Annotated in this window: 79 protein-coding genes; 42 read left to right on the forward strand and 37 right to left on the reverse strand. The window is 60.3% G+C overall.

Translation table 11 applies throughout. From position 1 onward, the window contains the following. Positions 1 to 72 precede the first annotated feature (72 nt). Positions 73 to 651, reverse strand: a complete 579-nt coding sequence (locus tag KGA88_RS13120; RefSeq protein ID WP_223591509.1) for an ACP phosphodiesterase — start codon at positions 649 to 651, stop codon at positions 73 to 75. Positions 652 to 821: 170 nt separating this feature from the next. On the opposite strand from KGA88_RS13120, the gene KGA88_RS13125 reads away from it, so the two are divergent. The 3 genes from KGA88_RS13125 to KGA88_RS13135 are packed head-to-tail and all read left to right on the forward strand — an operon-like array spanning position 822 to position 3,407. Next, a complete protein-coding gene (locus KGA88_RS13125) occupies positions 822 to 1,124 on the forward strand; it encodes an ArsR/SmtB family transcription factor (RefSeq protein WP_110658108.1) in 303 nt (100 codons plus the stop codon). Positions 1,125 to 1,160: 36 nt separating this feature from the next. Then, on the forward strand, positions 1,161 to 2,327 hold the full coding sequence (locus KGA88_RS13130) for an MFS transporter (RefSeq protein ID WP_223591511.1): 1,167 nt from the start codon (positions 1,161 to 1,163) through the stop codon (positions 2,325 to 2,327). A gap of 30 nt (positions 2,328 to 2,357) precedes the next feature. After that, entirely contained in the window at positions 2,358 to 3,407 is a 1,050-nt protein-coding gene (locus KGA88_RS13135; RefSeq protein WP_223591512.1) for an alkene reductase, read from the forward strand. Positions 3,408 to 3,655: 248 nt separating this feature from the next. Here the strand turns inward: KGA88_RS13135 and emhR are convergent, their stop codons facing one another. Further along, positions 3,656 to 4,288 carry an efflux system transcriptional repressor EmhR gene (gene emhR, locus KGA88_RS13140; protein ID WP_110658102.1) on the reverse strand — a complete coding sequence of 211 codons (633 nt, stop codon included), beginning with the start codon at positions 4,286 to 4,288 and terminating at the stop codon, positions 3,656 to 3,658. A 265-nt stretch (positions 4,289 to 4,553) separates the two neighbouring features. On the opposite strand from emhR, the gene KGA88_RS13145 reads away from it, so the two are divergent. From KGA88_RS13145 to emhC, 3 genes are read left to right on the forward strand one after another with little or no spacing between them, the layout of a single operon-like run. Beyond that, positions 4,554 to 5,711, forward strand: a complete 1,158-nt coding sequence (locus KGA88_RS13145; RefSeq protein ID WP_110658100.1) for an efflux RND transporter periplasmic adaptor subunit — start codon at positions 4,554 to 4,556, stop codon at positions 5,709 to 5,711. Between the two features lie 3 nt (positions 5,712 to 5,714). Then, positions 5,715 to 8,876: an efflux RND transporter permease subunit EmhB gene (gene emhB, locus KGA88_RS13150; RefSeq protein WP_223591521.1), complete on the forward strand. Its 3,162-nt coding sequence runs from the start codon at positions 5,715 to 5,717 to the stop codon at positions 8,874 to 8,876. Further along, the gene (emhC, locus tag KGA88_RS13155; RefSeq protein WP_223591531.1) at positions 8,876 to 10,336 is read left to right on the forward strand and encodes an efflux RND transporter outer membrane subunit EmhC; all 1,461 of its coding nucleotides are present in this window, start codon (positions 8,876 to 8,878) and stop codon (positions 10,334 to 10,336) included. The genes emhB and emhC overlap by 1 nt, the downstream gene beginning before the upstream one ends. A gap of 145 nt (positions 10,337 to 10,481) precedes the next feature. Here the strand turns inward: emhC and KGA88_RS13160 are convergent, their stop codons facing one another. Then, positions 10,482 to 10,970 carry a hypothetical protein gene (locus KGA88_RS13160; RefSeq protein WP_223591533.1) on the reverse strand — a complete coding sequence of 163 codons (489 nt, stop codon included), beginning with the start codon at positions 10,968 to 10,970 and terminating at the stop codon, positions 10,482 to 10,484. Between the two features lie 392 nt (positions 10,971 to 11,362). Here KGA88_RS13160 and KGA88_RS13165 point away from each other — a divergent pair, with 392 nt between their 5' ends. Beyond that, a complete protein-coding gene (locus KGA88_RS13165; RefSeq protein ID WP_223591535.1) occupies positions 11,363 to 12,622 on the forward strand; it encodes an OprD family porin in 1,260 nt (419 codons plus the stop codon). A 159-nt stretch (positions 12,623 to 12,781) separates the two neighbouring features. Here KGA88_RS13165 and pcaC read toward each other — a convergent pair whose 3' ends face one another. From pcaC to pcaR, 11 genes are all read right to left on the reverse strand, one after another. Further along, a complete protein-coding gene (gene pcaC, locus KGA88_RS13170) occupies positions 12,782 to 13,174 on the reverse strand; it encodes a 4-carboxymuconolactone decarboxylase (protein ID WP_223591537.1) in 393 nt (130 codons plus the stop codon). Between the two features lie 10 nt (positions 13,175 to 13,184). Next, positions 13,185 to 13,976, reverse strand: coding sequence for a 3-oxoadipate enol-lactonase (gene pcaD / locus KGA88_RS13175; RefSeq protein WP_223591539.1), 792 nt, complete (start codon positions 13,974 to 13,976; stop codon positions 13,185 to 13,187). Positions 13,977 to 13,988: 12 nt separating this feature from the next. Further along, positions 13,989 to 15,353, reverse strand: a complete 1,365-nt coding sequence (locus KGA88_RS13180; RefSeq protein WP_223591540.1) for a 3-carboxy-cis,cis-muconate cycloisomerase — start codon at positions 15,351 to 15,353, stop codon at positions 13,989 to 13,991. Between the two features lie 43 nt (positions 15,354 to 15,396). Continuing rightward, positions 15,397 to 16,701: an MFS family transporter gene (locus tag KGA88_RS13185; RefSeq protein ID WP_223591542.1), complete on the reverse strand. Its 1,305-nt coding sequence runs from the start codon at positions 16,699 to 16,701 to the stop codon at positions 15,397 to 15,399. A gap of 173 nt (positions 16,702 to 16,874) precedes the next feature. Next, positions 16,875 to 17,441, reverse strand: coding sequence for a protocatechuate 3,4-dioxygenase subunit alpha (gene pcaG, locus KGA88_RS13190; RefSeq protein WP_110660795.1), 567 nt, complete (start codon positions 17,439 to 17,441; stop codon positions 16,875 to 16,877). A gap of 1 nt (position 17,442) precedes the next feature. Then, positions 17,443 to 18,147, reverse strand: a complete 705-nt coding sequence (gene pcaH, locus KGA88_RS13195; protein WP_007986323.1) for a protocatechuate 3,4-dioxygenase subunit beta — start codon at positions 18,145 to 18,147, stop codon at positions 17,443 to 17,445. Positions 18,148 to 18,184: 37 nt separating this feature from the next. Continuing rightward, on the reverse strand, positions 18,185 to 19,390 hold the full coding sequence (gene pcaF / locus KGA88_RS13200) for a 3-oxoadipyl-CoA thiolase (protein ID WP_223591544.1): 1,206 nt from the start codon (positions 19,388 to 19,390) through the stop codon (positions 18,185 to 18,187). Further along, complete coding sequence (locus tag KGA88_RS13205; RefSeq protein ID WP_056720807.1) at positions 19,387 to 20,166, reverse strand: CoA-transferase subunit beta; 780 nt, start codon at positions 20,164 to 20,166, stop codon at positions 19,387 to 19,389. The genes pcaF and KGA88_RS13205 overlap by 4 nt, the downstream gene beginning before the upstream one ends. Continuing rightward, the gene (locus KGA88_RS13210) at positions 20,166 to 21,023 is read right to left on the reverse strand and encodes a CoA transferase subunit A (RefSeq protein ID WP_020798340.1); all 858 of its coding nucleotides are present in this window, start codon (positions 21,021 to 21,023) and stop codon (positions 20,166 to 20,168) included. The genes KGA88_RS13205 and KGA88_RS13210 overlap by 1 nt, the downstream gene beginning before the upstream one ends. A 401-nt stretch (positions 21,024 to 21,424) precedes the next feature. Then, complete coding sequence (locus tag KGA88_RS13215; protein WP_223591546.1) at positions 21,425 to 22,771, reverse strand: MFS transporter; 1,347 nt, start codon at positions 22,769 to 22,771, stop codon at positions 21,425 to 21,427. 124 nt (positions 22,772 to 22,895) lie between these two features. After that, positions 22,896 to 23,738 carry a pca regulon transcriptional regulator PcaR gene (pcaR, locus tag KGA88_RS13220; protein WP_095945396.1) on the reverse strand — a complete coding sequence of 281 codons (843 nt, stop codon included), beginning with the start codon at positions 23,736 to 23,738 and terminating at the stop codon, positions 22,896 to 22,898. A 690-nt stretch (positions 23,739 to 24,428) separates the two neighbouring features. Between pcaR and KGA88_RS13225 the strand changes: the two genes are divergently transcribed. Further along, positions 24,429 to 24,629: a hypothetical protein gene (locus KGA88_RS13225; RefSeq protein ID WP_007986337.1), complete on the forward strand. Its 201-nt coding sequence runs from the start codon at positions 24,429 to 24,431 to the stop codon at positions 24,627 to 24,629. 376 nt (positions 24,630 to 25,005) lie between these two features. After that, positions 25,006 to 26,481: an inorganic phosphate transporter gene (locus KGA88_RS13230; RefSeq protein ID WP_110660552.1), complete on the forward strand. Its 1,476-nt coding sequence runs from the start codon at positions 25,006 to 25,008 to the stop codon at positions 26,479 to 26,481. Positions 26,482 to 26,752: 271 nt separating this feature from the next. Here the strand turns inward: KGA88_RS13230 and ccoM are convergent, their stop codons facing one another. Next, the gene (ccoM, locus tag KGA88_RS31560) at positions 26,753 to 26,863 is read right to left on the reverse strand and encodes a cytochrome c oxidase subunit CcoM (RefSeq protein WP_007976669.1); all 111 of its coding nucleotides are present in this window, start codon (positions 26,861 to 26,863) and stop codon (positions 26,753 to 26,755) included. 114 nt (positions 26,864 to 26,977) lie between these two features. On the opposite strand from ccoM, the gene KGA88_RS13235 reads away from it, so the two are divergent. Continuing rightward, positions 26,978 to 27,190: a hypothetical protein gene (locus KGA88_RS13235; protein ID WP_181432070.1), complete on the forward strand. Its 213-nt coding sequence runs from the start codon at positions 26,978 to 26,980 to the stop codon at positions 27,188 to 27,190. A gap of 78 nt (positions 27,191 to 27,268) precedes the next feature. On the opposite strand, the gene KGA88_RS13240 is transcribed toward KGA88_RS13235, so the two are convergent. After that, the gene (locus tag KGA88_RS13240; RefSeq protein WP_007998360.1) at positions 27,269 to 27,610 is read right to left on the reverse strand and encodes a hypothetical protein; all 342 of its coding nucleotides are present in this window, start codon (positions 27,608 to 27,610) and stop codon (positions 27,269 to 27,271) included. Positions 27,611 to 27,828: 218 nt separating this feature from the next. Here KGA88_RS13240 and rapA point away from each other — a divergent pair, with 218 nt between their 5' ends. Beyond that, positions 27,829 to 30,675 (forward strand): RNA polymerase-associated protein RapA, encoded by a 2,847-nt coding sequence (gene rapA / locus KGA88_RS13245; RefSeq protein WP_223591554.1) that lies wholly within the window; start codon positions 27,829 to 27,831, stop codon positions 30,673 to 30,675. 184 nt (positions 30,676 to 30,859) lie between these two features. Here the strand turns inward: rapA and KGA88_RS13250 are convergent, their stop codons facing one another. After that, a complete protein-coding gene (locus tag KGA88_RS13250) occupies positions 30,860 to 32,209 on the reverse strand; it encodes a spinster family MFS transporter (RefSeq protein WP_223591556.1) in 1,350 nt (449 codons plus the stop codon). A 374-nt stretch (positions 32,210 to 32,583) separates the two neighbouring features. On the opposite strand from KGA88_RS13250, the gene KGA88_RS13255 reads away from it, so the two are divergent. Together KGA88_RS13255 and KGA88_RS13260 are read left to right on the forward strand one after the other, a co-directional pair. Further along, entirely contained in the window at positions 32,584 to 32,949 is a 366-nt protein-coding gene (locus KGA88_RS13255; RefSeq protein ID WP_110658094.1) for a YkgJ family cysteine cluster protein, read from the forward strand. A gap of 147 nt (positions 32,950 to 33,096) precedes the next feature. Further along, the gene (locus tag KGA88_RS13260; RefSeq protein WP_277749437.1) at positions 33,097 to 35,313 is read left to right on the forward strand and encodes a putative bifunctional diguanylate cyclase/phosphodiesterase; all 2,217 of its coding nucleotides are present in this window, start codon (positions 33,097 to 33,099) and stop codon (positions 35,311 to 35,313) included. Here KGA88_RS13260 and KGA88_RS13265 read toward each other — a convergent pair. Continuing rightward, entirely contained in the window at positions 35,270 to 36,166 is an 897-nt protein-coding gene (locus tag KGA88_RS13265) for an NAD(P)-dependent oxidoreductase (protein WP_223591558.1), read from the reverse strand. The genes KGA88_RS13260 and KGA88_RS13265 overlap by 44 nt on opposite strands. A 196-nt stretch (positions 36,167 to 36,362) precedes the next feature. Here KGA88_RS13265 and KGA88_RS13270 point away from each other — a divergent pair, with 196 nt between their 5' ends. Continuing rightward, complete coding sequence (locus KGA88_RS13270) at positions 36,363 to 38,561, forward strand: hypothetical protein (protein ID WP_110658088.1); 2,199 nt, start codon at positions 36,363 to 36,365, stop codon at positions 38,559 to 38,561. Positions 38,562 to 38,824: 263 nt separating this feature from the next. Here KGA88_RS13270 and KGA88_RS13275 read toward each other — a convergent pair whose 3' ends face one another. Next, the gene (locus KGA88_RS13275; protein WP_110658086.1) at positions 38,825 to 39,130 is read right to left on the reverse strand and encodes a DUF2288 domain-containing protein; all 306 of its coding nucleotides are present in this window, start codon (positions 39,128 to 39,130) and stop codon (positions 38,825 to 38,827) included. Positions 39,131 to 39,481: 351 nt separating this feature from the next. Between KGA88_RS13275 and KGA88_RS13280 the strand changes: the two genes are divergently transcribed. The 5 genes from KGA88_RS13280 (at position 39,482) to KGA88_RS13300 (ending at position 44,485) form a co-directional block, all read left to right on the forward strand. Beyond that, on the forward strand, positions 39,482 to 40,609 hold the full coding sequence (locus tag KGA88_RS13280) for a branched-chain amino acid ABC transporter substrate-binding protein (RefSeq protein ID WP_110658084.1): 1,128 nt from the start codon (positions 39,482 to 39,484) through the stop codon (positions 40,607 to 40,609). A gap of 233 nt (positions 40,610 to 40,842) precedes the next feature. Beyond that, entirely contained in the window at positions 40,843 to 41,766 is a 924-nt protein-coding gene (gene livH, locus KGA88_RS13285) for a high-affinity branched-chain amino acid ABC transporter permease LivH (protein ID WP_110658082.1), read from the forward strand. Further along, entirely contained in the window at positions 41,763 to 43,019 is a 1,257-nt protein-coding gene (locus KGA88_RS13290) for a high-affinity branched-chain amino acid ABC transporter permease LivM (RefSeq protein ID WP_110658080.1), read from the forward strand. Before livH ends, KGA88_RS13290 begins: the two co-directional genes overlap by 4 nt. Further along, the gene (gene livG, locus KGA88_RS13295) at positions 43,016 to 43,783 is read left to right on the forward strand and encodes a high-affinity branched-chain amino acid ABC transporter ATP-binding protein LivG (RefSeq protein WP_057716103.1); all 768 of its coding nucleotides are present in this window, start codon (positions 43,016 to 43,018) and stop codon (positions 43,781 to 43,783) included. The genes KGA88_RS13290 and livG overlap by 4 nt, the downstream gene beginning before the upstream one ends. After that, complete coding sequence (locus tag KGA88_RS13300; RefSeq protein WP_034146751.1) at positions 43,784 to 44,485, forward strand: ABC transporter ATP-binding protein; 702 nt, start codon at positions 43,784 to 43,786, stop codon at positions 44,483 to 44,485. A 165-nt stretch (positions 44,486 to 44,650) separates the two neighbouring features. Here the strand turns inward: KGA88_RS13300 and KGA88_RS13305 are convergent, their stop codons facing one another. Next, positions 44,651 to 45,559, reverse strand: coding sequence for a LysR family transcriptional regulator (locus KGA88_RS13305; protein WP_110658078.1), 909 nt, complete (start codon positions 45,557 to 45,559; stop codon positions 44,651 to 44,653). 106 nt (positions 45,560 to 45,665) lie between these two features. Between KGA88_RS13305 and KGA88_RS13310 the strand changes: the two genes are divergently transcribed. Further along, a complete protein-coding gene (locus tag KGA88_RS13310; RefSeq protein ID WP_110658076.1) occupies positions 45,666 to 46,265 on the forward strand; it encodes a short chain dehydrogenase in 600 nt (199 codons plus the stop codon). Between the two features lie 11 nt (positions 46,266 to 46,276). Here KGA88_RS13310 and KGA88_RS13315 read toward each other — a convergent pair whose 3' ends face one another. Continuing rightward, entirely contained in the window at positions 46,277 to 46,633 is a 357-nt protein-coding gene (locus KGA88_RS13315; protein WP_223591560.1) for a hypothetical protein, read from the reverse strand. 172 nt (positions 46,634 to 46,805) lie between these two features. Here KGA88_RS13315 and KGA88_RS13320 point away from each other — a divergent pair, with 172 nt between their 5' ends. Both KGA88_RS13320 and KGA88_RS13325 read left to right on the forward strand, forming a co-directional pair. Beyond that, on the forward strand, positions 46,806 to 47,474 hold the full coding sequence (locus KGA88_RS13320) for a COG3650 family protein (protein WP_110658072.1): 669 nt from the start codon (positions 46,806 to 46,808) through the stop codon (positions 47,472 to 47,474). Positions 47,475 to 47,569: 95 nt separating this feature from the next. Continuing rightward, positions 47,570 to 49,183 (forward strand): NAD(P)/FAD-dependent oxidoreductase, encoded by a 1,614-nt coding sequence (locus KGA88_RS13325; protein WP_223591562.1) that lies wholly within the window; start codon positions 47,570 to 47,572, stop codon positions 49,181 to 49,183. 117 nt (positions 49,184 to 49,300) lie between these two features. Here the strand turns inward: KGA88_RS13325 and KGA88_RS13330 are convergent, their stop codons facing one another. Beyond that, positions 49,301 to 50,398, reverse strand: coding sequence for a PLP-dependent cysteine synthase family protein (locus KGA88_RS13330; RefSeq protein WP_223591620.1), 1,098 nt, complete (start codon positions 50,396 to 50,398; stop codon positions 49,301 to 49,303). Positions 50,399 to 50,645: 247 nt separating this feature from the next. On the opposite strand from KGA88_RS13330, the gene nhaA reads away from it, so the two are divergent. Next, on the forward strand, positions 50,646 to 51,833 hold the full coding sequence (nhaA, locus tag KGA88_RS13335) for a Na+/H+ antiporter NhaA (protein ID WP_110658066.1): 1,188 nt from the start codon (positions 50,646 to 50,648) through the stop codon (positions 51,831 to 51,833). 92 nt (positions 51,834 to 51,925) lie between these two features. On the opposite strand, the gene KGA88_RS13340 is transcribed toward nhaA, so the two are convergent. Continuing rightward, positions 51,926 to 52,390, reverse strand: a complete 465-nt coding sequence (locus KGA88_RS13340) for a glycine zipper 2TM domain-containing protein (RefSeq protein WP_007971612.1) — start codon at positions 52,388 to 52,390, stop codon at positions 51,926 to 51,928. Between the two features lie 164 nt (positions 52,391 to 52,554). On the opposite strand from KGA88_RS13340, the gene KGA88_RS13345 reads away from it, so the two are divergent. After that, complete coding sequence (locus KGA88_RS13345) at positions 52,555 to 52,791, forward strand: hypothetical protein (RefSeq protein ID WP_110658064.1); 237 nt, start codon at positions 52,555 to 52,557, stop codon at positions 52,789 to 52,791. Positions 52,792 to 52,796: 5 nt separating this feature from the next. Here KGA88_RS13345 and pdxH read toward each other — a convergent pair whose 3' ends face one another. The 5 genes from pdxH to dinG form a co-directional block, all read right to left on the reverse strand. Then, positions 52,797 to 53,444 carry a pyridoxamine 5'-phosphate oxidase gene (gene pdxH / locus KGA88_RS13350; protein ID WP_223591564.1) on the reverse strand — a complete coding sequence of 216 codons (648 nt, stop codon included), beginning with the start codon at positions 53,442 to 53,444 and terminating at the stop codon, positions 52,797 to 52,799. A 24-nt stretch (positions 53,445 to 53,468) separates the two neighbouring features. Beyond that, positions 53,469 to 54,476 (reverse strand): OmpA family protein, encoded by a 1,008-nt coding sequence (locus KGA88_RS13355; RefSeq protein WP_223591566.1) that lies wholly within the window; start codon positions 54,474 to 54,476, stop codon positions 53,469 to 53,471. 113 nt (positions 54,477 to 54,589) lie between these two features. After that, positions 54,590 to 55,735, reverse strand: a complete 1,146-nt coding sequence (locus tag KGA88_RS13360; RefSeq protein WP_110662981.1) for a serine hydrolase domain-containing protein — start codon at positions 55,733 to 55,735, stop codon at positions 54,590 to 54,592. Positions 55,736 to 55,966: 231 nt separating this feature from the next. Continuing rightward, entirely contained in the window at positions 55,967 to 58,450 is a 2,484-nt protein-coding gene (locus KGA88_RS13365) for a beta-galactosidase (RefSeq protein ID WP_110660738.1), read from the reverse strand. A gap of 96 nt (positions 58,451 to 58,546) precedes the next feature. After that, entirely contained in the window at positions 58,547 to 60,691 is a 2,145-nt protein-coding gene (gene dinG, locus KGA88_RS13370; RefSeq protein WP_102702550.1) for an ATP-dependent DNA helicase DinG, read from the reverse strand. A gap of 99 nt (positions 60,692 to 60,790) precedes the next feature. Between dinG and KGA88_RS13375 the strand changes: the two genes are divergently transcribed. After that, entirely contained in the window at positions 60,791 to 61,255 is a 465-nt protein-coding gene (locus KGA88_RS13375) for a CopD family protein (RefSeq protein WP_223591568.1), read from the forward strand. Positions 61,256 to 61,457: 202 nt separating this feature from the next. Here KGA88_RS13375 and KGA88_RS13380 read toward each other — a convergent pair whose 3' ends face one another. The 4 genes from KGA88_RS13380 to KGA88_RS13395 all read right to left on the reverse strand — a co-directional run bounded on the left by KGA88_RS13380 (position 61,458) and on the right by KGA88_RS13395 (position 64,124). Continuing rightward, positions 61,458 to 62,216, reverse strand: coding sequence for a collagen-like protein (locus tag KGA88_RS13380; RefSeq protein ID WP_223591569.1), 759 nt, complete (start codon positions 62,214 to 62,216; stop codon positions 61,458 to 61,460). After that, positions 62,209 to 62,487 (reverse strand): DUF1145 domain-containing protein, encoded by a 279-nt coding sequence (locus KGA88_RS13385; protein WP_223591571.1) that lies wholly within the window; start codon positions 62,485 to 62,487, stop codon positions 62,209 to 62,211. Before KGA88_RS13385 ends, KGA88_RS13380 begins: the two co-directional genes overlap by 8 nt. Positions 62,488 to 62,635: 148 nt before the next feature. Continuing rightward, the gene (locus KGA88_RS13390) at positions 62,636 to 63,343 is read right to left on the reverse strand and encodes an OmpA family protein (protein WP_110660734.1); all 708 of its coding nucleotides are present in this window, start codon (positions 63,341 to 63,343) and stop codon (positions 62,636 to 62,638) included. A gap of 91 nt (positions 63,344 to 63,434) precedes the next feature. After that, positions 63,435 to 64,124, reverse strand: a complete 690-nt coding sequence (locus tag KGA88_RS13395) for an OmpA family protein (protein WP_046041243.1) — start codon at positions 64,122 to 64,124, stop codon at positions 63,435 to 63,437. A gap of 189 nt (positions 64,125 to 64,313) precedes the next feature. Between KGA88_RS13395 and KGA88_RS13400 the strand changes: the two genes are divergently transcribed. From KGA88_RS13400 to KGA88_RS13415, 4 genes are all read left to right on the forward strand, one after another. Continuing rightward, positions 64,314 to 64,811 (forward strand): DUF6231 family protein, encoded by a 498-nt coding sequence (locus KGA88_RS13400; RefSeq protein WP_223591579.1) that lies wholly within the window; start codon positions 64,314 to 64,316, stop codon positions 64,809 to 64,811. A 4-nt stretch (positions 64,812 to 64,815) separates the two neighbouring features. Beyond that, entirely contained in the window at positions 64,816 to 65,292 is a 477-nt protein-coding gene (locus tag KGA88_RS13405; protein WP_223591581.1) for a YchJ family protein, read from the forward strand. Positions 65,293 to 65,379: 87 nt separating this feature from the next. Further along, the gene (locus KGA88_RS13410; protein WP_223591590.1) at positions 65,380 to 65,874 is read left to right on the forward strand and encodes an LEA type 2 family protein; all 495 of its coding nucleotides are present in this window, start codon (positions 65,380 to 65,382) and stop codon (positions 65,872 to 65,874) included. Then, positions 65,871 to 66,083, forward strand: a complete 213-nt coding sequence (locus KGA88_RS13415) for an SEC-C metal-binding domain-containing protein (protein ID WP_053155520.1) — start codon at positions 65,871 to 65,873, stop codon at positions 66,081 to 66,083. The genes KGA88_RS13410 and KGA88_RS13415 overlap by 4 nt, the downstream gene beginning before the upstream one ends. A 172-nt stretch (positions 66,084 to 66,255) precedes the next feature. Here the strand turns inward: KGA88_RS13415 and KGA88_RS13420 are convergent, their stop codons facing one another. Further along, positions 66,256 to 66,813: a cysteine hydrolase family protein gene (locus tag KGA88_RS13420; RefSeq protein WP_110658614.1), complete on the reverse strand. Its 558-nt coding sequence runs from the start codon at positions 66,811 to 66,813 to the stop codon at positions 66,256 to 66,258. Positions 66,814 to 67,007: 194 nt separating this feature from the next. Here KGA88_RS13420 and KGA88_RS13425 point away from each other — a divergent pair, with 194 nt between their 5' ends. From KGA88_RS13425 to KGA88_RS13460, 8 genes are all read left to right on the forward strand, one after another. Then, positions 67,008 to 69,458, forward strand: coding sequence for a penicillin acylase family protein (locus KGA88_RS13425; protein WP_223591592.1), 2,451 nt, complete (start codon positions 67,008 to 67,010; stop codon positions 69,456 to 69,458). 204 nt (positions 69,459 to 69,662) lie between these two features. After that, positions 69,663 to 70,697, forward strand: a complete 1,035-nt coding sequence (locus KGA88_RS13430; RefSeq protein WP_223591594.1) for a ligase-associated DNA damage response exonuclease — start codon at positions 69,663 to 69,665, stop codon at positions 70,695 to 70,697. Then, positions 70,694 to 72,364 (forward strand): ATP-dependent DNA ligase, encoded by a 1,671-nt coding sequence (locus tag KGA88_RS13435; protein WP_223591596.1) that lies wholly within the window; start codon positions 70,694 to 70,696, stop codon positions 72,362 to 72,364. Before KGA88_RS13430 ends, KGA88_RS13435 begins: the two co-directional genes overlap by 4 nt. Positions 72,365 to 72,588: 224 nt before the next feature. Next, the gene (locus KGA88_RS13440; RefSeq protein WP_110658610.1) at positions 72,589 to 73,371 is read left to right on the forward strand and encodes a transporter substrate-binding domain-containing protein; all 783 of its coding nucleotides are present in this window, start codon (positions 72,589 to 72,591) and stop codon (positions 73,369 to 73,371) included. A gap of 56 nt (positions 73,372 to 73,427) precedes the next feature. Further along, positions 73,428 to 74,156, forward strand: a complete 729-nt coding sequence (locus tag KGA88_RS13445; RefSeq protein WP_110658609.1) for an ABC transporter permease — start codon at positions 73,428 to 73,430, stop codon at positions 74,154 to 74,156. Then, positions 74,153 to 74,863 (forward strand): ABC transporter permease, encoded by a 711-nt coding sequence (locus KGA88_RS13450; protein WP_223591598.1) that lies wholly within the window; start codon positions 74,153 to 74,155, stop codon positions 74,861 to 74,863. Before KGA88_RS13445 ends, KGA88_RS13450 begins: the two co-directional genes overlap by 4 nt. Positions 74,864 to 74,890: 27 nt before the next feature. Then, complete coding sequence (locus KGA88_RS13455; protein ID WP_110658607.1) at positions 74,891 to 76,009, forward strand: succinylglutamate desuccinylase/aspartoacylase family protein; 1,119 nt, start codon at positions 74,891 to 74,893, stop codon at positions 76,007 to 76,009. Positions 76,010 to 76,022: 13 nt separating this feature from the next. Then, entirely contained in the window at positions 76,023 to 76,787 is a 765-nt protein-coding gene (locus KGA88_RS13460) for an ABC transporter ATP-binding protein (RefSeq protein ID WP_110658606.1), read from the forward strand. A gap of 55 nt (positions 76,788 to 76,842) precedes the next feature. Here KGA88_RS13460 and KGA88_RS13465 read toward each other — a convergent pair whose 3' ends face one another. The 3 genes from KGA88_RS13465 to dcd form a co-directional block, all read right to left on the reverse strand. Beyond that, entirely contained in the window at positions 76,843 to 77,223 is a 381-nt protein-coding gene (locus KGA88_RS13465) for a hypothetical protein (protein WP_223591600.1), read from the reverse strand. A gap of 245 nt (positions 77,224 to 77,468) precedes the next feature. Beyond that, positions 77,469 to 77,678: a hypothetical protein gene (locus KGA88_RS13470; RefSeq protein WP_110658604.1), complete on the reverse strand. Its 210-nt coding sequence runs from the start codon at positions 77,676 to 77,678 to the stop codon at positions 77,469 to 77,471. A 107-nt stretch (positions 77,679 to 77,785) separates the two neighbouring features. Continuing rightward, positions 77,786 to 78,352: a dCTP deaminase gene (gene dcd / locus KGA88_RS13475; protein ID WP_110658603.1), complete on the reverse strand. Its 567-nt coding sequence runs from the start codon at positions 78,350 to 78,352 to the stop codon at positions 77,786 to 77,788. A 355-nt stretch (positions 78,353 to 78,707) separates the two neighbouring features. Between dcd and KGA88_RS13480 the strand changes: the two genes are divergently transcribed. Then, a complete protein-coding gene (locus KGA88_RS13480; protein ID WP_002554837.1) occupies positions 78,708 to 78,917 on the forward strand; it encodes a cold-shock protein in 210 nt (69 codons plus the stop codon). Between the two features lie 149 nt (positions 78,918 to 79,066). Here the strand turns inward: KGA88_RS13480 and KGA88_RS13485 are convergent, their stop codons facing one another. Then, the gene (locus KGA88_RS13485; protein WP_110658602.1) at positions 79,067 to 80,074 is read right to left on the reverse strand and encodes a DUF481 domain-containing protein; all 1,008 of its coding nucleotides are present in this window, start codon (positions 80,072 to 80,074) and stop codon (positions 79,067 to 79,069) included. A gap of 163 nt (positions 80,075 to 80,237) precedes the next feature. On the opposite strand from KGA88_RS13485, the gene KGA88_RS13490 reads away from it, so the two are divergent. The 4 genes from KGA88_RS13490 (at position 80,238) to KGA88_RS13505 (ending at position 85,025) form a co-directional block, all read left to right on the forward strand. Then, positions 80,238 to 80,591, forward strand: coding sequence for an MGMT family protein (locus KGA88_RS13490; protein ID WP_007971652.1), 354 nt, complete (start codon positions 80,238 to 80,240; stop codon positions 80,589 to 80,591). A 44-nt stretch (positions 80,592 to 80,635) separates the two neighbouring features. Next, the gene (locus tag KGA88_RS13495; protein WP_110658601.1) at positions 80,636 to 82,195 is read left to right on the forward strand and encodes an AmpG family muropeptide MFS transporter; all 1,560 of its coding nucleotides are present in this window, start codon (positions 80,636 to 80,638) and stop codon (positions 82,193 to 82,195) included. 143 nt (positions 82,196 to 82,338) lie between these two features. Beyond that, complete coding sequence (locus tag KGA88_RS13500; RefSeq protein WP_223591611.1) at positions 82,339 to 84,054, forward strand: proline--tRNA ligase; 1,716 nt, start codon at positions 82,339 to 82,341, stop codon at positions 84,052 to 84,054. A gap of 17 nt (positions 84,055 to 84,071) precedes the next feature. After that, the gene (locus KGA88_RS13505) at positions 84,072 to 85,025 is read left to right on the forward strand and encodes a hypothetical protein (RefSeq protein ID WP_110663115.1); all 954 of its coding nucleotides are present in this window, start codon (positions 84,072 to 84,074) and stop codon (positions 85,023 to 85,025) included. Positions 85,026 to 85,172 lie beyond the last annotated feature (147 nt).

The following is an 85,172-nucleotide window of genomic DNA, read 5'->3' on the forward strand; positions in this document are numbered from 1 at the left end:
GGCGGTGTGTCAGCCGATATCAATGTCGCCTGACACACCGCCTTCGCGAGCAAGCCCGCTCCCACATTGGATCTATACCGTTGGATAGTTCCGGGCAAAATCCTGCAGCTGCGGATAGAACAGCCTGAAGTCCTCGCTCAACGGCTCATACAACCGCCGCAGTTCCTGCATCGCCGCCGCCAGCTCCTCCGGCCGGGTCAGGCGTCGCGAGATCCCGCGCAACACCTGCTCCAGCACTTCGAACTCCTGATACGACCCCAACCAGTCATTGGCCACCATGTGCGGCGCAATCTTCGCCAGGCGCTCCGGCAATTGCCGTTCGCTGGACAGCACCCGATAAACGTCCGAGGTGAATAACGCCAGGGGCCGGTCGGCATACAGCGCCCAGTCCCGGGCCAGGCAATGGTCGAAAAACACGTCGAGCACGATCCCCGCGTAGCGCCGACGGATCAGGGCGAAACGCGACAACGCGATATCCACCAGGGGATGGCGATCGGTGAACACGTCGATGCTGCGGTGCAACTGGATAGCCCTCTCGATCTCCGGAGCGAATTGCCCTTGCAGCCGTCCCTTGACGAAATCGCCATACAGGCTGCCGAGCAATTGGCCGGGACGCTGGCCACCGAGGTGAAGATGTGCGAGATAGTTCATGGGCGCAGCTTAGCACTGCCCCCTTGTCTTGTTACACTCAACGTATCGTTATAACTCGATATACCGAAATGTGAGCTGGTCAGAGCCAAATCATATTTGTATATCGCGAAATACCGATTTAAAGTTCGCCTCATCGCGATATAGCGTTTTACACATCACGAGCCCACATCATGACCATCAATCTCGACGAAATAATAAAAGCCCTGGCGCACCCAGTACGGCGAGAAATCCTGCACTGGCTCAAGGACCCGACCGTCGAATTTCCCGACCAGTCCCACAGCAACGAGCACGGCGTTTGCGCCGGGCAGATCGATCAACGTTGCGGCCTGTCGCAGTCCACGGTGTCCGCACACCTGGCGACCCTGCAACGCGCCGGCCTGATCAGCAGCCGCAAAGTCGGCCAGTGGCACTTTTTCAAACGCAACGAGGAAACCATCCAGGAGTTCCTCCGCACCTTTAACAAAGAGCTCTGACCCTTAACGTCAGTCGGCTAAAAAAGGAATTACCCCATGCCCCTCCCGCTACTCATCCTGGCCTTGAGCGCCTTCGCCATCGGCACCACCGAGTTCGTCATCATGGGCCTGTTGCCCAACGTGGCGGCTGACCTCGGTGTGTCGATCCCTGGTGCCGGCTGGCTGGTGACCGGTTACGCCCTGGGCGTGGCCATCGGCGCGCCGTTCATGGCGCTGGCCACCGCCAAACTGCCGCGCAAGGCAGCCCTGGTGGCGTTGATGGGCATTTTCATTGTCGGCAACCTGCTCTGCGCAGTGGCCGGCGACTACAACGTGCTGATGTTTGCCCGTGTGGTCACCGCCCTGTGCCATGGCGCCTTCTTCGGCATCGGTTCAGTGGTAGCCGCCGGCCTGGTGCCTGCGAACAAGCGCGCTTCGGCCGTGGCCCTGATGTTCACAGGCCTGACCCTGGCCAACGTCCTCGGCGTACCGCTGGGCACCGCCCTCGGTCAGGAAGCCGGCTGGCGCTCGACCTTCTGGGCGGTGACCGTGATCGGTGTGATCGCCCTGATCGGTCTGATCCGCTTCCTGCCGGCACAGCGTGATGAAGAAAAACTCGACATGCGCGCCGAACTGGCCGCGCTCAAGGGCGCTGGCATCTGGCTGTCCCTGAGCATGACCGCACTGTTCGCCGCCTCGGTGTTCACCCTGTTCACCTACGTTGCGCCGCTGCTGGGCGAAGTCACCGGCGTCTCACCCCGTGGCGTGACCTGGACCCTGATGCTGATCGGCCTGGGCCTGACGGTCGGCAACATCATCGGCGGCAAGTTGGCCGACAAAGGCATGGCCGCAACGCTGATCGGCGTGTTCATCACCATGGCCGTGGTGTCCACCGTGCTGACCTGGACCAGCGTCGCGCTGATCCCGACCGAAATCACCCTGTTCCTCTGGGCCACCGCGTGTTTTGCCGCCGTACCGGCGCTGCAAGTGAACGTAGTGACCTTCGGCAAGGCCGCACCGAACCTGGTGTCGACCTTGAACATCGGCGCTTTCAACGTCGGCAACGCACTCGGTGCCTGGGTCGGTGGCAGCGTGATCGCCCACGGCTTCGGCCTGACCAGCGTGCCGCTCGCGGCAGCGGTACTGGCGGTACTCGCCCTGCTGGTGACCCTGATTACTTTCCGTCAGAGCGGCAATCCCGATCTGGCACCTGCTACCAACTGATTCACCATTACCTCACGAGGGTTGTATTAGATGACGACTATTTTCGATCCGATCAAACTGGGCGACCTCGAGTTGGCCAACCGCATCATCATGGCGCCGCTGACCCGCTGCCGCGCCGACGAAGGCCGGGTGCCGAATGCACTGATGGCCGAGTACTACGTGCAGCGTGCCTCCGCCGGCCTGATCCTCAGCGAAGCCACTTCGGTCACCCCGATGGGCGTCGGCTACCCGGACACCCCGGGCATCTGGTCCAACGATCAGGTACGTGGCTGGTCCAACGTGACCAAGGCGGTCTATGGCGCGGGCGGCAAGATCTTCCTGCAACTGTGGCACGTGGGCCGGGTGTCGCACCCGTCGTACCTGAACGGCGATGCCCCGGTCGCGCCGAGCGCCATACAGCCAAAGGGCCACGTCAGCCTGGTGCGCCCGATGGCCGACTACCCGACGCCGCGCGCCCTGGAAACCGCTGAAATCGCCGACATCGTAGACGCCTATCGCGTCGGTGCCGAGAACGCCAAGGCCGCCGGCTTCGACGGCGTGGAAATCCACGGCGCCAACGGCTACCTGCTCGACCAGTTCCTGCAAAGCAGCACCAACCAGCGCACCGACAACTACGGCGGTTCCCTGGAAAACCGTGCCCGCCTGCTGTTGGAAGTGACTGACGCCGCCATCGAAATCTGGGGCGCCGGCCGCGTCGGTGTGCACCTGGCACCACGCGCCGATTCCCATGACATGGGCGATGACAACCTGTCCGAAACCTTCACCTACGTGGCTCGTGAACTGGGCAAGCGTGGCATCGCGTTCATCTGCTCCCGCGAGAAAGAAGGTGCGGACAGCCTCGGCCCGCAACTCAAGGAAGCCTTCGGCGGCCCTTACATCGCCAACGAGCGCTTCACCAAGGACAGCGCCAATGCCTGGCTGGCCAGCGGCAAGGCCGATGCGGTCGCCTTTGGCGTGCCGTTCATTGCCAACCCGGACTTGCCGGCACGTTTGCAGGCTGACGCGCCGCTGAACGAAGCGCGCCCGGAACTGTTCTACGCCAAGGGCCCGGTCGGCTACATCGACTACCCGACGCTGTAATCAGCAGCCATTGAAACGCAAAAGCCCCGACTCGAAAGAGCCGGGGCTTTTTTGTACCTGAAGGATTAGCACTTGCCCCACAAGGTCTGGACAGGTTTCTCACCGGATTGACACAAATTCCCTACAAAATACTGAACTTGCTACCTGTCATCCCGCCGAGGGTACGTATATAAAAGCACCCCATTACAGCACATCGAGTGACAGAACGGTCCTTGGGTGAAACACGCGGACCCAATAGAAATTTTGTTTCATTTGCGCAGGCTGGGGCTCAAGCGCAGCATGTCCAGCCCTGTATCGACCCAACGCTCGGCTTCGGTGTGCAATTCAAAACTGTCTGTGGCCAGCAACCACTGGTACAGGATGCCGTCAATATAAGCATGCAAGCTGATCGCAGCGCGGGCGGTGTCGAGGTTTTCCGGCAACTGGCCGCGATTTACGGCATTACTCAAGGCCAGGCCGATTCGCACATTGCATTCAAGGCTGGCTGACACTCGTTGTTGGCGCAGATCGCACATTTCATCGGTGAATTCGCACTTATGAAACAGAATCTCATTAATACGTCGGGTTTTCGGGTCCAGCGCAATTTGATGAAACAAATGAATCAACAGTTTGCGCATGCATCCCAGGGGGTCGAGTTCGTCCTCGCTTTCGCTGGCCTTGGCCATTTCTTCCAGCGGCTCATGCAAGGTGTCGAGCATGGCCTGCACCAGATCCGCCTTGTTGCTGAAGTGCCAGTAAATGGCCCCGCGAGTGACGCCGGCCAGGGTCGCGATGTCCGCCAGGGTCGTGCGCGCCACGCCTCGCTCGTAAAAGGCCTTTTCGGCCGCCACGAGAATTTGCGCGCGGGTTTCCTGAGCTTCCTCTTTGGTACGACGGACCATGGCAGTACAACCTCAATCAGGGTGCTTCAGCGATGTCTGAATATCAGCTGAATAAAAGTGGGGCGAACGTTCTGGGGGTTCGTCCCCGGCCTACAATTCCAACCTTTCAACGGCTTGTGTAACGACGGTGATACGCAGCTTGGGTCTTTACAAACAACCATGTACGTAAGTATATTCCTTAGCAAACTACTTATCCACTCGGTAAACAAATTTCAACCTTCCACCTTTCCGGTGCGCTCCTTGCGCGCCTGACCCGAGGATTTTCATGCAATTCAAGCCAGCTGTTACCGCTCTGGTCGCCGCCGTCGCCCTGGCATCGCTACTCAGCGGATGCAAAAAGGAAGAGGCAGCACCGGTCGCCCCACCCCCTCAGGTCGGCGTCGTGACTCTGCAACCGCAAGCTTTCACCCTGACCTCCGATCTGCCTGGCCGCACCAGTGCATTCCGCATTGCCGAAGTCCGTCCGCAGGTCAACGGCATCATTCTCAAGCGCCTGTTCAAGGAAGGCAGCGACGTCAAGGCCGGCCAGCAGCTCTATCAGATCGACCCTTCGATCTATGAAGCTACGCTCGCCAGCGCCGAAGCCAACCTGCGTTCGACCAAGTCGGTTTCCGACCGCTACAAGCAACTGGTCGACGAACAAGCCGTAAGCCGTCAGGAATACGACACCGCCGTGGCCAACCGTCTGCAATCGGAAGCCGCGCTGCAAACCGCACAGATCAACGTGCGCTACACCAAGGTCTATGCCCCGCTGACCGGCCGTATCGGCCGCTCTTCGGTGACCGAAGGCGCGCTGGTCAGCAATGCCCAGGTCGATGCAATGGCAGTGATTCAGCAAATCGACCCGATCTACGTCGACGTGACGCAGTCCTCCGTCGAGCTGTTGCAACTGCGCCGCGAGCTGGAAAGCGGCCGCCTGCAAAAAGCCGGCGACAACGCGGCCTCGGTCAAGCTGACCCTCGAAGACGGCAGCGATTACAAGCTGGACGGCAAACTGGAGTTCTCCGAAATCTCGGTTGACCAGACCACCGGTTCCGTCACCCTGCGCGCCATTTTCCCGAACCCTGACCACACCCTTCTGCCTGGCATGTTCGTGCACGCCAAGTTGCTGGCCGGTGTAAATAGCGCGGCGATCCTGGCCCCGCAGCAAGGCGTGACCCGTGACCTCAAGGGTTCGCCGACCGCACTGGTTGTCGGCCCGGACAACAAAGTCGAACTGCGTCAACTGAAGGCCAACCGCACCGTCGGTAATCAGTGGCTGATCGAAGACGGCCTGAAGGCCGGCGATCGTCTGATCACCGAAGGTCTGCAATTCGTCAAACCTGGCATCGAAGTCAAGGCCAGTGAAGCGACCAACGTAGCCGTAAAGAACCCGGCCCCCGCCCAGGCAGCTGATAAAGCCTCCGGCGGCAAAGGGGAGTAAACCATGTCGAAATTTTTTATCGACCGTCCGATTTTCGCCTGGGTAATCGCCCTGGTGATCATGTTGGTCGGGGCACTATCGATCCTGCGGTTGCCGATCAACCAGTACCCGAGCATCGCGCCTCCAGCGATCGCCATCTCCGTGACCTACCCGGGTGCTTCGGCACAAACGGTACAGGACACCGTGGTCCAGGTGATCGAGCAACAGCTCAACGGTATCGACAACCTGCGTTATGTCTCGTCGGAAAGTAACTCCGACGGCACCATGACCATTACCGCGACCTTCGAGCAAGGCACCAACTCCGACACCGCACAGGTTCAGGTGCAGAACAAGCTGAACCTGGCCACCCCGCTGCTGCCACAAGAAGTGCAACAGCAGGGTATCCGCGTCACCAAGGCAGTGAAGAACTTCCTGTTGGTGATCGGCGTGGTGTCGCGTGACGGCAGCATGACCAAGGACGACCTGTCCAACTACATCGTGTCGAACATGCAGGACCCGATCTCGCGAACCGCCGGTGTCGGTGACTTCCAGGTGTTCGGTTCGCAGTACGCCATGCGTATCTGGCTCGACCCGGCCAAGTTGAACAACTACAACCTGACCCCGATCGACGTCAAGACCGCCATCGCCGCGCAGAACGTCCAGGTGTCGTCCGGCCAGCTCGGCGGCCTGCCTGCCCTGCCCGGCACCCAGTTGAACGCGACGATCATCGGCAAGACCCGTCTGCAGACCGCTGAGCAATTCGACAAGATCCTGCTCAAGGTCAACAAGGACGGTTCCCAGGTTCGCTTGAAAGACGTTGCCGAAGTCGGTCTGGGTGGCGAGAACTACAGCATCAACGCCCAGTTCAACGGCGCCCCGGCTTCCGGCCTGGCGGTGAAACTGGCCACCGGTGCCAACGCGCTCGATACCGCCAAGGCTCTGCGCACGACCATCGACAGCCTCAAGCCGTTCTTCCCGCAAGGGATGGAAGTGGTGTTCCCGTATGACACCACCCCGGTTGTAACGGAGTCGATCAAGGGCGTGGTTCACACCCTGGTCGAAGCGATTGCGCTGGTGTTCCTGGTGATGTTCCTGTTCCTGCAAAACTTCCGCGCCACGGTGATCACCACCATGACCGTACCGGTGGTATTGCTCGGTACGTTCGGCATCCTCGCGGCCGCCGGTTTCAGCATCAACACCCTGACCATGTTCGGCATGGTGCTCGCCATCGGCTTGCTGGTGGACGACGCCATCGTCGTGGTGGAAAACGTCGAACGGGTGATGAGCGAGGAGGGCCTGTCACCCAAGGAAGCCACCAAGAAGTCCATGGGCCAGATCCAGGGCGCACTGGTCGGTATTGCCCTGGTACTGTCGGCGGTTCTGCTGCCGATGGCGTTCTTCAGCGGTTCCACCGGCGTGATCTACAAGCAGTTCTCGATCACCATCGTCTCGGCCATGGCCCTGTCGGTACTGGTTGCGCTGATCTTCACCCCGGCGCTTTGCGCGACCATGCTCAAGCCGATTCCAAAAGGCGAGCACGGCGTACCGAAACGCGGTTTCTTTGGCTGGTTCAACCGCAATTTCGACCGCGGCGTTCGCGGCTACGAGCGCGGTGTCGGCAATATCCTGCAGCGCAAGATCCCGTATCTGTTGGCGTATCTGCTGATCGTTGTGGGCATGATCTGGCTGTTCACCCGCATTCCAACGGCGTTCCTGCCGGAAGAAGACCAGGGTGTACTGTTCGCCCAGGTGCAAACCCCGGCAGGCTCCACGGCCCAGCGTACCCAGGTGGTCGTCGATGAAATGCGTGAATTCCTGCTGCGTCCGGGCAAGGATGGCGGTGAAGGCGATGCGGTGAACTCGGTGTTCACCGTGACCGGCTTCAACTTCGCCGGCCGTGGCCAGAGTTCGGGCATGGCGTTCATCATGCTGCGTCCGTGGGACGAACGTAACGCCGACAACAACGTGTTCAAGGTGGCGGCCCGTGCCCAGCAGCACTTCTTCACCTTCCGCGACGCCATGGTGTTCGCCTTCGCGCCACCGGCGGTACTGGAACTGGGTAACGCCACCGGTTTCGACGTGTTCCTGCAGGACCGCGCCGGTATCGGTCACGAAAAACTGATGGAAGCGCGCAACCAGTTCCTCGGCATGGCCGCGCAAAGCAAGATCCTGACTCAGGTGCGTCCGAACGGCCTGAACGACGAACCGCAATACCAGCTGGAAATCGATGACGAGAAGGCCAGTGCCCTGGGCATTACCATCGCCGACATCAACAACACCCTGTCGATTGCCCTGGGCAGTAGCTACGTCAACGACTTCATCGACCGTGGTCGGGTGAAGAAGGTTTACGTGCAAGGCATTCCAGGCTCTCGAATGGGCCCTGAAGACCTGCAGAAGTGGTACGTGCGCAACAGCGCCGGCACCATGGTTCCGTTCTCGGCGTTCGCCAAGGGCGAGTGGATCTACGGTTCACCGAAACTGGCCCGCTACAACGGCGTGGAAGCGATGGAAATCCTCGGTGCCCCGGCGCCAGGCTATTCCACCGGTGAAGCCATGCTCGAAGTCGAAGCCATTGCCAAGAAGCTGCCGGCGGGTGTCGGTATTTCCTGGACCGGCCTGTCGTACGAAGAACGTTTGTCCGGCTCGCAAGCACCGGCGCTGTACGCCCTGTCGCTGCTGATGGTGTTCCTGTGCCTGGCGGCGCTGTATGAAAGCTGGTCGATTCCGATCGCGGTAATGTTGGTGGTACCGCTGGGGATCATCGGTGCACTGATGGCCACCAGCCTGCGCGGTTTGTCCAACGACGTGTACTTCCAGGTAGGCCTGTTGACGACTATCGGTCTGGCGGCGAAAAACGCCATTCTGATTGTCGAATTTGCAAAGGAACTGCATGAACAAGGGCGTAGCCTGCGCGACGCGGCAATCGAAGCCTGCCGCATGCGTCTGCGACCGATCATCATGACCTCGCTCGCCTTCGTCCTCGGCGTGGTACCACTGGCGATATCCACGGGCGCAGGTTCCGGTAGCCAACATGCAATCGGTACCGGCGTGATCGGCGGTATGATCACCGCCACTGTGCTGGCGATCTTCTGGGTCCCGCTGTTTTTCGTCACCGTGTCGTCCATTGGCCAGCGTAAAAAGGTCGACCAGGATGACGCTACTGAAACTCCTAAAGAGGCTGGCTAATGAGCAAGTCGCTACTCTCCCTGGCAGTCGCCGCCTTCGTGCTCGGTGGCTGCTCGCTGATACCTGATTATCAGCAGCCCGAAGCACCGGTGGCGGGCCAGTACCCGCAGGGCCCGGCGTACTCGCCGGCCCAGGCACCGGCGCAAGCGGCTGCCGAGCAGGGCTGGAAGCAGTTTTTCCATGACCCGGCGCTGCAACAGCTGATCCAGGTGGCCCTGGAAAACAACCGTGACCTGCGTGTCGCGGCCCTGAACATCGACGCGTTTGCGGCGCAGTACCGCATCTCCCGCGCCGATCTGTTCCCGGCCGTCTCGGCCAACGGCACCGGCAGCCGTCAGCGCCTTCCGGCTAACGCGTCGCAGACCGGCGAAGCCGGCATCACCAGCTCCTACTCGGCCACGGTTGGCGTCAACGCCTACGAACTCGACCTGTTCGGTCGGGTTCGCAGCCTGAACGAGGAAGCGTTGCAGAAGTACTTCGCCACCGAAGAAGGCCGGCGCAGCACGCAGCTCAGCCTGGTGGCCAGCGTCGCCAACGCCTACCTGACCTGGCAGGCCGACAAGGAACTGCTGAAAGTCACCCAGGACACCCTCGCCGCGTTCGAGGAGAGCTACAAGCTCACCGCGCGCAGCAACGAAGTGGGAGTCGCCTCGGCCCTGGACCTGGCGCAGTCGCGGACCTCGGTGGAAAACGCCCGTGCGCAACTGGCCCGCTACACCCGCCAGGTCGCCCAGGATGAAAACAGCCTGGTACTGCTGTTGGGTACCGGCGTCCCGGCCAACCTGCCAGCGGCCAAACCGTTGAACGACGATCTGTTGGCCGAAGTACCGGCCGGCCTGCCGTCGGACTTGCTGCAACGTCGTCCGGACATCCTCCAGGCCGAGCACAACCTCAAGGCGGCCAACGCCAACATCGGCGCGGCACGGGCAGCGTTCTTCCCGAGCATCAGCCTGACCGCCAACGCCGGGACCCTGAGCCCGGACCTGTCCGGCCTGTTCAAGGGCGGTTCGGGTACTTGGCTGTTCCAGCCGCAGATCAACCTGCCGATCTTCAACGCCGGCAGCCTGCGCGCCAGCCTGGATTACTCGAAGATCCAGAAAGACATTGGTGTGGCGAACTACGAGAAGTCCATTCAAACGGCCTTCCAGGAAGTCGCCGACGGCCTGGCCGCACGCGGGACCTATACCGACCAGGTACAGGCACAGCGTAATCTGGTCAGCGCCAACCAGGACTACTACCGCCTGGCCGAGCGTCGTTATCGCATCGGTGTCGACAGCAACCTGACGTTCCTCGATGCCCAGCGTCAGCTGTTCAACTCCGAACAGAGTCTGATCACCGATCGCCTGGCGCAGCTGATCAGTCAGGTCAACCTGTACAAGGCACTAGGTGGTGGCTGGAACGAACAGACGGCGAAGAACGAGCCGTTGAAAGAAGAAGCGCCGAAGATGAAGATGTTCTGATCTGCCAATACGAAAAAACCCACGCCATTGAGCTATATGTGCTCCATGGCGCGGGTATTTATTGGCACTCGCCTTGAGTAACCAACACACTTACTCATATCAACTTCACAACTCCAACATACCGAACAAATCAAAACCCACACCTTTACGAAATTTTTTTATTCGGCACTTTTAACGAAAAATTCAGACACGAAAATCCTACTTTCCGCTCAAATCCCACACCGGTTTCTGTATATTCAAAATCAAAATCCCCGTCGATTCTCTCAAAATCACCTTCCGGAGTAATGAACCTGACATGTAGCTCCCCGACCTTGTCCGATTCAGACTGTCCCGCAGACCCCTTCCAAAGGAGCGACGCCTCCACATCACTAGGGTTCTTCATATCAATAACGTATCTTTTGCCAGCCTCGAGTTCGTCACCTCTGAGAATCAACTCCATCCCGATTTTGTTGTCCTCTACGAGCAGAAAAAAATAGGTGGGGTCCTTGAACCAATGAAAATATAAACCCGTCGCTGTAACATCAGTATCTCTTTCACCTTGCACCTTGAGAATTCCATTCAATCTTCCCGATACAGACGGTACATCTCCCCTATCACTAACTGGCCATCCATTCTCCGACCTTGAAGTTTTCATGGCAACCTCCTGTTTAAAGCGTTAGTTAATCACCCTTGGGCAACACGATAAAAACCCTAACTCATGAAACTCCTCACAACAACTATCAGGTCTAATGGTTGACAACAGCCCACACACATGAAACTTGAAAAAATGAAACAAATACTAATTCGCACGAATATACTTTCGTTCGATAATCGCCCAAAACCCGTTTTTTACGATTGAACCATCTAGTACATTCAATTCACCATCCGAACCACAAAACCAATAACAACAGGTTCGACGCCATGCCCCCGCGCCCTGCCCTCTCCGGCTGACCCGCTTCGTTTTGTGCTGATTTCGAATATTCGTCTGCAACCCCGGGTTGCGGCATCACCCTGTTTCATCCCCAAGAATTAGAGAGACCCGAGCTCATGACGTCTTCCACCGCGCAGTATTTCGTCCCCAGTCTGATCGCCGCCGCACTGGCCAGTGCCGCCCTGCCCGCCTACGCCGAGGAGCCGGGTTTTGTCGAAGGGGCCAAGGTCAACCTGAACCTGCGCAACTTCTACATCAACCGCAACTTCACTAACCCGACCAAGGCCCAGGGCAAGGCTGAAGAGTGGACGCAGAGTTTCATCCTCGATGCCAAGTCCGGGTTCACCCAGGGCACCGTCGGGTTCGGCATGGATGTGCTGGGGTTGTACTCGGTGAAGCTCGACGGCGGCAAAGGCACCGGCGGCACGCAACTGCTGCCGCTGGACCATGACGGCCGCCCGGCGGACAATTTCGGCCGCACCAACGTGGCGTTCAAGGCCAAGCTGTCGCAGACCGAAGTCAAGGTTGGCGAATGGATGCCGGTATTGCCGATCCTGCGCTCGGACGATGGTCGCTCGCTGCCGCAAACTTTCCGTGGCGGCCAGATCACCTCGAAGGAAATCAATGGCCTGACGCTCTACGGCGGCCAGTTCCGCCAGAACAGCCCGCGCGACGACAGCAGCATGGACGACATGTCGATGACCGGCAAAGCCGCGTTCACCTCTGACCGTTTCAACTTCCAGGGTGGCGAGTACGTGTTCAACGACAAACGTACCCAGATCGGCCTGTGGAACGCCGAGCTCAAGGACATCTACAGCCAGCAATTCGTCAATTTGATCCACAGCCAACCGCTTGGCGACTGGACCCTGGGCGCCAACCTGGGTTTCTTCTACGGCAAGGATGACGGCAGCGCCCGGGCCGGCGAGCTGGACAACAAAACCCTGTACGGCTTGTTTTCGGCCAAGTATGGCGGCAACACCTTCTACGTCGGCCTGCAAAAACTCACCGGCGACAACGCCTGGATGCGGGTCAACGGCACCAGCGGCGGCACCCTGGGCAACGACAGCTTCAACTCCAGCTATGACAATGCCCAGGAACGTTCATGGCAAGTACGCCACGACTACAACTTCGCCGCCCTCGGCGTACCGGGCCTGACCCTGATGAACCGCTACATCAGTGGCGATAACGTGCACACCGGCAGCATCACCGACGGCAAGGAATGGGGACGTGAATCGGAACTGGGCTACACCGTGCAGAGCGGTGCGCTGAAAGACCTGAACCTGAAATGGCGCAACTCGACCATGCGTCGCGACTACAGCAATAACGAGTTCGATGAGAACCGCTTGATCATCAGCTATCCGATCAGCCTGCTGTAAATACACAACAAATGTAGGGTGTCAGTCGAAGGTGATGTCGACTGACCGGCCGCCTTCGCGAGTAAGCCCGCTCCCACAGTTGATCGTGGGTCCCTGTTGGAGCGGGCTTGCTCGCGAAGGCGTCAACTCAGTCAACAGCCATCACCGGGATCACCGGGATCACTCCCGCGATTCAATCCCCAACTCATCCCACACCGACTCGGCCAGATGGAAGGTCGCATTGGCCGCCGGAATCCCGCAGTAGATCGCACTCTGCATGATCACTTCCTTGATTTCGCCACGGCTCACGCCGTTGTTGGCGGCGGCGCGCAGGTGCAACTTGAGTTCGCCCTCGCGGTTCATGCCGATCAGCATGGCGATGGTGATGAGGCTGCGGGTATGGCGTGGCAGGCCCGGGCGCGTCCAGATGTCGCCCCAGGCGTGACGGGTGATCATCTCCTGGAACTCCGAGTTGAACTCGGTCAGGGTTGTCAGGCTACGGTCGACATGGGCGTCGCCCAGTACCGCGCGACGGACTTCCATGCCCTCGTCGTAACGTTGTTTCTCATCCACAGGAAAACCCTCAATCAGCCGAAAGAAACGCCAGCACGCGCTCGCTGAACGCGTTGCCTGCCTGGACGTTGGACAAGTGCGCCGCATAGAACTCGGCGTACTCGGCGCCCGGCACATGTTCCTGAATGAAGTGCCCGCCGGATGGCGGCGTCACCGCGTCTTCACTACCGGCAATCACCAGCAGCGGCGCCTTGATCGAGGACAACTGATCGCGGAAATCGGCATCGCGCACCGCCGCGCAGTTGGCCGCGTAACCTTCGGGCGAAGTGGCCGCGAGCATGTCGGTAATCTGCTTGGCTGCCGCCGGGTTGGCGGCGGAGAAGTCCGGGGTGAACCAGCGGGCAATCGAGGCATCGCGCAGGGCAACCATGGCCGCCTGACCATCGCGCAGCACCATTTCAATGCGCGGGTCCCATACCGACGGATCGCCGATTTTCGCCGCGGTGTTGCACACGATCAGCTTGTTCAGCCGCTCACTGGCATTGATCCCCAGCCACTGGCCGATCAACCCACCCATGGACAATCCACAGAAGTGCGCGCGTTCGATGTGCAAGGCATCGAGCAAGGCGAGCACGTCGCGGCCCAGTTGCTCGATGTTGTACGGGCCCGGCGTCACCAGCGATTGGCCGTGGCCACGAGTGTCGAAACGCAGCACGCGAAAATGCTCGGAGAACGCCGGGATCTGCGCGTCCCACATGTGCAGGTCAGTGCCCAGGGAGTTGGACAGCACCAGCACCGGCGCATCGACCGGTCCATCGAGTTGGTAATGCAGTTCGCCCTCGGCGAGTTGTACAAAAGCCACAGCAAGTCTCCTTCAGGCAGTCAATGCAGAATGTTCAGCCACCGCCCGCTCGACCCAGGTTTTGGCCTGACCGAGATAGTGGGCGGGGTCCAGCAGATGATCGAGTTCAGCCGCCGACAGTTCGGCGGTCACTTGCGGTTCGTCACCCAGCACCGCGCGCAGATGACGCTGTTCTGCCACGGCGCGTTTGCAGCATTGCTCCAACAGATGGTGCGCGGTATCGCGCCCTACCCGCTGCGCGAGGACGATGCTCACCGCTTCGGCGAGCACCAGGCCCTGGGTCAAATCGAGGTTGCGAGCCATGCGCTCGGCATCCACTTCCAGTCCCTTGGCGATCAACAACGCTTGCTGCAGGCTGCCCGACACCAGACAGCAAATCTCCGGCAGGGTTTCCCACTCGGCATGCCACAGGCCGAGGCTGCGTTCGTGTTCCTGAGGCATGGCGCTGAACAGCGTCGAGAGCAGACCGGGTACACGCGTCGCCGCGCCGATCAGCACCGCTGCCCCCACCGGATTGCGCTTGTGCGGCATGGTCGAGGAACCACCCTTGCCCGGTGCCGAGGGTTCGAACACTTCGGCGGCCTCGGTTTGCATCAACAGGCTGATGTCGCGGCCGAGTTTGCCGAGACTGCCGGCGATCAGGCCGAGTGCGGCGCCAAACTCCACCACCCGATCACGCTGGGTGTGCCACGGCTGATCGGGCAAGGTCAGTTGCAGTTCCTCGGCCAGCGCACAGGCAATCGGCATGGCCTGTTCACCCAGGGCCGCCAGGGTTCCGGATGCACCGCCAAATTGCAGCACCAGCAGACGCGGTTTCAGTTCGGCCAAGCGTTGGCGACTGCGCGTCACCGCTCCCAGCCAGCCAGCGATTTTCATGCCGAGGGTGACCGGCGTTGCATGCTGCAACCAGGTGCGCCCGGCCAGCGGCGTCGCCGCATATCGTTGAGCCTGCGTCGCGAGGGTTTGGCCCAATTGCGCCAGATCGCTCTCGATCAGTTCCAGTGCGCGGCGCAATTGCAGGACCAGGCCGCTGTCCATCACGTCCTGACTGGTCGCGCCCAGATGCACGTAACGCTCAGCCTCGGCATTCTGCGAAGCGATCTGTTTGCCCAGTGCCTTGACCAACGGAATCGCCGAATTACCCGCCGTGGCAATCGCCTCGGCCAACGCCGCGAAGTCATAAAGCCCGGCGCTGCAAGCTGCTTCAATCGGCGCGACAGCATTCGACGGAATCAACCCGACCCGCGCTTCGGCCCGGGCCAATGCCGCTTCGAAATCGAGCATGGCCTGGACCCGGCCCTGATCGCAGAACACTTCACGCATTTCGCGGGCAGTGAAATAGGCATCGAACAATTGATTGCCCGGTCGCTGGTTCATAAACAATTCCTGAAGGCGCGGGCCTGCGGTCCGCGCGTGAAGATCAAAGATCGTGATGCAGGTACTTCGCCTGTTTCGGCAGACGCAGGCTGAACAGGAACGCTATCGCCATCATCACCGTCACGTACCAGTAGAAGGAGTTTTCCATGCCCACGGCCTTGAGGCTCAAGGCCACATACTCCGCCGAACCACCGAAGATCGCATTCGCTACCGCATACGCCAGGCCGACACCCAGTGCACGCACTTGCGGCGGGAACATTTCGGCTTTCACCAGACCGCTGATCGAGGTATAGAAACTGACGATCGCAAGGGCCAGGGTAATCAGCGCGAAGGCCAGAAATGGACTTGTCACGCTTTTCAGGCTCAGCAGGATCGGCACGGTGCACAGCGTGCCGAGGGCGCCGAACCAGAGCATTGAGTTACGCCGGCCAATCTTGTCGGCGAGCATGCCGAAGATCGGCTGCATGCACATATAGAAGAACAGCGCGCCGGTCATGATGTAGCTGGCGGTCTTGGCCGGCATGCCGGCGGTGTTCACCAGGTACTTCTGCATGTATGTGGTGAAGGTGTAGAAAATCAGCGAACCACCGGCGGTGTAGCCCAGTACGGTAATGAATGCGGCTTTATGGTCGCGAAACAGCGCGCTGATGCTGCCGGCGTCCTTGTTTTCGCGCATTTCCTTGCTGGTGGTTTCTTTCAGCGAACGACGCAGATACAGCGAAACCAGCGCCGCCATGGCACCGACCACAAACGGAATCCGCCAACCGTAGGCACGCAGGTCATCTTCGGTGAGGAACTGTTGCAGGATCACCACCAGTAACACTGCGAGCAACTGGCCGCCAATCAGGGTCACATACTGGAACGAAGCGAAGAACCCGCGCTGGCCCTTGAGCGCCACTTCGCTCATGTAAGTCGCGGTCGTGCCGTATTCACCGCCCACCGACAAACCTTGCAGCAAACGGGCGAACAGCAACAGGATTGGTGCCCAGACCCCGATGCTGTTGTAGGTCGGCAGACAGGCGATCAGCAACGAGCCGAAGCACATCATCAGAATCGAGATCAGCATCGAGTTCTTGCGACCGTGCTTGTCCGCCAACCGCCCGAAAATCCAGCCACCAATCGGCCGCATCAGGAACCCGGCAGCGAACACGCCAGCGGTGTTGACCAGCTGCACCGTGGGGTTATCGGACGGAAAAAAGGCCGGGGCGAAATAGATCGCACAGAAGGCGTAGACGTAGAAGTCGAACCATTCAACCAGGTTGCCGGACGAAGCACCGACAATCGCGAAGATCCGCTTGCTGCGTTCTTCGCCGGTGTATAGCGGTTGTGTAGCGGTGTCAGTTGTCATTGTTTTTCACTCAATGGGGACAGTGAGAGTCTAGACACACTTCGCAACAGTCCCGTTCCGCAGATGCATCAGCTCTGTAGGAGCCGGCTTGCTGGCGATTTACGGTGTGTCATTCAACATTGAAGACGCTGACACACCGCAATCGCCAGCAAGCCGGCTCCTACAGTGATTTGCTAGTAGTCGAAGAACACCGTCTCGGCATCGGTGCCCTGCAGAATCACGTTCCACTGGTAAACACCCGACGCATCCTTTTTCGCCAGCAAAGTACCGCGACGCTCGGCCGGCACGCACTCCAGCAGCGGGTCATCGACGTTGGCCGGCTCGCCATCAAAGTAAATCCGCGTCAGCAAGTGCTTGACCAGGCCACGGGCAAACACCAGTACCACCAGGTGCGGCGCCTGGGTCGTGCCTTTGAGCCCCTCGACCGTGCCTGGCTTGATCGTGGTGAAACGGAAACGCCCTTCGGCATCCACCGGTACCCGGCCAAAACCTTCGAAGTTCGGGTCCAGGGGTTTTTCCTGCTCGTCCTCCGGGTGGTCATATTTGCCGGCGGCGTTGGCCTGCCAGACTTCCAGCATGGCGTCGTTGACGACATCACCGTTGCCATCGACCACTTGCCCGGTGATCGCCACGCGCTCGCCCAGGGTTTGTTCGACAGTCAGGTTTTCGCGGTTCAGCCAGGTCAGGCCGATGTGGTAGTACGGCCCGACGGTGTGGGACGTGGTCGCAGTCAGCGTCATCTTATTTCTCCATCGGCGTGGCATCACGGCCGCGCAATACGATGTCCCAGCGATAACCGAGGGCATAGGAAGGGATGGTTTTTTCCAGGTCGAACGTGGCGATCAAACGCTCTTTGGCGCTGGTATCGGGCACGCAGTTGTAGATCGGGTCGTACGCCAGCAGCGGGTCGCCCGGGAAATACATCTGCGTCACCAGGCGCGTCAGGATGCTCGGCCCGAACAACGAGAAGTGGATGTGCGCCGGGCGCCACGCGTTGTGGTGGTTGCCCCACGGATAGGCGCCGGGCTTGATGGTCTGGAACTGATACCAGCCATCGGCGTCGGTCACGGTGCGGCCGGTGCCGGTGAAGTTCGGGTCCAGCGGCGCGTCGTGCAGGTCACGGGCATGAGCGTAGCGACCGGCGGCGTTGGCCTGCCAGATCTCCACCAGAATCCCCGGTACCGGCAGACCGTTTTCATCGAGCACGCGACCGTGAATGATGATGCGCTCACCCTGTGGCTGCCCCTCGTGCTGGGCGGTCAGGTCGTTGTCCTTCTCATTGATGCGCTCGGCACCTACGGTCGGGCCGGTAATTTCCGACAACGAATGGGGCAGAAACACCAACGGCTTGGACGGCGAGCGCAGATTGGTGGATTGATAAGTCGGGTGCAGGTACTCCGGCTGAGTGCCCGCCTGCGGGCGACGGTAACCAGGCTTGTCAGTCATGAAGCATTCCTCAGTTCTTATAAGTCTTCAGAGCGCGTCAGACGCGCTCGATCGCCAGGGCCAGGCCTTGACCGACACCGACGCACATGGTCGCCAGACCTTTCTTGCCACCGGTTTTTTCCAGCTGATGCAACGCGGTCAACACCAGACGCGCACCGCTCATGCCCAACGGATGGCCCAAGGCAATGGCGCCACCGTTTGGGTTGACCTGGGCTGCGTCGTCGGCAATCCCCAGTTCACGCAGCACCGCCAAGCCCTGGCTGGCGAAGGCTTCGTTGAGCTCGATCACGTCGAAATCGCTGACCGCCACACCGAGGCGTTCGATCAGTTTACGCACCGCCGGCACCGGGCCAATGCCCATGACGCGCGGCGCAACACCGGCGCTGGCCATGCCCAGCACTTTGGCGCGAGCAGTCAGGCCGTGCTTCTTCACGGCTTCAGCTGAAGCCAGGATCAACGCGGCAGCGCCGTCATTCACACCGGAGGCATTGCCAGCGGTGACGGTTTTGTCGGGGCCGTTGACCGGTTTCAGTTTGGTCAGGGCTTCCAGGGTGGTGTCGGCGCGAGGATGCTCGTCCTGGCTGACCACGGTTTCACCCTTCTTGTGGGCGATCCGCACTTCAACGATTTCTTCGGCGAAGAACCCGGCGGCTTGCGCGGCGGCGGTGCGCTGCTGACTGCGCAAGGCAAAGGCGTCCTGATCTTCGCGGGAGACCTCGTAGTCGTCGGCCACGTTGTCGGCGGTCTGCGGCATCGCGTCCACGCCGTACTGGGCTTTCATCAGCGGGTTGATGAAGCGCCAGCCGATGGTGGTGTCTTCGAGCTTCATGTTGCGCGAGAACGCCGCGTCGGCCTTGCCCATCACGAACGGCGCGCGGGACATCGACTCGACGCCGCCGGCAATCGCCAGCTCCATCTCGCCGCTGGCGATTGCGCGGAATGCGGTGCCAATCGCATCCATGCCCGAGGCGCAGAGACGATTGAGAGTCACGCCGGGAATGGTTTCCGGCAGGCCTGCCAGCAACAGCGCCATGCGCGCCACGTTGCGATTGTCTTCGCCGGCCTGGTTGGCGCAGCCGAGGAACACCTCGTCCACGGCGTTCCAGTCCACCGACGGGTTGCGCGCCATCAAGGCCTTGATCGGCACGGCAGCCAGGTCGTCGGCACGCACCGTCGACAAGCCACCGCCGAAACGGCCGATGGGCGTACGAATCGCGTCGCAGATATAAACGTCACGCATCACGCTTCTCCGGGGGCTTGGCCGTGGGCGGCAGCGGTACGGGCTTCAAGATCACGCAGTGCGGTGAGTTCGACTTCAGTCGGCTCGGCGGTTTGCTCGACATGGTCGGCAAAGCGAATCGCCCAACCGGTGGCAGCGACCACTTGCTCACGGGTCACGCCCGGGTGCAGTGCAGTGACCACGAACTCGTGGGTACCCTCTTCCGGTTCCATGATGCACAGGTCGGTAATGATGCCGACTGGACCTGCACCCGGCAGGCCCAGACGCTTGCGCGAATCGCCGCCTTCGCCGTGGCCGACCGAAGTAATGAAGTCGAGCTTGTCGACGAACGAACGCGACGACTGCTTGAGGATGATCAGCACGCTCTTGGCCGAACCGGCAATCTCCGGCGCGCCACCGGCACCCGGCAGGCGGACTTTCGGCGAGTGGTAATCGCCGACCACGGTGGTGTTGATGTTGCCGAAACGGTCGACCTGCGCAGCGCCGAGGAAGCCGACGTCAATGCGCCCGCCCTGCAGCCAGTAGCGGAAAATCTCGCCGGTCGGCACCACGGTGTCGGCGGTTTCCGCCAACTCACCGTCACCGATCGACAGTGGCAGCACGCTCGGCTTGGCACCGATCGGACCCGATTCGTAGATCAGGACCACGTCCGGCGAAGACGTCAGGCGCGCCAGGTTGGCCGCTTTCGATGGCAGGCCGATACCGACGAAGCACACCGAACCGTTCTTCAAGCGACGGGCAGCGGCGACGGTCATCATTTCATTGGTGGTGTAAGTCATTACTTCGCCTCCGAAGCGGCGGCCAGTTTGGCCTGGAACTCGCTGAAGTCAGCGCTGCCATGGATGTATTCGTTGATCCACGCGGTGAAAGTTTCACGGTCGCGGGCAATCGGGTCCCAGGCTTGGTAGAAACGGTTGTCGCGCTCGTTGTAACCGTGGGCGTAGGACGGATGCGCGCCGCCAGGTACGTGGCAAACCGCGCTCAAGGCCCAGGTTGGCAATACACAGGAGTTCATCGGTGCATTGAGGTCGTCGACGATTTCCTCAACGGTGACGATGCAGCGCTTGGCGGCCAGCGCGGCTTCTTTCTGCACGCCGAGGATGCCCCAGAGCAATACGTTGCCCTTGCGGTCGGCTTTTTGTGCGTGGATCACGGTAATGTCCGGGCGCACCGAAGGCACAGCGGCCAGCACTTCGCCAGTGAACGGGCAGGTAACCGATTTGATCAGCGGGTTGACCTTCGGCAAGTCGGAACCGGCGTAGGCACGCAGCACCGCGAACGGCAGGCCGGAAGCACCGGCGACGTAGGCATTGGCCAGGTCGGCGTGGCTGTGTTCTTCGATTTCCAGCGGGTGCGGCCACTGCTTCTCAACGGCGTCACGCAGACGGTGCAGTGAACCTACGCCAGGGTTACCACCCCAGGAGAAAATCAGTTTGCGAGCACAACCGGCGCCGATCAACTGGTCGTAGATCAAGTCAGGGGTCATCCGCACCAGGGTCAGATCTTTCTTGCCCTGACGAATGATTTCGTGACCCGCCGCCGTCGGGATCAGATGGGTAAAGCCTTCGAGCGCGACCGTATCGCCGTCATTTACGAATTGCTTCACCGCGTCGTGCAGCGAAAGGATTTCAGCCATGGGGCAGGCTCCCGTTTATTGTTAACCGACAGTGGAAGAAGGCGCCGATGCGCAGCGCCGGAATGACTGAAGATTAAGCCTCGGGCATACACCAAACAATCCGATAATCGACTGAGTGTTCGTTTATCGAACACATTGTTGTCTGGCTACCTATCCCCAAAAGCTTCGCGGGCAAGCCCGCTCCCACAGTTGATCGCGTATCCCTGTGGGCGCGGGCTTGCCCGCGAAGAGGCCGGACACAGCCAACATTTACTTCGCCTGACACACCGCCTTCGCTGGCAAGCCAGCTCCTACAGGGAATCATGACCAGGCACAAATCCCGGGAGCACTCAATAAACCTGTGGGAGCGGGCTTGCCCGCGAAGAGGCCATCAAAGCCACTAAAGATGCTGAGCCAGACTGTCAGGTCGCATCCGCATGACTGACCATGCCCTTGATCACCACGGCCGTGGTCGCCAGCGCCGCCGGAATCACCAGCGCCGTCAGCACCTGCTCGAAGTTCCAGCCCAACCCCAGCAGCGTCGCGCCCATCCACGCCCCGAGAATGGCGCCGAAACGGCCGATCCCGAGCATCCACGACACCCCGGTGGCCCGCCCTTGAGTCGGATAGAATCGCGCAGCCAATGACGGCATCGCCGATTGCGCACCGTTGACGCACATCCCGGCCACCAGCACCAGGGTCGCCAGGATTGTGATGTTGCCCAGGCTCTGCCCTACCGCGTAGGCAAACACCCCGGCCAGCAGGTAGAAAGTGCCGATGACCTTGTGCGGATTGAACCGGTCCATCGCCCAGCCCACACCCACCGCACTCAACACACCGCCGAACTGGAATAGCGCGCCGATGAAGGCGGCCTGCTCCATGCTCGCGCCACTGTCACGCATCAGCGTCGGCAGCCAGCTGGTCAGCAGGTAAACGATCACCAGGCCCATGAAGTAGGTCAGCCACAGCAGCAAGGTGCCGGTGCTATAGGTGCCGGAGAAAATCACCGCGAACACATTGCGCGCCTTCACGGTTTTCTGTTCCGGCACGCTGAAGCTGGAGGCCTGGGCCACCACCGTCGGGTCAATCGGCGCCAGTGCCTTGCGCACTTTGTCCGTACCGCGGTTGCGCACCACCAGGTAACGCGCCGACTCCGGCAGCCAGAGCAGCAAGACGACGGCGAGGATCAGCGGCAGAATCCCGCCGATCAGCAGCAGGCTGTGCCAGCCAAAGGCCGGAATGAGCTTGGCCGAGATAAATCCACCACCGGCCATGCCGAGGTTGAAGCCGCAGAACATGCTGGTCACCAGCAGGGACTTTTTGCGCTCGGGGGTGTATTCCGACAGCAGGGTCGTGGCATTCGGCATGCCGGCGCCCAAACCCAGGCCGGTCAGGAAGCGCAATACCAGCAACTGGTCAACATTGCTGCTGTAGGCCGAGGCCAGGCTGAAGGCGCCGAACAACAGCACCGCGCCGACCAGTACGACTTTGCGTCCGAAACGGTCAGCCAAAGGCCCCGAACCGAGCGCGCCGAAGACCATGCCGATCAGAGCCGCACTCATCACCGGGCCGAGACTGGCGCGATCGATACCCCAGTCCTGGGACAGGGCCGGAGCGATGAACCCCATGGCCGCGGTATCGAGGCCATCGAGGAAGACAATCAGGAAACACAGGATCACCACCCGCCACTGGTAGCGCGAAATGGGTTGGGCATTGATGAAGGACTGCACGTCGAGGCAGTTGCCTACAGCAGACTGGGGCTGGTTCATTATTTTTATTCCATGGATCACAGTCGAAAAGGGGCCAACCGGGGCTGACGCAGTCGCGACATTAATGATCCAGAGGAAACAGCGTCAATTCGCCGAGCGTAACTCCGTGCGTTTATCGAACACCTTAAGTAAACAGCTGGGTACTCAGGTCGCGGCTGGCACTCAGTAGGCCGGGCAGAAAACGCTGCTCCAGCTCATTGCGGCTAACTCGTCCGGCGTGAGTACTGACATTGAGGGCCGCAACCACCTGCCCGGAAGCGTCGTACACCGGGACCGCAATCGAACGCAGCCCTTGCTCGAGTTCCTGGTCGACGATGCACCAGCCTTGCTGTCGCACCTCTTGCAGGCATTCGAGCAATGCCTCGGGGGTGTGAATCGTACGGCTGGTCTTGGCCTGCAATTCGGCGTGATCGAGGTATTCGCCCAGTGACGTGTCATCCAGCGCGGCCAGCAGGATCCGCCCCATCGACGTGCAGTAGGCCGGCAAGCGCCCACCCACCGACAGGTCCACCGAAATCAGCCGCTGCGTGGTCGCGGAGCGGGCGATGTAGAGAATGTCATCGCCTTCCAGCGTGGCCATGTTGCAGGCCTCGTGCAGTTGTTCACTCATGCGGTCCAGGTAAGGCTGGGCGGAAACCGCCAGCGGCGTCGATGACACATAGGCATGGCCGAGGGTCAGCACTTTGGGCAGCAACGAATAGGTGCGGCCGTCGGTGGTGGCGTAGCCGAGTTTGATAAGGGTATGCAGGCAGCGGCGCACGGCGGCGCGGGGAATTTCCGTGCGGTGGCTGATCTGGGCGATGGTCAGGTGCCGTTTGCGCTCCTGGAACGCTTGCACCACGGCCAGGCCACGGGCCAGGGACGTCATGAAATCCGGGTCACCGGTCAGTGCCTGGATCCGTTTGGCTGGTGAAGCAACGATGGGTGGAGCCACTGAAGCGAAGGAATTGCGCAGTTGATCGTTCATACAAGGTCCTTTTACCCACTCGGATCAGCGACTATTACAAAGGGCTAGCGCCTGGCGCTCAAGCCCAACGGGCCAACACTGGGCGATTATCGAACGCTCGGCCGATAATCGCAACCCATCGTATCAATCACCCGATCCGCCGACATCCGGCTTTTCACTGACTCACGAACTCATGATTACATCGACTCGACACAGGTCTTAATGGTGCATTCTAAATACCGTAACTTGTGCGACTTAATGGCGTCAGAAAGGCATCGAAGCAATGCGCTATCAGTCGACGATCTAGTTGATCGTAAAGTTTCGCGCAACAAAACGGTCACACACCAAGATCCACTTTTAACACTTTGGAGATAGTGTTCTTCAAATCGGCCGCTATAATACAATTCAGTAGCGCTTCGGTTTTTTACTTTCCGGACCCGCTGCCCGGCAACGCGATGTCCCATCTGCGTTACCCGTTGCAAGCGCCAGATCCGCATTGCCCAGCCTTGCCGATGCGCTTGCTGAAACAGGAAACTGAAGCTACGTCAGCTGTTTATCTCTGGTGCCGTGGCCGCCTGTGACATGGAAGTATTGATCACGTCGTTGTCAAAACGCTGCCTTCGCGGGCGTCGCCCCTTCGACAAACGTGATCAATCGATTTGATGCAGCGCGTTTTCACCAGAATTTATCTCAACTCAATCAGGTAGCACTGTGACGAAAGACGAACTGCGCGCGGAACTAGAGCGCCAGGAACAACGTTACAAGGAAGTTTACGGCGGAGAAGTCACCACTTACGCCGCTCAACCCGAACCGGAACGCAAACCCTGGCGTAAACGCGCCACCGTTCAGGATCAGGTTTTCCAGCAGGAACTTCAAAAAATGGAAAAGGAACTCAAAGCCGAAGAGCCGTGACTGCTTCGGTCTGTTCCTTATAAAGGCCTGCCTCTGCGCCCGTTAAAAGCGGGATGTATCGATCTTGCCTTGCGCGCCCGCTACCAGCGGGCAGCGGCCATCACCGTCATCGAATCTGGCAGATTTTTGATATCTGACCTATTTCTCAGATTTTTCGCACACGCTTTCAAGCCCATCCCCCTGAGGCGCGAATCTCTTGCGGCGGCAATCTTTTCAAATAAAATCAATGACTTAAAAAACACAGCAAAACCCTTGGGTTTTGGGTGTTGCGGCGAAAAAAATCATTGAAGAATGTTACCGACGAGCAGCTAGTGCATTGATTGACACTCTTTTCTGGCATAATCGCGCCCCCTTATGACCGGGTCAGAAAACCTTCATGATCGATTTATTCAGCGGACTGGATGCTTGGGTGCTTGTGAGCCTCTTGCTCGCCCTGGCCTTTGTCCTCGCCTTCGAGTTCATCAACGGCTTTCATGACACCGCTAACGCGGTGGCCACCGTTATCTACACCAAAGCCATGCCGCCTCACCTGGCGGTGTTCTTCTCCGGTGTGTTCAACTTCCTCGGCGTGCTGCTGGGCGGGGTCGGCGTGGCCTATGCCATTGTCCACCTGCTGCCGGTAGAGCTGCTGATCAATGTGAACACCGGCCATGGCCTGGCGATGGTGTTCTCGTTGCTCGCCGCAGCCATCACCTGGAACCTGGGCACCTGGTACTTCGGTATCCCCGCCTCCAGCTCCCATACGCTGATCGGTTCGATCCTCGGCGTGGGCCTGGCGAACGCCTTGATCAACGAAATACCGTTGGCCGATGGCGTGAACTGGCAGAAGGCGATCGATATCGGCATGTCGCTGGTGTTCTCGCCAATGGCCGGTTTCCTGATCGCCGCGCTGATCCTGATCGGCCTTAAATGGTGGCGTCCGCTGTCGAAGATGCACAAGACACCGGAACAGCGCCGCAAGATCGACGACAAGAAGCACCCGCCGTTCTGGAATCGCCTGGTACTGGTGATCTCGGCCATGGCCGTGAGTTTCGTGCACGGTTCCAACGATGGCCAGAAAGGTATCGGCCTGATCATGCTGGTCCTGATCGGTATCGTGCCGGCGCAGTTCGTCCTCGACCTGAACAGCACGACCTATCAGATCGAGCGCACCCGCGATGCCACGCTGCACCTGAGCCAGTTCTACCAGCGCAACTCCGAAACCCTGGGCGAGTTCCTGGCCCTGGGCAAGAGTGTGGAAGGCGATCTGCCGGAGAAGTTCCGTTGCAACCCGCAACAGACCGAACCGACCATCACCGCCCTGCTCGGCACCCTCAAGGGTGTAGCGGACTACCACTCGTTGTCGGCGGAAAGCCGCATCGAAGTCCGTCGCTACCTGCTCTGCCTGGACGACACCGCGAAGAAGGTCAGCAAGCTGCCGACTCTCGGAGCCCGTGAAAAGGCTGACCTGGACAAGCTGCGCAAAGACCTGACCACCACCACCGAGTACGCCCCGTTCTGGGTCATTCTGGCGGTTGCACTGGCCTTGGGCCTGGGCACCATGGTCGGCTGGAAACGCGTGGTCCTGACCATTGGCGAGAAGATAGGCAAGCAAGGCATGACCTACTCCCAAGGCATGTCGGCGCAGATCACCACGGCCAGCCTGATCGGCATGGCGAACATCTTCAGCCTGCCGGTTTCCACCACCCACGTGCTGTCCTCTGGCGTGGCGGGCACCATGGTCGCCAACAAGAGCGGCCTGCAAGGTGGCACCGTCAAAACCATCCTGCTGGCGTGGGTATTGACCCTGCCTGCCACGGTGGCCCTGTCGGCCGGGTTGTTCTGGCTCGCTTCGAAGGCACTTGGCAGCTGATAAGCAGCCAAAAGAAAAAGGCGCGCTCCGCAAGGATCGCGCCTTTTTTATTACGGCCTACTTCCGACATTACACAATCAATGTGGGAGCGGGCTTGCTCGCGAAGGCGGCTTCACATTCAACGAAGATGTTGACTGATCCACCGCCTTCGCGAGCAAGCCCGCTCCCACAGTGGCTTTATGCACTCCAATAATTTTTCGCAGGCAAAAAAAGGGCAACCGAAGTTGCCCAAAATGCCTTGCGTGCTCATTACATCCAGAAAGAACTACGGTTATTTGCGCTTGTGCGAATCCTTCCAGATAAAAAGTCCGAATCCTGCAAAAAATACAAACATGAGGCTGACAGTCAGCACTCCGGCGATCACCACGTTGTCGAAAAACATGACGCGTCTCCTGTACTTGCCCTGTTGCGATAGGGCTAAGTTAACCAAACGGGCAGGAGAAAATATTGACCGGGATCAATGTCGCCCGAGACTGGGCAAGAGGAGGGGAAAAGTTTGACCCGCATCAAGGAATGCGGGGGGATTTCAGCGCTTTTTCGGTTTGTTTTTCGGCTTTTTCTTTGGCTTGCCCAGCGGCATGGCCTGCTCGAACGCCTGGCGAACTTCATTGAGCCGTTTGTCATTGAGGTCATGAACACGCTTGGCGCGCTCAGCATTGAGGTCAATCAGTTTGTCATCTTGGCTCATGGCGGTCAGTGCATCGCTTGAAATGAATTTCAGCCACCGTAGCGTTCGGCGACCCTGCGCCAATAATGCGTCCTGATGGCCGCGCTGACCAGCCTGCGCTCAAATCTCGATATCGACCCACAGCCCCTGCCGTGGTTGATCTTCCATCAGCGGCGCTACCGGCACGGTGTTGTCGGCATTGAGTTCATCGCCTGGAATCGCGAGGTGCGCCTCGGGATCATTGTCGGCTTCGCGGCGACGGCGCTCCTGCTCCTGTCTGCGGCGCTGTTCCTCGCGCAGCACCAGGCCGTCCTCTTCAGGATTGCGTTTTTGCAGGTCAATGGTGCTTTCACTGGAGCTTTCCTGCACCGGCACCACCGGTGGAATATCCGGACGCTGGCGGATCGGGTCGGTTTGCGAAGTAATCGGCACGGCACTCAGGGGGAGCATCGGTGGCAGCATGGTTTTCGGTCTCCTGTCAGCAGTCTGTCGGCTGCGGGGATGGCGACTTGAGCCATCGGTCGCAAACTGTGACCCAATTGGCACTCATTAGTGCACCGGGCGGCACTTCATGAATAGGTGGGCTAACGTAAGACTGTGAGTTTTTCTGAGAGTCCTTTGGCCCTGAAGCCCTCATTCCGTTAAGATAGCCCGCTTTTTCAAGGTGGGAGTCAGGCAGCATGGCGCAGCAGTATCAACCGGGGCAACGCTGGATCAGTGACAGCGAAGCCGAGCTGGGTTTAGGCACCGTTCTGGCACAGGACGGCCGCTTGTTGACCGTGCTCTACCCGGCCACTGGCGACACTCGCCAGTACGCGCTACGGAATGCGCCCCTTACTCGCGTGCGGTTTTCGCCGGGTGACTCCATCACTCATTTCGAAGGCTGGAAACTGACCGTCCGCGAAGTCGACGACATTGATGGCCTGCTGGTTTACCACGGCCTCAACGCGCAGAACGAAGTGGTCACCCTGCCGGAAACCCAACTGTCGAACTTCATCCAGTTCCGCCTGGCCAGCGACCGTCTGTTCGCCGGCCAAATCGATCCACTGCCCTGGTTCTCCCTGCGTTATCACACACTGGAACACACCAGCCGCCAGTTGCAGTCCTCGTTGTGGGGCCTGGGTGGCGTGCGTGCGCAACCGATCGCGCACCAGTTGCACATTGCCCGTGAAGTCGCCGACCGTATCGCACCGCGAGTTCTGCTGGCGGACGAAGTGGGCCTGGGCAAGACCATCGAAGCCGGCCTGGTGATCCATCGCCAATTGCTCTCGGGCCGCGCCAGCCGCGTGCTGATCCTGGTTCCGGAGAACCTGCAACACCAGTGGCTGGTCGAGATGCGCCGCCGCTTCAACCTGCAGGTCGCGCTGTTCGACGAAGAGCGCTTCATCGAAAGCGATGCCAGCAACCCCTTCGAAGACACCCAGCTCGCGCTGGTCGCGCTCGAGTGGCTGGTGGACGACGAGAAAGCCCAGGACGCGCTGTTCGCGGCGGGCTGGGACTTGCTGGTGGTCGACGAGGCTCACCACCTGGTGTGGCACGAAGATCAGGTCAGCCCTGAATACTCGCTGGTCGAGCAACTCGCCGAAACCATTCCCGGCGTGCTGCTGTTGACCGCCACCCCGGAACAACTGGGCCAGGACAGTCACTTCGCCCGTCTGCGCCTGCTCGACCCGAACCGCTTCCATGACCTGCAAGCCTTCCGCGCCGAGAGCGAAAACTATCGCCCGGTGGCCGAAGCCGTTCAGGAGTTGCTGGACCAGGGTCGCCTGTCGCCGCAAGCCCACAAGACCATCCACGGTTTCCTCGGCAACGAAGGCGAAGCCCTGCTGGCCGCCGTCAACGATGGCGACACCGAAGCCAGCGCGCGCCTGGTGCGCGAACTGCTCGACCGCCACGGGACCGGCCGCGTGCTGTTCCGCAACACCCGCGCCGCCGTGCAGGGTTTCCCGGAGCGCAAGCTGCACCCGTATCCGCTGCCGTGCCCGGACGAATACCTCGAACTGCCGCTGGGCGATCATGCCGAGCTGTACCCGGAAGTCAGCTTCCAGGCCCAACCGGACGCCAGCGAAGAAGAACGCTGGTGGAAATTCGACCCGCGCGTCGAATGGCTGATCGACCAGCTGAAGATGCTCAAGCGCACCAAGGTGCTGGTGATCTGCGCCCACGCCGAAACCGCCATGGACCTGGAAGACGCCCTGCGCGTGCGTTCCGGCATCCCGGCCACGGTGTTCCATGAGGGCATGAACATCCTCGAGCGCGACCGTGCCGCCGCCTATTTCGCCGACGAAGAGTTTGGCGCGCAGGTACTGATCTGTTCGGAAATCGGCAGTGAAGGTCGCAACTTCCAGTTCTCCCATCACCTGGTGCTGTTCGACCTGCCGTCCCACCCGGACCTGCTGGAACAACGTATCGGTCGACTGGACCGGATCGGTCAGAAGCACATCATCGAAGTGCACGTGCCGTATCTGGAAACCAGCCCGCAAGAGCGCCTGTTCCAGTGGTACCACGAAGCACTGAACGCCTTCCTCAACACCTGCCCGACCGGCAACGCCTTGCAGCACCAGTTCGGCCCGCGCCTGCTGCCGCTGCTCGAAGAAGCCGACGACGGCGAGTGGCAAGCGTTGATCGACGAAGCCCGCACCGAGCGTGAACGCCTGGAAGCCGAGCTGCACACCGGTCGCGACCGTCTGCTGGAGCTGAACTCCGGCGGCGCGGGCGAAGGCGATGCGCTGGTGGAAGATATCCTTGAGCAAGACGATCAGTTCGCGCTGCCGATCTACATGGAAACCCTGTTCGATGCCTTCGGCATCGACAGCGAAGACCATTCGGAAAATGCGCTGATCCTCAAGCCGAGCGAAAAAATGCTCGACGCCAGCTTCCCCCTGGGCGACGACGAAGGCGTGACCATCACCTACGACCGTAACCAGGCGCTGTCTCGCGAAGACATGCAGTTCATCACCTGGGAGCACCCGATGGTGCAGGGCGGCATGGACCTGGTGTTGTCCGGTTCCATGGGCAACACCGCCGTGGCGCTGATCAAGAACAAGGCGCTGAAGCCGGGCACCGTGTTGCTGGAACTGCTGTATGTCAGCGAAGTGGTTGCCCCACGCTCACTGCAACTGGGCCGCTACCTGCCACCGGCCGCCTTGCGCTGCCTGCTCGACACCAACGGCAACGACCTGTCGACCCGCGTGTCGTTCGAAACCTTGAACGACCAACTCGAAAGCGTGCCGCGTGCCAGCGCCAACAAGTTTATCCAGGCCCAGCGTGACCAGTTGACGCCGCGGATCAACGCCGGTGAAGCGAAGATCCTGCCGCGCCACACTGAACGTGTCGCCGAGGCGCAGCGTCGCCTGGCCGCCGATACCGATGAAGAACTGGCGCGCCTGACCGCGTTGCAAGCGGTCAACCCGACCGTGCGCGACAGCGAACTGGTAGCCCTGCGCAAACAACGCGAACAAGGCCTGGCCATGCTCGACAAGGCTGCGCTGCGACTGGAAGCGATTCGGGTGTTGGTGGCGGGTTAAGTCCCCTGCTCTACCCTGCTAAAAAGAAGGCCCGCAGTGATGCGGGCCTTTTTGTTTAATTCAATTTCAGTTGTGCTGCTGATGGCCTCTTCGCGAGCAAGCCCGCTCCCACAGGTTTAGTGTTGACCACATAACCTGTGAACAACACTAACCACTGTGGGAGCGGGCTTGCTCGCGAAGGCGGTTAAGCAGTCACCGCAGAACCTTCAGGCTCAACCACCGCCACCAACCCTTCCTTCATCCGCTTGGCATCGCGCACGAAACACCGCGAAGCCAGGAACAGAAACACCACGGTGAACAACAGCGCCACCGGAATCAGGTACATCGCATCGTGCAGGCCGACCGCTTTAAACGCCTCAGTCATCTGCTCGGCACCCGCCGCGAGCATCGCCGTGTGGGCGAAGTGATCGGACAAAGCCCCGACCACCACCGGCCCCAGGCCACCGCCCAACAGGTACAGCCCGGCAAAGAACAGCGCCATCGCCGTCGCCCGCAAGCGCGGCTCGACCACGTCCTGAATCGCCGTGTACACGCAGGTGTAGAAGTTGTAGGCGAACAACCAACCCAGGCTAAACACCGCAACAAACACACCGATCTCGATGCGCCCGGAATGCAGTGCCCATGCGGTGCAGACCGTCGAGATCACCAGACTGAAGGCAGCAAACAACAGCCGCCCGTTGGCGATCCGCTGGTGAATCTTGTCCGCGATCCAGCCACCGAGGGTCAGGCCGACCAGCCCGGTCACGCCGACAATAATCCCGGTGGCGACCGCGGCATCCTGCAACGGCATGAGGAAGTAGCGTTGCAACATCGGCACCAGGAAGGAGTTGCAGGCATAGGTGGCGAAGTTGAAACACAGGCCCGCCATCACCAACCACAGGAAGGTCGGTACAGCCAACACCCGGCGGATCGGCCGGTCGATGTGTTCCTGCGACACCTGGACGCTCTCGGCGGCGCCGCGTTTCGGCTCCTTGATGAAAAACATGAAGATCGCGAGGATCAGCCCGGGTACCGCCGCGATAAAGAACGGCGCGCGCCAGCTATCGAAGGCCTTGACCATCGCGCCGATGGTGAAGAACGCCAGCAACAGCCCCAAGGGCAAGCCGAGCATGAAGATGCCCATGGCCCGCGCCCGACGGTGCGCCGGAAACAGGTCGCCGATCAGCGAGTTGGCGGCCGGCGCGTAGCTGGCCTCGCCGATGCCGATACCCATGCGCACGATCAGGAAGCTCCAGAAACTGCCCACCATGCCGTTGACGGCGGTCAGCCCGCTCCAGACCGCCAGCCCCCACCCCATCAGTTTGCTGCGCGAACCGGTATCGGCCATGCGCCCCAAAGGCAAGCCGGCAATGGCGTAGACGATAGTGAACGCGGTACCGATGATCCCCAACTGGAAGTCACTGAGGTGCCATTCCATGCGAATGGGCTCGATGATGATGGCCGGGATGGTGCGGTCGAAAAAATTGAACAGGTTGGCCAGGAACAACAGGAACAGGATGCGCCAGGCATTGGCCGCTTGGGTCGAGTTCTGCATGGGTCCGTCTCTTTTATTGTTATTGGGGCGTCACTGCCCCCGGACTTTGCAATCTAGACAGGCCAGGCACGACTGTCTTTCATTATTCGCCAGGCTGATACCTGCCCATGGTGCACACCCTGTGGGAGCGGCGGTGCGACGATTCGACTTGCTCGCGAATGCGGTGTGTCATTCACCCATTACATTGACTGACCCGACGCTTTCGCGAGCAAGCCCGCTCCCACAGGGGCAAAGCGTTCTAATGACGGATATTTCGCAGTCCGTCAGGTCGATGAAAAATACCTTTCGCCCCCCCTTCCCAAGCCGTTGGCGAAGCCTAGAATAGCGCCCTTGCTCCCCCCCTGCGTTTCCACTCCTCCTTACGATAATCGCCCATGTCCGAAGCCAGTCCGTGTCTGAATTGCGGTGCCTGCTGTTCTCATTTTCGCGTGTCATTTTTCTGGGGTGAATGCGCCTCGTCCGGAGGGACGGTACCCGATGAGCTTGTCGAGCCGATCAGCCCCAGCCGGGTCGCGATGATCGGCACCGGCTGCAAACCCGTGCGCTGCACCAGCCTGGTGGGAGATGTCGGCAGTACGGTGCAGTGCTCGATTTATGAAAAACGCTCCAGCACCTGCCGGGAGTTCGAGGCTTCCTGGGAAGATGGCCTGGCCAATCCCGATTGCGATGCGGCCCGTGCCGCTTTCGGCTTGCCGGCACTGCAACCTGCGTTCGAGACGCCTCAGAAGCAAATCGCCTGAGTAATAGCACTAATCGCTATTAGGCTAATGTCAAAATCATTGGCGCCAATGTGCCACTACCGCTTGCGCTCCATCCATGCCCTCTATACTCCAAGACATTCGTTGGCGCTCCTTGCGTCGGCCTGAGGGATAACGATGGGGCATGCTATGGAGTGGCTTGGTCTGCATTTCATTACCGAGCTACCAGAGAGTGGACAGGTCATACTCGATTGCACACATGACCCGTTTCTGGTGCTGCTGGCTTATCTGGTCGCCTGCGTCGGCTGTTTCGCGACACTGGACATGGCCGAACGGGTTGCTCATGCGGAAAAATCCGCGTCCCAGACGCTCTGGCGCTGGGTGGGTAGCGCGTGCCTGGCGGGTGGAATCTGGGCCATGCACTTTGTCGGGATGCTGGCCTTCCAGGCACCCATCGATCTTCACTACCAATTGCCTGTCACGGTGTTCTCGCTGACCATCGCACTGCTCGCCGCGTGGCTGGCAATGCATACCCTCAGTCTCCCGGACTTGAGTCTGCAACAGTGCTTCAAGGCATCGATCGGGGTCGGCCTGGGTATCGCAACCATGCATTACGTGGGCATGACAGCCATGCACTCCAATGCCTCGGTCTATTACCATCCGGGCCTGTTTGCCCTTTCCATCGCGATTGCGATCGGTGCCGCGCTGGCAGCCTTGTTGCTGGCACGGTATCTGCGCGACGGCGCCGGGATGCTGCATCAGCTCTTCAAATACTGCGCCAGCCTGTTGCTCGGCGCGGGCATCCTCAGCATGCACCTCACTGCCATGGCCGCCTTCAACCTGGTGCTGCCCAGCGGCAGTCTGCCAACGCAGACCGGCGAGCACAGTCACCTGCAACTGGCGCTGACCGTGACGGTCATGACCCTGCTGATTATCGGCAGCAGCATCAGCGCGGCGCTGGCGGACAAGAAACTGCAACACAAGGACCATGACCTGCAACGGGTCAACTCCCTGCTCAGCCAACTGGACCAGGCGCGCATGTCGCTGCAACAGGTGGCGCACTATGACCCGCTGACCAACCTGATCAACCGCCGCGGATTCAACCAGATCTTCGCCGAAAAGCTCATCGAGAAAACCAACGAAGGCGGGATGCTGGCGGTGCTGTTCCTGGACATCGACCATTTCAAGCGGATCAACGACAGCCTTGGCCACGATGCCGGCGATGAACTGCTCAAAGTGCTTGCCGGGCACATCAAGAGCTCGATTCGCAGTCATGAGGATGTGGTCGCACGCTTCGGCGGTGACGAGTTCTGCCTGCTCATCGATCTGAATGATCGTGACGAAGCGCGACAGATGGCCCAACGCATCATGCTGAAAATGAAAGAGCCCATCGAGCTGGCTGGCCGGCGCATGGTCATGACCACCAGCATCGGCATCAGCCTGTTTCCGGAAGACGGCAAGACGTGTGAGGAGCTGTTGAAGAACGCCGACCTGGCGCTGTATCAGTCCAAGGGCAGCGGCCGCAACGGCCTGAACTTTTTCAGTGCCAACCTGAAAACCCGCGCCACACTTGAGCTGCAACTGGAAGAAGAGTTGCGCCATGCCCTGCGTGAAGACACCGGCCTGATGCTCTACTACCAGCCGATCTATGACCTCAAGACCGGCCAGGTCAGCAAACTCGAAGCATTGATCCGCTGGCAGCACCCGGTCCACGGTTTCCTCGTACCGGATCGTTTCATCGCCATCGCCGAGGCCAACGGCCTGATCGCCGAACTGGACAATTGGGTGCTGCGCAAGGCCTGCGAGGATCTGGGCGAGTTGTCGCGCCAGGGCTGTGAAGAACTCAAGATCGCCGTGAATTGCTCACCCCTGAACCTCGCGCGCGAAGAACTGGCCGATGAAATCGAGTACGCATTGCGGGCCGCCGGTGTGGCGCCCCATCGGCTGGAACTGGAAGTCACGGAAAACGCCCTGATGGGCAATATCGCCAACACACTGGTGTTGCTGCGACAGATTCGCGCCCTCGGCGTGTCGCTGTCGATCGATGACTTCGGCACCGGCTATTCATCCCTGGCCTACCTCAAGCGCCTGCCGCTCAACACGCTGAAAATCGACCGCTCGTTCATCCAGGACATCCCCAAGGCCACCCAGGACATGGAGATTGTCCAGGCGATTATCGTCATGGCCCATACCCTGCAACTGCAAGTGGTCACCGAAGGGGTCGAAACCTTCGAGCAATACCAGTTCCTGGAAGACCATGGCTGTGATTTCGTTCAGGGCTATTTGCTCAGTCGGCCGGTGCCGCTGGCCGAGTTGCTTCCGGTACTGAACGAAATCAACCAGCGCAAGCATGCCTATACCGTCACGACGCTGAGTCTGGCTCACGGTACATCTGCACTAATGTAGAGGGGTCCTTTTCAAGGAAACCCTGACTCCCATGCAAGCGCATCAACTGCGCGGCCAGACCGCTGATCGGTGTCGCCGAGCCTTGCTCACGGGAAAACTTCACCGCTGCATCCAGATCCTTGAGCAACGTGCGCACGTGCCACTTGATCGGCTCGAAACGGTTTTCAGCCATCTGCGGGGCCAGGAACTGCAAGGGTTTGGAATCGGCAAAGCCGCCCGCCAGAGCTTCGGCGATCAGGCTGGCATCAACCCCGGAACGTTCCGCCAAAGCGACCACTTCGGCAATCACCAAGGCATTGCAGGCGACGATCATCTGGTTGCACGCCTTGGTCACCTGCCCTGCCCCGACGCCGCCCATGTGCGTCACACGTTGCCCCAGGTTCAACAGCACAGGCCGGACGCGCTGCAGATCCTGCACATCACCACCCACCATGATCGCCAGGCTCCCGGCTTGCGCCCCAATCACACCGCCGGACACCGGCGTGTCGAGCCAGCCCATGCCGGTTTTACCGGCGAGTTCGGCGGCCATTTCTCGCGTGGCGTTGGGCTCCAGACTGGAAAAATCCACCAGCAGCTGGCCTTTTTTTGCCCCCTCGACAATGCCCGCCGGGCCGAACACTACCTCGCGCACGACAGCCGTATCCGCCAGGCACAACATCACCACGTCAGCGTGCTGGCACAGTTCGGCCGGGCTGGCGACCTGGCGTGCGCCAGCTTCCACCAGCGGCTTGCACTTGTCCGGGTTGCGATTCCATACCACCAGCGGATAACCCGCGGCCAGCAGGCGCTGGCACATCGGCAACCCCATCAGGCCGATCCCGGCAAACCCCAACGAAGGTAGCGTTGACATCATTTAGCCTCCTTTTGATTAAAGATCGCCAAATATTGGCCGATCCATCATGACTTAGGAAAGGATTCACTCCGAGCAATGCTCAGGCAAAAGACCAAGGCATGGTCCAAGTACGCGCTGAAAAAAGACGCGATTGTATTCCGTGACGGTTCGACGACAGTGAGTCGGCCAACCAATCAGCCCAGGTAGATGGCGAACAATGACTTCTAAAAACAACCCGGCCACTGCAGTAACCGATCTGACGTTGAGCCCCGCGGCCAACAGCCCGTCATCACCGAAGCCGTTGATTCAATCGCGCCCGTTGGCGACCCAGCAATACCTGTACTTCACCGAAACCAACACCGACCGCATCCTCGATAACCTCGACGGCCTGCGCGACATGGTGTTCCCGCGCGCACCGCACCTGGAAGGCGACAGCGAACAGCACAACGATCAGGAATTCCCGTCGGTGTGCCTGATCGGCCTGGGCCGTTGCGGCTCGAACATTGCGCTGGACGTGGCGGAGTTGGTGTACAACGCCCGCAAGTTCTACCTCAACGAATTCAACAACGAAGATCGCCTGTCGCCGGACAAGCGCTTTGCCGAAAAGGGCTACAGCCCGGCCCAGTGGATCCGCAACAACCTGCGCCTGGGCCAGAACAAGAACACCAAGCCGGTGTTTCTGGTCGAACCGCTGGTGATGCTCGGTGACCTGGACAAGGACATCGCCGGACGCATCCGCTTCTCGCGCAAGGGCGAAAAAAGCGGATTCCTGCGCGACTACAGCAAGATGAAAATCATGGACTTGTCGGAAGTCCACGCCGGTGGCGCCGGTAACGCGCCGATCCTCGGCCAGTACCTGGCAAAGATCATCCTGAACAAGGACACCCAGCGTTTTTCCAGCCCTGACTGGAAAATGATTCACTCTTACCTGATCGACAGCTGCGGTATCAAGGCCAACCAGTCGCGCCTGTATTTCTCGATCTTCAGTGCCGGCGGCGGTACCGGCTCGGGCATGGCCTCGGAATTCGGCCTGGCCCAGCAGCATTCGTACATGAACAAGACGTTCGACACCAAGCCGATGGACGAGCACGACAGCAAGAGCGGCCACTCCTTCGTCTTCGAACCGATCTTCACCAGTGGCATCTGCGTGCTGCCGAACATTTCCGACCACCGCAGTGAAATGTCCGAAGCGCTGCACATCAACGCCGGCCGTCTGCTGTGCAAATACCTGTCGGAAGAGTGGGACTTCTCCTACAACTTCGCCAACGAAGACAGCAGCGAAGCCAGCGTCATGGGCCGTATCCGCCCATGGAACGCGATGATGCTGATCTCCAACGACATCATGCGTTACGCCGAAGAGAACGATGACGGCAATATCCAGAACATTGATGTCAATGCCATGGAAAAGCATGCCAACCAATACATCTCGCAGCAGATCTTCAACATTCTGACGGCCCAGGCGGTGACCACCGACTACGACCAGAACTATTTCCGTCGTGCCGGAATCGACATCGGCGAAACCATCCGCCTGGATGCCAACGACCTGTTCATGAGCCTGGCTGGCCCGGTAGCAATTGCCTATGCCGAGTCCGTGGTGCCGGAAACCCCGCCGCCGAGCAGCGACAAGTTCAAGGTGTTCGAGAAAGAGCCGCAGCGCCTGAATATCGACGACCTGTTCTTCCGCTCGATCGACCTGCCGCACTTCAACAAGGTCACCCAGGCCATCGAAGGCATCAGCCTGTTGCCGATCGAGTCCAAGCGCTATCGCGCGTCGCTGGAGCAGTACAAGAACTCCGGTTACGACGCGGCGGCCCTGCATGACCTGCACTTCTTCAAGAATTGCTCGTCGGTGGTGTCGATCGTTTCCTTGCCCAAGGACTACAAGCTGTCCTACATGGACCTGAACCGGTTGAAGACTCACCTCAACAGCCTGTTCCCCAACACCACACTCAAGCGCTACGCGCTGGTGATCGGCGCCTCGGCCAACCTGTCGCTGACCACTCTGATCGCCAAGAGCCCATGCCTGTCGGACGACTTCCTGACGCTGATCGTGGCCTTCATCAAGCGCTGCTTCGCGAAAAACCCATACCGCTTCGACGAGACCCTGGACAACTCGATCCTGGACTTCATCATCAACGAACAGTTCGATGAAGACCGGATCGACGAGTTGCTCAACGAATTCGAGAACCCGGCGAAGATCCTCGATACCAACTGGTACGCGATCAAGCCGATGTACGAGAAGAAGTACCGTGAGCTGATCAACGACAAGGAAAAATTTGTCTCGATCAATGACATCCGCCTGTCCCGGGATTGCGTGAAGAAATCGATCAAGTACCTGCGCGAGATCTACCGTCACCGCATTGGCAAGACCAAGGTTATTTCGCTTAATAACCATACGGGCAAGACCGCTCACTAAGCGTCGCCTCATTCGCGAGCAAGCCCGCTCCCACATTCGACTCGGTTGAATGTGGGAGCGGGCTTGCTCGCGAAGGCGGCTTTGAAAACCACACATATCAACATCCAGAAACAATTGAGCGGACGTTCAATTGCCCTCTCAACTGTTCCCGTTACGTTTACGTCACCGTGAGGCTGTGGCCTTTCTCTACGGCAACATGCCATCACGCTACTCGGCTACACACTTTCCCCCCGGAAAGAAGCGCACCAATCAGGTGCGACCTTTTATACCTGCGCCCTTTCCTGGACCAGAATCCACGGCGAAACAACCACGGCCCACAATTGCGGATCACGTTCAAAAAGATCCAACGCCCGCGTTTCAGACAGCTTGGCGACTTTGTCGGCGGCCAGCCAGGCAGCCACTTTCTCGCCCTCATCGGTCGCCACGGCCTCAGCGGCGGCGATCAAATCCAGGCCGGGATCGACCCACAATAGGGCACCCTTGGCGAAGAACGGCTCCAGCTCTTTCCAGGTAATAGATGCAGTTTCACCAAGCAGCTTGGCATAGAGGGTGCTAGGTTCTTGATTCATGGGACTGTCCGGAAAAAGAAATCGACGTGAATCATAACGTCGGTGGTCTGGCAGAAAAACCCGGATGCAATTGAGTGACCGAAATGAAAAGCGCAGGAAAGCCAAGGAATGCACGGAATCCGGCTATAAGCCCCTCAATGCCCCGCCGCAATTCTGTCTTTTACTTTCAATAAAGCGACACTTGCAGGTTTTGTCCCCCGGAGCCGCCTTCCCAGGCTGACAATCGGCGCTCTACACTGTACCGGTACAGTTGCCGAGGGACTTTTCCGGGGAATGTCGCAGATATCTGACCCGGTTCTGCTGCTTTCGGCGCCAGGACTATAAAAACTACAACAGTAAGAGTGGAGCACTATGACTAAGGCTACTAAGCAGATTTCCAAACTGTTTGCCGCTATGGTTCTGGCAGGGGTTGCCAGCCATTCGTTCGCAGCTGACACCATCAAGATCGGCATCGCCGGCCCTAAAACCGGCCCTGTAGCCCAATACGGCGACATGCAGTTCAGTGGCGCCAAAATGGCCATCGAACAGATCAACGCCAAAGGCGGCGTAGACGGCAAGAAACTCGAAGCCGTTGAATACGATGACGCCTGTGATCCAAAACAAGCTGTCGCGGTCGCGAACAAAGTCGTCAACGACGGCGTCAAGTTCGTGGTCGGCCACCTGTGCTCCAGCTCCACTCAACCGGCTTCGGACATCTACGAAGACGAAGGCGTGATCATGATCACCCCGGCTGCCACCAGCCCGGACATCACCGCCCGTGGTTACAAAATGGTGTTCCGCACCATCGGCCTGGACAGCGCTCAAGGCCCTGCCGCCGGTAACTACATCGCCGACTTCGTCAAGCCGAAGATCGTTGCTGTCCTGCACGACAAGCAGCAATACGGTGAAGGCATCGCCACCGCCGTCAAAACCACTCTCGAGAAAAAAGGCGTTAAAGTCGCCGTGTTCGAAGGCGTCAACGCCGGCGACAAAGACTTCTCCTCGATGATCGCCAAGCTCAAGCAAGCCAACGTCGACTTCGTCTACTACGGCGGCTACCACCCGGAGCTGGGCCTGATCCTGCGTCAATCCCAGGAAAAAGGCCTGAAAGCCAAGTTCATGGGTCCGGAAGGCGTGGGTAACGACTCCATTTCGCAGATCGCCAAGGACGCTTCCGAAGGCCTGCTGGTGACCCTGCCGAAATCCTTCGACCAGGATCCTGCCAACGTTGCCCTGGCTGACGCGTTCAAGGCCAAGAAAGAAGACCCGAGCGGTCCGTTCGTGTTCCCGGCCTACTCGGCTGTGACCGTAATCGCCGACGGTATCAAGGCTGCCAAGTCCGAAGACGCTGCAAAAGTGGCGGAAGCCATTCACGCCGGCACCTTCAAGACCCCGACTGGCGACCTGAGCTTCGACGCCAAGGGCGACCTGAAGGACTTCAAGTTTGTGGTTTACGAGTGGCACTTCGGCAAACCAAAAACTGAAGCTTCGCCTCAGTAAGGCGCTGCCTGACTGACTGCCAACAAAGCCCACGGCGTGCCGTGGGCTTTGTTTTACGAACGTATTTGGGCCGCGCTGGCGTGATCCGCCAGTCTCCCCACCTGAAAATCTCAAAACCGTCATCAGCGGTTCGCTGGCAAACCCCGGATTCGAAGTGGATGCAGATCCACGGGGCCCGGGCGGGAAAATGACTCCACCAGTGAAATGCGTATCAGGTTTTTAGGAGCGCTGTAATGCCTGACATCTATCACTTTTTCCAACAGCTGGTTAATGGCCTGACCATTGGCAGCACGTATGCCCTGATCGCCATCGGCTATACGATGGTTTACGGCATCATTGGAATGATCAACTTCGCCCATGGCGAGGTGTACATGATCGGCTCCTACGTGGCGTTCATCGCCATCGCCGGGCTGGCCATGCTGGGACTCGACAGCGTTCCGCTGTTGATGACCGCCGCTTTCCTGGCAACCATCGTCGTCACCAGTGCCTATGGCTACAGCATCGAACGGATCGCCTACCGCCCCTTGCGCGGCAGCAACCGTCTGATCCCGCTGATTTCCGCCATCGGCATGTCGATCTTCCTGCAGAACACGGTTCTGCTGGCGCAAGACTCCAAGGACAAATCCATCCCCAACCTGATTCCGGGCAACATTGCCTTTGGGCCAGGTGGCGCACATGAAGTGCTGATTTCCTACATGCAAATCGTGGTGTTCGTGGTGACCTTGATCGCCATGCTCGGCCTGACGCTGTTCATCTCCCGCTCTCGCCTGGGTCGCGCCTGCCGCGCCTGCGCCGAAGACATCAAGATGGCCAACCTGTTGGGCATCAACACCAACAACATCATCGCCCTGACCTTCGTCATCGGTGCGGCACTGGCAGCCATTGCCGCCGTCCTGCTGAGCATGCAGTACGGCGTGATCAACCCGAACGCCGGTTTCCTCGTCGGCCTCAAGGCCTTCACCGCAGCGGTGCTGGGCGGTATCGGCAGTATTCCGGGCGCCATGCTCGGCGGGCTGGTACTTGGCGTGGCGGAAGCCTTTGGTGCCGATATCTTCGGCGACCAGTACAAGGACGTCGTGGCGTTCGGTCTACTGGTTCTGGTGCTGTTGTTCCGGCCAACCGGCCTGTTGGGTCGTCCGGAGGTTGAGAAGGTATGACTAGGAATCTTAAACAGGCGTTTTTCAGCGCCTTGCTGGTGTGGGCCGTGGCCTACCCGGTACTCGGTCTGAAGCTGACCATCGTCGGCATCAACCTCGAAGTTCATGGCACCAGCGACGCCACCCTGATCACCATCGCGGTGTGCTCGGTACTGATGTTCCTGCGTGTGCTGTTCGACCAGCAGATCAGCTCGGCCTGGCGTTCGTCGCCAAGCATGCCGATGATTCCGGCCAAGGCCAGCAACTTCCTGACCCTGCCAACCACGCAGCGCTGGATCATCATCGCGCTGATCGCCGGTGCGCTGGTCTGGCCGTTCTTCGGCTCTCGCGGTGCGGTGGATATCGCAACCCTGGTGCTGATCTACGTGATGCTCGGCCTCGGCCTGAACATCGTGGTCGGCCTGGCCGGTCTGCTCGACCTCGGTTACGTCGGCTTCTACGCCGTCGGCGCCTACAGCTACGCGCTGTTGTCGCACTACTACGGCCTGAGCTTCTGGATCTGCCTGCCGATTGCCGGCCTGATGGCGGCCACCTTCGGCTTCCTGCTCGGTTTCCCGGTACTGCGCTTGCGTGGCGACTACCTGGCGATCGTGACCCTGGGCTTCGGTGAAATCATTCGTCTGTTCCTGCGTAACCTGACCGGCCTCACTGGCGGTCCGAACGGCATCAGCAACATCGAGAAACCGACGTTCTTCGGCCTGACCTTCGAACGTAAAGCCGCGGAAGGCATGCAAACCTTCCATGAGTATTTCGGCCTCGAATACAACTCGATCAACAAGGTGATCTTCCTCTACCTGGTTGCGCTGTTGCTTGCCCTGGGTGCGCTGTTCGTCATCAACCGCTTGCTGCGCATGCCCCTGGGGCGTGCCTGGGAAGCGTTGCGCGAAGACGAAATCGCCTGCCGCGCCCTGGGCCTGAACCCGACCATCATCAAACTGTCGGCCTTCACCCTCGGTGCCAGCTTCGCCGGTTTCGCCGGCAGCTTCTTCGCGGCCCGTCAGGGTCTGGTAACGCCGGAGTCCTTCACCTTCATCGAGTCGGCGATCATTCTCGCCATCGTGGTGCTCGGCGGCATGGGCTCGCAGCTGGGTGTAATCCTGGCGGCGATCGTGATGATCCTGCTGCCGGAAATGATGCGTGAGTTCAGTGAGTACCGCATGTTGATGTTCGGCGCCTTGATGGTGCTGATGATGATCTGGCGCCCTCAGGGTCTGCTGCCCATGCAACGTCCTCACATGGAGCTGCGCAAATGAGCCGCGAGATCCTTAAAGTAGAAAACCTGAGCATGCGCTTCGGCGGTTTGCTGGCGGTCAACGGCGTTGCCTTGAGCGTGAAAGAGAAACAAGTGGTTGCACTGATCGGCCCCAACGGTGCCGGCAAGACCACCGTGTTCAACTGCCTGACCGGTTTCTACAAGCCGAGCGGCGGTAGCATCCTGCTCGACGGCGAGGCGATCGAAGGCCTGCCGGGCCACAAGATCGCTCTCAAGGGCGTGGTGCGCACCTTCCAGAACGTGCGGTTGTTCAAGGACATGACCGCGGTCGAGAACCTCTTGATCGCCCAGCACCGTCACCTGAACACCAACTTCCTGTCCGGCCTGTTCAAGACCCCGTCGTTCCGCAAAAGCGAGCGCGAGGCCATGGACTTCGCCGAGTTCTGGCTGGAAAAGGTCAACCTGAAAGAGTTCGCCAACCGCCCCGCCGGCACCCTGGCCTACGGTCAGCAACGTCGCCTGGAAATCGCCCGCTGCATGATGACCCGCCCGCGGATCCTCATGCTCGACGAACCAGCCGCCGGCCTGAACCCGAAGGAAACCGAGGACCTCAAGGCGCTGATCAGCATGCTGCGTGAAGAGCACAACGTCACCGTTCTGCTGATCGAACACGACATGAAGCTGGTCATGAGCATTTCCGACCACATCGTCGTGATCAACCAGGGCACGCCCTTGGCCAACGGTACGCCGGAACAGATCCGCGACAATCCTGAAGTGATCAAAGCCTACCTGGGGGAAGCGTAAATGCTGCAGTTCGAAAACGTTTCCACCTTCTACGGCAAGATCCAGGCCCTGCACAGCGTCAACGTCGAAGTCCGCCAGGGCGAGATCGTGACCCTGATCGGTGCCAACGGTGCCGGCAAGTCCACGCTGCTGATGACGCTTTGCGGTTCGCCGCGCGCCCACAGCGGCAGCATCCGTTACATGGGTGAGGAACTGGTCGGCCAGGACTCCTCGCAGATCATGCGCAAGAGCATCGCCGTCGTGCCGGAAGGTCGTCGGGTGTTTTCCCGCCTGACCGTGGAAGAAAATCTCTCCATGGGCGGTTTCTTCACCGCCAAGGGCGACTATCAGGAACAGATGGACAAGGTTCTCGGACTTTTCCCACGCCTGAAAGAACGCTTCAGCCAGCGCGGCGGCACCATGTCCGGTGGCGAACAGCAAATGCTCGCCATCGGCCGTGCGCTGATGAGCAAGCCCAAGTTGCTGCTGCTCGACGAGCCGTCGCTGGGCCTGGCACCCATCATCATCCAGCAGATCTTCGACATCATCGAACAACTGCGCAAGGACGGCGTGACGGTGTTCCTGGTCGAACAGAACGCCAACCAGGCGCTGAAGATCGCTGACCGCGCCTACGTTCTGGAGAACGGCCGGGTGGTGATGCAAGGCACCGGTGAAGCATTGCTGACCGACCCGAAAGTGCGCGAAGCGTACCTGGGTGGCTAAGCCTTTGCGGTAAACAAAAAACGGCCTTAGCGGGCCGTTTTTTTATGCCATCAACCCCTGTAGGAGCCGGCTTGCTGGCGATAGCGGCGTATCAGTCAACATCTCTTTTGAAGGTTACACCGCCATCGCCAGCAAGCCGGCTCCTACAGGGGGTCGTGTTCTGGCCTATAGCCTGTCCAGCACCTCCCCACTGCGCTTGAACCACCCGATCAAATAGTCCGCCAGCACCTGCGTACGCCTGGGCAATCCGCCCTGATACGGATGCACCAGGTACATCGGCATACTGCGGGTCTGATAATCGCGCAGCAGCCAACGCAAACGCCCGTCGGCCAGTTCTGTTGGCAAACAGTAGGACGGCAGGCGCGCAATACCGGCGCCGACCAGTGCGGCCTTTTTCAACAGGTTGTAATGGTTGCTGGCGAACGGCCCCGACACCCGCACACGCAACAACTCATGTTGCTGGTGATACAGCCACTCCTCCCGGCCGCTGTAATGGCTGTTAAGCAGGCAGCGATGCTCGGCCAGCGCCTGAGGCGTTTGCGGTTCACCGTATTGCTCCAGATAGGCCGGGCTGGCACAGGTCAGCTCTTGCCACGCCAGCAGCGGACGTGCCACTAGTCGTTGGTCAATGGCCACGTCAGAGCGAATCGCCAGGTCGAAGCCGTCGCGGGACAGATCGCGGTAGCTGTTGTTGAGCTCCAGCTCGATCTGCACTTGGGGATACTTGGCGGAGAACTCCAACAGCAGACCATCGAAGAAAGTTTCCCCGAGCGATACCGGCACCGTCATCCGCACCGGACCGGCCATGTCGTCCTTCAATCTCGCCAGCGCCTGGCGCGCCCGCTCGACTTGCACCACCAGCGCCTGGGCCTGTGGCAACAACGCAGCACCGGCGGCGGTCAGGCTCAAGCGGCGGGTGGTGCGTTGCAGCAACACCACGCAAAACTGCGCTTCCAACTGACTGATGCGCTTGGACAACTGGCCTTTGCTGCAACCGAGCTGCTGCGCCGCCAAGGTAAAACTACCCGCTTCGATCAATACCGCAAACGCGGCCAGGTCATCCATCTCGCTCATGGATTGTTTCCATTTGAAAACCAAAGGTTGCCTATTAGTGCGCTTATCCGCAGAAAAAACCACTCTAAACTGAAAGCTCATCCAACCCACATGAGGATCAGCCTCCATGAAAATTCTTTTGATCGGCGCAGGCGGCACCATCGGTTCGGCAGTGGACAAAGAGTTGTCCCAGCGCCACGAAATCATCCGCATTGGCCGCAACAGCGGCGACTTTCAGGTGGATATCAGCGACAGCGCTTCGATTCGCAAACTGTTCGAGCAGACCGGAAAATTCGATGCGCTGGTGTGCGCCGCAGGCAACGTGACCTTCGCTGCGCTCAACGAGATGACCGAAGAGAGCTTTGCCCTGGGCCTCAAAGACAAACTCATGGGCCAGGTCAACCTGCTGCTGATCGGTCGCGAGTTCGCCAATGACGGTGCTTCGTTCACCTTCACCACCGGCGTGCTCAGTCACGATCCTATTTACAGCGGTGCCTCGGCAGCCTTGGTCAACGGTGCACTGGACAGCTTCGTTCGCGCCGCCGCCATCGAATTGCCGCGTGGCCTGCGAGTGAATTCGATCAGCCCGAATGTCCTGGTCGAAGCCATGGGCAAATACGCGCCGTACTTCCGTGGCTTCAAGCCGGTTCCAGCAGCGGATGTAGCCTTGGCCTACGCCAAGAGCGTGGAAGGCCTGCAAACGGGTCAGACCTTTCACGTAGGTTGAGCTGGCTCCGCTCAATCAATCAGCGTTGGCAGCAAATCCTTGGCGATGGATTTAGGGATGGCTATTCTGAATCTTGAGCCCAGGACTGAATGCACTGTCGCCGTGGAGATCTTCCAACCGTTAATCGATAGCGTCATTTGCTGGCCTATCGCTTCGCGGGAAACGTGCTGTATACGCTCAGTCGCTTCAGGGCTGAGCGTGACATTCATTTCATAACTGGAATGCAGTCTTTCGACGTCTTTGAGTACTAACTCCATCCGGATAAAGTCCGTTGCCGAGGACAAATTGATCTCGGCAGCCTGACTGCACGTCGCCCCTGTCATCGCCAGCAAAAACATCCAAACCTTCCAGACCATAACCTTCTTCATGCCCTGCTCCTGCAAAAACGTGGCAGCCTACCTTTGCGCCCTGATTCCTGGCACAGAAACAATACACAAAATGTTGCTGCAAACAGCCGTCGGATCGGCGACGGAGCAATACGAGTCTTGTGATGAACGGTCAGGCTGAGTAACGTGGCGGCACTTGTCAGGAGACCCCAAGATGCGTGTTGCCCGTTCCTTAGTCCTCGTTGCCCTGCTTCCGCTGTTCGCCGCTTGCCAGTTGTTCGAGGGTGAGCGGCAGAGCGCCTCCCATGTCGGCCAGACACGCATGCAAGGCCAGTTGACCGCGGCGGACGGCAAACTGCTGTTCCAGCCGTGCAACCAGGCTAACCGCTACGTGGTCAACGACACGGGCGGTACCAGTGTCCTGCAGCAGGCTGCAAGCCTGGCGGATAAGCAAGGCAAGCTGTTTGCCGACGTGCGCGGGCGGGTTGTGGCCGGCAGCGGCGGTGACGGCCAGCTCGATCTGGAGCAGTTGTACCGCGTCGAGCGCTCGGGCACCGCGTGCGACGATCCGAATTTCAAATTGCTGATCCTGCGCGCCGCCGGCCACACTCCGGAGTGGAGCGTGAAAGTCAGCGGCAAAGGCATGGTCGTCGACCGCGCCGGCCAGCCGCCATTGGCCGTGCCTTACGTCGAAGAGCAACTGGGCGATGGCCGTTTCAACCTCAGCACCGAAGCCAACAACCAGCACATCGAACTGTGGGTTGCACCGCAACGTTGCGTCGACAGCAGCACCGGCAGCATCCAGCACATGAGTGCCGAACTGCGCGTTGACGGTCAGGTCCAGCGTGGATGCGGGTATTTCGGCGGCTCGCGCGACGACTGATCGTTTAAGCCTCACAGGCCTGCGCCTTTGGGGCTTATAATCGCGGGCTTCAAACGCCCTGGCGCAGTTGTGCGCCCCGCGAACCGGATCCTGCCATGTTACGAATCACCGAACTCAAGTTGCCGATCGACCATCCCGATGAAGACCTGCGCCCCGCCATCGTGCAGCGCTTAGGGCTTGCCAGCGATGATCTGCTCGATTTCACCTTGTTCAAGCGCAGCTACGATGCGCGTAAAAAGTCCTCCGAACTGTGTTTCATCTACACCATCGACCTTGAAGTTCGCGACGAGGCGGCGGTGCTGCACAAGTTCGCCGATGACCGTAACGTCAACGTGGCACCGGATGTCAGCTACAAAGTGGTTGGCCAGGCACCGGCCGACCTGAGCGCGCGCCCGATCGTCGTCGGCTTCGGTCCGTGCGGGATTTTCGCCGGGCTGCTGCTGGCGCAAATGGGCTTCAAGCCGATCATCCTCGAGCGTGGCACCGAAGTACGCCAGCGCACCAAGGACACCTGGGGCCTGTGGCGCAAAAACGTGCTCAACCCCGAATCCAACGTGCAGTTCGGTGAAGGCGGCGCGGGGACATTCTCCGACGGCAAGCTCTACAGCCAGATCAAGGACCCGAAATTCCTCGGTCGCAAAGTCCTGCACGAATTCGTCAAGGCCGGCGCGCCGGAAGAAATCCTCTACGTCAGCAAACCGCACATCGGTACGTTCCGTCTGACCGGCGTTGTGGAAAACATGCGTGAGCAGATTCGCGCCCTCGGCGGCGAAGTGCGCTTCCAGCAGCGCGTCACCGACGTGTTGATCGAAGACGGCCAACTGGTCGGCGTCGAGCTCAACGGTGGCGAGCAAATCCATTCGAAACACGTGATCCTGGCCCTCGGTCACAGCGCCCGCGATACCTTCCGCATGCTCCACGGCCGTGGCGTGTTCATGGAAGCCAAGCCGTTCTCGGTGGGTTTCCGCATCGAGCACCCGCAGTCGCTGATCGACCGTGCGCGCCTGGGCAAGTACGCCGGCCACCCGAAACTGGGCGCCGCCGACTACAAACTGGTGCACCACGCCAAGAATGGTCGTTCGGTCTACAGCTTCTGCATGTGCCCGGGCGGAACGGTGGTGGCGGCGACGTCCGAGCCGAACCGTGTGGTCACCAACGGCATGAGCCAATACTCGCGTAACGAGCGCAATGCCAACTCCGGTATCGTCGTCGGCATCACCCCGGAAGTCGATTATCCGGGCGGCCCGCTGGCCGGTATCGAGTTGCAGGAACGCCTGGAATCCCACGCCTTTGTGCTGGGCGGCAGCAACTACGAAGCCCCGGCGCAACTGGTCGGCGACTTTATCGCAGGCAAACCCTCCACCGAACTGGGCAGCGTCGAGCCGTCCTACAAGCCGGGCGTTGCCCTGGGTGATCTGGCGCTGGCACTGCCGGCGTTCGCCATCGAAGCGATTCGCGAAGCCTTGCCGGCGTTCGAAAAGCAGATTCGTGGTTACTCGTTGCACGACGCGGTGTTGACCGGGATTGAGACTCGCACGTCCTCGCCGCTGCGCATGACCCGTAACGAGTCGATGCAGAGCCTGAACGTGAAGGGCTTGTTCCCGGCCGGCGAAGGTGCCGGTTATGCGGGCGGGATTCTGTCGGCAGGTGTTGACGGGATTCGGATTGCGGAAGCTGTGGCTCGGGATATCCTCGGTCTCCAGGACTGACAGCCCCCGAATGTGGGAGCGGGCTTGCTCGCGAAGACGGTTTCACATCCAACCTGTGTGTTGGCTGATCCACCGCCTTCGCGAGCAAGCCCGCTCCCACATTTGATCTTCGAGGGGTCAGATGTTGGCGCGCAGCACCGACTCCGGCAACGCCTCACCCCGCTCTACCGTCGCCGCTACCGCAGCCATCAAGCTACCCAAGTCATACCCCTGAGCCTTGAGCCAGTCCTGATCGTAATAGGTCGTGGCATAACGCTCGCCGCTGTCACACAGAATCGCCACCATCGACCCCTTCTCCCCTGCCGCCTTCATGTGCTGGGCGGCCATCAGTGCGCCGATCAGGTTGGTCCCGCTCGACCCGCCGACATGGCGTCCCAGACGCTCCGCCAGGTAGTGCATGGCCGCCAGTGACAGGGCATCCGGCACCTTGACCATAGCGTCGATCACCTTCGACAGGAACGACGCTTCCACACGCGGCCGGCCGATGCCTTCGATCCGCGAGCCGTGGTCCAGACGCAGGCTGGCATCGCCGGTCTGGTAATAATCAAAGAACACCGAACGCTCGGCATCGGCACACAGCACGCGGGTGCAATGCTGGCGATAACGCACGTATCGACCCAGGGTGGCCGTGGTACCACCGGTGCCAGGGCTGGAAATCAGCCAGCTCGGCTCGGGATGCTGCTCGAAACGCATCTGATGAAAGATCGATTCGGCAATGTTGTTGTTCGCCCGCCAGTCGGTGGCGCGCTCGGCATAGGTGAACTGGTCGATGAAGTGTCCGTCGTGTTCACGGGCCAGACGCTCGGACTCGGCGTAGATCTGGGTCGGGTCGTCCACCAGATGACTTTGGCCACCGTAGAAGGCGATCTGCGCGATCTTTTCTTTTGAGGTGGTCGCCGGCATCACCGCAATGAACGGCAAGCCCAGCATGCGCGCGAAATACGCTTCGGAAATCGCCGTGGAACCACTGGAAGCCTCGATGACCGGCGCACCGGGTTTGAGCCAGCCGTTACACAGCGCATACAGGAATAGCGAACGGGCCAGACGGTGCTTGAGGCTGCCCGTGGGATGGCTGGACTCATCCTTGAAATACAACTCGATGCCCGGAAAACCCGGCAGCGGCAAGGGGATCAAGTGGGTGTCGGCGCTGCGCTGGAAATCGGCTTCGATGATCCGGATCGCTTCGCGGGACCACTGTCGGTTGTCGCTCATGATGGTTTTCTCGTTGAATCGGGCAGGAGTCGGCCTTTTATCAAGGCTCATCCACCAAGCTTAGGAAAAATCCTGCATCCGGCACAGGTACAGCTGAGATCCAATACACCCGACAACTGCTAGGCTCAGCCCGATGCTGGCGGATCACTCTGTAACGGCATATAACAAAAAAGAATATAACTTTTGTTTTAACAACTAACAGTACTTGTTAGGGTGTAACACCTTTTGAATTCACAGATGGAGAGCGACCTTGCCTCTGCGTAGCACTTTCACGCGTTTCTTTCAGTTGGAAGCTGCCAGCGGTCTGTTACTGATCGCCGCTGCCGTTCTGGCTCTAATCATCAACAACTCGCCGCTGTCATGGCTGTACAACGGCCTGCTGGATACCCCCGTGGTGGCCCAGATCGGCGCGCTGAAAATCGCCAAGCCGTTGCTGCTGTGGATCAACGACGGCCTGATGGCGCTGTTTTTCCTGCTGATCGGCCTGGAGGTGAAACGCGAAGTCCTCGACGGCCAGTTGTCCAAGCCGTCGCAAATCGTCCTGCCTGGCGCGGCGGCGATTGGCGGCATGGTGGTGCCGGCGCTGATCTACTGGTATCTCAATCGCGACACGCCAGCGGCCCTCGATGGCTGGGCGATCCCGACCGCGACCGACATCGCCTTCGCCCTTGGCGTGCTGGCGTTGCTGGGCAAACGGGTGCCGGTTTCGCTGAAGCTGTTCCTGATGACCCTGGCGATCATCGACGACCTCGGCGCGATCATCATCATTGCGATCTTCTATTCCGGCGCGCTGTCGACCTTGTCCCTGGCGCTGGCCGCGGCCTGTATTGCGGCACTGATCGGGATGAACCGACTCGGCGTGGTCAAGCTCGGACCGTACATGATCATTGGCCTGATCCTCTGGGTCTGCGTGCTCAAGAGCGGTGTCCATGCCACGCTGGCCGGCGTGACCCTGGCGTTTTGCATTCCGCTGCGCACGAAAAATGCCGAGCCTTCGCCATTGCTGACCCTGGAACACGCCCTGCACCCTTGGGTGGCCTACGGCATCCTGCCGCTGTTCGCGTTTGCCAATGCCGGCCTGTCCCTGAGCGGTGTCACCGTCGAAAGCTTCACTCACCACGTCCCCATGGGCATTGCCGCCGGACTGCTGCTGGGCAAGACCGTCGGTGTCTTCGGCCTGACCTGGCTGGCGGTGAAAACCGGTATCGCCGCCCTGCCCCAAGGCGCCAATTGGGGCCAGATACTGGGCGTGGCGATTCTCTGCGGCATTGGTTTCACCATGAGCCTGTTTGTCGGCTCGCTGGCCTTCGAGCCTGGCGTGAGTGATTTCGCCGGGATGGACCGCATGGGAATCCTGACCGGTTCGATCCTGGCCGCGCTGATCGGTTATGGGGTGACGGCAATGGCGAGTCGCAAGAGCTCCAGCCTGGCCTCCTGATAAACCACGACAACACCTGGCACCATCAAGGCTTGAAACAAAAAACCCGATCAGTCACCTGATCGGTTTTTTTGTTTATCCGGTATTTGCGCTTAGTGCGAAACGCGGCTGGTGCCATTCACACTGGCGATGCGCACACGTTCGCCAACACGGAACACTTCGTTCGGCTGAACTTCCTGAACGTAGGCGCGCATGCTGCCATCGTCTTCGCGCACGGTGATTTCCACGCCCTGGGTGCGGGTCATGCCTTCTTCAGCGGCCGAACCGATCAGGCCGCCGGCGACTGCGCCGATGACCGCAGCAACGATACTGCCTTTGCCGCCACCGATGGCGCTGCCGCCAACACCGCCGACCACTGCGCCTGCAGCGCCGCCGATCGGGGTTTTGGTGCCTTCGATTTTCACCGGGCGCAATGCTTCAATGGTGCCCATGCGAACGGTCTGCACACGACGCGCCTCGTCACGGGAATAGGAGTCACCGGTCAGGCTCGATTGGCATCCAGTGAGCAACATCGCCATCGTGGAAAAGGAAGCAACCAGCAGAACAGACTTACGCATAGCATCAACTCCAAAGAAACAGATGTTCATTAAACTCCGCAGCTTGACGCCTGTCACGGCACAGCCCGGGTAAAATTGCTTTGATTCAGGCTCCGTTAAGGCGCCACCACGAACTCACACAGTAGCGGCAAAAGCAGAAAACTGCCCATTGGCCAAGGATTTTCATGGACTACTTTATCATTGTCGTCACGACGGTTGCCGGTTTGTACTTCCACTGGTGGCTGTACGTGCGGATCAAACGCTGGATGGACCGTGACCTGGCGCTAGCGCTGGCGGGCAAGAATGAGCAGAAAAAAGCCTTCATGCTCGAACAGTTGGCGAGTGCTCATGCGCAGAAGATCAAGCGTCGAGACCTGCCGAAGTGGCTGGAGGCCGCTGCGGCAGGCTATCCCGGTCGGTAGACTGTTCAGGGTGCTAGACGTTCAAGAATCCAGTCGGCGCCCTGCTGGCGGTAATTGAGACGGTCGTGCAGGCGGCTTGGGCGGCCCTGCCAGAATTCGATGCGCTCCGGCAGCAGGCGATAACCACCCCAGTGTTCCGGGCAATGCGGCTGGGTTTCGCTGAAACGTTGCTCGGTATCCTTGAGCAGCGCTTCGAGCTCCCCCCGATCGGCGATCACGCGGCTCTGCGGCGATGCCCAGGCCCCCAGGCGACTGCCCAGTGGACGGACCTGATAATAGGCGTCGGACTCCTCAGGCGTGACCTTCACCACCCGCCCTTCGATGCGCACCTGGCGCTCCAGCGCCGGCCAGAAAAACGTCATGGCCGCGAACGGATTCGCGGCCAGGTGCTGGCCCTTGGCGCTATCGTAGTTGGTGAAGAAGGTGAAGCCCTGCTCGTCCAGGCCCTTGAGCAACAGAATGCGACAGTGCGGTCGACCGTCCTGGTCGACCGTGGCCAGGGTCATGGCGTTGGCTTCCACCGGCGCCTGTTCGGTTTTCACCGCGTCGGCGAACCACTGATGGAACAGTGCGAACGGCTCGGCCGGGGCTTGTACCTCGGTCAGGCCATCACGGGTGTAGTCACGACGCATATCAGCCAGGCCCTGGGTCATGGCGCATTCCTTTTGGTTAACGAATCACTGCTTTGCAGTATCGGTGCTGGCGACCTTCTTGTCTGTCGCAGCGGCTTTGGCTGGCGTGGTTTTCTTCGCCGGCGTTGCAGTTTTCGCAGGTGTTTTCTTGGCCGGAGCTTTTTTCGCCGGGGCTTTTTTCGTCGCTGGAACAGCCGCCTTTTTAGTCGCAGGGGCCGGTGTCACAGGCTTGGCGACCGGCTTGACGTCAGCGGCAGCAACCAGGGTCACTGGGGCTGGCGCCGGCATGTTGTACTTGCTCAGCAGCGCAACCATGGTGTTCTGCGGGGTCACCAGCAGTTCCACGCGGCGGTTCAACGCACGCCCTTGCACGCTGTCGTTGGCGGCACGCGGCGCATCACCGCCCAAGCCACGCAGCATCAGGCGATCACGCTGCAAACCACTGAGGCGGAAAATCGCCGCAACGGCCTGGGCGCGTTCCTGGCTCAGCTTGACGTTGGCAGGCGCGGCGCCGGACGTATCGCTGTGGCCGAGGATCAGCACAGCGGTCTTTGGATCGGCTTCAAGGATCTTGGCAACGCGGGTGAACGGACCGAGCGTGACCGGCAGCAGCATGGCCGGACGATCAGGGTTGAACGAGCCTTCGACCGGCGCCGTCACCACCAGCACGTTTTCGCGGCGCTCGAGTTGCATGTTGCTGTCCTTGACCGCCTCGCGCAGACGCGGCTCGTAGTCGTCAAGCCAGGCCTGGGTGACTTTCGGGTCCGGCATCGGCACGGCCTTGGCGGTGCTCTGGTCGCTGCCACCGAACGGCCACCACCATTTGTTGCCGCTATCGGACTGGGCCTTGGCCACCGTCACGGGTTTGACTTCAGGTTTCACTTCCGCCTTGGCCACGGGCTTGACGGCGCTGTCATCGGAACCAAACGGCCAGTACCAGTGGCTGCCGCTTTCAGTCTTGGCGACAGGCGTCGTCGCATCTTTCTGTGGAGTCTGTGCGCAACCGGTAATGGCGAAGCACAGGGCCAAGGCGAGGGTTTTATTGGATGACATTGGATATCCACAAAAATGAAGTCAAAAAAATCAGGCCACATCGGCCCGCTTAAACAGACGCTTTGAAACTGAAAAGGCTATCGGGTTCCAGCCCTGGAACCCGATAGCCGCTTTTACAGACAAGTGGCCAGAACCCGCACCAGCTTTTGCGCGCGCGGGTCCATCAAGACGTACGGCCCCAGGGTATTTGTCACAAATCCGAAGGCCACATCGTGCTCCGGGTCGGCAAAACCGATGGAGCCGCCGGCACCCGGGTGACCAAACGCCCGCGGGCCAAGGCCGAAGGTGGCATTGGCAACGTCCGGTTGATCGAGCATGCAACCCAGGCCGAAACGCGTCCGGGTCAGTAAAGTCTTGTCCTCGCCGAGGCTGTGCTCGCGAGTCAACTCATCGAGCATTTCGCTTTCCAGCAGGCTACCGTCGAGCAGGCCGGCGTAGAAACCGGCCAGGCTGCGGGCATTGCCATGGCCATTGGCGGCCGGCTGCTGCATGCGTCGCCACTCGGGTTTATTGGTGCTGGTCATGATCGACGGCGGGTTGGTGAACGCGCGGGTCGTCATGGCCGTTGGCTCGCGCATGGTCACTTGCAGCAGGCGTTGGGCGGCGGCATCGCCGACATTGCCCTTGCCCCGCGCAATGTGGGCCACGCGATGGAACTCTTCGTCAGCCAAGCCCACATGGAAGTCCAGGCCCAACGGCTTGGCGACCCGCGCCACAATGGACTCACCCGGTCCACGACCGTCGGCTCGGCGCAGCAGTTCGCCGACCAGCCAGCCATAGGTGATCGCCGCGTAACCGTGGCCTTCGCCAGGCGTCCACCACGGTGTTTCGGCGGCCAGGGCGTCGACCATGGTTTGCCAGTCGTAAAGGGCTTCGGGGGCCAGTAACTCACGCAGTGCCGGAAGGCCGGCCTGATGGCAGAGCAGTTGACGCAAGGTGACGGACTCTTTGCCCGCTGCGGCAAATTCGGGCCAGTAGCGCGCAACCGGGGCATCCAGTTGCAGCTTGCCTTCAGCCACCAATTGCAGCGCGGTGACGGCCGTAAAGGTCTTGGTGCAGGAGAACAGGTTGGCGATGGTGTCGCTGTGCCAGGCCTCGGCGCCGTCCTTGTCGGCAGTGCCGGCCCACAGATCGACGACGGTTTCGCCACCGACCTGAATGCACAACGCCGCGCCACGCTCCTGGGGATCGTCGAACAGCGCCGCGAACGCCTCGCGCACCGCTTCGAACTTAAGCTCGTAATGACCCTGAATCTGCACCCGCAACTCCCCGGATTAACGCTCTACAAAGTGGCTGGCATTGTTCCAGCCCTTGAGGGTTTTGGGAACAGGGTGGGGCCGGGCGGTTGTTTTACCGCCGATCCCTTGTGGCGAGGGGGCTTGCTCCCGCTGGAGTGCGCAGCACTCCCAAAGTCTTGGGCCGTTGCCGAGATTTTGGGGTCGCTGCGCAACCCAACGGGGGCAAGCCCCCTCGCCACAGGGTTTCAGGGCCTAGTGGCCATTCCCGGAATGACCGCCAGCGCCCTTCCCCGGTCCCTTGCCGGCTTCGGCCTTGCGGCCGCCCTCGGCGTCGTGGCTGGCTTTGTCGGCGGCGGCCGCTGCCTTCTCGGCCTCTTTGCCCAATTGCTCGACTGTCATCAGATTGCTCTTGCGCACGCCGTCGACAAAGCCCTGGAACGGCAGGTCTGTGATGCCTACCAACCCGAAGTGACCGTTTTCACCGTCAAGCAGGCGCCCGGTGACCGGTTGATCGAGGTACTGGAACCAATGCACGCCAACAATCGACGGCTCGCTCAAGGCCTGTTTGAGGAAGTTGGCATACGCCGGCCCGCGGTCCTCCTCCTTCGCCAACTGCGTGACCCCGCCCCAGAACGGGCCACGATCAGCCGAGCCGAAGTTGAATTCGGTGATCAGCACCGGTTTGTCGAGACTGCGCAGCCTGGCGAAGTCGTAACCGTCCTGGGGTTGCAGGGTGTACATGTTGAAGCTCAACACGTCGCAATACTGGGCGCAGGACTCCACGGCTTCAGGCGTGCTGATGGCGAACCGGCCACCGAGCAGCAGCTGGTTCGGCGCGTGCCATTTGAGCGAGTCGGAGATGGTCTTGAAATAAGTGTCGGCAAAGACCTTCTGGAAGTATTTGAAGTCCGCTTCGATTTCCGGGTGCTCGGCGCTCGGGAGCGGCGGCACGAATCCCGGGTCCTCCATCAACTCCCAGGCCGGCAGATCAATGCCCCAGGCCTTCGACAGACCCGCCTGGTTGCGGTACTTGTCGCGCAGTTGCTTGAGGAATGCGCGCTTGGCCGGCACGTCGGTGGTCATTTTCAAGGTGCCGTAGGCCAGGGCATAACGGGCTTTCGGGTCATCGCCGGGACCGGCCCAGGCCAGTTCGTTGTCGGCGTAGTAACCGATCAACCAAGGATCGTCACGATGGTCGCGGGCGGCAATCGCCACGGCACGTTCGGTGGCCATGGCGAAACGCGGGTCGAACGGGTCGGGCATGCCGCCCCACCAGTCGGTACCGGTACTGATGCTGGCGTAGTCGCCGACAATCGACAGCGGCAAGGTGTACGCCACGCGATCAGCGTTGCCCAGTACCGGTGCACTCCAGTTGCCAATGGTGTTGAAGCCCCAGGCCTGCAAGCGATCAAGGGTATGACTGGCCCAGCGCTGCTCGTCGAATGTGGCCTTGCAGGGTTCGGCAGCGACTGGCGCTGGCGTATTTGCCTCGACTTTGGCTGCTTCGGCGACACCGGACTCGGCAGTCGCAGGCACAACCGGTTTCTCGGCGGCCTTTTCCGTCGTTGCTTCAACCGCATCGGCCTTTGCCGCTTCGGCGACGCCAGCCTTGGTGGCGCTGCTCGATTCGCAAGGATTGCCAAACAGGCGTTGCAGGTTGGCACCGTAGAAGTCGTACCAGCGCCCGGCATTGTAGCCGCGCCCTTGATCGGCACCGTTGCCGCCACGGTTGTCACCCTCGCCGTAGTGGCTGGCCAGCGCCTCGTCAGCCTTGGGCAGGGATTCGAACATCCACTCGCGACCGGCCACGTAGGTCTGGTCGACATCCGGGGCCACGGTATTGACCCCGAGGGAGTAGAACGGGTGCCCCTCAGGCGTCACCAGATACCAGCGACCATTACGTTTCTCCGTGCGGAAGAAGCCGCTGGCCTTGAACGACGGGCCTTTGGTCAAGCCACCGAACTTGTCCAGGGAGGACTTTTCGCGCTCGGCCAGCCAGGTTTTCAGTTGTTGCTGCTCCTTGCCGGCAGCGCCTTTGAGTTGTTCATCGCTGCTGATTTTTTCCGGCCATTTGGCCCGGGTCGACTGGCCATACGCATCCACCAGCCCGCCATACACGGCTTGGGTGACCGACTCACCGTCCTGCACACCAAAGCGTTCCAGCAGGATGCTTTGCGCAGCTTTCGGCTGGTCCATCGACAAGCTCACCGACACGACCTGGCTGCGATCCAGTTCACCGGCGCTGCTGGCCAGCAGGATGCGTTGACCCTCCACGGTCATCGGCATCGGCGGGCCGGCCTTCATGCCCTGGCTCAGCGGCGATGTCGCTTGCAACGGGACCAACAGGGTTTGCGCAGGCCCCGCCGGCAGATCGACGCGGCTGACCAGTGTCTTGCCGTCGTTGCTCTGGATGGTCACGTACAGGGTCAAGGCCCAGTTCATCGCGCTCTGGATTCGCAGGCTCATGACGCCCGACTGCGACCAGTCCCAAGCGCCTGTTTGCGGGGTCAGGCGCAAGGTTGGCCGGGCGACCGGGTTGAACGTCACCCGGCGCAGCACTTCGCCCTCGGGGGTTTGCTCGGCGTTGGATTGCGGCAGGCTGGCGTCCTGAGTCGCCACCTGGACCACATCGGCGGGGCGCACAAAGTTGAACAGCGTCTGCTGGCTGGCAGGCGCGGCCAGCAGAGGTGTTGCGAACATCAGGGCAAAAACAGCGGGCAACGAACGGCAAATCATGAGAACGAAATTCTCCCTAACGACCTTCAATGGGCCAGTGGAAAAGCGATGGCAGAGAGATAGACAACGCGGTGGGCAAAATTGCCCACCGGTGCTTCAGGAAATTTCTCGACGGAACGGCGGCAACGCGTTGAGGATGGCTTTGCCATAGCGCTGGGTCACCAGGCGCCGGTCGAGCAAGGTGATGGTGCCGCGGTCTTCTTCGGTGCGCAGCAAGCGGCCGCAGGCCTGGACCAGCTTCAGCGAGGCGTCCGGCACGGAGATTTCCATGAACGGATTGCCGCCCCGGGCTTCGATCCACTCGGCCAGTGCAGCCTCGACCGGATCATCCGGTACCGAGAATGGAATCTTGGCGATGACCACGTGCTCGCAATAGGCACCGGGCAAGTCGACCCCTTCGGCGAAGCTCGCCAGGCCGAACAACACGCTGGAGTCACCGCCATCGACCCTTGCCTTGTGCTTGTTCAGGGTTTCCTGTTTCGACAGGTTGCCCTGGATAAACACTTGCTTGCGCCAATCGCGGTCGAGGCCGTCGAACACGTCCTGCATCTGCTTACGCGAGGAAAACAGCACCAGCGTGCCCCGCGAGCCTTCGACCAACTCAGGCAGGTCACGAATGATCGCGGCGGTATGCGCCGCTGCATCACGCGGGTCGGCGTTCAGGTTCGGCACCCGCAACACACCGGCGTCGGCATGATGGAACGGGCTTGGTACGACCGCCGTCACGGCTTTTTTCGGCAGGCCGGCGCGCATGCGGAAGCGGTCGAAGGTGCCGAGGGCGGTCAAGGTCGCCGAGGTCACCAAGCAGCCATAGGCCACGTTCCACAGGTTGCGGCGAAGCATTTCCGCCGCGAGGATGGGACTTGCGTTGACCTCGATGTCGAACAGCGAGCCGCTTTCGGCCAGGGTCAGCCAGCGCGCCATCGGCGGGTTGTCTTCCGGGTCTTCGACGGTGAAGGCAGTCCACAGCTCCCAGTTACCGGAAGAACGCGACAACAGGCTGCCGAACAGCGGATACCACTCTTCGGCCTGGTTGCTGGCGATGCCAATGTTGACCTCGCCGTCCATGCCTTCCTTGAGCAGGTCGGTCAGGCGGGTGAACAGGTCGGTCAGGCGCGCGAAGCCTTTCTTCAGCTCGATGCCCATTTCACGCATGTGCTCGGGAATCACCCCGCCGACGAATCGATGACGCGGGCGCTCGCGGCCTTCGACGTCTTCGCCGGGTTTGAAATCGGCAATCTGCTCACACGCAGTGAACATGAACTGCTGCTGGGTCTTGATCTCCCGCGCCAGCTCGGGCACCTGCTCGATCAACTTGCCCAGGTCGCCTGGCAACGGGTGCTGGGCGAGCAATTTGGTGAGGTTCTTGGCGGTGGTTTCCAGCCAGTCGGCAGTCGAGCGCAAGCGCGTGTAATGGGCGAAGTGGCCGATGGCCTTGTCCGGCAGGTGATGGCCTTCGTCGAACACGTAGATGGTGTCGCGCGGGTCCGGCAACACCGCACCGCCGCCCAGGGCCAGGTCGGCCAGGACCATGTCGTGGTTGGTGACGATCACGTCGACCTTGCCCATGCCTTCGCGGGCCTTGTAGAAGGCGCACTGGCCGAAATTCGGGCAATGGCGGTTGGTGCACTGGCTGTGGTCGGTGGTCAGGCGCGCCCAGTCGGCGTCTTCCAGGGCGGTGGACCAACTGTCGCGGTCGCCGTCCCACTTATTGCCGGCGAGCTTCTCGATCATGCTGGTGAACAGCTTCTGGCTGGCCTCGTCGACCTCGATCTTGAAGCCTTCTTCTTCGAACAGCTGCGCCGTGGCGGTCTGCGCGTGGCCTTCCTGGAGCAACATGTCGAGCTTGGACAGGCACATGTAGCGCCCGCGGCCCTTGGCCAGGGCGAAGCTGAAATTCAGCCCGCTGTTGCGCATCAGGTCGGGCAGGTCCTTGTAGACGATCTGCTCTTGCAGGGCCACGGTGGCCGTGGCTATCACCAGGCGTTTGCCCGCGGCCTTGGCGGTCGGAATCGCCGCCAGGCTGTAGGCCACGGTCTTGCCGGTACCGGTGCCGGCTTCCACCGCGACGATCGCGGGGTCGCCACTGCGCCGGCCTTCGTCGTCGGTGTCGATGTCACCCAGGACCTTGGCGATTTCGGCGATCATCAGGCGTTGGCCGTAGCGCGGCTTGAGGCTCTTGGCTTCGAGAAAACGCGAGTAGGCGCCCTGGATCGTGGTTTTGAGTTCGGTGCTGATCATTGATTGTCGGGCGCTAAAAACGCTGGATAAATTTTCAGTAGTTCGGTTCGGCCGCTATCATACCCCGCTAATGAATCCCGCGCAGAACGGAGTACCCCAATGACACTTTTTAGCCTCATTTATAGCCTGCATGTACTGGCAGCCCTGGTCTGGGTCGGCGGCATGTTTTTCGCCTGGATGGTCTTGCGGCCCGCTGCGATCACGGCACTGGAGGGCCCTGCCCGGCTGAAGCTGTGGGTAGAAGTGTTTCAAGGTTTTTTCCGCTGGGTCTGGGTGGTGGTCGTGCTGCTGCCGGTCAGCGGCGTGGGCATGCTGCACATGCACTTCGGTGGCTTTGAAACTGCGCCACGTTATGTACAGGTGATGATGGGCTTGTATGTGGTGATGACCGCGCTGTTTATCCGCATTCAGGCGCTGATGTTGCCGGAGTTGCGCACCGCCGTGGCCGAGCAGGATTGGCCGGCGGGTGCCGGTGTGCTGGGACGGATTCGCCGCTTGGTGGGGATCAATCTACTGGTGGGGTTGGCCGTGGTGGCGATTGCTGCGGCTCGGCCGATGTTTTGAATCTGCCGAGCTTTTGTGGCGAGGGGGCTTGCCTGTGGCGAGGGGGCTTGCCCCCGTTCGGCTGCGTAGCAGTCGTAAATCCAGACAACGCTAACCTTCAGCAGTATTGCGATTGCCGGAATTTGGGGCCGCTTCGCGGCCCAACGGGGGCAAGCCCCCTCACCACAGGCAAGCCCCCTCGCCACAGGGCTCTCGGTGTTGCTTACATCCGCTGTACAACCACCGAACCCGCCGCGCCTTCCGGCCCCGGCTGACCATCAGCCCCAGGTTTACCGCTCTTGCCGCCATCGGCGTTGTAAATCAGGCAGCCCTTGGCCTTGCCACCCGCGCCCGGCTTGCCGCCAGGGCCGGCCAGGCCACCGGCGCCGCCGGCCACCTGAACCTTGATCCGGTCTGCGGGGAAATCGTGCGGCACTGCCAGTTTAACCAGAGCCCCTGGCGCTCCCGGCTGACCATTGCTGCCATCACTGCCATCGGCACCGCGCCCCGCCTGGCCCCAGGTGCAGCCCGGCTCCTGGCCGTTAGCCCCATCAAGCCCCACAAACCCCGGTGCGCCCGCACCACCGCGAGCATCAACGAGTAATTGCGCTGCGTTCAGTGCCTTGATCTGCAAATCAAGGTTGCGTCCGGATCGGGCGGCCTTCTGATAGGTCCCGGGGGCGCCACGGGCGGTGATCTGGCTGCCTTCGGACAAATCGGCGCGATGGACCTTCAGCGCCAGCGCCTGCTCCCCCGGCACGATGGCGATGCGTGCTTCACGGCCCAGATGCAACTCACCGACAATGACTTCGGTGACGTTCGAGGGAATCAGCAAGGTGCCGTAATCGGCCACTTCCAGACGTTCCAATTGCAGGGTGCTGGCGGTGTTGGGCAAGCGCATCAGCGAGTTGGGTTCGACACTCACCACCTGGGCGCTGGCCAATGGACTGATGAGTACGGCGAGCAGGCAGAGTTTACGCATGGGAAGCCTTCGAAGCGCTGGGGGCAGGAATGGTTTGCAGGTGAAATACGCCGAAAATGACGATCTTCAGGCGGTCAAGCCAGGGATGGGCGCGACCCCGGAGAGTGCGATAGCACAGCAACGCCTCCAGTAGATGGATGAACCCCAACAAGCCGCCGGCCAGATTGACCAACAGGTGCAGCGGAAAGACGAACGGCGTGAGCTGATTGACCAACACCACCAACCAGAACAGCAGGGTCAACAACCGCCCCAGCCCCCATAAGACTTTCATACGCGCCCCCGATGAGAATTATTGTTTGCGCGCACAGTAACGGCTTCCACGCGGGATAAGCCAGAGGGCAACGGAAAATTCTTCATGAAGGCCGCCGAACGGCCGTCGCAGCGCTCACAGGTGTCGCTCGACGGCTCTATCTCTTGGCTCAGCGGTTTATATGCAGTTCCACGCGACGGTTTTTCGCGCGACCTGCATCCGTTTCGTTGTCGGCAATCGGCTGACTCTCGCCCCTGCCTTCGCTGGTGACTTTGTTCGGCGCGACACCCTGGCTGATCAAGTACTCCGCCACGCTACTGGCACGTCTCTCCGACAAGGCCTGGTTGTACGCATCCGAGCCGACGCTGTCGGTATGGCCAACCACCTTGATGCTGACCACATCGGCATCCTCGAACTTGCTCATCAACGCATCCAGTTGACTCTTGGCCGTCGGGGTCAGGTCGGATTGATTGAAGACAAACAGTACATCGCTCAGAGTAATGACCTCCGATTGCACAGGTTCGGGCGGGACGCTGGCCGGATACTGCGGAACCGCGCAGCCGCGGTGGTCAACCGGGGTATTGGCGGGGGTGTCAGGGCAACGGTCACGTCGGTCGAAAACGCCGTCGCCATCTTCGTCGCCATCCTGGGCATAGCAGATCAAGCCGCCGGACAAGATACCCAGCGCCGCACCACCCGCGGCCCAGGCACCACTCTCGATTGCGCCCAGACCACCACCGACCAGACCGCCGATAAGGCTGCAAATTGGCCAGGTGCGTTGATTGAGGGGGGCAGTGCCATCGCTGTGGGTCGCGCAGCCGGTCAAGAGGCTGCCAAGAAGTAGAACCGGCAAGACGGTCCTTGTGAGAACGATCATATTGAAAGCTCCTGTGTCACCGGCCAATACCGGTTACACAGGAGTAAAGACCCGCATCCGCGACTGCACAAGGCGCGGATGCGAGGGGGGCTTAACGCTGGATTTTGATTTCCGTACGACGGTTCTGTGCACGACCGTCCGCAGTTTTGTTGTCCGCAACCGGCTGGCTTTCACCGGCGCCGACAACCGACACGAAGTTGCTGCGAGGTACGCCTTGCTCGATGAGGTATTCAACCACCGAGTGGGCGCGTTTATCCGACAGTTTCTGGTTGTAGGTGTCGCTGCCCACGCTGTCGGTATGGCCGGTTACGGTCAGTTGAGCAGTCGGGGCTTCGGCTTTCAGGCGAGTGGCAATCTTGTCGAGTACCTGTTTATCGGACGAGGTAAGCGTGGCTTTATCAAACTGGAAGTGAACATCGCGGATGACGATGGTTTCTTCCTTGACCACAACCGCTTCTTCGACCACAGGTGCTGGTGGTGGGCAACCGTTGGCATCGACCTGAACGCCTTTTGGCGTGCCTGGGCACTTGTCACGGCTGTCCGGCACACCATCGCCGTCTTCGTCGCCATCACCGTGAACCCAGCAATAAGCCGCTGCCGTACCGCCGACGAGCAGAGCACCATACCCCGCCCATGCCGAGCTTTCGGTCGCACCGAGGCCCGCGCCCACGACACCACCAACTGCCGCACAGGTCGGCCAGTCGGTTTTCTGCAAACCTGCGCAACCAGTCAAGACACTGGTTAGCAGAACCAAGGGTAATGCTGTCCGAACTATGCTCATCTAGTTTTCTCCTGAGGGATCGGCTTAGAACCGATTCAGGTAGTAAAGACCCGAGTTTTAAACTCCGCCAGCAATAGGCCATGCTGTTTATTAGTGTAATAACGGCAAGTTGGCGCTTTTGTCGCCAAGCCGCTCTAGGCCCAAAGGTTCGGGCAGGCTAGTCTTGGCAGATCTGATTGAGGATCTTCGATGATTGCAGGTATTTCTTCACGCACGCCACAACAGGCACTGGCCGCCTTACTTGACCGATATGCCCCTGCGCGCCTGTTGTTGATCGGCGCCAGCGAGTTCCCGGCGCTGGAGGCTTTCAAACTCGCGCACCCGGACAGCTGCGTCGCTTTCGCTGCCCCCGGCCCGTTGCCCGACGATTTGGCGGCCCGGCGTTTCGACCTGGCCCTGGTGGTCGATTGCCTGGAGCACCTGCCCAAGCGCGATGGCCTGAACCTGCTGGGTGGTATCCGCAACCTCAACGCCAGCCGCATCGCCGTGCTGGCGGATCTGCCGGCCTGTGGCTGGCAGGAAACCGACTTTTTCTCCCTGGCCCTGCAAGCCAGCGAACGCTTTCAACGGGAGGAACAGGTCCTGACCCTGTTCACCTACGATCTGCTTGAATACAAACAGGTCCCCGACTGGCTCAACTCGCGCTTCTGGGCCAATCCGGAAAACTTCGGGAAATACTGGTGGTAATGCAATGAGTACATCCATTTGCCCTTGCGGCAGCGGCACCCTGCTCGACGCCTGCTGCGGTCATTACCATGCCGGCCACCCAGCGCCATGCGCGGAGGCCTTGATGCGCTCGCGCTACAGCGCCTACGTGCTGGGGTTGGTCGACTATCTGGTGGCCACCACCCTGCCCGCCCAACAGGCCGGCCTGGACCGTCAATCGATCAGCGACTGGAGCGCGCAAAGTACGTGGCTGGGCCTTGAGGTGGAAAGCTCCGAAGTCCTGGGCGGCCAGCCTGAACACGCCTTCGTGACCTTCACCGCGCGGTGGCACGACAGCAATGGCGAGCACAGTCACCGCGAACGTTCGTCATTTGTGCAGAACACCGGGCGCTGGTATTTCATCGACCCCACCGTGGCGCTCAAGCTCGGACGCAATGACGCCTGCCCGTGCGCGAGTGGGCAGAAGTTCAAGAAGTGCTGTGCGGGGTATTTCAGCAGCTAGGACATGGAATGCCTGTGTGTCACGCAGGCGCTGCCGAAGGTTGCGATCTTTTGGGTCTAGACTGGGGCTCAAGGGAGACACACCACGATGATCATTCGCCGCGGCTCACTCTATCTGCTCACTTTGTTCCTGACACTGGGGCTTGGCGGCTGTGCATCGTGGTTCGGCGACGACTTGCCGGACCCCGAGGTCCATCTGGTGAAAGTCGAGGTGGTCAGCGCCAAACTGCTGGAACAGAAATTCCTCCTGCATTTTCGCATCGACAATCCCAACGACAGCGACCTGACGGTGCGCAGCCTGGAGTACCGCGTTCACTTGGCTGACATTCTGCTGGCCGATGGCGAGTACGAACACTGGTTCACCATCAGCCCCAGGCATAGCGCGTACTTCAAGGTGCCGATCCGCACCAACCTGTGGTCCAAGGTCCGTGATCTGGCCAAACTGCTGAAAAAATCCGACCGACCCATTCCCTATCGTCTGGAAGGTGAACTGGAAACCGGTATATTCATCGCCCACTACGTGCACCTGGCGCGCAATGGCGTGATAATCGCCGCCGATTTAATTCCGGAGCAACACCGATGACCCAGCAACCCCACGTCCACGGCCCTGACTGCAACCACGATCATGACCATCACCAGCATGATCACGACCACGACCACGGCCATGTCCACGGTCCGAACTGCGGCCACGCTCACCAGGAACCGGTGCGCAATGCCCTGAAAGACGTCGGCCGCAACGATCCGTGCCCATGCGGCAACGGCAAGAAATTCAAGAAGTGCCACGGCGCTTGATGCTTCGGGCGAATTCTTGCTTCGCCTGCTGAATCGTCTTCGCGAGCAAACCTGTGCTGTTGAATGCAGTTCCCTTGTGGGAGCGGGCTTGCTCGCGATAGCGCTGTGTCAGGCAACAACGATGTTGAAGCTGAGGCCCTCTTCGCGAGCAAGCCCGCTCCCACAATAGTTGTCAGTCATGCATCAGAAGGGTGGCAGCGCTGACCACCGTCGCATACTCGCCGTGCAGATTTCCCAGCGACATCGCATGCACTTCTTCGGCGCTATGGGCCTGGCCGAAAAAATCAGCCTTGTCGAAGGTAAAGCACGCATCCTCGACCACCCACGTATCAAACCCCAGGTTGCCCGCGGTACGCGCCGTGGATTCCACCGAGTTGTGGGTCGCGACACCGACGATGATCAACTGCCCGATCCCCGCCTCGCGCAACTGCGCCTCCAGTCCCGTCGCACAAAACGCATCCGGCACCTGTTTCTGGATCAAGCGTTCACCGGTCCGTGGCGTAAAACGCTCCTGAAACTCCACCCCCGACTGCTGCGGCCAGAATACCGAGTCTTCCGAGCGGGACAGGTGTTGCACATGGATCACCGGCCGGGCCGTGCGCCGCCAATGGCCGAGCATTTCCAGCATGCGCTCTTCGGCCTCTGGATTATTCCTGCGACCAAGCCTGGGATGCAGGATGCCTTTTTGTTGATCGATGATGATCAGTGCCGCGTTTGCCTTGAGCTCCATGCCGACTGCTCTCCTGGATTGTTGAGCGTGTCGCACTTCAACACCCCCCATTGCGACTGGCAAGACGGCGATCTTTCCGGTTTATCAGACAAATCCTGAAATAACCTTGTACCCCGCTTGCGCGGCCACCTCCCGCTCACTAACGTAGCGCCTTTATTGCGCGCCGCCGCCTCTACCCCCGCAGGAGCTTTGCCATGGCCTCGCCAGCCCTTACTCATTTTCTACCCCGGTTCGGCGTTGCCGCAGCAGTGGCCGGCGTCTTGAGCCTGACCGGTTGTCAGAACTTCGACGCCCAGGACACCCTCCCGCCGGCCTCCGGCGTACAACCGCTCAAGGGCCTGGCGCAAAACGTTTCGGTGCGCCGCAATGCCATGGGCATGCCGCTGATCGAAAGCAACAGCTTCCACGACGCGCTGTTCACCCTCGGTTACGTGCATGCCAGCGACCGCATCACGCAGATGGTTACCCTGCGCCTGCTGGCCCAGGGCCGTTTGGCTGAAATGCACGGTGCCGAACTGCTGGATGCCGACCGTTACATGCGCGCGGTCAACCTGAAGAAAAGTGCTGGCGAGTTGTACAAGGCCTCTTCGCCGCGCCTCAAACGCTTCTTCGAAGTCTATGCGCGCGGAGTCAACGCCTACCTGTTCCGCTACCGCGACAAACTGCCGGCGGATCTGGCGGCCAGCGGCTACAAACCCGAGTACTGGCAACCGGAAGATTCGGCGTTGATTTTCTGCCTGCTGAACTTCAGCCAGTCGACCAACCTGCCGGAAGAAATTTCCTCGCTGGTACTGGCCCAGACCGTCACCAGCGACAAACTCGCATGGCTGACGCCATCGGCTCCCGACGAAAAATTGCCGGTCGCCGAAAGCGAAAAACTCCAAGGCCTCAAGCTCAACGGGCAAGTACCGGGGCTGGCCGAGCTCAGTAAAGCCACTGGGCAACTGTCGGACCTGAACCTGCTGGGCGCCACTTCCTCGAACAACTGGGCAATCGCCCCGCAACGCAGCCGCAGCGGCAAGAGCCTGTTGGCCAGTGACACTCACGGCCCGCTGGGCGTGCCTTCGCTGTTCAGCTACGTGCAGATTCGTGCGCCGAAGTATCAAGCGTCCGGCGTGACCATCGCCGGCCTGCCGATGGTGCTTGGCGGTTTCAACGGCAAAGTGGCGTGGAGCATGACGTCGGTGATGGGCGACAACCAGGACCTGTTCCTGGAGAAGATCAAACGCCAGGGCAACGGGCTCACCTATGAAAACGCCGGGAAGTGGCAGCCGGCGATCGTGCGCAACGAAACCTACTTCGTCAAAGGCCAGCGACCGATTCGCGAAGCTGTCTACGAAACCCGCCATGGCCCGCTGCTCAACAGTGCCCAGGGCACCACGCTGGCCAATGGCTTCGGCCTGGCCTTGCAGACGCCAAGCTTCATCGACGACAAGACCCTGGACGCGTTCTTCGACTTGTCCCGTGCCCAGAGTGTCGAGAAAGCCTCGGATGCCAGCCGTGAAATCCGCGCCATCGCGCTGAACCTGGTGTTCGCCGATGCCAGCCACATCGGCTGGCAAGTCACCGGTCGTTACCCGAACCGCCGCGAAGGTGAAGGCCTGCTGCCTTCCCCGGGTTGGGAAGGACGTTACGATTGGGACGGTTACGCCGACCCGATGCTGCACCCGTATGACCAGGACCCGGCCCAGGGCTGGCTCGGCACCGCCAACCAGCGGGTCATCCCCCATGGCTACGGCATGCAATTGTCCAACTCGTGGGCGGCACCGGAGCGCGGCGAGCGCCTGGCCGAACTGGCTGGCGCAGGCAAACACGACAGCCGCAGCCTGATTGCCATGCAGTATGACCAGACCACCACTTTCGCTGCCAAGCTGAAGAAAATGTTCGAAGCGCCGGGCATGGCCCAGCCACTCAAGCAAGCCATGGACGCTTTGCCGGTGGTCGATCGCGCCAAGGCACACGAAGCCTACAGCCGCTTGATGGCGTTCGACGGCAAGCTCAGCCCGACCTCCACCGATGCGGCCATCTACGAACTGTTCCTGCAGGAAAGCACCCGGCAGATCTTCCTCGATGAACTGGGCCCGGAAAGCAGCCCGGCGTGGAAGGCCTTTGTCGCCGACGGCAAGTTGTCCTACGCAGCCCAGGCCGATCACCTGCTCGGACGTGAGGACAGCCCGTTCTGGGATGACGCGCGCACCGCGCAGAAAGAAGACAAACCGGCCATCCTCGCTCGCAGCCTAGCCGCCGCGATCAGTGCAGGCGACAGCCAGTTGGGCAGCGATCACAAAGCCTGGCAGTGGGGCAAACTGCACCGCTATGAGTGGAAAAACAGTAACGGCCAGACCGTACGCGGGCCATTGCCGGCGGGCGGCGATCACACCACGCTCAACACCACTGCGTTCGCCTGGGGCCAGGACTTCAACACCACGCTGGCGCCGGCCATGCGCTTTATCGTCGACTTCGGCCAGTCCGAACCGCTGATGGCGCAGAACGGCACCGGCCAGTCCGGCAACCCGGCCAGCCCGAACTACCTCAACAGCATCGAACCGTGGCTCAAGGGGCAATACATGAGCCTGCCGATGCAGCCGCAGAACTTCGACAATGCCTATGGCAAGAATCGACTGACGCTGACACCCGGCAAGTAACACGGATCCCTTGTGGGAGCGGGCTTGCTCGCGAAGGCGATTGACCATTCAACAATTACTTTGAATGTCACACCGCTTTCGTCGGAACGCCGCCCGGAGCAAGCCCGCTCCCACATTGGTATTTCATCCATCATGAAATCCCGATAGAACTTCTACCCCCGCGCCAACCTCATAGCTAACAAGTCCCTCCACTCTGACAACGCCATGGACCTTGTTATCTCGCGTCCCGAAGGTTTGTACTGCCCCGCCGGCGACTTTTACATAGACCCGTGGCGGCCGGTCGAACGCGCCGTGATTACACACGCCCACGGCGACCATGCCCGTGTCGGCAGTCAGCATTACCTGGCGGCAGCGCCCGGCGAGACCATCCTGCGCGCGCGCCTGGGCCAGGACATCAACCTGCAAACCCTGCGCTATGGCGAACGGCTGCTGCATCAAGGCGTGTTCCTCAGTTTTCATCCCGCTGGCCACCTGCTCGGCTCGGCGCAGATTCGGCTGGAATACGGCGGGGAAGTCTGGGTCGCATCCGGGGACTACAAGATCGAACCCGATGGCACTTGCGCGCCGTTTGAACCGGTACGCTGCGACACCTTCATCACCGAATCGACCTTTGGCCTGCCGATCTACCGCTGGCAACCCCAGGCGCAGGTGTTTGCCGAGATCAATCAGTGGTGGCAGGCCAATTCGGCAGTCGAAAAAACCAGCGTTCTGTTCTGCTATTCCCTCGGCAAGGCCCAGCGCATTCTCCATGGCATCGACGCACGAATCGGCCCCCTTCTGGTGCATGGCGCCATGGAACCGATCAACCGGATCTACCGCGAAGCGGGGGTTTACCTGCCCCTCACGATTAATGCCGCCGAAATCAAAAAGAACGACCCGATGATGCGCAAGGCACTGGTGCTTGCCCCTCCTTCGGCGGCGAACAGCAGCTGGATGCACCGCGTCGGCGATTACAGCGATGGCTTCGCCAGTGGCTGGATGCGTGTACGCGGCACACGGCGACGGCGCGGCGTGGACCGAGGCTTCGTGCTGTCCGACCACGCCGACTGGCCAGGTCTGCTATGGGCCATCGAACAGAGCGGCGCGCAGCGGATCATGGTGACCCATGGATCGGCCGGCACACTTGTACGCTATCTGCGCGAGCAGGGGTTCGATGCCATGGCGTTCGATACCCAATTTGGTCATGACGAAGAGGACGTGGTCATCGCCGCCGCCGAGCCCGCCGAGATGCTGCCATGAAGGCGTTCGCCGAGCTGTATGCCGAGCTGGACGCATCCACTTCGAACAACGCCAAACTGGCGGCGATGCAAAACTACTTCGCCCAGGCCGCGCCGGAAGATGCCGCATGGGCCGTGTACTTTCTGTCAGGGGGACGCCCCCGGCAGTTAGTACCGGTACGGGTACTGCGCGAACTGGCGGTGGTGTTTTCGGGGTTGCCGGAATGGCTGTTCGAAGAGAGTTACCAGGCCGTCGGTGATCTCGCGGAAACCATTTCGCTGGTGTTGCCGCAAATGTCGCACCGTTCAACCGACGGCTTGGCCACCTGGGTCGAGGACAAGCTGCTGCCACTGCGTGGCGATACACCGCAATCCCTGGCCCAGCGGTTACCGATGCTGTGGGCGCAACTGGACAGCCCGAGCCTGATGATCTGCATCAAGCTGATCACCGGCAGCTTGCGCGTCGGTGTGTCCAAATTGCTCGTGACTCGCGCCCTGGCAGCCATGGCCCACCTCGACAGCAAACGCGTGGCGCAGCGGCTGGTGGGTTACACCGACCAGACCCACCGCCCCAGCGCCGCCAGCTACTTGAAACTGATCGCCGCCGAATCCGTTGATGAATACGCCCAGCGCGGTGGCCAGCCCTACCCGTTTTTCCTCGCCCACGCCTTGGCGTCGTCCGTGGAGCAATTCGAAGCACGGCTCGGTCCCGTCCAGCACTGGCAGGCGGAATGGAAATGGGATGGCATCCGCGCCCAGGTGATCAAGCGCGACGGGCGACTGTGGATCTGGTCACGGGGTGAAGAGCTGATGACCGAACGCTTCCCCGAACTGGACAGCTTGATTCTGAGCCTGCCCGACGGATCAGTGATCGATGGCGAGATTGTCGCCTGGAAATCCACGCCAACCGGCAGTGAGAAGGCCTTTGAGCCCGCTGTGCAACCTTTCGCCCTCCTGCAACAACGCATCGCTCGCAAGACCCTGGACCGGAAAATCCTCGAAGACGTGCCGGTGGTGCTGCTCGCCTTCGATTTGCTCGAATGGCAGGGTGAAGACTGGCGCAACCGGAGTCAGGCCGAGCGACGCGCACAACTGGAATGGGTGGTCAGCGACTGCGCCAATCCACGGTTGCACCTCTCGCCTCTGTTGAGCGGCGACACCTGGCTCGACCTCGCCCGCCAGCGCGAGGCATCACGCGCCCTCGGTGTCGAAGGCCTGATGCTCAAGGCGCGCGATGCCCTGTACGGTGTCGGCCGGACCAAGGGCATGGGCGTGTGGTGGAAATGGAAAGTCGACCCGTTCAGCGTTGACGCCGTGCTGATCTATGCGCAACGGGGGCAAGGACGCCGGGCCAGCCTCTATAGCGACTACACCTTCGCCGTCTGGGACGGCCCGCCAGATGCCATCGAACGCTCCCTTGTGCCGTTCGCCAAAGCTTATTCAGGGCTGAGCGACGACGAAATCCGCCAGGTCGACAGCATCGTGCGCAAGACCACGGTGGAAAAATTCGGCCCGGTGAGCAGTGTCCAGCCGACGCTGGTGTTTGAACTGGGTTTTGAGGGAATCGCCCTATCCCGCCGCCACAAAAGCGGGATTGCCGTGCGCTTTCCGCGGATGTTGCGCTGGCGCAAAGACAAGTCTGTCGAAGAAGCCGACAGTCTGGCGACCCTGCAGAACCTGCTCAACTAGGCCCTCTTTTTATCCTCAATATTTTTTCTTTTTGAACCGAACGGGTGCGGCCATTTCCCTGCGCCCGTTTTCGTGCATAAATCTGTGTCCGGCTATTTCCAGACACCTTTTAAACGCTTGTTCGGCACTCTGGTTCGGAAATTGCTACTTTCAAAAGGTCTTACGCTTTCCAGTAACAATAATTCTGCGCCACAAGCGCTCATATTGGTTTTAGGGATTGAATAATGAAAAAAGCATTGCTGACCCTTTCTGCACTGGCGTTGTGCATGGCTGCTGGCTCCGCCATGGCAAAAGAATACAAAGAACTGCGTTTTGGCGTGGACCCTTCCTACGCACCGTTTGAGTCGAAAGCAGCCGATGGCAGCCTGGTAGGCTTCGACATCGATCTGGGGAATGCGATCTGCGCCGAACTGAAGGTCAAGTGCAAATGGGTCGAAAGTGACTTCGATGGCATGATCCCTGGCCTCAAAGCCAATAAATTCGACGGGGTGATCTCGTCGATGACCGTGACCGAAGCCCGTGAAAAAGTCATCGACTTCTCCAGCGAGCTGTTCTCCGGCCCAACCGCCTACGTGTCCAAGAAAGGTTCTGGCGTGACTGAAGACGTCGCTTCGCTCAAGGGCAAGACCGTCGGCTACGAACAAGGCACCATTCAGGAAGCCTATGCCAAGGCCGTTCTGGACAAGGCCGGCGTGAAAACCCAGGCCTACGCCAACCAGGACCAGGTTTACGCTGACCTGACTTCCGGTCGTCTCGACGCGGGCATTCAGGACATGCTGCAAGCCGAACTGGGCTTCCTGAAGTCGCCACAGGGCGCCGACTATGACGTCAGCAAGCCACTGGACGACCATTTGCTGCCGGCCAAAACAGCCGTTGGCATTAAGAAAGGTAACACCGAGCTGAAAGCACTTTTGGATAAAGGTATCAAAGCGTTACACGATGATGGCACCTACGCCACCATTCAGAAGAAACACTTTGGCGATCTGAATCTGTACAGCGGCAAATAATGCCCGGCGCCCATCTCGCGATGGGCGCTTTTTTCATCCGATCAGGTTGCTGATTTATGTTCGAAAACCTACTAGAAAATCTGGGGCTCTCTGCCTTCAGCCTCAAGGGCTTCGGTCCGCTGCTGATGCAAGGCACCTGGATGACAATCAAGTTGTCGGCCTTGTCGCTGTTGGTGGCCGTGTTGCTCGGGCTACTCGGTGCCAGTGCCAAGCTGTCAAAAGTCAAACTGATGCGCGTGCCTGCCCAGCTTTACACCACACTCATTCGCGGCGTTCCGGACCTGGTCCTGATGCTGCTGATTTTCTACAGCCTGCAAACCTGGCTGACGTCGTTTACCGATTACATGGAATGGGAATACATCGAGATCAACCCGTTCAGCGCCGGGGTCATCACCCTTGGCTTCATCTACGGTGCGTATTTCACTGAAACCTTCCGTGGCGCGATTCTCGCCGTCCCACGGGGTCAGGTCGAAGCAGCCACCGCCTATGGGCTCAAGCGCGGCCAGCGTTTCTGGATCGTGGTGTTCCCACAGATGATGCGTTATGCCCTGCCGGGTATCGGCAACAACTGGATGGTGATGCTCAAGGCCACGGCCCTGGTGTCGATCATCGGCCTCGCCGACTTGGTCAAGGCTGCCCAGGACGCTGGTAAAAGTACTTATCAGCTGTTTTATTTCCTGGTACTTGCCGCGATGATCTACCTGCTGATCACCAGCGCGTCCAACTTCATTCTGCGCTGGCTCGAACGTCGTTACTCCGCCGGTACCCGGGAGGCCGTACGATGATCGAACTTCTGCAGGAATACTGGAAACCCTTCCTCTACAGCGACGGTAACCACATCACCGGCCTGGCCATGACGATGTGGCTGCTCAGCGCCTCGATCTTCTTCGGCTTCCTGGTGTCGATCCCGCTGTCCATCGCCCGTGTATCGCCGCACTTCTACATCCGCTGGCCGGTGCAGTTCTACACCTACCTGTTCCGTGGCACGCCGCTCTATATCCAGCTGCTGATCTGTTACACGGGGATCTACAGCCTGGCCGCCATTCGGGCTCAGCCAGTGCTCGACTCGTTCTTTCGCGATGCGATGAACTGCACCATCCTGGCCTTCGCCCTGAACACCTGCGCCTACACTACGGAGATCTTCGCCGGGGCCATTCGCAGCATGAACCACGGTGAAGTGGAAGCGGCCAAGGCTTACGGCCTGACCGGCTGGAAGCTGTATGCCTACGTGATCATGCCGTCGGCCTTGCGTCGCTCGTTGCCGTACTACAGCAACGAAGTGATCCTGATGCTGCACTCGACCACCGTGGCCTTCACCGCGACCATCCCGGACATCCTGAAAGTTGCGCGGGACGCCAACTCGGCGACCTTCCTGACCTTCCAGTCGTTCGGCATCGCCGCGCTGATCTACCTGACCGTCACTTTTGCGCTGGTCGGCCTGTTCCGCCTTGCCGAACGCCGATGGCTGGCCTTCCTCGGGCCGGCCCACTAGGTCTCAACCAGTTTCAGGAAACAACAGATGCGCCACCAGAAACATGATCTGCTGGCCCCGCTGCCGGGGACCGCACGACAGATCCACAGTTTTCACTTCGGCCCACAACCGGCCAATGGCAAGATCTACATCCAGGCCTCCCTGCACGCCGACGAAATGCCCGGCATGCTGGTGGCCTGGCACCTCAAGCAACGCCTGGCGGAGCTGGAAGCCGCCGGTCGCCTGCGCAGCGAAATCGTGCTGGTGCCCATCGCCAACCCGGTGGGCCTGGAACAGGTACTGATGGATGTGCCGCTGGGCCGCTACGAGCTGGAAAGCGGCCAGAACTTCAACCGCTGGTTCGTCGACCTCAGTGAGGAAGTCGGTAACGCGATCGAGGGCAAGCTCGGTGAGGATCCGCAGCACAACCTGCAACTGATCCGCAGCAGCCTGAGCGACGCGCTGGCCCGGCAAACTGCCGACACCCAATTGCAATCCCAGCGCCTGACCCTGCAACGATTGGCCTGCGACGCCGACATGGTGCTCGACCTGCATTGCGATTTCGAAGCGGTCGCTCACCTCTACACCACGCCGGATGCCTGGCCGCAGGTCGAGCCGCTGGCCCGCTACATCGGCGCCGAGGCCAGCCTGCTGGCGACGGATTCCGGCGGTCAGTCGTTCGATGAATGCTTCACCCTGCTCTGGTGGCAGTTGAAGGAGCGCTTCGGCGAACACTTCGACATTCCGCCAGGCAGTTTTTCGGTGACCGTCGAATTGCGCGGTCAGGGCGACGTCAATCACCCGCTGGCCGGCCTCGACTGCCAAGCGCTGATCGATTACCTGATCCATTTCGGCGCGATCGCCGGCGAACCCTCGCCCCTGCCCGACCTGCCCTATCCGGCGACACCCCTGGCCGGCGTAGAACCAGTGGCCACGCCCGTCGGCGGACTGCTGGTGTTCACCGCGCTACCGGGTCAGTACCTGGAAGCCGGGCAATTGATCGCCGAGATCATTGATCCGATCAACGATCGCGTCACCCCCGTTCATTGCTCCGCCGCCGGGTTGATGTACGCCCGTTCGCTGCGCCGCATGGCCACTGCCGGCATGGTGATCGCCCACGTTGCGGGCACCGAAGCCTATCGCAGCGGCTATCTACTTTCGCCTTGAGGATGCATGCCCCATGTACAAATTGACCATCGAAGGCCTGCATAAAAGCTATGGCGACCATGAAGTCCTCAAAGGTGTTTCGCTCAAGGCCAAGACCGGCGACGTCATCAGCCTGATCGGCGCCAGCGGCTCGGGTAAAAGTACCTTTCTGCGTTGCATCAACTTCCTGGAACAACCCAACGACGGCGCCATGAGCCTCGACGGGCAGAACATCCGCATGATCAAGGATCGCCACGGCATGCACGTGGCCGACGCCGACGAGCTGCAGCGGATTCGCACCCGCCTGGCCATGGTGTTCCAGCACTTCAACCTGTGGAGCCACATGACGGTGCTGGAAAACATCACCATGGCCCCGCGCCGGGTGCTGGGGTGCGACAGGAAGGAAGCCGAGGACCGCGCCCGGCGCTACCTCGACAAGGTGGGCCTGGCCTCCCGTGTGGCGGACCAATACCCCGCCTTTCTCTCCGGCGGCCAGCAACAACGGGTCGCGATTGCCCGCGCACTGGCCATGGAGCCGGAGGTCATGCTGTTCGACGAACCGACTTCGGCGCTGGACCCGGAACTGGTGGGTGAAGTGCTCAAGGTGATCCAGGGCCTGGCCGAAGAAGGCCGGACCATGATCATGGTGACCCACGAAATGAGCTTCGCCCGTAAAGTGTCGAGCCAGGTGTTGTTTCTGCACCAGGGACTGGTGGAGGAAGAAGGCGCGCCGGAAGACGTGCTGGGCAGTCCGAAGAGCGAGCGGTTGCAGCAGTTCCTCAGTGGCAACCTGAAATAGCCACCGGGAGCAGTAGCGGAAGCCGGCCTACCCGGCTTCCAGCTTCGATCAACCGTTAGGCGCCCGCTTCGTTTTCCAGCCTGAAACTGCCATTTTTCACGTGCAGGTCATTAGCGTCCATCCCGCTGAAGCGCCCGACAAATTGCGCGTCACCTCCCACCGTCAACTCGAGCGTTCCCGGATAAAGCTCTGCCTCCGAGCTGCCGGTCACATGGATGACCATGGGAGATCCCTCGGTGAGCCCCAGGCTGAAGCTGCCACTCTGGATTCCCATCGGCAAGTACACGTAAAACGCTGTCCCCTGGCCGTTATCCGCCTCGATGCATTGAATGATTGACCGCTGATAAAAATCGAGCCCATCCGTTACGCGAAACTGCAGGGTGCCGTCCGCCGTGATGACCTCGGCACTCAAATATCCCGATCGATTTGCACTCATCTGAATGTTCCCTTTCATATTTGTAGTCAACTGTATGGTGCCCTCTGCCAGCGGCCCCGGGGCACGCGGCTCCCGGATAGAACCACGGTCTATCCGTCGATTGGTTTCCACGACAGACACAGTTACTTCCGAATATGTGCAGGCCGATTCAGACGCTACGTTCGTCCATGGCAACAACAGGCACAGGCCTGCCTGCTGAAGGCAACAAGCGCAGTTCACCGGGCATGAATGGCGGAAATCGAAAATCAGGCAACAGGCGCAGGAGGCGGCTCGTCCGGCAGAGTCGGCTCGCCTGGCTCGTTAGGCTGTTCATTCGGGGTATCAGGATCAGGCTGGCCGGGAATACCCCCTGCCATGCTGACGGGCGGATGTGCCAACAAGGACCAGGCCAGAACGCCAACCTGATTGGGTTCAAGCCTTGCCAGTTCGGCACTGATTCGCGGATGGATCTTCATTCGGCACTCCTGGGCGATGGCCCGATCCACCTTGCGCGGATCGGAACAGTACACCCCATAGAGTGTACGCCCGCCCAGGAATTCCCGGCATTTGTCGGACGGTTGACTCAGGTACGCGGCAGGGTCACGCCACGCTGGCCCTGATACTTGCCGCCACGGTCCTTGTAGGACACTTCACACTCTTCGTCAGACTCGAGGAACAGCATCTGCGCCACGCCTTCGTTGGCGTAGATTTTCGCCGGCAGATTGGTGGTGTTGGAGAACTCCAGGGTCACGTGACCTTCCCACTCAGGCTCGAGCGGAGTGACGTTGACGATGATGCCGCAACGCGCATAGGTGCTTTTACCCAGGCAAATGGTCAATACATTGCGCGGAATGCGGAAGTATTCGACGGTGCTGGCCAGGGCGAAGGAGTTCGGCGGAATGATGCACACATCGCTGTGGATATCGACGAAGCTGCCGGCATCGAAGTTCTTCGGGTCGACGATGGCCGAATTGATGTTGGTGAACACCTTGAAATGATTAGTGCAACGCACGTCGTAGCCGTAGCTCGACACGCCGTAGGAGATCACACGGTTATCGTCGCTGCCGCGCACCTGGCGCTCGACGAAAGGCTCGATCATGCCGTGTTCCTGCGCCATGCGGCGAATCCACTTGTCCGATTTGATGCTCATGGCGGGGGTGTCCTGAATAGCGAGGTCGAAAAATTCTGTCCGGCATCTTACCGGGCGCGCCGCCGGGTTCAAAGTCCGGGGTGCAATTCTCGCCGAACAGGCAGGAATTACGTGCTCTGGCGACGAACCGTCACACCGCCGATCCCTAAAACAGAGAAACCTTCGCAAGAAGCATTGGCACGTCTCGGAAAAAGGGTTAAGGTGGCGTCACTGTGCTGCTTGTGTCACTGAGAATCTCTACACGATATGTTGAATTTCGATCCAACCATCTACAAGAATTTTTCCTGCTCTTTGCACTCAGTCTCGGCCAGGGTTCTTCCTGAGTCGCAGTTATCTTTGTTCAAGGAGTTACACCATGTCTAATCGCCAAACCGGTACCGTTAAGTGGTTCAACGATGAAAAAGGCTTCGGCTTCATCACTCCACAATCCGGTGACGACCTGTTCGTTCACTTCAAAGCTATCCAATCCGACGGCTTCAAAAGCCTGAAAGAAGGCCAACAGGTTTCTTTCATCGCTACCCGCGGTCAGAAAGGCATGCAAGCTGAAGAAGTTCAAGTTATCTAACTTGCACTTGCTTTAGTAAAAAGCCCCGCCCTCAACAGCGGGGCTTTTTTGTGGGCGAGTGTTTTGTCCACACAAAAAAGATCGCCGCCTTCGACAGTTCCCGGGTTGTCCCTGCAGGAGCTGTCGAAGGCGGCGATCTTTTGATTTTCTTACCAGGTCACGCCAAACCCTGCGGTGTAGCGTGTCTTGTCCAGATCCGCGTCATCGGTGCCGCTGATGATGTCGCGCTCCGCCTTCAGGTTCAGCGAAGCCCAGTCGGTCACCTTGTAGCGCAACCCCATCTCGGCATCGAGTGCGTAATCAGCCACACCCGACAGCGGCTTGCCGACTTCACCACTGGTGAAAAACTCGACACGCTTGCCGATCAAGTAACGGTTGTAGTCCCACTTCATGGCCAGGGCGTAGAAATTGTCCTTACTGCCATCGGCGAACTCATAATCCGTGCGGTTGACCAGCGAGCCCAGGGAGAACGCCCCGAGTTCGTTATCCCAGAACTGATAGCCGGGACCGGTACCGACCGTGCGCTGACGGGAAAGGTCTTCGACCTTGTCGCGCTTGTACACCAGGCGCCCCTGCCAGAACCATTGCTCGGTCAGGAATCGGTCGATGGAGTACTCGGCCCGCCAGTTGTCGGTGGTTACCACGTCGTCCTGGAACTCACGGTTGTATTCGCCTTCGGCGGTATGGCGCCAGCGACCGTGGCGTGCACTGGTCTTGAAATCGATGTCGTAGTCATCGGTGTCGTTTTCCGCCCGCTGATAATCCAGCGCGACATCGACATTGCCTTTCCACACCAGATCCTCGACCACCGGTTTTGGCTTGAGAATCTGCTGAATGCTCGCCAGCTCGACCGTCTTCGGCGCTTCGCCGTTGGCCAGCGTGACTTTGCCAGCGTCCGCCGCTTTCAGCGACTTGGCTTTCTCGCCAGTGTAGGCATCCTGCTTGACCAGCAACTCCTGATCGCTGTCCAGGGTCTTGACCTGTTTCCAGTCGATCGTCACCGCCCCGGCATACTCGGTCTGGATCAGCAGCTTGCCACCATCGAACAGCGTGATCTTGCCACTCAACTTGTCACCGTTCTTCAACCACACGGTATCGGCTAGCAAGGGGGAGGAAGCACCAAGGACGGCGAGACACAGCAGGGATCTGGACAACATAAGCAAAATACGGGCTCGGGATTGCGAAAAAATTCGGCATTATCCTTAGGAATAAGGCCCTGACAAGGACTGACCCGACTATTTCTATTGAGTTCATTTCTCAACTGCCCGTGCAGGAATTACTCTACAGACGGTAAAGCAGACTTCTTCAGGACTGACGCACGTGACCGACCCAACCGATGAACCCGAGAGCGCGGCGCAAATCCGACGCACGGCGCTGTATCTGACACTGGCGCAAGTTCCCGAGGGCAAAGTCGTCAGCTACGGCCAATTGGCCGAGCTTGCAGGACTGGGTCGTGCCGCCCGCTGGGTCGGCCGCACCCTCAGCCAATTGCCGAGCGACAGCAAGCTGCCCTGGCACCGTGTCCTGGGCGCAAACGGGCGTATCAGCCTGCCGGTCGGCAGTCCTTCGGGCGATGAGCAGCGCGCGCGATTACGCATGGAAGGCATCAGTGTCCTGAACAATCGTGTTGATATTCAGCGCCATGGCTGGCGCCCGGTAGAGCACAGCGGTTAGAGTGCGCGCTTTGTTTCCGTATTTGTTGAGGCAGACTCCAGCCCATGCCCCGTAAAACCTGGCGCGCCGCGCTCGCCGCTTATGCCAGCCCTTCGACACTCGTGCTGTTGCTGCTTGGTTTCGCCGCCGGCCTACCCTACATGCTGGTGTTCTCGACGCTTTCAGTCTGGCTCCGTGAAGCTGGCGTGGCCCGTGAAACCATTGGTTATGCAAGCCTGATCGGCTTGGCGTATGCCTTCAAATGGGTCTGGTCGCCCTTGCTCGACCAATGGCGACTGCCATTGCTCGGCAAACTCGGCCGACGACGTTCCTGGCTCGTATTGTCCCAGGCACTGGTCATCCTCGGCCTGATCGGGATGGGTTTCTGCGACCCGCAAAAGCATTTGTCCTGGCTGATCGCCATTGCCGTGGTCGTCGCTTTCGCATCTGCGACACAGGACATCGCGGTCGACGCCTATCGCCTGGAAATCGCCGAGGACAATCGCCAGGCCGCCCTGGCTGCCAGCTACATGTCCGGTTACCGGGTCGCGGCATTGCTGGCTACCGCAGGTGCGCTGTACTTCGCTGAAGGCTTTGGCTCCACCGGCTTCAACTACAAGCATTCAGCCTGGGCCGGCACTTACATACTGTTCGGGGCGCTGATGCTCCCGGCACTGCTGACCTCCCTGTTCATGCGCGAACCACCCGTGCCGTTGCGCACGCAACTGCAGGCCGGGCGCTACAGCTTCGCGCACCAACTGGCCTCGGTGTTCGTGCTGATCATACTGCTGGTATCCGTGCCGGCCATGTTCACCCAGCTCTACAACACCGACTTCGCCAGCGTGCTGTTCGAAGGCGTGAGCCTGCTCGACCTGCTGCTCGAAGACCGTGCGTTCCTGCGGGCCATCCTCTACATCACGCTCACCGCCCTGTGCCTCTCGGCCATGGGCCGTCGCGGCCTGGCGCCGGTACTCACCCCCGTCAACGACTTCATCCTGCGCTACCGCTGGCAAGCGCTGCTGCTGCTCGGCTTGATCGCCACCTATCGGATGTCCGATACGGTCATGGGGGTGATGGCCAACGTGTTCTACATCGACCAGGGCTTCACCAAGGACCAGATCGCCAGCGTCAGCAAAATCTTCGGCCTGATCATGACCCTGGTTGGCGCCGGCATGGGTGGCCTGCTGATCGTGCGATTCGGCATCCTGCCGATCCTGTTCATCGGCGGCGTCGCATCCGCGGCGACCAATATCCTGTTCCTGATGCTCGCCGACATGGGCCCCAGCCTGAACATGCTGGTGCTGACCATCTCCCTGGACAACTTCAGTTCCGGCCTGGCCACCTCGGCCTTCGTCGCCTACCTGTCGAGCCTGACCAACCTCAAGTTCTCCGCCACCCAGTACGCCCTGCTCAGTTCGATCATGCTGTTGCTGCCACGCCTGATCGGCGGTTACTCCGGGGTCATGGTGGAGAAGTTCGGTTATCACAACTTCTTCCTGATTACCGCCCTGCTCGGCGTCCCGACCCTGCTGTTGATCGCGCTGCACTGGTTCCAGGAGAACCGCCGCGCAGGCCCGACACCGACACCAGAACCGGTGCAGACCCCAGTCGCCGAAGAATCGTAGGTTCTTTACGCAGAAAAAATCGCGGAGGGCCGAGTGAATCGTGTCCTCCTGCCACACCGCCGACCGCACGCCTGTACGCCAGCGGAACTCGCCCGTACAATGCTCCGTCATTTCTCGTCATCAGCAATCGATAACGGCCAACCATGCGCACCAGTCAATTTTTGCTCGCCACACAAAAAGAAACGCCTTCCGACGCGGTCGTGATCAGCCACCAGCTGATGCTGCGCGCCGGCATGATCCGCAAACTCGCCTCGGGCCTGTACACCTGGCTGCCGATGGGCCTGCGGGTAATGCGCAAGGTCGAAGCCGTTGTTCGTGAAGAAATGAACGCCGCCGGCTCTCTCGAAGTGTTGATGCCGAGCACGCAACCGGCTGAGCTGTGGCAGGAGTCCGGGCGCTGGGAAGAGTACGGCCCTGAATTGCTGCGCTTCAAGGATCGCCATGGCCGCGACTTCTGCGCCGGCCCGACCCACGAAGAAGTCATCACCGATCTGATGCGCAACGAGTTGAGCAGCTACAAGCAGCTGCCGATCAACCTGTACCAGATCCAGACCAAATTCCGTGACGAAATCCGTCCACGCTTCGGCTTGATGCGCGGCCGCGAATTCATCATGAAGGACGCCTACTCGTTCCACGCCGATCAGCCTTCGCTGCAGGTCACCTACGACCGCATGCACCAGGCCTACTGCAACGTATTCACCCGCCTGGGCCTGAAGTTCCGCCCTGTTGAAGCCGACAACGGCTCCATCGGCGGTGCCGGTTCCCACGAGTTCCACGTGCTGGCCGAGTCCGGTGAAGACGATATCGTCTTCAGCAACGGCTCAGACTACGCCGCGAACATCGAGAAAGCCGAAGCCGTGCCACGGGAAACCTCGCGCGCCGCTGCGACCGAAGAGCTGCGCCTGGTCGACACCCCGAACGCCAAGACCATTGCGCAACTGGTCGAAGGCTTCAACCTGCCGATCGAGAAAACCATCAAGACCCTCGTGGTTCACGCCGAAGAGAAAGGCAAGCTGATTGCCCTGATCATCCGTGGCGACCACGAGCTGAACGAAATCAAGGCCGCGAACCAGCCTGGCGTTGCCAGCCCGCTGGTGATGGCGTCCGAAAGCGAACTGCGCGACGCCATTGGCGCCGGTGCCGGCTCCCTGGGCCCGTTGAACCTGCCGCTGCCGATCATCATCGACCGCTCCGTCGAGCTGATGAGCGACTTCGGCATCGGTGCCAACATCGACGACAAACACTACTTCGGCGTGAACTGGGAGCGCGACTTGCCTGTTCCGACCGTTGCCGACCTGCGCAACGTCGTGGCCGGTGACCCGAGCCCGGACGGCAAAGGCACCCTGGAAATCAAGCGCGGCATCGAAGTCGGGCACATCTTCCAGCTGGGCAACAAGTACAGCAAGGCGATGAAGTGCGAAGTGCTGGGCGAAAACGGCAAGCCGGTCACCCTGGAAATGGGTTGCTACGGCATCGGCGTGTCTCGCGTGGTGGCGGCTGCCATCGAGCAGAACAACGACGAAAACGGGATCATCTGGAGCGACACCCTCGCGCCGTTCCAGATTGCCCTGGTGCCGCTGCGCTACGAAACCGAACAGGTTCGCGAAGCCACCGACAAGCTGTACGCGGAACTCACCGCTGCCGGCTTCGAAGTGCTGCTCGACGACCGCGACAAGAAAACCAGCCCGGGCATCAAGTTCGCTGACATGGAACTGATCGGCATTCCACACCGGATCGTGGTCAGCGACCGCGGCCTCGCCGATGGCAACCTGGAATACAAGAGCCGTACCGAGGCCGAGCCGCAAGCGCTGCCGGTCGCTGAAGTACTGTCGTTCCTTCAGGCCCGTATCCGCCGCTGAAACCAGATAGAGACGTCATGTTCAAGCGAAACACCTTAGGCCTCGGTGCTGCCGCCTTGTGCGGCACCCTGCTGGTCAGCGGCTGTGCCAATCAGATGTCACAACGCAGCGAGCACGAGGAACGTGTCGAGCGCAAATTGCTCGATCACAGCCTGCAGATCGATGTCGGTGAGCCCAAGGTGCTTGAGCTGCCGCAACGGCGGGTGAAAATCCACGAGCAGAAGACTTTCGAAGTCACCGAGTACGAAGTCACGCGGCACTACGACCGCTATACGCCGTACCAACCCTGGCGGGAGATTTACGAAATCCCGCTGGGCGCGGTGGCCGTGGTGGCGGGCGTCGGTGCCAACGTGGTCAATGTGTTCGCCCTCGGCAATCTGCCGGACAGCGTGACCAAGGACTGGCTGAGCTACGGTTTCGCCGGGCTCAACCCGTTCATGAACGTGCAGTCACACGGTCGCGCGCAGCAGAACCTGGCTGGCATTGATGAAGTCCAGCGCGACAAGCGTACGGAGTACTCAAGCCTGCCGTGGAGCGAGCGTCCGGTTGAAGTCAAGGCCGGCAAGGAAACCTTCGAACTGACCACCGACAAGAACGGCGTATTGCGCCTGAACTTGCTGGACAACCCGTTCGCCGAACATGACATCAACCATCTGAGCCGATTGCTGATTCGTGTTGAGGATGGTCAGGACAACGTACGCACCGACTCCACCCTGGCCATCAGCAGCACCTTGCGCAGCAAGCTCTACGAGGCCCACGGGCTGATTTATGACGACCTCGAAGGAGATGAAGTCAATCAGTGGGTCCACCGGGTCAAACGCCTGTCGGAGCTGGGTCTTGAAGAAGAGGCCAGCGAGCTGGAACAGAGCCTGATTGAACTGACACGCAATGATCCCGAGTTGCAGACGGAATTCCTCAAGTCACTGGCCCAGAATGGCGAGCGACTGGTGGCGAATCCGGGGCTGAACTAAAAGCTGAAAGCTTCACAAGCAAGCCCTTTCCCACACGCGGTCTATTGTGAGAGCGGGCTTGCTCGCGAAGGCGCCCTCACATTCACCCCAGAACTACCGCTCAAACAACTCCATCTGCTCAAACCCGCCCCGCAAGTCCTCCAGCCG

The organism is Pseudomonas sp. A-R-19, from assembly GCF_019956575.1.
GTDB lineage: Bacteria > Pseudomonadota > Gammaproteobacteria > Pseudomonadales > Pseudomonadaceae > Aquipseudomonas.

Excerpts from the sequence above, each read along its gene's own strand:
- KGA88_RS13120 (WP_223591509.1), bottom strand. The coding sequence starts at position 651 with ATGAACTATCTCGCACATCTTCACCTCGGTGGCCAGCGTCCCGGCCAA.
- KGA88_RS13125 (WP_110658108.1), top strand. The coding sequence starts at position 822 with ATGACCATCAATCTCGACGAAATAATAAAAGCCCTGGCGCACCCAGTA.
- KGA88_RS13130 (WP_223591511.1), top strand. The coding sequence starts at position 1,161 with ATGCCCCTCCCGCTACTCATCCTGGCCTTGAGCGCCTTCGCCATCGGC.
- KGA88_RS13135 (WP_223591512.1), top strand. The coding sequence starts at position 2,358 with ATGACGACTATTTTCGATCCGATCAAACTGGGCGACCTCGAGTTGGCC.
- emhR (WP_110658102.1), bottom strand. The coding sequence starts at position 4,288 with ATGGTCCGTCGTACCAAAGAGGAAGCTCAGGAAACCCGCGCGCAAATT.
- KGA88_RS13145 (WP_110658100.1), top strand. The coding sequence starts at position 4,554 with ATGCAATTCAAGCCAGCTGTTACCGCTCTGGTCGCCGCCGTCGCCCTG.
- emhB (WP_223591521.1), top strand. The coding sequence starts at position 5,715 with ATGTCGAAATTTTTTATCGACCGTCCGATTTTCGCCTGGGTAATCGCC.
- emhC (WP_223591531.1), top strand. The coding sequence starts at position 8,876 with ATGAGCAAGTCGCTACTCTCCCTGGCAGTCGCCGCCTTCGTGCTCGGT.
- KGA88_RS13160 (WP_223591533.1), bottom strand. The coding sequence starts at position 10,970 with ATGAAAACTTCAAGGTCGGAGAATGGATGGCCAGTTAGTGATAGGGGA.
- KGA88_RS13165 (WP_223591535.1), top strand. The coding sequence starts at position 11,363 with ATGACGTCTTCCACCGCGCAGTATTTCGTCCCCAGTCTGATCGCCGCC.
- KGA88_RS13180 (WP_223591540.1), bottom strand. The coding sequence starts at position 15,353 with ATGAACCAGCGACCGGGCAATCAATTGTTCGATGCCTATTTCACTGCC.
- KGA88_RS13185 (WP_223591542.1), bottom strand. The coding sequence starts at position 16,701 with ATGACAACTGACACCGCTACACAACCGCTATACACCGGCGAAGAACGC.
- pcaG (WP_110660795.1), bottom strand. The coding sequence starts at position 17,441 with ATGACGCTGACTGCGACCACGTCCCACACCGTCGGGCCGTACTACCAC.
- pcaH (WP_007986323.1), bottom strand. The coding sequence starts at position 18,147 with ATGACTGACAAGCCTGGTTACCGTCGCCCGCAGGCGGGCACTCAGCCG.
- KGA88_RS13205 (WP_056720807.1), bottom strand. The coding sequence starts at position 20,166 with ATGACTTACACCACCAATGAAATGATGACCGTCGCCGCTGCCCGTCGC.
- KGA88_RS13210 (WP_020798340.1), bottom strand. The coding sequence starts at position 21,023 with ATGGCTGAAATCCTTTCGCTGCACGACGCGGTGAAGCAATTCGTAAAT.
- KGA88_RS13215 (WP_223591546.1), bottom strand. The coding sequence starts at position 22,771 with ATGAACCAGCCCCAGTCTGCTGTAGGCAACTGCCTCGACGTGCAGTCC.
- pcaR (WP_095945396.1), bottom strand. The coding sequence starts at position 23,738 with ATGAACGATCAACTGCGCAATTCCTTCGCTTCAGTGGCTCCACCCATC.
- KGA88_RS13230 (WP_110660552.1), top strand. The coding sequence starts at position 25,006 with ATGATCGATTTATTCAGCGGACTGGATGCTTGGGTGCTTGTGAGCCTC.
- ccoM (WP_007976669.1), bottom strand. The coding sequence starts at position 26,863 with ATGTTTTTCGACAACGTGGTGATCGCCGGAGTGCTGACTGTCAGCCTC.
- KGA88_RS13240 (WP_007998360.1), bottom strand. The coding sequence starts at position 27,610 with ATGCTGCCACCGATGCTCCCCCTGAGTGCCGTGCCGATTACTTCGCAA.
- rapA (WP_223591554.1), top strand. The coding sequence starts at position 27,829 with ATGGCGCAGCAGTATCAACCGGGGCAACGCTGGATCAGTGACAGCGAA.
- KGA88_RS13250 (WP_223591556.1), bottom strand. The coding sequence starts at position 32,209 with ATGCAGAACTCGACCCAAGCGGCCAATGCCTGGCGCATCCTGTTCCTG.
- KGA88_RS13255 (WP_110658094.1), top strand. The coding sequence starts at position 32,584 with ATGTCCGAAGCCAGTCCGTGTCTGAATTGCGGTGCCTGCTGTTCTCAT.
- KGA88_RS13260 (WP_277749437.1), top strand. The coding sequence starts at position 33,097 with ATGGAGTGGCTTGGTCTGCATTTCATTACCGAGCTACCAGAGAGTGGA.
- KGA88_RS13265 (WP_223591558.1), bottom strand. The coding sequence starts at position 36,166 with ATGATGTCAACGCTACCTTCGTTGGGGTTTGCCGGGATCGGCCTGATG.
- KGA88_RS13270 (WP_110658088.1), top strand. The coding sequence starts at position 36,363 with ATGACTTCTAAAAACAACCCGGCCACTGCAGTAACCGATCTGACGTTG.
- KGA88_RS13275 (WP_110658086.1), bottom strand. The coding sequence starts at position 39,130 with ATGAATCAAGAACCTAGCACCCTCTATGCCAAGCTGCTTGGTGAAACT.
- KGA88_RS13280 (WP_110658084.1), top strand. The coding sequence starts at position 39,482 with ATGACTAAGGCTACTAAGCAGATTTCCAAACTGTTTGCCGCTATGGTT.
- livH (WP_110658082.1), top strand. The coding sequence starts at position 40,843 with ATGCCTGACATCTATCACTTTTTCCAACAGCTGGTTAATGGCCTGACC.
- KGA88_RS13290 (WP_110658080.1), top strand. The coding sequence starts at position 41,763 with ATGACTAGGAATCTTAAACAGGCGTTTTTCAGCGCCTTGCTGGTGTGG.
- livG (WP_057716103.1), top strand. The coding sequence starts at position 43,016 with ATGAGCCGCGAGATCCTTAAAGTAGAAAACCTGAGCATGCGCTTCGGC.
- KGA88_RS13300 (WP_034146751.1), top strand. The coding sequence starts at position 43,784 with ATGCTGCAGTTCGAAAACGTTTCCACCTTCTACGGCAAGATCCAGGCC.
- KGA88_RS13305 (WP_110658078.1), bottom strand. The coding sequence starts at position 45,559 with ATGAGCGAGATGGATGACCTGGCCGCGTTTGCGGTATTGATCGAAGCG.
- KGA88_RS13310 (WP_110658076.1), top strand. The coding sequence starts at position 45,666 with ATGAAAATTCTTTTGATCGGCGCAGGCGGCACCATCGGTTCGGCAGTG.
- KGA88_RS13315 (WP_223591560.1), bottom strand. The coding sequence starts at position 46,633 with ATGAAGAAGGTTATGGTCTGGAAGGTTTGGATGTTTTTGCTGGCGATG.
- KGA88_RS13320 (WP_110658072.1), top strand. The coding sequence starts at position 46,806 with ATGCGTGTTGCCCGTTCCTTAGTCCTCGTTGCCCTGCTTCCGCTGTTC.
- KGA88_RS13325 (WP_223591562.1), top strand. The coding sequence starts at position 47,570 with ATGTTACGAATCACCGAACTCAAGTTGCCGATCGACCATCCCGATGAA.
- KGA88_RS13340 (WP_007971612.1), bottom strand. The coding sequence starts at position 52,390 with ATGCGTAAGTCTGTTCTGCTGGTTGCTTCCTTTTCCACGATGGCGATG.
- KGA88_RS13345 (WP_110658064.1), top strand. The coding sequence starts at position 52,555 with ATGGACTACTTTATCATTGTCGTCACGACGGTTGCCGGTTTGTACTTC.
- pdxH (WP_223591564.1), bottom strand. The coding sequence starts at position 53,444 with ATGACCCAGGGCCTGGCTGATATGCGTCGTGACTACACCCGTGATGGC.
- KGA88_RS13355 (WP_223591566.1), bottom strand. The coding sequence starts at position 54,476 with ATGTCATCCAATAAAACCCTCGCCTTGGCCCTGTGCTTCGCCATTACC.
- KGA88_RS13365 (WP_110660738.1), bottom strand. The coding sequence starts at position 58,450 with ATGATTTGCCGTTCGTTGCCCGCTGTTTTTGCCCTGATGTTCGCAACA.
- dinG (WP_102702550.1), bottom strand. The coding sequence starts at position 60,691 with ATGATCAGCACCGAACTCAAAACCACGATCCAGGGCGCCTACTCGCGT.
- KGA88_RS13375 (WP_223591568.1), top strand. The coding sequence starts at position 60,791 with ATGACACTTTTTAGCCTCATTTATAGCCTGCATGTACTGGCAGCCCTG.
- KGA88_RS13380 (WP_223591569.1), bottom strand. The coding sequence starts at position 62,216 with ATGCGTAAACTCTGCCTGCTCGCCGTACTCATCAGTCCATTGGCCAGC.
- KGA88_RS13385 (WP_223591571.1), bottom strand. The coding sequence starts at position 62,487 with ATGAAAGTCTTATGGGGGCTGGGGCGGTTGTTGACCCTGCTGTTCTGG.
- KGA88_RS13390 (WP_110660734.1), bottom strand. The coding sequence starts at position 63,343 with ATGATCGTTCTCACAAGGACCGTCTTGCCGGTTCTACTTCTTGGCAGC.
- KGA88_RS13395 (WP_046041243.1), bottom strand. The coding sequence starts at position 64,124 with ATGAGCATAGTTCGGACAGCATTACCCTTGGTTCTGCTAACCAGTGTC.
- KGA88_RS13400 (WP_223591579.1), top strand. The coding sequence starts at position 64,314 with ATGATTGCAGGTATTTCTTCACGCACGCCACAACAGGCACTGGCCGCC.
- KGA88_RS13405 (WP_223591581.1), top strand. The coding sequence starts at position 64,816 with ATGAGTACATCCATTTGCCCTTGCGGCAGCGGCACCCTGCTCGACGCC.
- KGA88_RS13410 (WP_223591590.1), top strand. The coding sequence starts at position 65,380 with ATGATCATTCGCCGCGGCTCACTCTATCTGCTCACTTTGTTCCTGACA.
- KGA88_RS13415 (WP_053155520.1), top strand. The coding sequence starts at position 65,871 with ATGACCCAGCAACCCCACGTCCACGGCCCTGACTGCAACCACGATCAT.
- KGA88_RS13420 (WP_110658614.1), bottom strand. The coding sequence starts at position 66,813 with ATGGAGCTCAAGGCAAACGCGGCACTGATCATCATCGATCAACAAAAA.
- KGA88_RS13425 (WP_223591592.1), top strand. The coding sequence starts at position 67,008 with ATGGCCTCGCCAGCCCTTACTCATTTTCTACCCCGGTTCGGCGTTGCC.
- KGA88_RS13430 (WP_223591594.1), top strand. The coding sequence starts at position 69,663 with ATGGACCTTGTTATCTCGCGTCCCGAAGGTTTGTACTGCCCCGCCGGC.
- KGA88_RS13435 (WP_223591596.1), top strand. The coding sequence starts at position 70,694 with ATGAAGGCGTTCGCCGAGCTGTATGCCGAGCTGGACGCATCCACTTCG.
- KGA88_RS13440 (WP_110658610.1), top strand. The coding sequence starts at position 72,589 with ATGAAAAAAGCATTGCTGACCCTTTCTGCACTGGCGTTGTGCATGGCT.
- KGA88_RS13445 (WP_110658609.1), top strand. The coding sequence starts at position 73,428 with ATGTTCGAAAACCTACTAGAAAATCTGGGGCTCTCTGCCTTCAGCCTC.
- KGA88_RS13450 (WP_223591598.1), top strand. The coding sequence starts at position 74,153 with ATGATCGAACTTCTGCAGGAATACTGGAAACCCTTCCTCTACAGCGAC.
- KGA88_RS13455 (WP_110658607.1), top strand. The coding sequence starts at position 74,891 with ATGCGCCACCAGAAACATGATCTGCTGGCCCCGCTGCCGGGGACCGCA.
- KGA88_RS13460 (WP_110658606.1), top strand. The coding sequence starts at position 76,023 with ATGTACAAATTGACCATCGAAGGCCTGCATAAAAGCTATGGCGACCAT.
- KGA88_RS13465 (WP_223591600.1), bottom strand. The coding sequence starts at position 77,223 with ATGAGTGCAAATCGATCGGGATATTTGAGTGCCGAGGTCATCACGGCG.
- KGA88_RS13470 (WP_110658604.1), bottom strand. The coding sequence starts at position 77,678 with ATGAAGATCCATCCGCGAATCAGTGCCGAACTGGCAAGGCTTGAACCC.
- dcd (WP_110658603.1), bottom strand. The coding sequence starts at position 78,352 with ATGAGCATCAAATCGGACAAGTGGATTCGCCGCATGGCGCAGGAACAC.
- KGA88_RS13480 (WP_002554837.1), top strand. The coding sequence starts at position 78,708 with ATGTCTAATCGCCAAACCGGTACCGTTAAGTGGTTCAACGATGAAAAA.
- KGA88_RS13485 (WP_110658602.1), bottom strand. The coding sequence starts at position 80,074 with ATGTTGTCCAGATCCCTGCTGTGTCTCGCCGTCCTTGGTGCTTCCTCC.
- KGA88_RS13495 (WP_110658601.1), top strand. The coding sequence starts at position 80,636 with ATGCCCCGTAAAACCTGGCGCGCCGCGCTCGCCGCTTATGCCAGCCCT.
- KGA88_RS13500 (WP_223591611.1), top strand. The coding sequence starts at position 82,339 with ATGCGCACCAGTCAATTTTTGCTCGCCACACAAAAAGAAACGCCTTCC.
- KGA88_RS13505 (WP_110663115.1), top strand. The coding sequence starts at position 84,072 with ATGTTCAAGCGAAACACCTTAGGCCTCGGTGCTGCCGCCTTGTGCGGC.